At 54.7% G+C, this 115,343-nt stretch carries 92 protein-coding genes and 1 pseudogene (2 of these 93 running past the window's edge); 25 read left to right on the top strand and 68 right to left on the bottom strand.

Going from position 1 to position 115,343, the window contains the following annotated elements:
- A protein-coding gene (locus tag WKI47_RS08280; RefSeq protein ID WP_340226682.1) for a PLP-dependent aminotransferase family protein crosses the window boundary here: on the bottom strand, positions 1–697 show its 5' portion. Its footprint begins 662 nt before the window's first position; 697 of the gene's 1,359 nt are visible here — the first part of the coding sequence; it begins with the start codon at positions 695–697; the stop codon falls past the left edge of the window.
- A gap of 136 nt (positions 698–833) precedes the next feature.
- On the opposite strand from WKI47_RS08280, the gene WKI47_RS08275 reads away from it, so the two are divergent.
- Positions 834–1,796 carry a DMT family transporter gene (locus tag WKI47_RS08275; protein WP_340226681.1) on the top strand — a complete coding sequence of 321 codons (963 nt, stop codon included), beginning with the start codon at positions 834–836 and terminating at the stop codon, positions 1,794–1,796.
- A gap of 151 nt (positions 1,797–1,947) precedes the next feature.
- Here WKI47_RS08275 and WKI47_RS08270 read toward each other — a convergent pair whose 3' ends face one another.
- Complete coding sequence (locus WKI47_RS08270; protein WP_340226680.1) at positions 1,948–2,913, bottom strand: cation diffusion facilitator family transporter; 966 nt, start codon at positions 2,911–2,913, stop codon at positions 1,948–1,950.
- Positions 2,914–3,331: 418 nt separating this feature from the next.
- On the opposite strand from WKI47_RS08270, the gene WKI47_RS08265 reads away from it, so the two are divergent.
- Together WKI47_RS08265 and WKI47_RS08260 are read left to right on the top strand one after the other, a co-directional pair.
- Complete coding sequence (locus WKI47_RS08265; RefSeq protein ID WP_340226679.1) at positions 3,332–4,045, top strand: FadR/GntR family transcriptional regulator; 714 nt, start codon at positions 3,332–3,334, stop codon at positions 4,043–4,045.
- A 7-nt stretch (positions 4,046–4,052) separates the two neighbouring features.
- The gene (locus WKI47_RS08260; protein ID WP_340226678.1) at positions 4,053–5,264 is read left to right on the top strand and encodes an MFS transporter; all 1,212 of its coding nucleotides are present in this window, start codon (positions 4,053–4,055) and stop codon (positions 5,262–5,264) included.
- 323 nt (positions 5,265–5,587) lie between these two features.
- Here the strand turns inward: WKI47_RS08260 and WKI47_RS08255 are convergent, their stop codons facing one another.
- From WKI47_RS08255 to WKI47_RS08245, 3 genes are all read right to left on the bottom strand, one after another.
- Complete coding sequence (locus WKI47_RS08255; RefSeq protein ID WP_340226677.1) at positions 5,588–6,001, bottom strand: GNAT family N-acetyltransferase; 414 nt, start codon at positions 5,999–6,001, stop codon at positions 5,588–5,590.
- A 149-nt stretch (positions 6,002–6,150) separates the two neighbouring features.
- Positions 6,151–6,555: a type II toxin-antitoxin system VapC family toxin gene (locus WKI47_RS08250; RefSeq protein WP_340226676.1), complete on the bottom strand. Its 405-nt coding sequence runs from the start codon at positions 6,553–6,555 to the stop codon at positions 6,151–6,153.
- Entirely contained in the window at positions 6,548–7,021 is a 474-nt protein-coding gene (locus WKI47_RS08245) for a hypothetical protein (protein ID WP_340226675.1), read from the bottom strand. Before WKI47_RS08245 ends, WKI47_RS08250 begins: the two co-directional genes overlap by 8 nt.
- Before the next feature lie 452 nt (positions 7,022–7,473).
- On the opposite strand from WKI47_RS08245, the gene WKI47_RS08240 reads away from it, so the two are divergent.
- Positions 7,474–7,905: an Rrf2 family transcriptional regulator gene (locus WKI47_RS08240; protein WP_340226674.1), complete on the top strand. Its 432-nt coding sequence runs from the start codon at positions 7,474–7,476 to the stop codon at positions 7,903–7,905.
- A gap of 188 nt (positions 7,906–8,093) precedes the next feature.
- Here the strand turns inward: WKI47_RS08240 and WKI47_RS08235 are convergent, their stop codons facing one another.
- From WKI47_RS08235 to WKI47_RS08215, 5 genes and pseudogenes are all read right to left on the bottom strand, one after another.
- Positions 8,094–8,918: a protein kinase domain-containing protein gene (locus WKI47_RS08235; protein WP_340226715.1), complete on the bottom strand. Its 825-nt coding sequence runs from the start codon at positions 8,916–8,918 to the stop codon at positions 8,094–8,096.
- Positions 8,919–9,413: 495 nt separating this feature from the next.
- Positions 9,414–9,788 (bottom strand): annotated as a pseudogene (locus tag WKI47_RS08230) (GNAT family N-acetyltransferase); the annotation flags it as partial.
- Positions 9,789–9,879: 91 nt separating this feature from the next.
- Positions 9,880–11,646, bottom strand: coding sequence for an amidase family protein (locus WKI47_RS08225; protein ID WP_340226673.1), 1,767 nt, complete (start codon positions 11,644–11,646; stop codon positions 9,880–9,882).
- A 29-nt stretch (positions 11,647–11,675) separates the two neighbouring features.
- The gene (locus WKI47_RS08220; RefSeq protein WP_340226672.1) at positions 11,676–12,239 is read right to left on the bottom strand and encodes a tetratricopeptide repeat protein; all 564 of its coding nucleotides are present in this window, start codon (positions 12,237–12,239) and stop codon (positions 11,676–11,678) included.
- A 186-nt stretch (positions 12,240–12,425) separates the two neighbouring features.
- Positions 12,426–14,180, bottom strand: a complete 1,755-nt coding sequence (locus WKI47_RS08215; protein WP_340226714.1) for a glycoside hydrolase family 2 protein — start codon at positions 14,178–14,180, stop codon at positions 12,426–12,428.
- Positions 14,181–14,652: 472 nt separating this feature from the next.
- Here WKI47_RS08215 and WKI47_RS08210 point away from each other — a divergent pair, with 472 nt between their 5' ends.
- Entirely contained in the window at positions 14,653–15,642 is a 990-nt protein-coding gene (locus tag WKI47_RS08210) for an ArsR/SmtB family transcription factor (RefSeq protein WP_340226671.1), read from the top strand.
- Between the two features lie 231 nt (positions 15,643–15,873).
- Here the strand turns inward: WKI47_RS08210 and WKI47_RS08205 are convergent, their stop codons facing one another.
- From WKI47_RS08205 to WKI47_RS08165, 9 genes are all read right to left on the bottom strand, one after another.
- Entirely contained in the window at positions 15,874–18,306 is a 2,433-nt protein-coding gene (locus tag WKI47_RS08205) for an AraC family transcriptional regulator (RefSeq protein WP_340226670.1), read from the bottom strand.
- Positions 18,307–18,384: 78 nt separating this feature from the next.
- Complete coding sequence (locus WKI47_RS08200; protein WP_340226669.1) at positions 18,385–19,902, bottom strand: extracellular solute-binding protein; 1,518 nt, start codon at positions 19,900–19,902, stop codon at positions 18,385–18,387.
- A gap of 55 nt (positions 19,903–19,957) precedes the next feature.
- Positions 19,958–20,836: a carbohydrate ABC transporter permease gene (locus WKI47_RS08195; protein ID WP_340226668.1), complete on the bottom strand. Its 879-nt coding sequence runs from the start codon at positions 20,834–20,836 to the stop codon at positions 19,958–19,960.
- A 38-nt stretch (positions 20,837–20,874) separates the two neighbouring features.
- Complete coding sequence (locus WKI47_RS08190) at positions 20,875–21,855, bottom strand: sugar ABC transporter permease (protein ID WP_340226667.1); 981 nt, start codon at positions 21,853–21,855, stop codon at positions 20,875–20,877.
- A gap of 299 nt (positions 21,856–22,154) precedes the next feature.
- A complete protein-coding gene (locus WKI47_RS08185; protein WP_340226666.1) occupies positions 22,155–24,113 on the bottom strand; it encodes an AraC family transcriptional regulator in 1,959 nt (652 codons plus the stop codon).
- Positions 24,114–24,961: 848 nt separating this feature from the next.
- Positions 24,962–25,993 carry an ABC transporter substrate-binding protein gene (locus WKI47_RS08180; protein ID WP_425355444.1) on the bottom strand — a complete coding sequence of 344 codons (1,032 nt, stop codon included), beginning with the start codon at positions 25,991–25,993 and terminating at the stop codon, positions 24,962–24,964.
- Between the two features lie 261 nt (positions 25,994–26,254).
- Positions 26,255–27,298 carry a hypothetical protein gene (locus tag WKI47_RS08175; protein WP_340226664.1) on the bottom strand — a complete coding sequence of 348 codons (1,044 nt, stop codon included), beginning with the start codon at positions 27,296–27,298 and terminating at the stop codon, positions 26,255–26,257.
- A 118-nt stretch (positions 27,299–27,416) separates the two neighbouring features.
- Positions 27,417–28,934: a glycoside hydrolase family 20 protein gene (locus WKI47_RS08170; RefSeq protein WP_340226663.1), complete on the bottom strand. Its 1,518-nt coding sequence runs from the start codon at positions 28,932–28,934 to the stop codon at positions 27,417–27,419.
- Positions 28,935–29,149: 215 nt separating this feature from the next.
- Positions 29,150–30,886, bottom strand: coding sequence for an alpha-glucosidase (locus WKI47_RS08165; protein ID WP_340226662.1), 1,737 nt, complete (start codon positions 30,884–30,886; stop codon positions 29,150–29,152).
- 306 nt (positions 30,887–31,192) lie between these two features.
- Between WKI47_RS08165 and WKI47_RS08160 the strand changes: the two genes are divergently transcribed.
- Entirely contained in the window at positions 31,193–37,042 is a 5,850-nt protein-coding gene (locus tag WKI47_RS08160) for a cadherin-like beta sandwich domain-containing protein (RefSeq protein WP_340226661.1), read from the top strand.
- Positions 37,043–37,233: 191 nt separating this feature from the next.
- Here the strand turns inward: WKI47_RS08160 and WKI47_RS08155 are convergent, their stop codons facing one another.
- From WKI47_RS08155 to WKI47_RS08115, 9 genes are all read right to left on the bottom strand, one after another.
- Entirely contained in the window at positions 37,234–38,223 is a 990-nt protein-coding gene (locus WKI47_RS08155; protein WP_340226660.1) for an SMI1/KNR4 family protein, read from the bottom strand.
- A 142-nt stretch (positions 38,224–38,365) separates the two neighbouring features.
- Positions 38,366–40,105 (bottom strand): SulP family inorganic anion transporter, encoded by a 1,740-nt coding sequence (locus WKI47_RS08150; protein ID WP_340226659.1) that lies wholly within the window; start codon positions 40,103–40,105, stop codon positions 38,366–38,368.
- Between the two features lie 191 nt (positions 40,106–40,296).
- Entirely contained in the window at positions 40,297–41,271 is a 975-nt protein-coding gene (locus tag WKI47_RS08145) for an oxidoreductase (protein ID WP_340226658.1), read from the bottom strand.
- 212 nt (positions 41,272–41,483) lie between these two features.
- Complete coding sequence (locus WKI47_RS08140) at positions 41,484–41,690, bottom strand: hypothetical protein (RefSeq protein ID WP_340226657.1); 207 nt, start codon at positions 41,688–41,690, stop codon at positions 41,484–41,486.
- Between the two features lie 112 nt (positions 41,691–41,802).
- Positions 41,803–41,940: a hypothetical protein gene (locus WKI47_RS08135; RefSeq protein ID WP_340226656.1), complete on the bottom strand. Its 138-nt coding sequence runs from the start codon at positions 41,938–41,940 to the stop codon at positions 41,803–41,805.
- 17 nt (positions 41,941–41,957) lie between these two features.
- A complete protein-coding gene (locus WKI47_RS08130; protein ID WP_340226655.1) occupies positions 41,958–42,497 on the bottom strand; it encodes a hypothetical protein in 540 nt (179 codons plus the stop codon).
- Positions 42,498–42,603: 106 nt separating this feature from the next.
- Positions 42,604–42,885, bottom strand: a complete 282-nt coding sequence (locus WKI47_RS08125) for a hypothetical protein (protein ID WP_340226654.1) — start codon at positions 42,883–42,885, stop codon at positions 42,604–42,606.
- 292 nt (positions 42,886–43,177) lie between these two features.
- Positions 43,178–47,698: an acyl-CoA dehydratase activase-related protein gene (locus WKI47_RS08120; RefSeq protein WP_340226653.1), complete on the bottom strand. Its 4,521-nt coding sequence runs from the start codon at positions 47,696–47,698 to the stop codon at positions 43,178–43,180.
- Positions 47,699–47,732: 34 nt separating this feature from the next.
- Positions 47,733–48,470: a helix-turn-helix domain-containing protein gene (locus WKI47_RS08115; RefSeq protein WP_340226652.1), complete on the bottom strand. Its 738-nt coding sequence runs from the start codon at positions 48,468–48,470 to the stop codon at positions 47,733–47,735.
- A 512-nt stretch (positions 48,471–48,982) separates the two neighbouring features.
- On the opposite strand from WKI47_RS08115, the gene licT reads away from it, so the two are divergent.
- Entirely contained in the window at positions 48,983–49,813 is an 831-nt protein-coding gene (licT, locus tag WKI47_RS08110) for a BglG family transcription antiterminator LicT (protein ID WP_340226651.1), read from the top strand.
- 192 nt (positions 49,814–50,005) lie between these two features.
- Positions 50,006–51,943 (top strand): beta-glucoside-specific PTS transporter subunit IIABC, encoded by a 1,938-nt coding sequence (locus WKI47_RS08105; protein WP_340226650.1) that lies wholly within the window; start codon positions 50,006–50,008, stop codon positions 51,941–51,943.
- 391 nt (positions 51,944–52,334) lie between these two features.
- Here WKI47_RS08105 and WKI47_RS08100 read toward each other — a convergent pair whose 3' ends face one another.
- Positions 52,335–52,808, bottom strand: a complete 474-nt coding sequence (locus WKI47_RS08100) for a copper amine oxidase N-terminal domain-containing protein (RefSeq protein WP_340226649.1) — start codon at positions 52,806–52,808, stop codon at positions 52,335–52,337.
- A 176-nt stretch (positions 52,809–52,984) separates the two neighbouring features.
- Entirely contained in the window at positions 52,985–54,052 is a 1,068-nt protein-coding gene (locus WKI47_RS08095; protein WP_340226648.1) for a substrate-binding domain-containing protein, read from the bottom strand.
- Positions 54,053–54,183: 131 nt separating this feature from the next.
- Here WKI47_RS08095 and WKI47_RS08090 point away from each other — a divergent pair, with 131 nt between their 5' ends.
- Both WKI47_RS08090 and manA read left to right on the top strand, forming a co-directional pair.
- On the top strand, positions 54,184–55,086 hold the full coding sequence (locus WKI47_RS08090; RefSeq protein WP_340226647.1) for an ROK family protein: 903 nt from the start codon (positions 54,184–54,186) through the stop codon (positions 55,084–55,086).
- A 134-nt stretch (positions 55,087–55,220) separates the two neighbouring features.
- Positions 55,221–56,180, top strand: coding sequence for a mannose-6-phosphate isomerase, class I (gene manA, locus WKI47_RS08085; RefSeq protein WP_340226646.1), 960 nt, complete (start codon positions 55,221–55,223; stop codon positions 56,178–56,180).
- Positions 56,181–56,275: 95 nt separating this feature from the next.
- Here the strand turns inward: manA and WKI47_RS08080 are convergent, their stop codons facing one another.
- The gene (locus WKI47_RS08080; protein WP_340226645.1) at positions 56,276–56,911 is read right to left on the bottom strand and encodes a nitroreductase family protein; all 636 of its coding nucleotides are present in this window, start codon (positions 56,909–56,911) and stop codon (positions 56,276–56,278) included.
- A gap of 192 nt (positions 56,912–57,103) precedes the next feature.
- On the opposite strand from WKI47_RS08080, the gene WKI47_RS08075 reads away from it, so the two are divergent.
- Entirely contained in the window at positions 57,104–57,472 is a 369-nt protein-coding gene (locus WKI47_RS08075; protein WP_340226644.1) for a MerR family transcriptional regulator, read from the top strand.
- A 53-nt stretch (positions 57,473–57,525) separates the two neighbouring features.
- Here WKI47_RS08075 and WKI47_RS08070 read toward each other — a convergent pair whose 3' ends face one another.
- The 7 genes from WKI47_RS08070 to WKI47_RS08040 form a co-directional block, all read right to left on the bottom strand.
- Positions 57,526–58,176 (bottom strand): hypothetical protein, encoded by a 651-nt coding sequence (locus tag WKI47_RS08070; RefSeq protein WP_340226643.1) that lies wholly within the window; start codon positions 58,174–58,176, stop codon positions 57,526–57,528.
- A gap of 207 nt (positions 58,177–58,383) precedes the next feature.
- On the bottom strand, positions 58,384–59,499 hold the full coding sequence (locus WKI47_RS08065) for a HAMP domain-containing sensor histidine kinase (protein ID WP_340226642.1): 1,116 nt from the start codon (positions 59,497–59,499) through the stop codon (positions 58,384–58,386).
- A gap of 201 nt (positions 59,500–59,700) precedes the next feature.
- On the bottom strand, positions 59,701–60,402 hold the full coding sequence (locus tag WKI47_RS08060) for a response regulator transcription factor (RefSeq protein ID WP_340226641.1): 702 nt from the start codon (positions 60,400–60,402) through the stop codon (positions 59,701–59,703).
- Between the two features lie 236 nt (positions 60,403–60,638).
- Positions 60,639–61,391 (bottom strand): SDR family NAD(P)-dependent oxidoreductase, encoded by a 753-nt coding sequence (locus WKI47_RS08055; protein ID WP_340226640.1) that lies wholly within the window; start codon positions 61,389–61,391, stop codon positions 60,639–60,641.
- 27 nt (positions 61,392–61,418) lie between these two features.
- The gene (locus tag WKI47_RS08050; RefSeq protein WP_340226639.1) at positions 61,419–62,402 is read right to left on the bottom strand and encodes a hypothetical protein; all 984 of its coding nucleotides are present in this window, start codon (positions 62,400–62,402) and stop codon (positions 61,419–61,421) included.
- Between the two features lie 32 nt (positions 62,403–62,434).
- A complete protein-coding gene (locus tag WKI47_RS08045; RefSeq protein WP_340226638.1) occupies positions 62,435–63,085 on the bottom strand; it encodes a ThuA domain-containing protein in 651 nt (216 codons plus the stop codon).
- A gap of 161 nt (positions 63,086–63,246) precedes the next feature.
- Positions 63,247–64,086, bottom strand: coding sequence for an AraC family transcriptional regulator (locus tag WKI47_RS08040; protein ID WP_340226637.1), 840 nt, complete (start codon positions 64,084–64,086; stop codon positions 63,247–63,249).
- A 117-nt stretch (positions 64,087–64,203) separates the two neighbouring features.
- On the opposite strand from WKI47_RS08040, the gene WKI47_RS08035 reads away from it, so the two are divergent.
- On the top strand, positions 64,204–65,661 hold the full coding sequence (locus WKI47_RS08035) for an alpha-L-fucosidase (protein ID WP_340226636.1): 1,458 nt from the start codon (positions 64,204–64,206) through the stop codon (positions 65,659–65,661).
- A gap of 437 nt (positions 65,662–66,098) precedes the next feature.
- Here WKI47_RS08035 and WKI47_RS08030 read toward each other — a convergent pair whose 3' ends face one another.
- The 3 genes from WKI47_RS08030 to WKI47_RS08020 all read right to left on the bottom strand — a co-directional run bounded on the left by WKI47_RS08030 (position 66,099) and on the right by WKI47_RS08020 (position 70,067).
- The gene (locus tag WKI47_RS08030) at positions 66,099–67,103 is read right to left on the bottom strand and encodes an iron ABC transporter permease (RefSeq protein ID WP_340226635.1); all 1,005 of its coding nucleotides are present in this window, start codon (positions 67,101–67,103) and stop codon (positions 66,099–66,101) included.
- Positions 67,100–68,062 (bottom strand): iron ABC transporter permease, encoded by a 963-nt coding sequence (locus WKI47_RS08025; protein ID WP_340226634.1) that lies wholly within the window; start codon positions 68,060–68,062, stop codon positions 67,100–67,102. Before WKI47_RS08025 ends, WKI47_RS08030 begins: the two co-directional genes overlap by 4 nt.
- Positions 68,063–68,141: 79 nt before the next feature.
- Positions 68,142–70,067, bottom strand: coding sequence for an ABC transporter substrate-binding protein (locus tag WKI47_RS08020; protein ID WP_340226633.1), 1,926 nt, complete (start codon positions 70,065–70,067; stop codon positions 68,142–68,144).
- 421 nt (positions 70,068–70,488) lie between these two features.
- Between WKI47_RS08020 and WKI47_RS08015 the strand changes: the two genes are divergently transcribed.
- A complete protein-coding gene (locus WKI47_RS08015; RefSeq protein ID WP_340226632.1) occupies positions 70,489–70,677 on the top strand; it encodes a hypothetical protein in 189 nt (62 codons plus the stop codon).
- A gap of 69 nt (positions 70,678–70,746) precedes the next feature.
- Here the strand turns inward: WKI47_RS08015 and WKI47_RS08010 are convergent, their stop codons facing one another.
- The 6 genes from WKI47_RS08010 to WKI47_RS07985 form a co-directional block, all read right to left on the bottom strand.
- A complete protein-coding gene (locus tag WKI47_RS08010) occupies positions 70,747–72,168 on the bottom strand; it encodes an MATE family efflux transporter (protein WP_340226631.1) in 1,422 nt (473 codons plus the stop codon).
- A 152-nt stretch (positions 72,169–72,320) separates the two neighbouring features.
- Positions 72,321–73,502: a GGDEF domain-containing protein gene (locus tag WKI47_RS08005; RefSeq protein WP_340226630.1), complete on the bottom strand. Its 1,182-nt coding sequence runs from the start codon at positions 73,500–73,502 to the stop codon at positions 72,321–72,323.
- 21 nt (positions 73,503–73,523) lie between these two features.
- Entirely contained in the window at positions 73,524–74,045 is a 522-nt protein-coding gene (locus tag WKI47_RS08000; RefSeq protein ID WP_340226629.1) for a GNAT family N-acetyltransferase, read from the bottom strand.
- 316 nt (positions 74,046–74,361) lie between these two features.
- Positions 74,362–76,812 carry a glycogen/starch/alpha-glucan phosphorylase gene (locus WKI47_RS07995; protein WP_340226628.1) on the bottom strand — a complete coding sequence of 817 codons (2,451 nt, stop codon included), beginning with the start codon at positions 76,810–76,812 and terminating at the stop codon, positions 74,362–74,364.
- Between the two features lie 235 nt (positions 76,813–77,047).
- A complete protein-coding gene (gene glgD / locus WKI47_RS07990) occupies positions 77,048–78,151 on the bottom strand; it encodes a glucose-1-phosphate adenylyltransferase subunit GlgD (RefSeq protein WP_340226627.1) in 1,104 nt (367 codons plus the stop codon).
- Positions 78,152–78,663: 512 nt separating this feature from the next.
- Complete coding sequence (locus WKI47_RS07985; protein WP_340226626.1) at positions 78,664–79,806, bottom strand: glucose-1-phosphate adenylyltransferase; 1,143 nt, start codon at positions 79,804–79,806, stop codon at positions 78,664–78,666.
- Between the two features lie 472 nt (positions 79,807–80,278).
- On the opposite strand from WKI47_RS07985, the gene WKI47_RS07980 reads away from it, so the two are divergent.
- Positions 80,279–80,752: a DinB family protein gene (locus tag WKI47_RS07980; protein ID WP_340226625.1), complete on the top strand. Its 474-nt coding sequence runs from the start codon at positions 80,279–80,281 to the stop codon at positions 80,750–80,752.
- Between the two features lie 496 nt (positions 80,753–81,248).
- Here the strand turns inward: WKI47_RS07980 and WKI47_RS07975 are convergent, their stop codons facing one another.
- The 7 genes from WKI47_RS07975 to WKI47_RS07945 form a co-directional block, all read right to left on the bottom strand.
- Positions 81,249–82,046, bottom strand: a complete 798-nt coding sequence (locus WKI47_RS07975) for an energy-coupling factor transporter transmembrane component T (RefSeq protein ID WP_340226624.1) — start codon at positions 82,044–82,046, stop codon at positions 81,249–81,251.
- Positions 82,046–83,869, bottom strand: coding sequence for an ABC transporter ATP-binding protein (locus WKI47_RS07970; protein ID WP_340226623.1), 1,824 nt, complete (start codon positions 83,867–83,869; stop codon positions 82,046–82,048). The genes WKI47_RS07975 and WKI47_RS07970 overlap by 1 nt, the downstream gene beginning before the upstream one ends.
- Before the next feature lie 67 nt (positions 83,870–83,936).
- The gene (locus tag WKI47_RS07965; RefSeq protein ID WP_340226622.1) at positions 83,937–84,548 is read right to left on the bottom strand and encodes an ECF transporter S component; all 612 of its coding nucleotides are present in this window, start codon (positions 84,546–84,548) and stop codon (positions 83,937–83,939) included.
- A 378-nt stretch (positions 84,549–84,926) separates the two neighbouring features.
- Entirely contained in the window at positions 84,927–85,904 is a 978-nt protein-coding gene (locus tag WKI47_RS07960; protein WP_340226621.1) for an SDR family NAD(P)-dependent oxidoreductase, read from the bottom strand.
- 483 nt (positions 85,905–86,387) lie between these two features.
- Positions 86,388–87,173 (bottom strand): AraC family transcriptional regulator, encoded by a 786-nt coding sequence (locus WKI47_RS07955; protein WP_340226620.1) that lies wholly within the window; start codon positions 87,171–87,173, stop codon positions 86,388–86,390.
- Positions 87,174–87,246: 73 nt separating this feature from the next.
- The gene (locus WKI47_RS07950; RefSeq protein WP_340226619.1) at positions 87,247–87,936 is read right to left on the bottom strand and encodes a MarR family winged helix-turn-helix transcriptional regulator; all 690 of its coding nucleotides are present in this window, start codon (positions 87,934–87,936) and stop codon (positions 87,247–87,249) included.
- 68 nt (positions 87,937–88,004) lie between these two features.
- Complete coding sequence (locus WKI47_RS07945; protein ID WP_340226618.1) at positions 88,005–88,226, bottom strand: hypothetical protein; 222 nt, start codon at positions 88,224–88,226, stop codon at positions 88,005–88,007.
- 233 nt (positions 88,227–88,459) lie between these two features.
- Here WKI47_RS07945 and WKI47_RS07940 point away from each other — a divergent pair, with 233 nt between their 5' ends.
- Entirely contained in the window at positions 88,460–89,452 is a 993-nt protein-coding gene (locus WKI47_RS07940) for a BadF/BadG/BcrA/BcrD ATPase family protein (protein ID WP_340226617.1), read from the top strand.
- A 169-nt stretch (positions 89,453–89,621) separates the two neighbouring features.
- Here WKI47_RS07940 and WKI47_RS07935 read toward each other — a convergent pair whose 3' ends face one another.
- Positions 89,622–90,488, bottom strand: coding sequence for an MBL fold metallo-hydrolase (locus WKI47_RS07935; protein WP_340226616.1), 867 nt, complete (start codon positions 90,486–90,488; stop codon positions 89,622–89,624).
- A 212-nt stretch (positions 90,489–90,700) separates the two neighbouring features.
- Between WKI47_RS07935 and WKI47_RS07930 the strand changes: the two genes are divergently transcribed.
- The 3 genes from WKI47_RS07930 to WKI47_RS07920 all read left to right on the top strand — a co-directional run bounded on the left by WKI47_RS07930 (position 90,701) and on the right by WKI47_RS07920 (position 94,789).
- Positions 90,701–91,912 carry a PQQ-dependent sugar dehydrogenase gene (locus tag WKI47_RS07930; RefSeq protein ID WP_340226615.1) on the top strand — a complete coding sequence of 404 codons (1,212 nt, stop codon included), beginning with the start codon at positions 90,701–90,703 and terminating at the stop codon, positions 91,910–91,912.
- Between the two features lie 87 nt (positions 91,913–91,999).
- Entirely contained in the window at positions 92,000–93,232 is a 1,233-nt protein-coding gene (locus tag WKI47_RS07925; protein ID WP_340226614.1) for a PQQ-dependent sugar dehydrogenase, read from the top strand.
- 435 nt (positions 93,233–93,667) lie between these two features.
- Positions 93,668–94,789 carry an undecaprenyldiphospho-muramoylpentapeptide beta-N-acetylglucosaminyltransferase gene (locus WKI47_RS07920; RefSeq protein ID WP_340226613.1) on the top strand — a complete coding sequence of 374 codons (1,122 nt, stop codon included), beginning with the start codon at positions 93,668–93,670 and terminating at the stop codon, positions 94,787–94,789.
- Positions 94,790–95,142: 353 nt separating this feature from the next.
- On the opposite strand, the gene WKI47_RS07915 is transcribed toward WKI47_RS07920, so the two are convergent.
- The 4 genes from WKI47_RS07915 to WKI47_RS07900 are packed head-to-tail and all read right to left on the bottom strand — an operon-like array spanning position 95,143 to position 97,310.
- Positions 95,143–96,159 (bottom strand): ADP-ribosylglycohydrolase family protein, encoded by a 1,017-nt coding sequence (locus tag WKI47_RS07915; protein WP_340226612.1) that lies wholly within the window; start codon positions 96,157–96,159, stop codon positions 95,143–95,145.
- A 10-nt stretch (positions 96,160–96,169) separates the two neighbouring features.
- Positions 96,170–96,652, bottom strand: a complete 483-nt coding sequence (locus WKI47_RS07910) for a YfbM family protein (RefSeq protein WP_340226611.1) — start codon at positions 96,650–96,652, stop codon at positions 96,170–96,172.
- A 21-nt stretch (positions 96,653–96,673) separates the two neighbouring features.
- Positions 96,674–97,144 carry a YfbM family protein gene (locus WKI47_RS07905; protein WP_340226610.1) on the bottom strand — a complete coding sequence of 157 codons (471 nt, stop codon included), beginning with the start codon at positions 97,142–97,144 and terminating at the stop codon, positions 96,674–96,676.
- A gap of 43 nt (positions 97,145–97,187) precedes the next feature.
- Positions 97,188–97,310 (bottom strand): hypothetical protein, encoded by a 123-nt coding sequence (locus WKI47_RS07900; RefSeq protein ID WP_340226609.1) that lies wholly within the window; start codon positions 97,308–97,310, stop codon positions 97,188–97,190.
- Positions 97,311–97,535: 225 nt separating this feature from the next.
- On the opposite strand from WKI47_RS07900, the gene WKI47_RS07895 reads away from it, so the two are divergent.
- Complete coding sequence (locus WKI47_RS07895; RefSeq protein WP_340226608.1) at positions 97,536–98,846, top strand: aminotransferase class I/II-fold pyridoxal phosphate-dependent enzyme; 1,311 nt, start codon at positions 97,536–97,538, stop codon at positions 98,844–98,846.
- Positions 98,847–99,280: 434 nt separating this feature from the next.
- Here WKI47_RS07895 and WKI47_RS07890 read toward each other — a convergent pair whose 3' ends face one another.
- From WKI47_RS07890 to WKI47_RS07860, 7 genes are all read right to left on the bottom strand, one after another.
- Positions 99,281–100,687: an ABC transporter permease gene (locus WKI47_RS07890; protein ID WP_340226607.1), complete on the bottom strand. Its 1,407-nt coding sequence runs from the start codon at positions 100,685–100,687 to the stop codon at positions 99,281–99,283.
- A complete protein-coding gene (locus WKI47_RS07885; protein WP_340226606.1) occupies positions 100,684–101,445 on the bottom strand; it encodes an ABC transporter ATP-binding protein in 762 nt (253 codons plus the stop codon). The genes WKI47_RS07890 and WKI47_RS07885 overlap by 4 nt, the downstream gene beginning before the upstream one ends.
- Before the next feature lie 67 nt (positions 101,446–101,512).
- Entirely contained in the window at positions 101,513–102,964 is a 1,452-nt protein-coding gene (locus WKI47_RS07880) for a DEAD/DEAH box helicase (protein ID WP_340226605.1), read from the bottom strand.
- A gap of 275 nt (positions 102,965–103,239) precedes the next feature.
- Positions 103,240–103,659, bottom strand: coding sequence for a universal stress protein (locus WKI47_RS07875; RefSeq protein WP_340226604.1), 420 nt, complete (start codon positions 103,657–103,659; stop codon positions 103,240–103,242).
- 34 nt (positions 103,660–103,693) lie between these two features.
- Positions 103,694–104,929, bottom strand: a complete 1,236-nt coding sequence (locus tag WKI47_RS07870; RefSeq protein WP_340226603.1) for an MFS transporter — start codon at positions 104,927–104,929, stop codon at positions 103,694–103,696.
- Entirely contained in the window at positions 104,926–105,390 is a 465-nt protein-coding gene (locus WKI47_RS07865; RefSeq protein ID WP_340226602.1) for a MerR family transcriptional regulator, read from the bottom strand. Before WKI47_RS07865 ends, WKI47_RS07870 begins: the two co-directional genes overlap by 4 nt.
- A gap of 177 nt (positions 105,391–105,567) precedes the next feature.
- Positions 105,568–105,864, bottom strand: coding sequence for a hypothetical protein (locus tag WKI47_RS07860; protein WP_340226601.1), 297 nt, complete (start codon positions 105,862–105,864; stop codon positions 105,568–105,570).
- A gap of 171 nt (positions 105,865–106,035) precedes the next feature.
- On the opposite strand from WKI47_RS07860, the gene WKI47_RS07855 reads away from it, so the two are divergent.
- Complete coding sequence (locus WKI47_RS07855; RefSeq protein WP_340226600.1) at positions 106,036–106,575, top strand: HEAT repeat domain-containing protein; 540 nt, start codon at positions 106,036–106,038, stop codon at positions 106,573–106,575.
- 148 nt (positions 106,576–106,723) lie between these two features.
- Here the strand turns inward: WKI47_RS07855 and WKI47_RS07850 are convergent, their stop codons facing one another.
- Positions 106,724–107,500, bottom strand: a complete 777-nt coding sequence (locus WKI47_RS07850) for an SDR family oxidoreductase (protein ID WP_340226599.1) — start codon at positions 107,498–107,500, stop codon at positions 106,724–106,726.
- Positions 107,501–107,551: 51 nt separating this feature from the next.
- Entirely contained in the window at positions 107,552–108,010 is a 459-nt protein-coding gene (locus WKI47_RS07845) for a chemotaxis protein CheX (RefSeq protein ID WP_037291136.1), read from the bottom strand.
- A 537-nt stretch (positions 108,011–108,547) separates the two neighbouring features.
- On the opposite strand from WKI47_RS07845, the gene WKI47_RS07840 reads away from it, so the two are divergent.
- From WKI47_RS07840 to WKI47_RS07820, 5 genes are all read left to right on the top strand, one after another.
- Positions 108,548–109,450 (top strand): LysR family transcriptional regulator, encoded by a 903-nt coding sequence (locus WKI47_RS07840; protein ID WP_340226598.1) that lies wholly within the window; start codon positions 108,548–108,550, stop codon positions 109,448–109,450.
- 38 nt (positions 109,451–109,488) lie between these two features.
- Positions 109,489–110,298 (top strand): histidinol-phosphatase, encoded by an 810-nt coding sequence (locus WKI47_RS07835; RefSeq protein ID WP_340226597.1) that lies wholly within the window; start codon positions 109,489–109,491, stop codon positions 110,296–110,298.
- 222 nt (positions 110,299–110,520) lie between these two features.
- Entirely contained in the window at positions 110,521–112,314 is a 1,794-nt protein-coding gene (locus WKI47_RS07830) for a sensor histidine kinase (protein WP_340226596.1), read from the top strand.
- Complete coding sequence (locus tag WKI47_RS07825) at positions 112,289–113,731, top strand: response regulator transcription factor (protein ID WP_340226595.1); 1,443 nt, start codon at positions 112,289–112,291, stop codon at positions 113,729–113,731. The genes WKI47_RS07830 and WKI47_RS07825 overlap by 26 nt, the downstream gene beginning before the upstream one ends.
- 153 nt (positions 113,732–113,884) lie before the next feature.
- A protein-coding gene (locus WKI47_RS07820) for an extracellular solute-binding protein (RefSeq protein ID WP_340226594.1) crosses the window boundary here: on the top strand, positions 113,885–115,343 show its 5' portion. It continues 254 nt past the right edge of the window; the window shows 1,459 of its 1,713 coding nt (coding positions 1–1,459); it begins with the start codon at positions 113,885–113,887; its stop codon lies beyond the right edge, outside the window.

Below are 115,343 nucleotides of genomic sequence, written 5' to 3'. Positions count from 1 at the left end.
GCCGGGTATACGAGCAGCCGAGCGGATTGTGGAAACGGGGAATCGTGTAAAAAAATTTGATGCCTCCGCCCCGGAAAATCCGTTCCAGCTCGTCGAGATCGATACCGTCCGCGTCCCGCCTGATCCCGACAGCCGGAATACGATGCGCCTCCAGATAGTCCGTGAACAACGGATAGCTCGGCTGCTCGACCAACACCGTCTTCCGTCCATCCGGAAACGGCATACCCGCAAGCAAAGTCAGCGCCTGCTGCACGCCCGAAGTAATAAAGATTCGTTCCGGCTCCGCAAACACTTGATAATCCGCCAAATGGCGCTGCATTTCCTTGATTAGCGAAGGCAGTCCTTTTGGCGTCCCGTAAATGAACAGCTCGTTTCGGTACGTGTCGATCGCTTTGTTCAAGCATTGCTGAAAATCCAGATACGGGAAAATTTCCGGGTCCGGCGCGGAATGAACAAAATCGATAATCTCGCTCGGCTGTTCCTTCTTCTGCGCGCTGCCCAACACATAGTAGCCGCTTTTCGCCGACGCATAAATTAGATGGGAACGTTCCAACTCGGACAGCGCGCGGATCACGGTGCTTTTGCTGCACGTATAACGTTCGGACAAGGTTCGGATCGAAGGCATCTTGTCTCCTTCCTTGAGCGATCCGGAAATCATCCGTTCCAACTCGTTCAGCAGCCCCATATATTTGTACATCCGCGACTTCCTCCTTCCAATCTGTACCGGTACAGATCATGAATATGTATATTGTAACATGGCATTCCCGTCTTTAAAATAAAAATTACAGATGCGGCCGCGTCATATGATCTGAAAGCTCGGAGGTTAAAAAAACATGCCCAATCCCTCGGTTAAACGTGCCTATGCGGCCGCGATCGGCAGTGCTCTTATTATCGGCTTTTCTTTTTTGTTCGTAAAAATCGCTTTGCAAACGGAAGACCCGCTCGACATTTTGGCTTACCGGTTTTTGTTTGCTTTTATTGCGGCTACGTTGTTTGCTTTCCCCGGTCGAAACGGAATCCGAAAAATTCGGACAGGCGCCTTGAAGCTTATTCCGTTGACCGCGTTATATCCGATTGCCTTTTTCAGCTTCCAAACGTTCGGCCTGCTGTATGCCACTTCGGCCGAGGCCGGGATGATTCAGGGGGCGGTTCCGGTATTTACGCTGCTCCTGGCCGCTCTTGTGCTTCGCGAACATACGGGCAAAGCGCAAATGTCGTTCACTTTACTGTCGGTTGCCGGCGTTGCCTGCCTGTTTGCTGGACGCGAAGGCGCAGCGTTCACCGCAAGCATCGGAGGCATTCTGCTCATCGTATGCTCCGCATTTTCGCAAGCCGGATATAATGTGCTGACACGCCGTCTTAGCCAGAGCTACACGCCCAAAGAATTAACGTACTTCATGAACCTGCTCGGCTTTGTCGGCTTCGGGCTATTGGCACTCGTTCGTCATGCCGCCAGCGGGACATTGCCTGAACTGCTCGCTCCGCTGTCCTCGCCGTCGTTCTTGATTGCCATGCTGTATCTCGGGGTGCTGTCTTCGTTGGTGACTTCGTATTTGTCCAATTACGCCCTTTCCCGGATCGAGGCTTCGCGCATGAGCGTTTTCGGCAGTCTGTCGGCTGTTGTCGCCTCGGCTGCGGGAGCGTTGATTCTCGGCGAACAAGTCGGGCTGGCGGCTTTGCTAGGAGCGGTAGCTATTGTGGCCGGCGTAATCGGAGCTGCGATGGCGGGGCGTAAACCGAAAGCCTCCGATCGCGTTCCAAGCAGCGCAAGTCCGCATTCTTCAAATGAAAGCTAAGACTCGGTATCAAGAAAAGGCAAGGTTGCGTTTGGCTGATACAGAGTGCGAAGACGTAAAGTGAGTATTGCATGTATAGCGTGAAAAAAGCTGTCCGGCGATTCGCGGTGGGATCATCCCTTCCGCGAAGCCGTACAGCTTTTTGTGCTTTTTATTCTTGCAGCTTGTTCGTCCCCGTGCCCGAACCGCCGATGCTGAGCGAGACTTCGGCTTTATCCGCTTCGGGAGCGCCGGGATACCAGGGATTCAAGTGAATCATCACTTCGCTGACATTCGGATGGGTCGACAGAATCGCTTTTTTGATCTTGCGAATGACGTCGTGTCCCTGCTGAATCGTCATTTGCGCGTCGACGCCGACCCGCAGATCGATGATAATATACTGGCCGTGTTCGCGCGCCCGGATACGGTCGATCCGCTTGACCTCCTCCACGCCGCGAACGATGCTTTCAAGCGCCGCAAGCTCTTGGTTGCCGATCGCTTTTTCCATCAAAATATCGATCGATTCCCGAGCCATGTCCGCAGCCAGCTTCAGCACGAGCACCGCCACGACAATCCCCGCAACCGGGTCGGCGTACGCCAGGATCGGCATGTTCAACGATTGGCCGAGCAGCCCCAGCCCGATCCCGACCACTGCCGCGCCCGACGCGTATACGTCCGCCAAGTGATCCTGCGCCGTCGCAATCAGCCCTTTGCTGTTGGCCCGTCGGCCGATTCCGATCGTATACACGTACAGCAGGAGCTTCCAGATCAACGACACGACGGCGGCGATCAGCGCCACGATATGGGCTTCCGGCATCGGTTCGAACAACGCGACGACCGAATGATACCCGACATACAAAGCCGCCAACAGCAAAATGGTCGCCACGACGCTTGCCCCGATCACTTCGGCTTTGCCGTGCCCGTACGGATGGTCTTCGTCCGGCGGACGGCTCGATATGCGCATCGAACCGAGCGCCGCCGCCGACGCGATCACGTCTCCCGCGTTATGCACGCCGTCGGCGATCAATACCGGACTTTTGAACAGCAATCCGACGACGACTTTGATGATCGTAAGCAGTACATTACTGATCAGACTGATCCAGGCCGCGAAGATCGACTGATTTTTCGTCTGCTCCATAACTTATTCCCTCCATCCTTTTTCTTGCCTCAAGAAAACAAAAAAAGTCCGATCGGCTAACGTTGACCGAATTGAATCTGAGGGTTGCGTTCGCAGGAAACCCACGCGCCTCAAGTGGGTTTCCTACGAGCGCAACCTTACATCGTTATCGGTCAACGTGCTATGCCTATTCGAACTTTTGCAAAAAAACGCGATATTCGGTTTTTACGCCGTTTGATTTCCTCATGATTCCGCTCCGAACTTATCGAATTTGGGCAAACTCTTCCTGCTATCCATCGCCAAGATTGTTTATTATACGTCATCGGTCGGCATTTGGGAATCCTTTTCTTGGCTTTCTGCCTCTTTACAAGATACGTCAAAACTTATATACTGACTCAAGCGAAAGAACCAATCATCCTACCTTTGCAAAGGAGTCTTCATGTTCGAGAAATTGGAAAAACAAACGTTGTCCGGCCGCGTCTACGCGAAGCTTGAAGCGATGATCACGAACGGCGAATGGGAAATCGGCAGCCGCATTCCGCGCGAAGCCGATCTGATGGAAAAGCTCGGCGTCAGCCGCAATACGCTACGCGAAGCGATTCGCGGACTCGTTCAAGTCGGATTGTTGGAAACGCGGCAGGGCGACGGAACCTTTGTCACGGCCAGCAGCGAACTCAGCGCCATTCTCGCCAAACGCATGAGCCGCTCTTCCGTGATCGAAGCGCTTGAAGTCCAGCATGCTCTTGATCGGGAAGCCGCCGTACTCGCTTGTTTACGGCGTACGGACGAGCAGCTTCGGCAGATGGAGCAATATTCGAAACAGTGCTCCGAGACGATCGAGCGTAATGATCACGAGGCTTACCGCGAAGCGGATTGGATGCTGCACCGGACGATCGTTGTGGCTTCGCATAATCAGCTGTTGATTGATCTGTATGAGAATATGTTCGAAAAGTTGCAAATTTCGTTCTTGTTCAATCGATTTATTCCGGAAAGCCGTTCCGAAGTCGGTCACCCGGCGCTGATTGCGGCGATCCGGGATCGCGATGCCGAGGCTGCCGTACATGCCGTCGACCATTATATCGCGCTGTTCAAGTCTCCTCACGAACAGGCGGACAGTTCCGCATCACCGAATTTATCTGGAAACGGAGAATAATCTGACCATGAAAAAAAACGAATTCCTGCGCACGGAAGATGCGTCGAACCGCGTCTACTATCTGCTGCTGATCGGCATCCTGCTGGTCGCGGCCAATCTGCGCACGCATATCACTTCGCTCAGTCCGATCATCGACACGATCCGGGGAGCGCTGTCGCTATCGAGCACGACTGCGGGCTTTTTGACTACGCTGCCGCTGCTTGCCTTCGCTTTATTATCACCGTTCGTCGCCAAATGGGCACGGCAGTACGGAGCGGAGCGCATGATCTTCGTATCGCTCGTGCTGATCGTGATCGGCAGCCTGTTCCGTCCGTTCGGCGGCGCGGTATCGCTGATGGCCGGCACTTTCCTGATCGGCTTGGCTGTCGCCGTGTTCAACGTACTGCTGCCGAGTATTATCAAGCGGGAGTTCCCGCAAAAGGTCGGCGTCATGACCGGACTGTATTCGATCATGATGGGGATTTTCGCTTCGGCCGCCGCCGCGCTCAGCGTGCCGATCTCGAATACGGGCATAGGCTGGCGCGGTTCGCTGTTGGTCTGGACGATCTTGTCAGCGATCGGACTGATCGCTTGGCTTCCGCAGCTTGCTCGCAATACACGCGCTGCCAATGCAAATGCTCCAGACGTGCCGAAGCGCAGCATCTGGCGTTCGCCGCTGGCCTGGATGATTACGGTCAACATGGGCATGCAGTCGTCGATCTATTACATCATGGTCGCCTGGATGCCGAATATGATGCACGCTCAAAACCTTGATCCGGTAATCGCCGGATATATGCTGTCGCTGTTCCAGATGTTGATGATCCCGATCAACTTCATTGCGCCGATCGTGGCTTCCAAAATGAAAGATCAGCGCATACTCATTATTATGACTTCCGCTTGTTATGTCGTCGGCATTCTCGGCTTCTTGTTCGCGAGCGGTTCGTTGCCGATTATCATCATCGCGATCGTGTTCTTCAGTATCGCGGGCGGATTCTCGTTTAGCTTGATCATGATGTTTTTCTCGCTTCGCACCACGAATGCTTCGGAAGCGGCCGATATTTCGGGCATGGCGCAATCGGTCGGTTATTTGCTGGCCGGCTGCGGACCGTTGCTGTACGGGGCGCTGCACGATGCGACAGGCGGATGGAATGTGCCGTATTACGTGATGTTCGGGATTACGGCGGCTTATCTGTTGACGGGGCTGGTTGCGGGTAGAGGCGGAAAATTTGTGCATGAGTGACGGGAGGTCCTGTTCGCTTGGGGAAGCTGAGAAAGGCTGCGGGGGAAGTTCGTTCAAGTCGCTGTCTCACTCGGAAAATGGATGGGATTTGAATAAGGAATTTTCCGAGTTCAAAGGCGACTTTCACTGAACTTCCCCCTCCGCCTCGCGCTTCGCAGCGAAAAGGGCTACCCTTACTCATGGTTGTAAGGGTAGGATAGAGAAAGAACGGTGACAAAGGATGAAGGTGTTGGCTTCATCGGGTAAAAAAGGCTCGTTCGCGAATATCTTATCGCGAACGAGCCTTTTTTGGATTGTTACTATATTGTACTGACTGCTCCTTTTCACATGCCGGACTGGTTTTTATAGTTTCTCAGAATCATGCCGCCGGACGGACGCATTCCGATTTTTTCGTAAAAGCCTCCAAGCTCGGCGTCGCACATCAGGTCAACCATATAATGCCCTTCCAGCAGCTCCAGCATACGGCGAACCAATTCCTGACCGATTCCGTTGCCTTGATACATCGGAATGACTTCGAGCAGCGGAATGTACGCGCTCAGCACGCCGTCGGACAACGCGTTGATAAAGCCGATCACTTTGCCGCTCGATTCGTCCACGGCCAGCACGACGCGGGAGGAACCGTGCAGCAAACGCATAAAATTCGCGTAGCTCGGCGGGTCCGGCCAACCTTCGAAAAAGCCTTCGGCCAAGTCGGATTCATTGATGTTATCAAGCGTGGCGAGATAACGGATCTTCATGATGGATGCCTCCCGTTTTCATTTCGACTCTGGATTTTGCACCAGTATCCCAAATATAGCCCAAAGGTTTAAGTAAACCTTTGGGCCTATTCTTTTCGCAAATGTTAATCACATGATCTTAAAACTTGCTTATTTTCTATTCAACTATCTCATAGAACAAATTTCTTTAATTTACCTCCTAGTTCTTCAATCAATTCCATGTGCGCATCATTACTAACTAGAGTCCAATTATTATCCAAAGCAGTAGCCAAAATAATAGCATCTGGTAATTTTACACTCTTAACTCCCCACTTGATGCGGTTACTACGCAACCGTCCTGCCCGAATCATAAGAGTTGATGTCACCTCTTCAAACTCAGTTTCAGTTAGAAAATCTTCTATCACTTCTGTCTCTTCATAATGATGCAATCCAGCAGCTATCTCCCCAGCAGTCATTGCAGAATACCTGAACTCCCCTCCTGCTTCCTCAACTTTATCCAGCAGTGTGATCAAATCTTCGTTACCTGAGAAAATACTAATAACTGCATTTGTATCCAAAAGGAAAACTTCACTCACCCCAACTATCTCTCCCTTCACGTACCTCAGCGTTAAGCAACTTAGCCTTTTCTTCAGTAATGCAACCTACCGCTCTTCGTAAGGCGCTCGGCTTCTTTTTATAGATTTTAGGCTCCATACCATTCTCTTCGGTTAGTTCCAGGCCAGCGCGTTGAACGTGCAAATGTTGAAAATAGGGATTATCTGCAACTTCTGCAAGAAAAATTTCTTTGCTTTTCTTCTCATACATTGAGGATCGATCAGAGCCTTCACTTAGTCTAAATAATGGAATAACTTGTGGAGTTTCTCCATTTACAGTTTCTACAGACAAAATTAAACCATGCTTTTTAAGAGTATCAGTAAACTCTCGTCGTTTCTCAGTAGATAATACTACCGGTTTAGACGCTACTTTTCTTCTACGAATACCTACATTCCTAACTCTTCCTTCCATATCACCACTAATACGTCCTCTATTACTTTTTTGCATCTTCAATCCTCCTTAATCACTCACTTTGTTGACGCCGCTAATTCGAATTTACCCTCCGTGTTAAAACAATTCCTCCATGCTCACACCAATCAATCACATTAAAAAGTTTCTTCTTGCGTTTTGTTCTCATAAAAATAGAGAGGCGACACCGTAATGGTGGCTTCCTTGATGCGCCCGAAATTCGTCACATGCAGATCCCAACTATTGAACATGCACAGCCCACCTTTCCCTATATCCATAACCCGGCTTTTCTTTCCTGCTAAGCCCGCTTTCCGCATTCTCATCTGCTTCAATCATAACAACAAAGAATCCCCCGCACAAACGCGTTTCTCTCCTTTTCTCCCCCTTTAACATTGACGCCGCTCTCAAGGCTTGCGACAATGGAGGGAATCAAGAAACCGGCAGGGACGGAGCGTCCGGCGGGCGATCATTTCATATAAGGATGGTTAGCGATGAATTATTCCAAAGGCACAAATTATGCGCTGCACACGATGCTGGATCTGGCTGCGCGTAAACCGGGAGTCAAGATCGGCGTGCAGGAGCTGGCGGCTAGGCAGAACGTCTCTCCGACCTATCTTTCTAAAATCCTGACCAAGCTGGCGAAAGCCGGGCTGGTCGATTCTTACTCCGGCGCGCAAGGCGGATATTGCTTGCGCCGCAACAAAGACGATATTTCCTTCCTCGATATCATTCAAGCGATTGAAGGGAATACCCCTCTGTTCAAAGGCTGCGAATCCAATGGTCCCGGCTGTCTGGTCGAGGCGGTTATGCGCGAGTCCGAACGCAAAATGGACGATCACCTGCGGGCGACGACGATCGGTCACCTTGCAGACAAAATGGCTGCCCACCTCGCCGAGCATGGAGCGGTATCCAAGGAAGAGTAAGGCTGCTTTTTCCGACATCAGGTGCGACACCCGTTATCGGGACTGTCTTCAAATTTGTTTTTCCTATCAAAAAAATCCGACCCCGCTTTCATGCGGCGGGCCGGATCTTTTTTTGTACATGTTAGGATAGAGCGCAACCGCAACGATCCGGACAGGTTTCGATTCTCCCGATTCCTGCTTGAAAAACGCTATCGCGCCGCTCTCCACGCCTCCAGCAATTCCGCTACCGTCTCCCACCGCTCGGAGCGATCCGGCGAAACGGCACGCGCTGCGAGTTCAAACAATTCGTCCCCGGCTTCCCACCGCTCGCGGGAACGATCCGTTTCGCTGCCGAGCAGGCAGAATGCCATCGCACCCAATCCGTAGACGTTCGTCCGCGAGTCGATTGTTGCGCCCAGCTCGTATTCTTCCGGCGACATAAAGCGCGAAGATCCCCACATCCGACCCATTTCGTTCATATACGGTGTTGGACTGTAAAAGTCGATATCGCAGATTCTGATCTGTTTGCGTTCGAAATCATAGATCAGGCTGCCATCATAAAAGTCGATCGCCACATAACCGAAAGCTTCCACGTGAGCATGGAAATCCAGAATACGCTCTACCGCTTCGACCCTCTCTTCGATCGGAAGCCGGCGGAATCTCGAAATGGGGGAAGAAGGAGAATCGTCACGGCGCAGCAGCTCTCCTTCTGTCCATTCGAACAGCATCGCATAGCCGTCTTCCGTCTCAAAATGATCAAGTAGACGCACCAGCGTCGGATGCTCCAAAATTTCATACACATTGGCCGCTTCCTGCAAACGACGCACGGCGTCGACGGGATGTCCCTCGTAATCAGCAGTTGCCGCTCCGGCATACTTGATAAATACCTGCTGATCTTCGATCTTCAATCCAAAAGCGATATTGCCGGAATCCTGTCGATCCCATACCCGGAAAACAAGGCCGAACGGGGCCAACCAATTAAAGTCATGCGGACGCCGCAGCAAAAAGGGAACGCTATCTATGCGCTGCTCGATCAATCCCTCCAGCGGGTCTGGCTCTACAGCACGCTGCACACCCACCACTGTACCGGATACGGTCACCTCTTCTGTGGAAAACGCTGACTGCAAGCTTTCGCTGGGCGGGGGAAGGATTGGCGCGAAAGGCCCCGGCCCTCCTGCTTCTCCAACTGCCAACGTCACCTGAGGAACATCCGGCTCGAATACCGTCGGCGCGAACTGAGGTTCCGGCTCATCGACCTCGGCTATACTCTCTTGAACCGCAGCCACGGCATAGACAGGCAACGAAACCTCATCACTTTTCGTCAATGCAACCGTTTCCGCTTCGACTTGTTGCTCCTGCTGCATTTCATGATGGAAACCCGCTGCCGCCAGCTCTTCTTCTTTCATTTCCAACAAACGCTCCTGTATCCGCCATTCATCCCGAAGCAGCGCATACACGCATTCGTCTTTCCATTCTCCGTCTACGGTCGGTAAACTTTGACGGAAAAAACCTTCCATCCGCATGCCCATCTTCTCCAGCAGCGCACGCAAAGCCAGATTTTCCGGCGGGCAGGTCACCGTCAATCGATGCAAGCCGAGTTCGCCGAACGAATGACCCAATAGCGCCCGGAACGCTTCGCTGGCGTATCCATGTCTACGGTAATCCGAACGAATGCCTACACCCAGTTCTCCTGTCAGCGGCTGGGTGCCGGGTCGGCAAAATGCGTGCCCCATCACTTCGTCGTCGTCTTCCGAAACCAACGCGTACAAATACGGATCAGCCGCCATATCGCGCAGTCGCTGCTCCGTATAAGCGCCTTCCGGGAAGCTGTCCGCAATGCCGTCATCTTGCAAATAAGCCAACAGACGCATCCATTCGCTCTGCACAAACCTTCGGATCTGCATACGAGGCGTATAGAGCAAAGCTTCCGGTACCGATTCGTGCTCGACAGTTTCTTTCTCTCTCTCCATATTGTCCCCTCCTCTAAAGCTTCACTTACGAGGTTGCTTCCGACAAAGAAGTCTCTGGCGACTTCCGCTTCTTCGTAGCCCGTTCGAAGCGATACGCGATCTCGATCAGCAAAGGATCGGACATTGCGGTTCCGGATAACATCAGGCCGACGGGCCGGCCTGATTGCGTATAGCCGGCAGGCACGGATACCAACGGATACCCTGCGCGAGCGGCCAGATCGGCACCGGAAGAATCGGCAAAGGCCAGCGCATGAACTTCATACTGACTCAGCGCCAAGTCGATCCCTTCCTCGCCTGCACGGCGAACGCCGCGCTCTTTGCTTGCGAGGTACTCCTCATCCTCCAGGCTGCCGCCGTCCTGCTCGGCCTCTTCCAGCAAGTGCTGGCCGTAACGCAAGCATTCGCTTCCATGTTCCCGGTTAAAAGCAATCACTTCGCCCAGGTTCGCAGGTACGGCACCTTCAGGTTGCGCGGCGAGAAAAGCGTCTATTGCACTCTTGAACTCCCGGCGCATCACGGTTCCGTCCCATTCGTCGTTGTAAGTCGGCAGCTCCAAATCGCGTACGATTTCGATACCCGCGGCTTTTAAACCGATCAATGCCTGTTCGAATACGGCTGCCGTTTCTTCGTCGAGTTCGTCCGTAAACGGCTTGGCTACGCCGACTTTGAGCCGGGCAGGCAGCACGTCGCGGCCGGGCAAAAAAGAGATCGGACGCTGAGGCAACAGCGTGCAGGCGTCCGCTTCGTCGCCAAAAGCCATCGCTTCCAGAATCAGAGCGGCATCGAGCACCGTTCGGGCGATCGGGCCCAACGTGTCCTGGGTCAGTGTCAGCGGAACCACCCCGCTGCGACTGATCAGGCCCACCGTCGGCTTGATCCCCACAACCGATAGATAAGCAGACGGGTTGACGATCGAGCCGGACGTTTCCGAACCGATCGCGCCAAGACAAAAGTTGGCGGAGACGGCGACGGCACTCCCGCTGCTTGATCCGCCGACCGGATAATCACCGTACGGATTATGCGTTTGCCCGCCTCGCGAGCTGTACCCGGACGGCATGTCCCGCGACATATAGTTGGCCCATTCCGTCATATTGACTTTGCCCAGCAAGATCGCGCCCGCGTCTCTCAGCTTGGCTACCGCAAAAGCATCCTGCTTGGCGCGGCGGCCTTGAAGAGCCAACGAACCGGCTGCCGTCGCCATGCGGTCCGCGGTATCGATATTGTCTTTGAGCAGAATCGGCACGCCGTACAGCGGCAAAGAGCCCAGTTCGTCGAAGTTATCGTCCAGCTGCTTCGCAAGCGCTACGGCATCCGGGTTGATCTCCAGCACCGCATTCAGCTTTCCGTCCAGCTTTTGGATCCGCTCCATATAGGCTTCGGTCAATTGCACGCAGGTCCAGCGACCGCTTTGCAATTTTTCTTTGAATTGCTCGATCGTCAGCTCCAGCAAGTCTTCATCCGTGATTTCTTCCCGGTCGTGCGCCGCATTATGGCTGAGCGCGTTACGGTTGGCGTTTTCCGAGGCGGTAGGCACGTCTTCGTTCTCGCCTTTTTTCATCCGCAGCTTGAGTTCCAAAGGCTTTAATTGACGCTGCGGCAGCGGTTCTTTGGAACTTTTCCAACCGGAAGCCGCTTCCAAAATAGAGGCTAAATCCTGTCCTTTAGGATTCGCGATGTCGATTTGCGGTTTCACCACTTCATTTTCAACCGGGATGCCGCGGGGATCGGGACGCTTGTGGCCTTCGGCAGCTCCGGCTTCGCCGGAATAGGACGGTTTCGATTTTTCCTGCATGGATCAGCGACCTCCTTTGCACTCTTTTTTCAATCCCAGACCTCATCCAGACGATCCGCGTAAAAAGCAATCGCCCTCTGATAACTCTGTACCCCTATATGGCTCGAATGATCGGCAATTTCTTTCAATAATAACGCCATCGCTTCGGCATGCTTGCCCAGGTTGTGCAGCGCCATCGCCAGAAACACATGCAGCTCCCGATGCTGAGGGTATTCGACGACCGCCGCGCGCAGCACCTGTTCCGCTTGTTCATACTTGCCCAGCGTACGATACGTGCTTCCCAGTCCCAGCAGCGCTTCCGCGCGATCCGGCTCGCCAAGCCCCATTTCTAGGCTGCGGACGTAATACGGAACGGCTTGCCGCTCCAGCCCCAGATTGTCGTGCGTGGAAGCCAGTTCATATAACAGCTTGGCCGATTCGCCGAACTCTTCCAGCAGCTCCAGCATCCGCAGCCGCGCTTCTTCGCCTTGGCCTTCGCGGCGGAGCTGCACAGCGGCTTGCAACTGTTCGGTTTCTTGCTCGTTCAGCAATGGATCTTCCGTATTCAAAAAACGTTTCGACACAGCGGATCGTTTCGTTTCGGATTCCGACACCTGCAACTCCTCCGTTTTGTATTTTTGTCATTCACGGCTTCTCTAATCCTTTATCTCTTATTAAAGGTTAACACGGCAGACACCCGAATAGTTTGAAATCCATAGAAAAAGCTCCGTTCGTTAAGGAAACCTACTGAGACGAATCCCGTAGGTTGTTTACGAACAGAGCTTTTTTTGAATTTCGATCTATGCGCGTCCTTCATTGATCTTGCGAATGGTTTCCAGCGGAATCTTCGGCACCCGATCATAGGTTAACAGCCCGTTGATCTCTTGTTCGACATCGGTCAACTGCGTATAGCAGTACCCTTGCACCAACTCCGACTTGAGTAGCGGGTCGATCACGTTAAGCAAACGCTGCTCGAAATCCTCGTCGCTGGACGCGCCGGAGTAACCCCAGCCTTCCCAGTCGCTTTTTTTGTACGCGATGCCGCCGAATTCCGTAACGAGGATCGGCTCGCCACGGTACGAATAGCCGTAAGCGATGATCGGATGGCCGCCAGGGATCAGACTGAGTGCTTTTTGCGCGTCGTCGTAACGTTCTTCGAGCACTTCTCGCTGCCACTCATAGTCGTGAATGGTGATCAGATCGCTCGTCGTGTGCTCCCAGCCGTCGTTCGAGATTACGGGACGCGTCGGATCAAGCGACTTCGTCAGGTAAACGAGGGCTTCGGAATGATGCTGCTGAACCTTGTCCCGCGCCAGATCCGGCACGCCCCAGCTTTCGTTGAGCGGCACCCAGACGACGATCGACGGATGGTTGTAATCGCGGTCGATCGACTCAATCCACTCCCGATTGAAACGCTCCACGTATTCGTCCGAATAGGTATACGCATTGGCCGCTTCGCTCCACACCAGCAGTCCAAGCACATCGCACCAATACAGATAGCGCGGATCTTCGAGCTTCTGGTGCTTGCGCGCGCCGTTGAAGCCCATTTCCTTCGTCAACTCCACGTCGCGCCGGATGTCTTTATCGCTTGGAGGCGTCAGGTTGCCATCCGGGAAGTAACCTTGATCGAGCACCAGCTTCATTTTATACGGACCGTTGTTCAAACAAAGCTTGCCGCCGTCGATCGAGATTTTACGCATCCCGAAATAGCTGTTGACATGGTCCGTCTCTGCCTCGTTTTCGATCAGGGTAAACGAAATATCGTACAAGCTCGGATTCTCCGGCGACCACCAGGTCTCGCGTTCGTGGAAGTTGAAGTTAGGCAATCCGATCGTGTGGCGCACGGTACGGCTGGATATCGAATACGTCTGCTCCGTTACCGGCTGTCCTTTAAAAGAAATCGAAACGCGCAGGCGCAGGTCTGAACCTGGTGCAAAATTCGCGATATAAGGCACGATCTCCACGCAGCGCTTGTCCATATCCGGCGTGATTTTGACCTTTTCCAGATAAACTGGTGCTACCGCCTCCATCCATACCGTCTGCCAAATGCCCGTGGTGCGCGTGTAGAAAATGCTCGCCGAGTCCTTTTTCCAGAATTGCTTGCCGCGCGGAAGTTCCAGATTGCGGCTTTCGTCCAGCGCTTGCACGACCAGCGTATTCGGCGTTCCGTCTGTGCGCAGCGCGTGCGTAATGTCCGCTTTAAACGGCGTATGCCCACCTTCGTGCCGCACCACGAAAACCCCGTTCACCCAGACCTTCGCTTCGTAATCGACCGCCCCGAAGTGCAGCAGCACCTTTTTCCCCGCAAAGCTCTCCGGCACCTCAAACTCCCGCCGATACCAGACATTGTCATGAAAATCAGGATCTGCGATCCCGCTTAATTGACTTTGAAAAGCAAACGGAACCTGAATCTTTTGCTCAAAAGCTTTGTCTCCCTGCGACCATTCCTGCTTCGCCCCAACATGATCATCGTCGAACGCAAACTCCCATTCCCCATTCAAATTCACCCACGATTCCCGTACGAACTGCGGCCTCGGGTACTCCGCTCTGTACATTCCTTGTTCCTTGTTCACTTGCTCGCTCTGTCCCCTGCTATCCGTCCCCTGCGTCGTGCTCATTTTTATCGCTCCCTTTTTATTAACTTTTGAGTTATAAAAATAACGCTTACATCTTTCGAAAATAGTATGCCTGATACACTTATTCTAGTCAACTATAAGTTGATAAGTTAACTTTAAAGTTATATAATCTTTTCGTATCTTGTTATGATTTTAGATTTTAGGTTGTGGTCCTTTTGCCTTTCCCTTTGCCCAATCGAGCTTTTCGATTTTGAAAGAGACGATTGTTCGCGCAAGCCCAAGGCGTAGGGAGTTCTTGTGTAGGAATGGAATGTTCGCCTTTGAAAACGGAAAATAACCTTACAAGTATTCAATCGAAATTTTCCGTTTTCAACACGCGACCGAAACAAGAACTCCCCGCAGCCGCCCACGCTTATGCCAACAGGATCTTCCATATGAAAAGGAGAAAACGATGAATATTCCCGTCACCCTCAACAACATGCCTCTCCTCGAATGTTTCGCCTCCGAAACCCGCGTGCGTATGATCGAGCTGCTCGGTGAGCGTCCGATGAGCGTCGGCGAGTTGGCCGAAATGCTGGAGCTGTCGTCCGCAATCGTCACCAAGCACGTTCAGAAAATGGAAAGCGCAGGATTGCTTACGTCGGAAAGCGTCACCGGAACGCGTGGACGCCGCAAGCTGTGTAGTTTGGCGGTAGACAGTCTCATCTTGAATTTTCGTTCGCGTCCTTCGGAAGAGCAGCGAAGCGCCTACGCTGTCTCCATTCCGGTCGGCCAATACGTGGATCACGAAGTACAGCCAACCTGCGGCCTAGCTTCGGACAAGCGGCTGATCGGGATGATGGACGATCCCCGCTACTTCGCCGATCCGCAGCATGTCGGAGCCCGGCATCTCTGGTACGGGGCTGGCTATGTGGAATATCGGATTCCCAATTATCTCGTGGGTACGCAAAGCGTACGCGAAATCTCGGTCACGTTGGAACTTGGCTCGGAAGCCCCTGGCTACAACGCGAATTGGCCGTCGGATATCTCTTTCCATCTCGGCGGGGTACATGTCGGAACGTGGGTATGCCCGGGTAACTTCGGCGGTACGCGAGGATTATATACGCCGGAATGGTGGGACGAGCAAAGCAGCCAATACGGTCTGCTGAAGACGCTGTCCGTTCGCGAAGACGGCACGTTCATGGACGGGCTGAAGCTGTCGGACGTCACGGCGGCTGATCTTGGCATTTCGGCACCGGGCAGTACGGGGAAGAATAAGACGAATGACACCGGGAACGCCTCTGCCTCAAAGGGCCGCGATATTTCGCTGCGTATCGAAAGCCGATCCGATGCCGCCAATCCCGGCGGCGTCAGCCTGTTCGGCCGCGGCTTCGGCAACTACGATCGGGATATCGAAGTTTCGGTGAAATTTTCGGATAGCAGCCGGGAAATTCGGTCTTAGCAAAAAACTTCGGTAACTTTGGGATTAAGCTATGAATCACGAGCTGAATTCATAAAAAATATCCGTTTCCTAAAAGGCTCGCTCTAAGCGTCCTTCGCGGAAACGGATATTTTTTGAGCTGCATACGATCCTCCGATCGTTCAAATTGCTGTGTGATCGCGAAGCGGCCTCACGCGAGAGTAGGCAAGCCCCGAAAATCGAATGCCCGCCGCTGCCTCGCGTTCAAGCCGGCTATCCGCTTTTCTCCGTCCGATACTGTCCCGGCGTCATGCCTTCCTGCTTGCGGAACAAGCGGATAAAATACGACGGCCGGTAACCAACCGCTTCGGCGATCTCGTTGACTTTGAGATCGGTCGTGCGCAGTAGCTCGCGAGCGCGTTCCAGACGCAGATTCATGACGTAATCGACGAAGGTCTGATTGTATGTCTGCTTGAACGAACGACTGAGTGTATACGGGCTGACGCCGAAGCGTTCGGCGCAGCGTTCAAGCGAAAAATCCGCTGTATAGTCATGCTCCAGCTCGTCCCGCACCTTTTCCGCCAAACGGTCGGCTTCGATGCCCTGCCGCTTTTCAAGCTCCTGTCCGTAAGGCTCCAGCACTCGCGAACGCAGGAAATCCACGACGGCTTCCGGCCTACGCAGTTCAAGCAATCGTTCATAAAGACCGGCCGCTTCCAGACGAACGCCGTTTTCGAGCGCCACGTGCAGTAGACTGCCAAGCAATTGAAGCGTGCCTTCGTGCAGCTCGGACTCGGAAGACGTACGTTCCGATAATCTCACGACGAACTCGCGGACCAATCGTGCCGCTTCGTCGGTTCGGCCCAGCCGAATTTCTTGCAGAAGCTCTTTTTCCAAAGCGAACGGATAAGCGGTCCCGCCGACCGTACCAGGCAGCAACTCGTCCAGATGCAGCACGCGGCACGATTCGGTAGCCGGGATGCCGCGCAGCGCGCTTCGCAGCGCTTGCAGCAATTCCGGCACATCCATGATCCCAGCCGCTTCGCCGGTACACAAAACCGTTCGAAGCCGCAGCACAGCGCGCAATGTGTCGGCCATATCGTGCGAAGTTTTTTTCATAGCCGCTTTTTCTCCGATATCCGTCTCCGCGATCGGAACCAACACCGCTACGCTCCCGTCATGAAAATTCACAATCTCCGCCCGCTCGCAGCACCCGTCGATAAACTCGCGCGCCACGTTCGCCGCGGCGAACGTCATCAGCAACTCGTCTTCTTCGCGGAACTGCGATTCCGGCGGGGATAAGACGCCCACCCGCAGCAAAAATACAGCCAACCGTTCGCCTTGTTCGAGCCGCCAACCGAAACGCTCCAATCTGGATAGCAACCCGCCTTCGCGAAGCGAGCGATAATGGCCTTGCATCCATTGCAGCAAAAAGCCGGCCCGTAGTTCGGGATACGTCTGCTCCAATCGCCGCTCGGCTTCTCGTTTGGCATCGGCCAGCCCTTTCCAACTGTTTTCGATCGAGCGCAGCTCGTCATAAGGAAGGACGTCAGACGATACACGGTTCGAAAACAAGCCGTCCGCGTCAGCCATAGCCGATCTTCTTTTTCCGCTACTTGCGGTTTCGGGGCTGACATGCCCAGCGAAACCGTCCGCTTCGCCTAACGCTTCCGCCAACTGCCGGATCGGGCGGTGCAAGCGGCGCGAAGCAAACCAGGCCAGCACCAGCGCAAGCCCCATGCCGGCCAGACTGACGCTGAGCAGCGAACGCGACAGCAGCACGACCGGACGGGTCAACGCTTCGAGCGGCGAGACGGTCGCATACGTCCACACCGTTCCGGATCGTTCCAACGTGCTGTACGAAGCCGAATAGGTCTGGCCTTGCCATTTGAACAGATACGAGTCGCTTCCGCTTGCCCCGGCGTCGATCCGATCATCCAACTGTTGCCGAAGCGTCTGCTCGAATCTTTGATCTTCCGGCATCCCTTCCGATACGCGGATGATCGGCTGGCCGTTTTCGGCGTACAGATAGGAAGAACCTTTTTCGTCAAACGCGGCTTCGCGCACAAACGTTTCCAGCTTCATGCGGTTCAAACTGAGCAACAATGCACCGTAAGAGGGACCGTAGCCCGGCAGCTTGCGCACCAGCACGACCGAACCTGCATCGGATGCGGTCCAATGGAAATCTTCCGTCCAATACATATCCCTTTTATCTTCCACCAAGTTTTGAAACCGTTTACTTTCCTCGCCGAAAGGAATTCTCTGCACACCGCCCCATTCCGATAACAACAAGGGCTCGCTGCGGTTCAGTAACAAACGTGCTTCTTCCAAACGCGGATACGTGGCTTTCATCAGACCAAGAAAGCTGTATAGCTCGTTCGTACGGTCATATTCCAACGTCAGATTCGCCCGTTTCAAATCGGCGCCCAATCTCGGATCGAGCGACCACTGGCTGGCCGACAACTCAAGCTGCGTAAACAAATCATCCAGTCGGGCCGAGGAACGTTCCACAAGCGTCCGGTGGCTGTTCATCACCTGTCGCTCGACATGTGCCGTCCCGAGCGCGTAGGAGGAAAGAGCAATCACCGCCGTCGGAATGCTCGCCATGCACAACGCCAAAATCAGGCTGTAGCGATAAAAGCGCCCTCGCCCTTCCCGGCTTCGTCTGCCCGGCAGCTTTTTTGCCCATTCCCGGATGCTTGCCATCGCGTTCGCCCCTTTTCCGGTTTGCCTGTCTATCATCGCCTCCCATTTTAAGGGAAGTCGTCTCCCAACCGCAACCGTTTACGAAGCCGATTGGCGTTTGGCGTAAGCTTCGTTTAACTCTTCCGTGATTTTTTGCAGATCCGTATGGGTCTTCAGCTTCTCGACGAACTCGTCCCACGCCGACAACGGCAGTTTGCCGAGCACGATCTTGGTTTTGATGTCCTGAATGTCTTTTGCCAGCTCCGGTCCGGCCGATACGTTCGTTTCCGAGTACAGACCGATCGCTTTGTCCGGCAGACTGATTTTTTCCCGTTCGTCGACGATCTTTTTGTTGCGTTCGAACACGTCTTGCGGCATGCCGCTGCGGTAAGCCCGAAGATATTTGTCGTACTGGATAAAAATCTGGCCGAGCGCCTGCGAAGCGACGATGTCGGTTTTGGCTTGTTCGGTCACCGTTTTGATGCCGTTCTCTTCGGTGTAATGCACGCCTTCCAGCCCGTAGCTCGCCAGCGTTCCGCCTTCTTCCGACGCGCCGTAATCCATCAGTTCGAGCAGCTTTTTCATTTTGTTTTCCGGCACGCTTTTGGGAATCAGGAACATGCCGAAAAATCCGCCGTCTTTGTTCACGTAGCCGTTCAGCGACACCAGAGGCAAGAAATCCGCGTCCGGGTTGCTTTTGCGCTGGGCTTCCGTCGGTTCCCACGAAGCTTCGACGGTGTTTTGCGAAGCGCCCGCGCGGCCCGCGTTCAGTTGGTCTTTGGTCTGGCTTTCTTTGAGCACGGCCAGGTCTTCCGAGATCAGGCCGTCCGCGTACGCGTTGCTGAGCCACTCCAGCGCGTCGCGCATTTCCGGGAGCAGATTGACGTTGACCAGCTTGCCGTCCACGTCTTTCCAATCCCCGTTGCTTTGCGTAAAAGCGCTCACGATGCCCGAGTAGCTGCCCATATTGCTTTGCGTGACCAGACCGGTGAAGCCGATCGTATCATTCTGCCCGTTGCCGTCCGGATCGTCTTCGGTAAACGCGCGCAGCGTCTCGTACAGCTCGTCGGTACTTTGCGGCACGTCCATGTTCAGGTTATCCAGCCAGTCTTTGCGCAAAAAAAGAAACGATCCGCCGTCCACCGGACGCACGCGCGGGATGCCATAGTTTTGCCCGTCCGCCTGCTTCGTGTTGATCCACGAGGCTTCCGGGAACTTTTTCAAATTCGGGTAATCGTCGATATACGAGGTCAGATCCCAGAACGCGCCTTGCTGCACCATCGTGCGAAGCTGCGCCGAGAACGCGTCGTCGACCAGCATCAGATCCGGCATATCGCCCGAAGCGAGCGTCACGTTGACTTTGTCTCCGTAACTGTTGGGCGATACCCACGTGATATTCAGATCGGTGTTGGTGCGCTTTTCGAACTCTTGCACCACGACGTTGTCCGGTCCGGGCGGTTCGGGCGTAAAATACATCGACATGATGCTGACCGGCAGCGGACTTCCGTCTTCCGGCACGCCCGACGCGGAGTTGCCGCTGCCGCAAGCCGCGGTCAGCAGCGACAGCGTTGCAACGGCCGCCAAGAGCGCTCGGATGCCTGTTCTTTTTTTGCTCATGCTCAGATCTCCCCTTTGAGTGTGGAATAGTCGCCGACTGCGCTTGCGGTTCTTTTTATTCTTTGACGGAACCGACCATGGCGCCTTTGGCGAAATGTTTTTGCAAAAACGGATACACCATCAGAATCGGCACCGTCGCGATAACGACCGCCGCCATTTTGAGCGTTTCCGCGGGAATCTGCTGCTCGGCGGTCATCTCGGCGGCGGCGGTTCCTCCCGATGCGGTCGACGAGTCGATCAGCATGTTTTGCAGCAGCACCTGAAGCGGTTGTTTGTTGAAATCGTTGATATACAGCAGCGCCGTGAAAAAGGTATTCCAATACGCGACCGCGTAAAACAAACCGAACGCGGCTAGCGACGGCAGCGACAGCGGCAGGATGATGCGCCACCACACGCCGATATCGTTGCAGCCGTCGATCCGCGCGGCTTCTTCGAGACTCGGCGGGATGCTGTCGAAAAAGCCTTTCATCAGCAGCACGTACCACCCGCTCGTCAGCACCGGCAAAATCAGCGACCAGATGCTGTTGATCAGATGCAAGTCGCGAATCAGCAGGTACGGCGGGATAATGCCCGGATTGAACAGTGTCGTCAGCAAGATCAGCAGCAGGATAAACCGCCGTCCTTGCAGCCGCCTGCGCGACAGCGCGTAGGACAGGCACGACGTGACCAGCAGACTTAGCGCGGTGCCGACCGTAGCCAAAAACGCGCTGTTGCCGATCGCCCGGATAAACGCGTCGGTCGACAGCAGATATCGATAGGAATCGAGACTCCATTTTTGCGGAAAAAGCGTGGCTTTGTTGCGGATAAACTCCGACGGATCGGTAAACGAGACGACCAGCACGTAATACATCGGGAACAGCGTGACCAAGCCGATCACCGTCAGCAGCAGCATATTGACGACGTTAAACGTTCGGTCTCCTTTATGTTCGACCATTTTCGGTTTCCTCCTTTCGCTTCAAGTCCGGCGCGCCGTCAATAAACGCCGTCTTCGCCGAACTTTTTCGCGAGTTTGTTGGCTCCGATCACGAGAATCAGGCCCACGATCGACTTGAACACGCCGACCGCCGTGCTGAAGCTGAGCTGGCCCTGCTTGATGCCGAGCCGGTACACGTACGTGTCGAACACGTCGGCGACGTCGGATACCGCGCCGTTCATCATCAGGAACACCTGCTCGAAGCCGACGTCCATGATATGCCCGATCCGCAGGATCAGCAAAATGATCACGACCGAACGGATGCCGGGCAGCGTGATATGCCAGATCTGGCGAAACCGGCCCGCTCCGTCGATCTTGGCGGCTTCGTTGAGTTGAGGATCGATGCTCGCCATCGCGGCCAGGAACAGCACGGTGCCCCACCCGGCGTCTTTCCAGATCGACTGTACCGTCAGCAGCCCCCAGAAATAATTCGGATTGGTCAAAAAGTCGATCTTGCCCAATCCGGCGGCGGCCAGCAGTTGGTTGATGATGCCTTCGCCCGTCGACAGCAGCAGGAACGTGATGCCGACGATGATGACCCACGACAGAAAATGCGGCAGGTAGACGATCGACTGGATCGTTTTGCGGAATTTGGCGCCGCGCAGCTCGTTCATCATGACCGAGAGCAGGATCGGCAGCGGGAAAAAGAAAATCAGCGACAGCAGGTTGATCGCCATCGTATTGCGGAACAGAATCAGGAAATCGGGATTCGAAAAGAAGCGTATGTAATGCTCGAAACCTACCCACTGACTGGCCCACATGCCTTGATACGGCGAATAATTTTGGAACGAGATCAGGATTCCCCACATCGGCACGTACTTGAACAACAGGAAAAAGACCATGCCCGGCAGCGCCAGCAGGTACAGGTAGCGGTCGCGCTTGATGCCGTTCCATACGCTGCGCCCGCGCTTCGCGGCCGGGCTTTCTTTGTATGCGGTTTCAATATTTCTTTCGCCGGCTGCCTGGGTTCGGGATGCCATGTCTTTTCCACCTCCGTTTTCTGGTTTTCCGCTTTGAGCGTTAACGCTTCGCTGCTTGGGGAGCGGTTACCGACAGCATACGGAAGCGGCGGATTTCCGGCAATCGACGCTTTTTGCGCGGGGAAAAGCTCAGGCGGCGGATGGCTGAAGGAGTACGGATTCAAGCAGGATCGGATAAGGAAAAAGCCCGGAAATCCGCCGCCGAAAGCGCGAATTTCCGGGCATTGACTTTTTTTGCGGAGGCGGCCGAACGCCGTAAAGACAAGGAAAACGGGCTTTGCGGCGGGGGAAAAAGGAGGTCAGCGCAACACGCGCATGACGTCCCGAATTTTGCGGTCGTTCGCCAGCACGCCGTAATTCATCCAGGCGAAAAAGTCCGTCTCGTACACTCTGCCCGCTTGCACCGCAGGCAGATTCCGCCAGCACGGATGCCGGAGCAGCGTTCGCTCTTCGCCGGGGAACGCGTTCTCCGATTTGTCGAACACGACAAACAGATGGTCGGCGTTCAGCGCCGCCAACTCTTCCGGCCGCAGCGACAGGAAACGCTGGTCGTCCGGCAGCCGCCGCAGCGCTTCCGGCGGCCGCAAGCCGAGCGCGCCGTACAGCACCGGCCCGGTATAGCCGGCCCGCTCCGCGTAAGCCATGATATGCCGCGCGGTCACGCGCAGGCAGATCACGGTGCCGCGCGAAGCGGAGCCGCCGGGAACGGCGGCCAACGACGCGCGGGACTCGCGCGTCGTCTCGCTGTAGCGGCGCAGCGCTTCTTCGGCCGCGGCTTCGCGGCCGAACAGCGCGGCCGTGCCGCGCAGCTTGTCCGCCCAGGCTTCGCCCGGCTGCTCCAGCATCAGGCGGGGCGCGACGCCGGACAGGCGGTCGAGGCTCCAGCGTTCGAAGCCGTCGTCGAACAGCAGCAGTTCGGGGTTGAGGCGCGAGAGGTCTTCGCGCGTGCCGTCCGCGACGTCGAACGCGGGCACCCCGCCGAGCGGCAGGTACTCCTGCACGCCCCAGGCGCGGTGGCTGTACTGCGCGATCGGCACGATGCCGATCGCGAGAAGGGCGTCTTCGAGGTACGGCGCGAAGACGCGCACTTCCCGGCGCTGCAAGCGCCGGTAGCGGCCGGGCGACAAGCCGGCCGCTTGCTTGAAGCGGCGGCTGAAGTAATATTCGCTGCTGAAGCCGACGCGCTGGGCGATCTCGCCCAGCCGGTCTTCCGTCGCGAGCAGCAGCCGTTTGGCCTGCTTGATGCGGACTTCGTTGAGGTAATCGAGCGGCAATTTGCCCGTGATCTGTTTGAAAAGCTGGGTATACGCCCAGCGCCCGATGCCCGCCGAAGCCGCCAACGCTTCGACCGTCAGCGGCTCGCGGTATTCGTTTTCCATGCGCGCCACGGAGCGCTTGACCGCTTCGCGGCTATCCGGCGTCGGCGGAACGCCGCTTGTCCCGCTTCTGCCTTCGCCCCCGGACGAGGGGCGTTCGTCGTGCCGACGAACAGCGGCAAGCAGCAGCTCCTGGAACGCGATCTGCCGTTCCAAAGCGGCCGCCGCGCCCGAAAGATCGCGCTGTTCGTGCAGGCGCTGCGCCCGCTCCGCGCAAAACGAGAACGGCGCCATCTCCGCCGCGCCGACAAACGGCAGCGCCTGATCCGGCGGCAGCGCATCGCCGCGAACGTCCAGTGCGCGAAAGCCCAGCCGATACAGCTTCAGCGCCGCCTTTTCCGGCGCCCCTCCCGAATCGGCAAAGCGGCTGTCCGCGCCGCGCTTATCCGCGCGCGCCGTTGCAAGCGGCTTCGGCGCTGCGCCGCGAAGCGCCCCCAGCAATAATTGGCCGCGCCGGAGCGGCCACGAGCGCCCGGCCGCTTCGACCGTTCCGCTGCCGCCGACCACAACCCACAGCTCCATCGCGTCGGTCTGCGTCGATTCGATCTTCGTCGTTTCGACTTTCTTCGTTTCCATCTTGTCGTCGCTCGTTTCGAACTCGCCGTCCGCCATAACCGGACGCGAATCGCGCTCTCCCGTCAGGATGATCGGACGCGATTCCGTCGGCTCTTCCAAGCGGAACGAGAGCGGGTCGCGCTCTTCCGCTGTAACCAGCGGATGCGATTCCGCCGTCGTTTCGGAATGGACCGGGAGCGGATCGCGATCCTTTTCGATCCCGCCGACCGTCGTCGCAGCCGGAACGACCGCATCTTGCGGTTTGTCCGGACCGACTTCTTCATATCGAATTTCCGTGAATATATACGTACAAGGCACACGCTCCACCGGCCAGCCCACCTTTTATTGATAATCGTTCTCATTGATGTCTGGCGTTAGTATACCTTTTTCGCGTTCATACGGCAATCGGATAAAAAAGAACAATTAAAACTAAAGGTCCGGCATATCGACGACCGTTCTTACTCTTAAGTCCCTATTCGCAAAATAACTGCAAATATCCAGTTCGTTTGTTTTCGTTTCCGTTCGAGCCGAAAATAAATACGTATATCCAGTTAATCGAGCCAAAAAAAGTCGCGCCAACCAAAAAAGCCGAGCATTAACTGGATATCTGCATTTATATGTTCAATATTCCCTGATTCGCAAAAATTAAATGGATATTCGCATTTATCGGCTACAGATGAGATTACAAATTTGCCTGATTCGGACATGAGGCAGAAACCGTTCGTGCATATCGAAAACAATTCCTGATCAGATGCGCCCGTTCAGCATCCATTGCTGCATATTGGCAATAATTTCTTATCCACTAAGCCGATTCAACGTTCATTCCTGCGTATAAGCAACAATTTCGGCGATAAAAGCTTGAACGCGCGGTATAAAAGGCGAATTGTTGCTTTTTAGCAGGAATGCGGGTCAAACGCGTAAACTGGCAAGTAAATTCTTGCCGATAAGCAAGAATGATACAACCTAGCGATTCAGCGTCAGCGTCAGCGTCAGCGTCAGCGTCAGCGTCAGCGTCAGCGTCAGCGTCAGCGTCAGCGTCATAAAAATGTAACTCTCCCACGCGCAAACAAGCCGCCGGAAGTGCTCTGGCGGCTCGTTCTATTTGGATTTTTTCCAAAACCTATATCCCGAAGCTTCTAATTCTCAAGCATTCAATCTCTGACCGCTGCCTCCCTTTACGGAGCCAGATGCTTCATCACGTCTTCGAATTTCAACATATTGGCCTGGATGCCGCCAGACTGCCAGTAGGAGCGTTCGACCACGTAGACGTGATCGTTTTGCACGGCTTTCAGCGATTTCCAGACTGCGCGGTCCATGATTTGTTCCGCTTCTTTGTTCTCTTCCGAATCCCAATCGCCGCTGGCGGGGAAAATGAAGATATGGTCCGCGTCGAGGTCGGCCAATCCTTCTTCGGAAATGATCTGTTGGTAATCTTCCATCTCGCCCACGAGCGGATGCGGCGTCAAGCCGAGTTCGCTGTACAACGAGCCGGTGTAGCGGTTTTTGATGCCGAACAGCGCCAGCGTTTTGTCGCCGCCGTTCAGGCGCAGCACCGCGACCGTCTCGCCACCTACCGTTTCTTCCAGCTTCGCTTTGTCGTCGGCTACGATCTGCTCGTACTTGTCCAGCACTTCCTGGCCTTTTTCCGGGATACCCAGCGCGTCGGCGACGGCGAGCAGAATCTGCTTGGAATCCTGAAGAACGCTTTCCGGCAACCGATACGTCGGCGCGATCTTCGAGTATGTCTCGTATCCCGCTTGATCCACGCCACCGTCGACCATGATCAGATCCGGCTGCTGCGCCAGCAGCGCTTCCGGACTACCCGAGATATCGAACTGCGGCACATCGAGCTTCAGGTAATCCTGAATGCCCCAGCTCGGATGATACCACTGCACGACAGGCGTCACGCCGAGCGCGACCATGTAGTCTTCCAGGTAAATGCCGGCCGGACGCTTCGGATGCGCCGGAATGGTCACGTCGCCGAACTCGCCTTTGACGACGCGGGTTTCGGCCGACGTTTCGTTCGCGCTGTCCGCGGACGTCGCCGAAGTACCGCTTTCGCCGACGGCGGTTGCGGCCGAAGAATCTTCTCCGGCTGCCGCGTTTGGCGTATCGGCGTTCGAACCGCATCCCGCCAAAGCCGTGCCGAACGCCAGAATCAGGGCTAACGCCCCGGTTTTGATCGCTGCTTTTTGTCTCTGTGTCATTCTGTCCATCCCCCAATTGAGTTTCATTCTCACTGATCTGTTCCTCATTCTATCCGCGACTTTTCCGGGAAACAATGCACATCGGGGAGAATTTTTTTGCACAAATGGGGAGGCGCGCAAGCAGCGGGTACGTCGCCGGGCCGAATACGCCAAAAATCCCGACCGCGAACGAATGCCCGCGATCGGGATCACAGTCGGATATGGATACGCCTACGAAGATAGGAATACGGATCGTGCGCGAAAAAATCATGACCGAGTCCGTTATTCGTTTAACGCAAACCGATACAGCTTATTCTCCTCGAACAGCAAGATCTGTCCGCCGCGCGCGTCGCGCATCCCGTGTTCGATCCGTTCGCCGTCCGGCTTGACGAACTCGATCGTGCGTTCTGCGGTCAATGCGCCGGAATCGTTTTGCCGCATCAAGGTATACGTCCCGTAATTGCCGTAACCGTTATCCATCAAAAAGGATTCGCCGTCCTTCGCGATCAGCGACGAGCCGGACAATCCGGGATCGAGAAAAGACACGTTCGGAACGGCAGCCGGGCCGGACAAGCGGCAAAGCTTGAAATCCGTGTAATAGTAAAACCACACTTCTTCGTCCGATACCGCGTTCAACGCGTAACAGTCTGCGATATTCGCTTCGCTGTTCGTGAATACGCGAATGCCGTTGCGATCCCAGGCGATCAGCCCGCTTTCCCCGACCGGACGGACCCAGCCGCGATTGCCGAACACGCCTTCGTCGAAAAAGCTGGTCCAGATCAGGCCTTCCGCGGTCGTCTGCACCTGCTGGACACCGTCGCCGAGCAAAAACCTGCGCTGCGCGCGGCCCGCATGATCGAATACGGCGGCGTTCAGATCATACCGGTCGCGGTCGTAATAACGGCTGTTCGCCCCTACCACCAGCAGTTCGTCGCCCAACGGCTGCACGTAATGATAATGGAACGATTCGCCTTCGATCAGAATCTCGCGGATCGCGGATTGCGCTGTTGCCGGATCGGCCAAATCGTCGCGATCGCCGCTTGAAGGACGGTCGACTGACGGACGATCGACTCCGGGAAGGCCAGAATCGACATCGGCAAAACCAAGATCGACGATCAGCACTTTGTAAGCCGGGCAGGTTTTCAGCTTCGTAAGAGCTACCCCCGGTTCCGATTCCGGCCGCTCGTCGATCGACAGCAGGTACGCTTTGCCGTCGTGACCGAGCGCGGCCGAGATCGGCGTCCATCCCGATAAGTGCGCCGACAGATCCGCTTGCGGGGAAAGTTCGATCTTTTGCGGACCGTTGTTCTGATTGGCTTGCATCATAAGTTCCTCCATTCGCCTGCATCTTTTTGGATGCGCCGTTTTTCCTGTTCTTTATTGTGTACCCGAAAAAGGCTGACGAACAGAGCCGAAGTATGGCGAAGGTTTCCTGCGCTTCTTTTTAACTATGCAATCCCGCCGCGCGGCAAGCTTCGGCAAAGTCTTCGTACTTCGCGAACCGGCGCTCGCCTGTCCAGGCTTTTTCCGCCATCGCGCGCAGCGGTTCGCGAATGCCGGACGCTACCGCTTCGACCGTCTGCATCAGCGGCTTGTCCGACCAGACGGAGAACGAGCAGCCGAGCAGCCCTTCGGGGTACGGCAGGCTCCATTCCTGCGGCTCGCCTTCGGCGATACGCGGCAGCACGCCCGGCGACCAGCCTTCGTACACTTTCGCCCCTGTCGGATAAATATAGCCCGCGTGTTCGCCCAGCACGTAATAGAAATACGCGTCGTTGAAGTTGACCAGTTGATGCCCTTTGGCCAAAAACGTTTGCGCCAATGCCATTTTCCGGTCCCATTTGGTCCAATACGTGATTTGTATCGACGGTTTGAGCGCGACTTTTTGCTCCAAGCCTTCGCGGTACAGCCCGTCGTTCCAGACGCGCACGATAAAGTTTCCGGCTTCCAGGCGCTCCGCGACATCGTTCAGATAGGCGACGTACGCGTCCGCGCCCGTTCCGTTTTCGATTCCCAGCGTCTCGCGCGCATACTCGCCGAGCTGCGGGTAATCGTCGAACTTGCCGAAGTCGATAAACTCGTCGCCGCCGATATGGAAATACGGGCTGTCCGCGAACAGTTCGGCGTATTCGTCGATCAGATCGCGAACGAACGCTACCGCTTCGGGATTGGTAATATCGAGCGCGCCTTTGGCGGTTTCTCCGGCCGTGTTGCGAAGCAGCCATTCCGGACGGCCTCGCAGCGCCCAATCCAGATGTCCCGGCGAGTCGAGCGAAGGAATCAGCGTGATCCGGTGCTTGCGCGCTTCTTCGATGATTTCGAGGATTTGTTGCCGGGTCAGGTAACGCTCCGACATCACCTCGGGGTGGCGCTCGCTCTCGAACGTAAAGCCTTCATGTTCGGAAAAATGCAGTTGGAGCGTGTTCAGCTTCAGCTCCGCCATTTCGCGTATCCGTTCCAGAATCCATTCCTGCGGATAAAATTTGCGCCCGATATCCAGATGCAGCGCGCGTTCGCCCAAGATCGGTTCGTCTTCGATCGCTCCGTACGCCAGCTTGCCCCGCGCGGACAGCAGCAGTTGGCGAATCGTGCGCAGTCCGTGCAGCACTGCCCGGTCATCGGCGGCAATAAGGCGGACATATTCCCCGATCTCCAGCCGATAGGCTTCGGGATGAAGCGTTCCGGGCACTTCGCCCAGCTCGATCAGCAGATCGCCGCTTTGCGCTTCGCGCGGCAGGCCCAGCCTCGCCGGAACGGCGAACACGCCCAGCTCCGCGAACGTCGCTCTTTGCGTCTCGGTCGCTTCCAATGCGCTTTGCAGCCGTGCTTCGTCGGCTGCCGCGTTTTCCTGCCGGAAAACCAGTATGGAAGAGTCTACCTGCGGCTGCCAAAGATCTTCCGCCGTTTTCAAATATCGCCTGATTCCGGGCACGGTAACGCTTTCGTTCATCGGTATGTTCAAATGGATTCACCTCTCGGGCTGGGATGGGTGGCGCTTTTGCTTTTCGTTAGTATAGCGCCTGACGGGGGATTTTCCAAAAGCTTCTTTTAGGCCGTGTATGCAAACTCAGGCGACGTGCATCTTTTACTGCCTTTTCGCCCTCTACTGCGTCACTTTTCCTTGCCGAGAACGAAAATTCAGCAAAATCTGCTTCCGGCGGAGTTTGCGTACACGCCCTAACCAATACGGAACACGAAATAAGCATAAGCGTCCAAGTCGGTCGGGCCTTGAGCAAAAGAAGCGGCTTGGGAATCGTCGGAACCGATTACGCAGTCGGCGGACTCGAGCTGCTGGCGCAGATCGGCCGGAAGCTCGCAGGCGGTGGCGGTGCGGGAAAAATTGAGCACGACCAGCCAGCGTTCGTCGTCGTTTTCGCGCAAATAGGCATAGATATGTTCATGGTCGTCCAGCACCGGTTCGTAAGTGCCGAGCGTCAGCACGGGATGGTCGCGGCGCAAGCTGATCATGCGGCGGTACAGGTTCAGCACGGAGTGCGGATCGTTTTCCTGCTCGGCGGCGTTGATCTCGGAGTGGTTCGGGTTGATGCGTTGCCACGGCTTGCCTGTCGTGAATCCGGCGCCCGCTTCGTCGGTCCACTGCATCGGAGTCCGGCTGTGGTCGCGGTTTTTTTCGAGGACGCGTCTTAAAATGGTTTCGGGGTCTTCGCCTTTTTCATGTACCCTCTGCTCGTAATACGCCAGCGCCTGCTGCTCCTTGATATCGTCGATGCTGTTGAAAAAATGCGCGTTCGTCATGCCCAATTCTTCGCCTTGCAGCAGATTGGGCGTACCGCGCAGCGTCATCAGAAACACGGCCAGCATCTTGGCGGACGCTTCGCGGTGCTCGAGATCGTCGCCCAAATACGAAACCATGCGCACATGGTCATGGTTGCTGAGATACATGCCGATCCAGGCGTCTTCGTGCAGGTCTTTGAGCCATTTACGCATGATGTCTTTCATATGGCTGAGCTTCCAAGGCTTGGATTGCCACATATCGTTCGGCTCGTCGCAGATTTTGGACGCTTCGATCATCAGGATCAGGTCAAGTTCGCGCCGCTCCGGCAAGGTGTAGTTTTCCACGTCTTCGAGTTCGACTTGCGAAGCTTCGCCCAACGTGAATACCGGGTAACGCGAAAACGCTTTTTCCCGCATTTCCCGAAGGTATTCATGGATACGCGGACCGTTTTTGTAAAAGTGCTCGCCGCTTCCCTGAACGCGCTCCGTATCGTCGGTATCCGGGAAGTCCGTGTTTTTGGACAGCACGTTCGCCGTATCGACCCGGAAACCGTCCACCCCTTTTTCCAGCCAAAAGTCCAGCGCGCCGATGATCTCTTCCCGCACCTTAGGGTTTTCCCAGTTCAAATCCGGCTGATGCGACGCGTACGTGTGGAAGTAGTATTCGCCGCTGCTTTCGTCCAACGTCCACGCCGAATCGCCGAGAAAAGACGTCCAGTTGTTGGGAGGATTGCCTTTGCCGTCGCCGGAGCGCCAGATGTAGTAATCGCGGTAAGGGTTGTCGGGACCGCTAATCGCGGCTTGGAACCACGGATGGTCGCCGGAAGTATGGTTGGGCACGATCTCCATAATCAGGCGGATCTCCCGATCGTGCAGCGCTTGAAGCAGTTCGTCGAAATCGTCCAGCGTGCCGTATTGAGGGTGGATATTGCGGTAGTCGATCACGTCGTAGCCGTAGTCCCGGTTCGGGGAATCGAAGATAGGCGACAACCACACGGCGGTGACGCCGAGGTCGGCGATATAGTCGATCTTTTCCAAAATGCCGCGCAGATCGCCGACTCCGTCGCCGTTGCTGTCGTTGAAGCTGCGGACATAGATTTCGTAGACGATGTTTTCTTTCCAATGCATATCCGTCTGTAGCTGTTTGGGGGAATGGGCTGTATCTGATTGTTTGGACATGTGGGGCCTCCTTCATATATGAACAATAAGCGAATGATGTCTTTTTTATTACCCCAAAAAACGTAAGCTGCTATCGAATAGATATAGTATTGATATCGTCTTTGTTTTCAACGAAAAAAATTAACGAACAAACGAAAATAGAGGTATCAAATTCAATTCACAACGTTTAATATACTTGTAAATATATAGAATAGAAGTACATTTATTTATTCTTTTATTACGTCGTGCTTTTTTTGGATACAAAAGATTATAAGTTGCAAAGACGCAGTTGCAAGTACATGAAGTTTCGAGAGGAGTTTTAAAAATATGCTCAGAAAACGTCAACGTTCTTTCATGCAACGATTTATGTGCTTGTCGCTCGCTTTACTGCTTATTTTCACTTCGAGCGTCTGGCTGAGCGGAAACGCTTCCGCCGCAACGTCATGGTCTACCTTGACTTCGAATACTACAAATCCAATCTATAAAGTCGCTTACGGAAACGGAATGTGGGTAGGGGCTACCGACGGCGGTGGTAAAATCGTCACTTCTTCCAATGGTTCCAGCTGGACGGAACGTACGGTGGACGCAGGCTATACCGATTCTTTTTTGAACGTGACTTACGCGAGCGGAAAATGGGTCTTAACCGGTAATAGCGGAAGGGTCTATACTTCAAGCGATGCTTTAACCTGGACCAATTACAGTACAGGCAATACAGCTTTCAACATAAGCGGTGTCGCTTATGGCAATTCCACTTACGTACTTGCAGCCAATTCGGGCAATCTGTACTACTCGTCCGATGCGACAACATGGACGAATGTGAAACCGGACACAATCAATTTTTTGGGAGTTGCATACGGCAATGGCCTGTTCGTGGCAGTAGGCGATAACGGCGTCACGTACACTTCGCCGAATGGCGTTACATGGACCAGCAGAGGCCCTATTGCCAGCGGAAATTCATTATATTCCGTGCGTTATTTAAACGGAACGTTCTACGCGACGAGCGACGGATTGATCGCAACGTCCACGAACGGTACGACTTGGAGCACGCAAAGCATCAGCGCCTCTTCCGGAAGTCCTTTGTACGATATTAGTTACAGCGGAGGCAAATATGTAATCGTTGGAGGCGCCGTATCTTCAAGTGGCATTGTTCTTGTATCATCTAACGGAACATCATGGACGTTAGAAAGCCCTAATACGGATCAGGATTTGTACGGAATCGCCACGAACGATAATTTGTTTGTGGCAGGAGGAGGTTCGGGAGTACTGCGAAGCCAGTCGATCGCGCCGTCGACCGACGCGACGCTCAGCAATCTCGCGATCAATCAGGGTACGCTTAATCCGACCTTCGCTTCCGGCACAACCGCATATACGGCTAACGTGGCTTACGGCGTGACCAGCATCAATGTGACGCCGACCGTGAATCAGGCCAACGCAACCGTTACAGTCAACGGAACGACCACGACGAGTGGCAGCGCTCAAGCGGTATCGCTCAGCGTAGGCAGCAACTCCATTCCTGTCGTCGTTACGGCACAAGACGGAACGACCACGCAAACGTACACGATTAACGTCACTCGCGCGGCCCCTTCAACGGACGCGACGCTCAGCAATCTCGCGATCAACCAGGGCGTTCTTACGCCAACCTTTGCTTCAGGAACAACCAGTTATTCCGCAACCGTTGCTTATACGGTAAACAGTATCAACGTCACGCCGACCGTAAATCAGGCGAATGCTACCGTTAAAGTCAACGGTACAACGACAACTAGCGGTAGTGCACATGCCGTAGCGCTAAGTGTCGGCAGCAATTCCATTCCTGTCGTCGTAACGGCTCAAGACGGAAGCACGTCGCAAACGTATACCATTACTGTCACTCGTGCCGCAGCCAGCACGAATGCGAATCTAAGCGGTTTGTCACTGAGTTCGGGCACGCTAACTCCTACATTCGATGCGGGAACGACTAGCTATTCGGCAAGCGTCGCCAATACGACAACAAGCATTACCGTTACCCCCACCACATCCAGCACAAACGCTACCGTAACGGTCAACGGTACAACCGTGACCAGCGGTAGCGCATCAAGTTCGATCGGTCTGGCAGTCGGCAGCAATACCATATCGGTCGTTGTCACTGCGCAAGACGGATCGACAACGAAGACTTATACACTCACGGTTACCCGTGCGGCTGCGACAAGTACAGATGCTACTTTGAGCAACTTGGCAGTGAATCAGGGAACCTTGTCCCCGACTTTTGCTCCGGGAACGACAAGCTATTCCGTTAGTGTACCCAACAACGCAACGAGTATTAATGTCACGCCAACGGTAAATCAGGCCAATGCAACCGTAACCGTGAACGGAGCAACCACTACTAGCGGCAGCGCTCAAACGATCCCGCTGGCAGTCGGCTCCAATACGATTCAAGTCGTCGTGACCGCTCAGGACGGATCGACGACCAAAACGTACACGATCACTGTGACCCGCGCTGCGGCCGCGAGTACGGATGCTACGCTCGGCAGTCTGGCTGTGAACCAAGGGACGTTGTCTCCGTCGTTTGCCTCGGGAACAACCAGCTACTCGGTAAGCGTAGTGAACAGCGTGAGCAGTATTAATGTCACGCCAACGGTAAATCAGGCCAATGCAACCGTAACCGTGAACGGAACAACCACTACTAGCGGCAGCGCTCAAACGATACCTCTGGCAGTCGGCGCTAATACCATTCAAGTCGTCGTGACTGCTCAGGACGGATCGACGACCAAAACGTATACGATCACTGTGACCCGCGCTGCGGCCGCAAGTACGGATGCTACGCTCGGCAGTCTGGCTGTGAACCAAGGGACGTTGTCTCCGTCGTTTGCCTCGGGAACAACCAGCTACTCGGTAAGCGTAGCGAACAGCGTGAGCAGTATTAATGTCACGCCAACCGTAAACCAGGCCAATGCAACCGTAACCGTGAACGGAGCAACCACTACCAGCGGCAGCGCTCAAACGATACCTCTGGCAGTCGGCGCTAATACCATTCAAGTCGTCGTGACCGCTCAGGACGGATCGACGACCAAAACGTATACGATCACCGTGATCCGTGCTGCCAGTACCAATGCGACACTGAGCGCTTTAACTATTAGCGCAGGCACGTTGTCGCCAACTTTCTCGTCCAGTATAACTAACTACTCGTCCAACGTTTCCAATGCGACCACAAGCACCACCATTACGCCAACGTCGACCGAAAATACAGCAACGATCACAGTAAACGGAACGACGACAACAAGCGGAAGCAGTACGACAAGTATTCCGCTGGCAGTAGGCGCGAATACAATCCAAGTGACCGTAACGGCAGAGGATGGCAATACAACCAAAACGTACACGATTACGATTGTGAGACAAGGCAGTTCCAACAACGACCTGAACAATCTGACTATCAGCGCGGGTACACTGTCGCCTGTATTCGCTCCCGGCACGACGAGTTATACGACCAGCGTTCCAAATGCAACAACAAGTGTCACCGTTACGCCGACCTTGGCGGATAATACAGCCAATGTGACGGTAAACGGAAGTTACGTGAGCAGCGGCAGTGCATCTGGTACGATTGCTTTAAGTACAGGAAGCAATACAATCAGTATTGTCGTCACGGCTCAAAACAATATGACTCAAACGTATACAATTCAAGTGACGCGTTTGCAAAATCCGAACTTAAGCAATCTCACGATCAGCGCCGGCACGCTGACTCCGGCATTCGACGCCGATCAGCTCTCCTACACGGCGACTGTGGAGTATGCTTCTTCCAGCATTCAGGTGACGCCGACAACCGTCGGCACGCCGCAAACGTTAACCGTTGACGGAATAAGCGCAACTAGTGGAAGCCCGACAACCGTTTCATTATCGGTCGGCAGCAATTCCGTTCCGGTTGTCATCGCGATGTCGGACGGAGCGACACGTACGTACACGCTCGCAATAACGCGAAACGATATTTCAGATAGCGATGCCGTACAACAAACGTACGATGCACTGGAAATCGGTTACGCTCAAGGCGACAGCAGCAATTCGGTCACGCAAAACCTGGACCTGCCGCTTAACGGCGATCATGCGACGACGATCTCGTGGGTCAGCAGCAATCCGGACGTTATACAGAACGACGGTACGGTCACGCGTCCTTCTTATCCGAGTTCGGATGCGACCGTCACGCTTAACGCCTTGATTCAAAAAGGCTCGTCGCTGAAAATCAAAACATTCACCGTATTGGTCAAAGCGTTGGCGATCACCGACGAACAAGCGGTAATCGAAGATCGCGACGCGTTGCAGCTCGGGTTCGCTCCGGGCGACGATAAAACGTCCGTTACGCAAAACATCGCGCTGCCGATCACCGGTTCCAACGGAACGACGATCTCCTGGACGTCCGACGCTTCCGCGACGATCGACGAAAACGGAAAAGTGACCCGACCTTCTTACGTCGAAGGCGATCGGACGGTCAAATTGACCGCTACGATCGTTCGGGGCAGCGTATCGGAAATACGCGAGTTCGCGGTCGTCGTCAAAGCTTCGCCCGCTTCGCCGGTTGCCGATCTTCAAGCGCTGGCAATCAACGGCTTTACGCTGACTCCGGCTTTTGATCGCGGTACGCGCGAATACGCGCTGAACGTGCCGAACGCGACAAGCAGCGTAAGCGTGACCGCTTCGGTCTATACGGAAGGCTCGACGTTCACCGTACAGGGCGTCTCGGTCGCCAACGGCGAATCGTCCGCTCCGATCGAGCTTACGGTAGGCACGAACACGATCGCGGTCAAAGTGACCGCGCAGGACGGAATCACCCAGGACGTGTACACGATCCGGGTAGAGCGCGCAGCCGCCTCGAATCCGGGCGGCAATAACGGAGGAGCGACGGAACCGGTCACGACTTCGCCTGTAGTCACGACGCCGACGACGCCCACAACGCCTCCGGCCTCTTCATCGAGCGGCTTCGAGATCCGCGTCAACGGACGGTTGGTCGAGCAAATCGCGACCGGCGCTCTGACTCAGGTCAACGGCCAAGCGGTGTTCAACGCCGTAATCGATACCGGCAAGCTCACTTCGCTGTTGGCGGGAGAAGGCGCGAACCCGCTGGTCGTCGTTCCGGTCACGGCTACGGCCGATAAAGTCAGCACGCAGTTGAGCGGCGAAGCCGTTCAACTGTTGCAGGATCGGGGCGCGACGCTGCGCGTCGAAACGACGCTCGGCAGCTATACGTTGCCCGCTTCGGAACTGCGCCTTGCGCAGCTTGGCGGAGCGCCGGGCAGCAACGCGGCTTCCGATCAGCTCAAAGTGGACATCACGGTACAGCGCAGCGAAGCAAACGTCATCTCGGCTTTGAATACGCGCGCTTCGGTCAGCGGCTTCACCGTCGTGCAGCCTCCGGTCGATTTCGATATTACGGCCACCTACGGCGACCAGACCGCGGCTTTGAACAGCTTCTCGAATTACGTGGAACGCGAATTGCCGGTACCGAGCGGGTACGATCCGAACCGGATCACGACCGCCGTCGTGATCGAAGCGGACGGAAGCATCCGTCACGTGCCTACAGCGGTGACCCGCAGCAACGATACGTATTTCGCGGAAATCAACAGCCTGACCAACAGCGATTACGCGCTGATCTGGAGTCCGAAACAATTCACTGACGTCGCGGGCCTCTGGTCGCAAACCGCCGTCAACGATATGGGTTCGCGCCAGATCGTCAACGGCATCGACGATTCCCGGTTCAATCCGTCGGGCAGCGTGACGCGTGCCGAATTCGCCGCGATTCTTGTACGCGCGCTAGGCTTGCCGGATAACGGAACGGCATCGACGTTCCGCGACGTTCCTTCCGGCGAATGGTATGCCGGAGCGGTGTCCAAAGCCGCCGAATACGGCTTGATCGACGGATATGCGGACGGCACGTTCCGTCCGACGAATACCATCTCGCGCCAAGAAGCATTCGCGGTGCTGGCCCGGGCCGCACAGGTCGCCAAGCCGGTCTCGACGACGGACGGCACTTCGCTTGAGGCTTACAGCGACGCGGATAAGGTGGGCAAATGGGCCACGGAAAACCTTCGCTTCGTTTTGTCCTCCGGGCTGGTGCAAGGCAGCGGCGGCAAACTGAATCCGAACGCCACGCTGTCGCGTGCCGAAACAGCCGCGATCGTGCAGCGTCTGCTGAAAAAAGCGGAGTTGATCGATTAAACCGATCCCGACCGTTATCCCGAATGTCTTCCGTTTCGGCACGCATCGAAAAAAGGAGCATTCAACAAAAGGAAGCCCGAACGCCGAATGACGGCGCCGGGCTTCCTTTTCCTTTTTCAAGCATGGCTGTAAACCATTATCCATCCTATCGCTGTCCTGTCGGTTCGCGATGCCGATTCAACGCAAAAAAATCAATCGTGATACGTCCCCGCCTGCCGCAAAACCTCTCGTTTGTATCCATCGTCAAAAACAAAACCGTCACCTGCGACAGCTTCCGCGATGTTACCGCTTCCGATGCGTTCGTTCAGCCAATCCGCCACAAACCCCGGAGCATACCCGCCCGTTTTGAACGTGCCGGCTTCGCCGAACACCAAAATCTTTTCATAATCGGCCAAATAAACCTCTATGCTTACACTCCCTTTCGCATGGACGTACAGCAAAAACTCAAGATCGTACATCAGATGCGACAAAGGATCGGCATGCAGCGAAAAGAATCCTTTTTCCTCGATGACACGCTCCGCCAAGCGGCGCAGAACGGTCTCCGCTTCCGGCAGAAGCGTATCCGCGGCATCGCATAGATTCCGCAGCAGCGGAGTAAAAAGGGCATGACGCGCCGTTTCCAGATCCGCGAGTTTGTCCGCTTCCGACGTGTCATAGACGTGTTCATGCACAAGCCCGCGAATAAACGACTCGAAATTCTCGGCCAGCGGCGTACGCACCGGTTCTTCGCCTTCCCCTACTTCTACGTCGACATGGATCACGCTCGGTTCGCCTTGCGGACCGCACTCGCTGTAATCAAACATGATCGCATCATGCCCGGCAGACGGGCATTGGCCGAACACGATGCCGATATCCGGGTAGCCCCACTCGTCGATCATGCGGCGACTGCCCAAGTCGTCCGAATCGATCCCCCATTGTCCTCCGATGCCGCAAATGGAAGTGATCGACACATGATCGTCCGCCCACGAATTCGGTTCGTCCGTCGGGAAGCAGCTATTCACGGGACTTCCGCCGTTTCGCGTCCGGATCAACTCGATGTAGGAGCGAGGAAGCTTGTAGCCGAGCAGGCGCTCGGTGTCCGCGATCCGTTCGTCCGTGACTTTTTCGGAGCCGGTGTATCCGTCGTAATCGTCCCAAAATCCGTTCCAATCAAAATCTTCGAAACAAGTACGGTTCGCCACTATCCTTCCTCCATTCGACGATCAGACGCATAAAAAACAAGCGAAAATGAGCCTCCGATCGTATTTTCAGATTAGCTTCAGTATACGGCAAAAAAGACTTGCCGGGCAAAATCCGGCAAGCCTGCACACACATCGTGGAAATCTAAGACACATTCTCCGTATCGGCATGTTTGCGCAGTTCCGCGCATTCGCGGAATGCCGCCGCCTCGCATCCGGCACACCGCGACATTTCGATATGCCGTTCCAACGCCGCATCAATCGCTTCGCCGGTATGCGCAAAGCAATTTTCGTCGCCCAATTCGGCTAGCCAGCCTGTTTTCTCCAGCATACGCTTGGGCTGCGATTGAAGACCGGACACCATTAGCGTGCCGCCGAAAGACCGAACTTTTTTCAATAGTCTGTGCAATGTCGCTTCCCCGGAAGCGTCGATCAACGGCACGCCGCCCATACGCAACAATAATGTATGCGACAGATCGTGCGCGGCTGCGAATTCCGGCGTTTCAAACGGATCTCGTACCCCGAAAAACAAAGCGCCGCGTACATTGAAAATGCCAAGCTGCGGGCAGTCGCTTTCGGCTGTGACGCGTCCTGCGGATACTTTGCCGTGGCGACCGTCGTGATCCGGCAGCACTTTATCGAGCCGCTGTTCGCCTGCCATTCGTTTGACAAATAGCAGCACGGCCAGTGCCAAGCCAACCTCGACGGCGGTCGTCAGCGTCGTGAAGACCGTAAGCAGAAAAGTCACGACCAGCACGATCGAATCGCTGTTGCGGAGCTTGAGCAGCTTGGCAAACGGCTTGCGCTCGCTCATGTTCCAGGCCACGATCATCAGGATCGGAGCCATGGCGGCGAGCGGAATCGCGGAAGCGTAAGGCGCCAGCAGAACCAGCACAAGCAATACGACCAAACCGTGAATGATGCCCGACAAAGGGGAAACGGCTCCATTTTTAATATTGGTTGCCGTGCGCGCGATCGCTCCGGTTGCCGGAATCCCGCCGAACAGCGGAACCGTCATATTGGCGATGCCTTGCCCGATCAGTTCGCGGTTGCTGTTATGCCGGGAACCGCCCATTCCATCTGCCACCACGGCGGACAACAGGGATTCGATCCCGCCGAGCAACGCGATCACAATAGCCGGGCCGATCATCAGACGCATGTTTTCCCAGGATAACTCCGGGAGTTGGAACGAAGGCAGTGCCGCCGGAATGTTGCCGTAAGCCGAACCGATCGTCGCTACTTTTCCATTCATAAACAATACGGCAACCAGCGTCGAAAGCAGCAACCCTACAAGGGACGGCGGCACTTTTGGCAGGAAACGGGGGACGAGCAGCAACGAGGCCAAGCAAACTCCGGCTACGATCACCGCGTAAATATTCAACGTATCGATATGAACGGCCAGTTCTTTCATGTTGAGCAAAAAGCTCTCGTGCCGTTCCAAACCGCTCAAGCCCAAAAAGTTCCCGATCTGTCCCGCAAAGATGGTGACTGCAATCCCTGCTGTAAATCCAACCGTAACGGGCTTCGGAATAAATTTGATCAAGGTTCCTAGTTTAAATACGCCCATCAAAACCAGGAAAACCCCCGCCATGAATCCGGCAACCAACAGTTTGTCGTACCCGTACTGAAGCACGATCCCAAGCAAAATCGGAATAAAAGCTCCTGTCGGTCCGCCGATCTGGAACTTGGACCCGCCCAGCAGCGAAATCAGCACCCCTGCGATGATCGTGGTATAGATGCCGGTCTCCGGCTTGACACCCGACGCGATCGCAAACGCCATGCCAAGCGGAATCGCAATGATCCCGACGATACAGCCTGCGATCAGATCCCGTTTAAAGTCGCCTTTTCCGTACCCTTCGAACCTTCCCCAACCCTTTTTAAACAAGACGCAGCCCTTCTTTTCTTTTTTCTGAAAACTGATGCCTTTTACTGTAACATAGCAGGGCCGGATAAAATATGAGAAAGATCAATCAATTCCGTCTATTCCCGCACAAAATCGGCTATACAACCAAAAAAAGGCCGCTTCGCTTATCGAAACGGCCTTTTCGTGAATACTCATTTGCTTTTACGGTCGATTTACATGCGAATTCCCAACTGCGACCAGTCTTCCTCTTCGTCCCGTTGGACATGGAAATCGTACGTTACGCCCGTCAACTCTTCCGATGCGCGCCATAGCTTCGCCATCGTCTCTTCGTTCATCTTGTGATCGACGGACAGATCGAAACCGGGATAGCCTTTGCGCCCCCCTTTGCCGGTCGGTCCGATATACTCGCCGCCGTATAATCCCGCGTTGGTCGAAGCGTACAAGGTCGGCAATGCGCCCATCGCTGCGGATTGGCTCATGAGTCCCCACAGGAAAGCCGCCGCGCGTCCCGCCTGTTTGCCGGAGCCGCGCGAGATCAGGTTCGTATTGGAAACGCCGGGGTGGCAAGCGATGCTGAGCGTGCTCGCGCCAACCGCCGACAACCGCTTTTGCAGCTCTCGGGCAAACAACAGGTTGGCCAATTTGCTCTGACCGTAGAACTTCATCGCGCTGTAACCGAGTCGGCCGTCCAGGTTGTTGAAGTAGATATATCCGCTTTTCGCCGCGATGCTGCTCAGGGTCACGACCCGCGAATGAGCCGTTTTGAGCAGCAGAGGAAGCAGCCGTCCGGTTAGCGCAAAATGGCCCAGATGGTTGCTGCCGAACTGAAGCTCGAAGCCGTCTTTCGTTTTGCCGAACGGAGGAACCATCACGCCCGCGTTGTTCACCAGCACATGCAGCGCATCGTATTTGGCGATGATGCGTGCGGCGAATCCTTCGATGCTGGACAGATCGGCCAGATCGAGACGCATGACTTCGACGCTCGCCTGCGGGAATTTTTGGAGCAATCCGCTTGCCGCCTGATGCCCTTTTTCCATATTGCGCACGGCCAGAATGATCTCCGCGCCTTTCTGTGCGAATCCGTACGCCGTTTCCAGGCCGAGTCCACCGCTTCCTCCCGTAATGATGACGCGCTTTCCGTTCATGTTCGGCATATCTTCAATCGTCCATTGTCCGTTCGCTTGCATCTTGAGTTCCTCCTTCGGTTTGACCGATTTCGTCAGTATGTTCAGTGTGCCTTAATTAGGGCGTGTACGCAAACTCAGGCGACGTGCATCTTGAGCTGCCTTCGGAGTTTGCGTACACGCCCTAAAAACTTTTTTCAAATCAACGGCTTTTTGACCCGGCAAAAAGGCGCTTCCCCCTGTGGAAAGCACCGTCTGTTTTGGGTTCGGATGAATCAATATTCAATAAAAATTAACAGAATGCCCAGCGACAACGATACAAGCAACAGGAAAAACCCGAGTACGCGGAAAGCTTGGGATTGAAATCTCGTCGGTTCGGACAGTTCGCCGCCGGCAGAATCCCGCAGCGGATGAAGCAATCGGTCGGGACGTGCAATCACCAGTGGACACAGCAGTAAAAAAGCTCCAATCAGCCAAAACACTTGTGTCGCCTCCTCAGGTTCCGGATTCGGACGGCGCGTCCGCATTGCGTACCTATCATATACCCGGAAAAGAGGCGGCAGTAACGATAAAAATAGGCAGTAGCAGCTTGTTTCACGTTAATAGAAGATTACGGATTATTCTTCTCCACTCCATATGGTTGAGCTGCGTAAGCACCGATCGTTGGAGTTGGCTTTCCACGATCGCCAGGATCAGCAACAGAAATCCAAGTCCCCAAATCCAAGGGATCACAAGATTTGTTCCTTCTTTTAATAGAATCCTTCCAAATCGGCTTTTACGGCACGTCGAAACAGATCATCATCATGGGTTTCGATACTTTGTCCAGTACGCGCGTTGTTTACTCTTAAGCAGGTTGCGCATTCCGTGACGAGAATTTCGATATCGGAATCGCCTTTTTTCCATACCCAATAAATCAACTCTCCCTGACAAAAGTCGCAAGATTCCTCGTAATCCCGACTGAAAAAAAGCAAGTTATAACTAATCGCGAACAAACCGCCAAAAAAGCCTCCCGCGCCTTTTTTGTTGTAAAGCTGCTCTTTTGATAATTTCCAGGAAACTGCTGCATCCCGGTACATGCTTGTCGAGATCGCGATTTCTTCGTCACTGTCGATGTAAGGCATGATCCATTCCCATTGTCGCGGATTGATGTTTTTGGCGTATCTCCAAATCTCCGGCATTATCTCGCGCAGCGTCTGAACGACCATGATCGAATCAGGCACTTCGTCGGACGCAAAAATCGAACGATCCAGCTTTTCAATCAGCACATTGATGGACGTATAGATGCTCATCGCGGACACCTTCCTTTTCTTCCATAAACTTATCTATCTCTTACCCTGTCCGCATAACAAAAACCCGCATACCCAGCCGGTATACGGGATTCAAGCGATATCGCGACTATGAGGAACGATCCCGCTCCGCGCGCAGCATCATTTCGTTTTGCTCGCGAAGCAGCTGGTTTTGCTGTTGAAAATGGGCATCCAGCGTTTTGAAGCGGTCGGCCTGTCTATTCTCCAATTCATTCAAATCCCGGCGCAGCGCGTAAATTTCGTCCGTGATATTGGATTTATTGATGGCCGCTCTGATGATGAAATAATAAATCACATAAGGAATAACCATTGCCGCAATCGACAGGATCACGCCGAAAAAGCCTGCTCCATAAGAAAAAGACATATTCAAATTCTTTACCTCCTCCACTCGCTTCATTAATTCCCGATAAACGGGTGGCGAGTCTCTTCCTAATAACAACGTTCAGGAAGCGCAAAAAGTTGGCTTTTTTGAGGATTTGATCTTTTTTATACGGTATGAGTCAGGGCGTGTACGCAAACTCCGCCGGGAGCAGATTGAGCTGGATTTTCGTTCTCAGCAAGGAATTTTTCTGAAGGTGTGCCGGGGCACATCAAAGGAAAATGACGCCGAAGAGGGCGAAAAGACAGCTCAAGATGCACGTCGTTGAGTTTGCGTACACGGCCTAGTCGCTTCCTGCCGCTTCAACCGTTGGATGTGCAACTTCCGGGTTATGCCGCAGTTTGGCGGTAGCGGGGCGTTGCCGTACGTCGGCCGTCATTGCAGACAACGCGACTTTCTCGCCCGATGGATCTCCGGCATCCTGTACAGCAGAAGCGATAGCCGCGACTGCCTCCTTCGATACGGAAGTGCCGCCTGATCCGGTTGAATCGAAATGCTCTTCCTCGATTTCCTGCTGCTTCCGCAGCGTCCGCATCGCGGTCGACAGCATCAGCTTGATCCGGTTGAGCTGGTTGACTTCGGTCGCGCTCGGATCGTAATCTACCGCCGCCAGATTGGCTGACGGGTGCAGCCTTTTCACCGATTTGAATACGCCGCGTCCGGTAATATGGTTCGGCAGGCAGGCAAAAGGTTGCAGGCAAACGACGTTGTTCACGCCACTTTCCAGCAGCTCCAGCATCTCGGCTGCGAGCAACCAGCCTTCGCCGCATTGGCTGCCGAGCGATACGATACTGCTGGCCTTCTCCGCCAACTCGTCGATACGCAATGGCTCGGAGAAGCGCTCGCTTGCACTCAACGCGGCTCGCATCGGGCGACGGTACCATTCGATCACGCTGGTGAACGCCATCCCGGTAAACCGTTTGCCAAGCGGCGCGCCGAGATTCCGCAGATTAAATCCGCTATCGTTGAAGCAGTACAGGAAGAAGTCCATAAAGTCGGGCAGAACCGCTTCCGCGCCTTCCTGTTCCAACAATCCGACCAGATCGCCGTTGGCGCCCGGATGGAATTTCAGCAGGATCTCGCCGACTACGCCGACGCGCGGTTTGCGCAGATCCAGCAATGGCAATCGATCGAAATCTTGTACAATGGCATGCGTGTGGTTACGGAAGGTACGCAGCGAACCGCTTCGAATCGAAGCTTTGCAAGGCGATATCCAGGATTCGTATAAGCGATTGGCCGCCCCGATTTCCGTCTCGTACGGTCTCGTTCGATACAGAAGTCGCATGAGCAAGTCGCCGTATAGAATGGCGATCAGCGCTTTGTTCAGCAGACCGGGTGTAAGTTTAAAACCGGGTTGTTCGGCTGTCGGAGACGTGCCGAGCGCGATCACGGGCACGTTCGGGAATCCGGCGTCGCGCAGCGCTTTGCGTATAAAGCCGATATAATTGGTCGCCCGGCATCCGCCGCCAGTCTGCGTGATTAACACAGAGGTCCGCTCCGGGTCGTAACGTCCCGACTTCAAAGCCGCTACCAGCTGCCCGGTTACGATAATCGACGGGAAGCAAGCATCGTTGTTGACGTGACGCAGTCCCGTACCGATCTCTTCTCCTCCCGCTTCGCGCAGCACTTCCAGCTTGTATCCCGAAGCATTGAACGCCTCTTCCAAGAAATCAAAGTGCATCGGCGACATTTGGGGCGCGAGAATGGTATGCTTTTGCCGCATCGAAGCTGTAAACGCCGGAGGTTGCGAAGCAGATTCACTCATGCGGCTGCGTATAGCAGGTGCTGGAGATCGCTCTCCCTTTGCACTTTCCAGCGCTTCCCACGGAACAGGCGTCCGACCATTGCGTTCGCGCTGCTCCAATACCGCAGCTTTCAACGAACGCAATCGGATACGCGCCGCGCCCAGATTCGAGCCTTCGTCGATTTTGAGCTGCGTGTAAAGTCTTCCTTCGTTTTGCAGCAGTTCGCTGACCTGATCGCCCGTCACCGAATCCAATCCGCAGCCGAACGAATTGAGCTGCACCAGCTCCAAGCAATCGTATTTGGCTACGGCGTCGGCTGCCTTGTACAACCGCGAATGGTACATCCATTGATCGACGAACGTCAACGGTCGGTCCGGCTCGCCCAGATGGGCGACCGAATCCTCGGTCAGCACCGCCATGCCGAGGCTGGCAATCAGATCCGGGATACCGTGATGGATCTCCGGGTCAAGATGGTAAGGCCGTCCGGCCAGCACGACGCCTACTCCGCCTTCGGCTTCAAGGCGGGCGATCGTTTGCTCTCCTTTTGCCCGAATATCCGCCTGTACGCGTCGTTCCTCTAACCGGGCTTCGGCTACGGCTTCTTTGATCTCGGGAAGCGAAAGGCCAAAGTCTTTCAATTCTTCATACAGCCGTTGGGCCAACTTCTTCGTATCGTCAAACGGAAGATACGGAGCCATATAGCGAACGCCGGACAACGAATCGACATTGCTGCCAAGCACCTGCGGATAGCCGGACACCACCGGACAGTTGAAGCAATCGTCCGCTCCTTTGGTCTCGCTGCGTTCGCGCGGAAGCGACGGATAGAAAATAAAGTTCACGCCGCGCCGAACCAGGCTTTCCACATGGCCATGTGCCAGCTTCGCCGGATAGCAAGCCGTGTCGGACGGGATGCTGTCCAGACCGCGTTCGTATATTTTTTTGGAAGAACGCGGAGACAGCTCTACCCGGAATTGAAGCCGCGTGAAAAAGGTGAACCAAAACGGATAGTTCTCGTACAGATTCAACACGCGCGGAATGCCGACACGGCCTCGCGGCGCCTGTTCCATCGGCAGCGGCTTGTAGCCAAACAATCGCTCCAGCTTATAATCGAACAGATTCGGTATGCCTTCCGGGTTCTTTTCTCCACCCGCGCCGCGTTCGCAGCGATTTCCCGTGATGTACTCGCGTCCGTCGCCGAACCGATTAACAGTCAGCATGCAGTTGTTTCCGCATAATCCGCAACGCCGCATGGAAGACTCCGATTGGAAAGCGTCCAGTGCCTCCATACCGGCGATTCCGCTGCGCATCAGCTCCGATCCGCGTTCGCGCGCGATCAAAGCCGCGCCGAATGCGCCCATCAGCCCCGCGATATCCGGCCGTACAACGTCCCGCCCAACCTCGCGTTCAAAAGCACGCAGTACCGCGTCATTATGAAACGTTCCGCCTTGCACCACGATATGCTCGCCCAAATCCTGCGGACCCCGAACTTTGATCACCTTGTATAAAGCGTTTTTGACAACGGAACCGGACAACCCCGCCGAGATTTCGCCCAGCGTCGCGCCTTCTTTTTGCGCTTGCTTCACCCGCGAGTTCATGAACACCGTGCAGCGCGAACCGAGATCAAGCGGCCTTTTGGCCAATAATGCGGCGTCGGCAAAATCGCGCACGTTCATTTTGAGCGATTCCGCAAAGGTCTCGATAAACGAACCGCACCCTGACGAACAAGCTTCATTCAGCAAAATGCTATCGATCGCCCCGTCTTTGACACGCAGGCATTTCATGTCCTGCCCGCCGATATCCAGAATAAAGTCCGCTCCCGGCAAAAAATGATCCGCAGCCTTATAGTGCGCAACCGTCTCGATCTCGCCAAAGTCCGCACCCAGCGCCGACTTGATCAAGCCTTCGCCGTACCCGGTCGCTCCCGTTGCCGCAATAACGGCTCCTGTCGGCATTTTCCCGTACAACGTCCGTAAAGCTTCGATCACCGATTGCAGCGGACGACCGCCATTCGCTCCGTAATGCTCGTGCAGCAGCCGTCCTTTTTCATCAATTAAAGCCAGCTTCGTTGTCGTCGATCCGGCATCGATACCCAAATAGCAGCGCCCGCGCGCTTCCGACAACGCTGCACGTTTGATCCGATTGTTCGCATGACGGGCGCGGAAAGCCTCCAATTGCTCCATATCCGCAAAAAGCGGCTCTAACCGTTCGCCATTTTCTTCGGCAGCCGTTGCAAGAGCAGGCAAGCGCTGCGCCAATGTATCAAGCGCGATTGCGGCTTCTCGCTTCGCCGCGACCGCCGCTCCTTTTGCCACGAATAATTCCGGACGTTCCGGCAGCACGATTTTATCCGGCGTCACGCCGAGCGTTTTGACAAAGCGGGTTCGCAGCTCGTCCAGATAATGCAGCGGTCCGCCGAGAAAAGCGATATGTCCGGTAATCTTTTTGCCGCAAGCCAGTCCGCCGATCGTCTGGTTGACAACCGCCTGCAACACGGACGCCGCGATATCTTCAAGCGCCGCGCCTTCGTTCAGCAGCGGCTGCACATCCGTTTTCGCAAACACGCCGCAGCGGGAGGCAATTTCGTACATCGTGCGGCTGCCTTTGGCAAGTTCGTTCAGTCCGGCGGCATCCGTCTGCATCAACGCCGCGATCTGGTCGATAAACGCTCCCGTGCCGCCCGCGCAGGAACCGTTCATGCGTTGATCGACCGTATTTTCGAAAAAGGTGATTTTGGAATCTTCGCCGCCCAGTTCAATCGCCACGTCCGTATGCGGGATAAACCGTTCTACCGCTTCCGCACCGGCTGCGACTTCCTGAATAAAAGGCAGCTGCAACCATTTCGAGATCGCAATCCCGCCCGATCCGGTGACGCTGATTCGGCATTCCGCCGAGATTGATCCGCTCCCGCCGTATAACGAGCAAGCCTCCTCCAACACCCGGCGTACCGTTCCGCGAATATCCGAATAATGACGTTCATATCGGCCATGCAGCAGTTCGAATTGTTCATCGAGCACCGCCAGCTTGACCGTTGTGGAACCGACATCCAGTCCGATCAACATGTCGCGTTCATCCTTTCCCCTCTGTCTATTGATGTTACGGCGTATCTGTAAGGTCGCTTTTTCTAGGAATCAGGCCGTTGAACAAAATATCCAGCATCAGATCGACTTCCCGTTCATCGTTCCAATCCCCCTCGGGTGCCAGCAAAGAACGAATCGTGGCATAAGCGCTCAACACCGGAACGATCACGCGCATGACAGTCGGAATCGGCAGATCGCGAATCTCTCCGGTCTCGACGCCAGCTTCGATCGACGCCGAGATGATCGGAGCCAATTGATCCATCCATAGTCCTGTGACCGCGTCCCGATACTCATCGCGAATCAGCAGTTCTTGCAGCGTTAGCTTGAGCATATCCGGGTTCTCCCTGGCAAAATGGACGCGTTCCAAAGCTACGGCGTGCATACGCTCCTTCAATGTGCCCGGCATTTGCGGTGTGGACATGACTTCTTCATGAGCAGCCGCTATCCGGTTATCTGAACTTGCACCTTCGTGACTTTCTTCACAAGAAATCTTAACAAGAGGGTCCAAAATATCGAGCAGCGTCGGGTGGATCGCCTCGGCGAAAAGCTGCTCTTTATTTTTGAAATGCTGAAAAAGAGTCTTCTCCGATACCCCTGCCGTTCTGGCAATCTCCAGTGTCTTCGCGCCTTGAAATCCATACCTGGCAAATACCTCTTTCGCCGCATCCAAAATCCTGCGATCGGTTCCTGTCGGTCTTCTGGCCTCCTGCTGCTCCAAGGGCGCGTTCAATCGTTCTTTTAGCGGATAGATCATCGTCGTCGATCCCCTTTCGCTGTTTGTTCGCTCGTAAACAACGCTTTACTCGTGTTTATTTTAGCGCGCTTGGGAGGATTGAGTAAGTAAGTGGTTACTTTACTTTTTGACAATTCAGTGTCTTTTGGAAAAAAAAGGACTTTCCGACCTCAAGTCTATCCGCAGGTCCAGGCCAATCGTCGGCGCGAGACCGATCTGGGTTTCCGGAAAAGAAAATCCGCTTGGCGGAGAAAGGCTACGTTAGAGTAAAACACGCTAATCCCTTCATGCAAAATCGATTGGAATCCGACCGCTTTTGTTCGATTCCCTGACCTATCAACTTTTTTTGAAAGCGTACGCTTTTCCCCTTGCCAACTGTTGAAAACGGTGTTATTGTGGTTGTGGGATTGTTACTGAAAAGGCAAAACCCAAAACATGTGCCTAACGTGTTTTGGGTTTTGCCTTTTTATATACATTGTGCACAATGGTATAATCCCGTACGAAGCAGCTTCGATAAACAAGAGGTGAACGCAATGCAAATTCTGAGGGTGCTCAACAACAATGTCATCACGTCGCTGGACGAGAACGAGACGGAAATCGTCGTGATGGGCCGAGGACTCGCCTTTCAAAAAAAGCCGGGAGATGAAGTCGAGACGGATAAGATCGAAAAAATCTTCCGTCCGGAAAGCAACGATTCGTCCCGGAAGCTCAAGGAACTCTTGGAACAGATTCCGATGGAATACGTTCAGCTAACCGAGGATATCCGCAAGCTGGCAGCCCTTATGCTGGATAAGGAATTCGGGGACACGATCTATCTCTCCCTGACGGACCACATTCACTTTGCGGTAGAGCGCCATCAGCGCGGACTCGATATCAAGAACGGATTACTCCTTGAAGTCAAAAGCCTGTACAAGGCCGAATATCAGGTCGGACGCTCCGCGCTCAATCTGATCAAAGACCGTCTGGGCGTCGAACTGCCGGACGACGAAGCCGGATTTATCGCGCTTCATCTGGTCAACGCGCAGCTCGGCGAAGAAATGCCTGTCCTGATGGACATCACCAAGATCATCCAGGACATTCTCGACCTCGTACGCAAATATTTCGGGCTGAAGTACAACGAAGATTCGATCAGCTATTACCGCTTCGTGACACACTTGAAGTTCTTCGCGCAGCGGCTTATCAGCGGCGATCATTCCGGCAATAACTACGACAGTCTGTACGAGATCGTCAAGGAAAATTGTCCGGAAGCCTATCCTTGTACGGAGTTAATCGAGGCGTACATCGCCGAGCATTACGATTACCGGCTGAACAAGGAAGAAATGTTATATCTCACGATCCATATCGACCGTATCGCTAAATCTTAAACCAACCGGGATTGTTACTGCAAAGGCAAAACCCGGGCCGTTACCGATTGTCAGCCGGCTGTTTGCCGTACCTGCGTCGGGACGCCCGGGTTTTTCTGTTTGTCCGGGGTAACGCTGACAGCGTTTACCCCACCCAGAAGCTTGACAAGGTATTAGCACCATTATTTTGTAACCAAGAAAGGAAGGCTGAACATGAGCAAGCACGAACAAACAGCCAAATCCGTCCTCGAAAAGATCGGCGGAGAATCCAACGTTAAAACGATGACCCACTGCATGACGCGTCTTCGTTTCGAACTGCGCGACAACAACAAAGCAGACCGCGCCGCACTGGAAAATACGCCAGGCGTCATGGGTACGAATATCGCAGGCACGCAGTTCCAGGTCATCATCGGTAACGATGTACCGAAAGTATACGAACAAATCAATAAAATCGGAGCTTTCGGCGGCGGAGCCGCTCAAGACGACGATACGCCTAAAAAGAAAAGCAATCCGTTCTCGGCCTTGCTGGATATCATCTCCGGGATCTTTACGCCGCTGCTGCCCGCTCTTGCCGGCGCAGGGATGATCAAAGCGCTGCTATCCGTATCCGACGCGTTCGGATGGATGGCAGCCGACGGCAGTACGTATCAAATCCTGAAAGTTATCGGTGACGGTACATTCTTCTTCCTGCCGATCCTGATCGCGTTCAGCGCGGCGAAAAAATTCGGCAGCAGCATGTTCTTGGCCGCCGCCATAGCCGGAGCTGTTCTTCACCCGGAATTGACCGCATTGTTCGGCAGCGGCGGAGATCTGAACTTCCTCGGATTGCCCGTTACCGTCGTGACGTATTCATCGTCCGTTATTCCGATTCTGCTCGCAATCTGGGCTTCTTCTTATGTCGAGAAATTTTTGGACAAAGTCATTCCAAGCGCTCTCAAACTACTGTTCGTTCCGATGATCACCCTGCTCGTTATCGTACCGGCAACCTTGATCGCTTTCGGCCCTGTCGGCAGCATCGTCGGCCAAGGTCTGGCGGGCGGCATCACGTGGTTGCTCGATAACACAGGCATCTTCGGCGGCTTGCTGCTCGGTGGCACGATGTCGCTCATCATCATGACCGGCATGCACTGGGCACTCGTTCCGATCGCAATCTTGTCGCTGGCCGAACAAAACTTCGACTACATCTTGCCTATCATGTTCGCAGCCAACCTGGGTCAAGCAGGCGCTACATTCGGCGTGTTCCTGCGTTCGCGCAACCCGCAATTCAAAGCTTTGTCGTTGTCGACCAGCTTCTCGGCCATGATGGGGATTACCGAACCCGCGATGTACGGCGTTAACATGCGTTTGAAAAAACCTTTCGTTTCCGGCCTGATCGGCGGCGCGGTAGGTGGCGCCATCTATGGACTGTTCCACGTTAAGATTTATGTAATGGCGGGTGGCGCAGGCCTTCCGGGTATCCCGGCCATGATCGGTCCAACCTTCGTGTACGGCATGATCGGTATGGCTGTCGCTTTCGCTGTCGGTGCTGCCGTAACTTTCGTAATGGGCTTCAAAGATATTCCTTTACCGGCTTCGGAAACGTCCGCAGCAACCGACGCTGTCGCTCCGGCGGCTTCCGAAAAAGCTGCTCCCGTAGTAGCCGTAACGCCTGCAATCGTCGAAATCCGCAACACTGAATTGTCCAGCCCGCTGACAGGCACAGTGAAAGCTCTGGCTGACGTGGACGACGCTACATTCGCTGGCGAATACATGGGCAAAGGCATCGCCGTTGTCCCAAGCGCAGGCGTCGTTACAGCTCCGGCAGACGGCGTTGTGAACTCCCTTGCGGTCACCAAACACGCGGTAGGCATGCAAACGGTAGACGGCACGGAACTTCTGATCCATATCGGTCTGAACACCGTCCGCCTCAAAGGCCAACACTTCAATGTCCTCGTCGAAGAAGGCCAAGCCGTAACCGCAGGCCAACCTCTGATTACCTTCAACATGAACGCCATTCGCGCAGCAGGGTACGACCTGACGACGCCAATGATCGTAACGAACACGAAGGAATTCGAAGGCTTCACGGCTCTGCATAGCGGCGCGATCGAAGCGGGTCAACCTCTGCTCAAGCTCGACGTGGCAACACCGAAGCTTGAAGCGCTGGGCGACTGATCCATTCCTGTAAGCTAATCGGGTTTCACTTCCACTCCTGTTTCTTCTTCCGACTTGTTGGGGAAGGAACAGGAGTTTTCATTTTTGCAGCGCTGTTTCCTATATCGGCGGAGTTTTGGCTTTTCGAGAAATGCCGGTCGGGCGGGAAGAATCCGATTGAGCATTCGCTCGGGTCGGTACACTGATTCCTTTCGGGTTGCTCGCACTGCCGTTATATCATGTCGCTTGGGCGAGCTGTTCCCGAATCACGTCTCGGTCATCGAAAAGGAGTGCCAAAAGGAACGAAAAAACATAAAAAGACCGCTCTCCATGCCAGTAAAGGCAAGGAAAAGCGGTCTTCTTCGGTTCGCGTTCACAACTTTCGTTTACGCTACCCAATCTCTTCGCGTACTTACTTGATCGAGTCGCCGACCCACAGCGTTTCGGTGGCTTTATCCCACTTGATGGATTCGCCTACGCCGCGTACGATGATGCCGACCGGAACGCGCAGCACGCCGCGTTTGAACGTCGGCGAACCTTGCAGCTTCACTTCTTTGCCGTTCACCCACGCGATGTTGCTGTCGGCCATAACTTTGACTACGTTATCGCCGCGCGTGTACGTGTACGTTTTGGTCTTTTGATCCCAGGAGATCATCAGACCGTCGATGTCGAGCTGCTTGATCACATCAGCCGTCGCGTACAACGTGCTCTTGATAAAGAACGGGTACGCGCTTGGCGTCACCAGGCCGTCGTTGCCGTAGATCGTGGCCGCAGGCTCGGATGCCGGAGTCGTCGTCGCTGCAGGCATTGTGGCCGGTGCGGCTTGAGCCGCGGATGCGCCCAGAACGGCAGAACCGAGCAGCGAAGCAATCAGGATTTTTTTCATGGGAAAAGTCCTCCTCTATAAATACGGTTATAAGATGTGTATCAAAAACACCCTACCCCTATATATAAACCTTTTTTCGCATCATTTAGTTGCAGTTCTGACACTCGGCGGGAAAAGTTTTGTAAGCAAGCTGCCCAACATCCGGGTATAACGAGGAATTTTCGTATCGCAACTGCTTATCCGCCTTGATTTCCCGGCCCTTCAGCTTCATTCGACACGGCAATCAGCTGTCCCGGCGTCGTCCATCTTACTGCGTGCCTCTTTTCCCCGTAGCCGTCCAGCAACAGCCGCACCGCAGCGGCGCACATACTTTTTTTATCTACCCGCATCGTCGCGAATACGCCCGAATCCGGCACGCAAGCCTGCTCCAATCCGTCAAAACCGGCTACTTTTACCTGCTCCGGCACCGATACGCCTATCGCGCGCAGTCTTCGGATCAGCAGCAGCGCAATCCGGTCGTTCCCACAGAAAAAAGCGGTCGGCAGCGCCTCCGTCGCAACGAGCCTCGCCAAAAATGCTCCGATCTGCTGCTCGTTTTTCACCTCGTCAAAATCATCGGCTTCCAGCAACGTCGTTCGCTCATCAATCAGCAAGCCCGCTTCCCGCATCGCCCGCCAATAGCCGAACCACCGCTCTTCGTGACTCGTCGTCAGATTGGCAGGCCCGATAAATCCGATCTGCCGATGCCCGTGTTCAATCAATAACCGTACCACCGACTCGGCCCCTTCCGTATTGGCGGACACGGCGGCGGCGCAGTTCATATCCCGATAATACGAGTCGAGCATGACCAGCGGCATCCCCGTTTTCCATACCATACGCGCATACGGTTTCGCCATAATCCCGAACAAAATCACGCCGATATGCTCCAGCTCTCCGTATAAGCTCGGCAGTTCCAGACGCTCCTCCATTTGGCGATCAATTCGAACAATCACAGCATTGCAGCCATGTGCGCGAACCGTCTTTTCCAAAATCCACAACATATCATGGAAAAAACGAAAATGCTCGCTGTCCTCATGGCTCACCACCCGTTCCGGCACCAGCAGCAAAATGTTCCGGCTGGATTCTTCCGCTTTGACCGCAGCAGCCGGGGAAACGTAGCCCAGTTCCTGCGCTGTCTGCCGGACGATCAGCCGAATCTGCTCGCTTACGCCACTTTTTCCCGACAAAGCTAGCGAGACCGCATTTTTCGATATTCCGATCTGATCCGCGATATCCTGCATGGATACTTTTTTCGGTCTGGCCATCCTTTTGCCTCCTTGAATGAAAACGCTATTCTCCCGAACTGAATTATGCTATGCTGGTTCCATGTTACTTTACAGAATTTAATTTAGTCAAGTTTTGTCAAGTTAAAGTGTATCATTAAGGAGGAATTACCATGATTGCGATCGGAATCGATATTGGCGGCACCAAGATTGCAGTCGGGCTCGTCAACGAAACTGGCAGCGTGCTCGCTCAACAGTCATTGAAAACAGACCCTGACAAAACACCTTCGCAGCTTATCGCCGAAACGGCGCAAGTGGTCAATAGCCTGCTGGAACAGCAAAATATTGCACCGGCAGACGTAAAAGGAATCGGTGTCGGTGCGCCAGGCCCGTTGGATGCCAAAAACGGACGACTGGACAGCCCGCCCAACCTGCCTTCCTGGCACGGCTTCGGCGTCGTCGAGGAGCTTCGCAAGCACTTCGGCGCATGGCCGATCCATTTTCAAAACGATGCCACAGCCGCGACTTTGGCCGAAAAGTGGCTCGGTGCGGCGAAAGACGCGGACAACTTTATTTTTATCACCGTCAGCACAGGAATCGGCGCCGGCATCTATATGCACGGGCGGCTGATCACGGGCGCATCGGGTAACGCGGGCGACGTCGGCTATATCATGGTCGAACCGGGCGCGGCGGGAACGGAAGGCTACTGGGAGCAGATCGCTTCGGGAACGGCGATCGCACGCCAAGCCTCCGAGCTGCTGGGCCGTCCAGTCGGCACGAAAGAAGCGTTCGATCTGGCCGCAGGCGGCGATGCGCAAATGCGCGAGCTGATCGACGTGACGTACAAACGTCTGGGCATGGGCTGCGTTTCGCTGATCAATACGCTTGATCCCGAGCTGATCGTGATCGGCGGCGGCGTATCGCAGATCGGAGAACCCTTGTTCGACGCGATTCGCAGCTACGTCTCGCAGCATGCGCTCAGCCCGGCAGGCCGCCGCACGGCGGTCGTTCCGGCGGCGCTGAGCCAAAATGCCGGACTGATCGGCGCGGCATCGCTGGTGCATCAGGCGTACTGAGCGTACAATCACCGTGTATAAAGTAAAGTAAAAAGTATGCAGCCGTTACCGCAGCGTCTGAACACCGACAGGCCGGGTAATAACGAAAGCGATAGCGAATCAGAGACATTCATTAAAAAGGAGCGCGAAAAATCATGCCAGAAACCGTACGCCAACCGCTTTTCCTCACTCCCGTTTTCCAGGAACGCATCTGGGGCGGCACCAAGCTGAACACCGTGTTCGGCTACGAGATTCCCAACGACAAAACCGGCGAATGCTGGGCGGTGTCGGGACATCCCAACGGTCAAAGCCTCGTACATAACGGCCCTTATGCAGGCACCAAGCTGGGCGATCTGTGGACCGACCATCCCGAGCTGTTCGGCGATTCGGAGTCCGACGTCTTCCCGCTGCTGACCAAAATCCTCGACGCTTCCGACGATCTGTCGGTGCAGGTACACCCGGACGACGCTTACGCGCGCGAATTCGAGAACGGCGAGCTGGGCAAAACGGAATGCTGGTACATCGTCGACGCCGAGCCTGGGTCTTCGATCATCTACGGCCATAACGCGCAGTCGCACGAGGAACTGCGTTCGATGATCGAAGCGGGGCAATGGGATGAGCTGCTAACGAAAATCGAAGTGAAGCCGGGCGATTTCTTCTACGTGCCGAGCGGAACGATCCATGCTCTGGGCGCGGGCATCGTCGTGCTGGAAACGCAGCAAAGCTCCGACACCACCTACCGCGTCTACGATTACGATCGCAAAGACGCCAACGGCCAAGGCCGCGAGCTGCATCTGGAAAAAGCGATCGAAGTGACCACGGTGCCGCAATCCTACACGGGCGGCGCGTACGAGACGGATCATGTCGACGGCGCGACGATTACCAAATTCGTTTCGAACTCCTTTTTCACCGTGGAAAAATGGGAAATCGACGGCACGGCGCAGTTCGAAGGCCGCGAGCGTTACGTCATCGTGAGCATTCTGGACGGCGAAGGCACGCTGAAAGGCGGAGACGGCGAATATGCGCTGAAAAAAGGCGATCATTTCATTCTTCCGGCCGGATTCGGGGATTATGCGATCGAAGGGAAATTGACGACGATTTCTTCGTGGGAGTAAAATTTGCGTGAGATAAATAAAACCGCTTCCCGGTATAGGATACCGAGGAGCGGTTTTGCGCATAAGACAAACTAAAGTGTGTACTTCGCCGCGACTTAATGCCAGAACGTAATCTGCTCCGGCGTCAATCGCACCGACTCGTACCCTGCTTCATCGGCTTTGCCCAGCGCCAAAATCATGACCGGGCTATACTGCTCGGGATCAAGATCGAAAGCTTCGACCACACGCTCTTCTTCGAAGCCGCCCATCGGACTGGTGTCGTAACCGTAGGATTTGGCAATCAGCATGAACTGCATCGCGAACAAGGCGCTGTCGATTTTGACGATTTCGTTCAACTTGGATGCGGGAAGCTGCGGGTAATGGGCGTTAATCAGCTCCAATTGGCGGTCGCGCACGTCGGCCGGCATTTTGCCTTCGTCCACCGCTTTGTTGAAAATATAATCCGACTGCTTGTAGTGCTGCGTATCGGCCAAAATCAGGATCATAGCCGAAGACGTATCGTTTTGCAGCGTATTAAACATCACGAGCGGACGCAGCTTGGCTTTGCCTTCTTCGCTATCGACGACAACGACTCGCCACGGTTGCAGATTGCCCGAGGAAGGAGCGGAAGACGCCTCTTTGATCATACGCGTCAATTCTTCTCTTGAAATTTTATGGTCCGTGCGATATTTTCGGATTGAGTGACGGCTTGTCATCAGGTCGCGCAGTTGGTTTTGTTCAGTGGTTTGCATGGTTCAGACTCCTTTGAAATGAATTTGTGGTAAGGTGTGTAAAGAGGTCAACGACCTTACAATCAGGAGTCTAAACTATGAACCATGGTTTATAGCAAGCGCGATAATTTGACTGTATCGCCTTGCCGATTGCGGCGGCGAACGTCAATCCGCTATCGAGCGCAGTCCAACCATTTGAAACGGAGGGATTTCATGAAGATCAGCGAAGTGTCCAAAGCGGCCGAACTGCCCGTATCCACGATTCGTTATTACGAAAAAATGGGGATCATCCCCGATGAATATATGCTGCGCGATCCGAACAATTACCGGGTGTATGACGACAATATCGTGAACTATCTGGAAGTCGTCAAAACCAGCGTGGACCTCGGATTTTCGATCGGGGAGATTCGGGGGATGATCGACGGGGTCGGCTGTTCGTTAGAGGAACAAACTCGTTTGCTGCAAGAAAAGATCGACGAGATCGAGACGGCGCAGCAAAAACTCGACAAAGCCAAAACCTATCTGTCCGATCTGATCTCTTCGGGAACGGTATGCGAAGAAGGGTTCGGCAAATCGTCTTGAAAACAGATTCGGCGCAGGCACGCGATAAGCGGGCTTGCGCCTTTTACGTACGGCTATGATTTTCGGCCCGGAAACGAACGGCTATCGGCATCGCGTTCATACGGCCGGATCGGCTTGGCGTCCGGTGTCCGAGGTCCGTTTGTCGCCTGCGCTTCTTCACTGCCGGATCGTTCGTCTTCCGTATGAAACCCCGTTCTCCCGTACTCCCAAGGCATCTGCGTCAAATACGACCAAGCGCCGCCGTATCCGGCAGACATCGCCGCCCTGCGTTCCATTTCGCGCATTCGCCGATCCGCCCGCTTCAACTGTTCCGCCAGATCGGCCAGCTCCCCGCCCGCGTTTACCCATGCCGGACGCATCGGTACGCCGTCGCCCAATTCCCGCGCCGCGCGAGACAGCTCGCGCAGATCATGGTCCAATTTCCCCGCGCGAAGCCAGAACAACCAAGCGCCTACGCCGAGAAAAGCAAGCAGCAGAATCGGCCTCATGCCGATATGGTTGACGCTCCACCGCAGTATCCGCGCCGCGAAATGTGCCGAATGCGGCATCGCGTGAATGACCCGGTTCGCGATCTGTCCAACCGCCATCGTCGTCAATCCCGCCAACAGCAAACAACTTGCGGCAATCGCCGCGTACCGCATACGGACCGTCGCTTCTCCGCTTTTGTAGATCTCGATCACTTGCCTGATCCGTTCGATTCCCATTCCGCTCGCCGTCCTTTCTTTTTTATCCGAGTCCGTGCATGCCTTGCCGTTGATCTGTTGCTGTTTCAGCTTACCGACCGCATCTTAACGAATAGTGCCATGATTTCTTAAGATTTTCTGATGTTCCGTCTCCGCGCGAAAAACGCTTCAAGCGGAATCTTTCTTCCGCTGAAGCGCCGGGGTCGGGACATACATATCAGGTACCGCTTATTCTTTTTCCGTTTCGGCCAGCGGCAGCTTCAATACGAAATCCGTCCGCTCCGTGCTGCTGAACACCTCGATCGTCCCGCCGTGCAGTTCCACAATCGTTCGGGTAATCGCCAAGCCCAAGCCACTGCCGCCCGTATGCTGCGAACGCGAAGCGTCTACCCGGTAAAAGCGATCAAAGATATGCGGCAAATCCCGCTCCGGGATCGGTTCGCCAAAGTTGCTCACCGTCACCCGGGCCTGATTTTTTTCGCGCGATACATCGAGCTCCACAAGGTTGCCGCCGTTTCCGTAACGAGCCGCATTGCTGAGCAGATTTTCGAACACCCGCACCAGCTCGATCGGCGAAGCGTTGACGCGAAGCTCCTCCGTCGTCCCCGCCACCTTATAGCCCATCCCCGCAGCTTCCAGCATCGGCGCGGACTCTTCCGCAGCCTGGCGCACCAGGCGGCCCAGATTCAACGGTATGAATTCAACCGGTTGCCCTCCGCTTAGACGGGTATATTCGAACAGATCGTCGATCAGCTTTTTGAGCGTCAGCGCTTTTTCATAGGCAATATTTACGTAGTAACGCATCTCCGTCTCATCCTGATACCGATCCTTTTCCACGTATTCCAAAAAGCCCAGAATCGACGTCAACGGTGTCCGTAAGTCATGGGAGACGCCGGTGATCAGTTCGTTTTTGGCTTTGGCTGCCGCGCGCTCTTCCGCAATCGACTGCTCCAGCCGCTCCGCCATCGTGTTTAATCCTGTAGCAACCTGACCGAATTCATCCGACGAAGTGACCGCCAACCGATGCGACAGATCCCCTTCGGCCATGCGTTCGATGCCCTGCGCGATCTCCTGTAGCCCGCTTATGATTCGTCTGGAAAAAAAGAAAAATAGCAGCACGAACGCCGCCACCCCGACCACTGCCATGATTGGGCCGGAACCTACGCTCTCGATCACCCAATTCAACAAACGTTTATCCGGCGAGTTCACCGAGGAGGCGTCCAGCCGTACGATTAAATTAACCGCTTGGTAGCCGATGAGCAGCAACGCAGCCGTTCCCACAGCGCTGAGCAGAAAGGCATACATGAACCTCCATCTGACGCTATGTAAGATTTTTGAAGGCATACCCGTTCGTCCTTTCCGTATCGCGCCACTTGCTTCGTTATAGGGCGTATTTGAAAACTCAACGACGTGCATCTTTTACCGCCTTTTCGCCCGCACCGGCGTCACGGTTTCTTGACGTGCCCCGGCACGACTGCGAAACCCTTCCTTGTTGCAAACGAAAATTCGGCAAAATCTTCTTCCTTCGGAGTTTTCAAACACGCCCTAATTTGTCGGAATAAACTTGTACCCAACGCCCCATACCGTCTGGATATATTGCGGCTGTTTGGGATCGTGTTCGATTTTTTCCCGAATTTTGCGCACATGCACCATTACCGTATTGGCCGATTCCATAAAAGGCTCGTTCCACACTTTCGCATAGATCTGCTCGGTGCTGAACACCTGTCCCGGACTGCGCGCCAGCAGTTCCAGAATCGCGAATTCGCGCGGGGTCAGATGAGTTTCCGTGCCGTCTACCGTTACGCGGTGGCTCGCCGTATCGATCGTCAGCTCGTCCGCTACGATCTCGTGCTCGCTGCCCGCTTTTTTCGCGCCCAAACGGTTATAGCGGCGCAGTTGGGACTTGGCACGCGCGAGTACCTCCAGCGGATTGAAAGGCTTGGCCACATAATCGTCCGCGCCGATGCTGAGTCCGGTGATTTTGTCCATGTCCTGACCTTTCGCAGACAGCATAATTACGGGCATGTTGTAGCGCTCGCGGATTTTGATGCAGGTCTGTATGCCGTCCAGGACCGGCATCATCACGTCGAGCACGACCAGATCCACATTTTCGCGCTCCAACGTCTCCAATGCCTGTTCGCCGTCGGATGCCGTTAACAGCCGATAGCCTTCGTTGCCGAAATAAATGCTGAGCAACTGCAAAATCTCTTTCTCGTCGTCGACCAGCAGCACCGTTTCCGTCGCCATTGTCTTTCGCCTCTCTTTCTCTATTCTTCATCTTATCAGATTATGGGAGGGAGGCGGGCGGGAAGCGGCGCTGCGGGAGAAATTCGTTCAAGACGCTGTCTCACGAAGAAAGCTTTCAGCTTTCCTCGTTCAAAGGCGTCTTTCACTGAATTTCTCCCTCCGCTACGGTTTCCGACGCTTAGGGTTTTAGGAGTATTTATAACCTTTTAGAAATTTTTAGAAGCTTTTAGAAGCTTTTAAAAAGGCCATTCTTTGCCCTGGTAATCGCGCATGACCAGATGGTCTTCGTCGATGGCGTGGGGTTTTTCGTTCCAGGGCAGCGTGCTGCCGAGGAAGTAGTTTAATGCGGGTTGCGCCGATTGTGACGGTTCCAGGTCGGCTTGTTCGTTGAGGCTGCCGGACATGTAGGTGCGCAGCCAGCCGGGGTGGTACAGGCGGAAGGTGTAGCCTTCCGGGCGCAAGCGGTCGAATAAGTGCTGGACGCCGCGGTTCAGCGCGGCTTTGGACATGCAGTAGCCGAACCAGGCGGTGCGTTCGGCTTTGGCGATGCTGCCGGCTTCGGAGGAGACGTAGCATAATCGTTTGAGTTCTCCCTGTTCAAGCAGCGGCAAGAAGGCTTCGCTGACTTGGATCGGGCCGAGCGCATTGACTTCATAGAGTCGGATCATTTCTTCGTAGTTCTGGGCAGTATGGATAGAATCGTCGCTTCGGTCGGTGATGACGCCCGCGTTGTTGATAAGCAGATCGATGCTGCGGGTACGCTCTTCCACCGCTGCTGCTGCGGACAAGACGGACGTATCGGAAGACACGTCGAGCGGCAGATTGACCAGCAGGTCCGGGTAGCGCGATTGCAGTTCGGCGAGCTGATGCCAGTCCGGAAGATAGCTGCCCGCGAATACATGCCAGCCGCGTTGCAGCAATCCTTCGGCCAGCGCGAAGCCGAGTCCGCGGTCGGCACCGGTCACAACGGCATATCGGGTTGCATTCATGGAATGTGCCTCCTTATGGATGAATGATTAGAACGGCCATTCTTCGCCCCGGCTCCCGGTCAGTACCAACCGCTCTTCTTCAGCATGCGGATTGGTGAAAAAACCTGCGGCAAAGCGGGCTGATTCTGCCACTTTACCCGGTATAGATCCCATGATCTCGTCGGAAGACGGGGTTCGTGACAGGCCGGGATCGTACAGACGGAATGTATAGCCGCTTCTCCGAAGATCGTTAAACAACAGCTTTGCCTGCATATGCAAGGCGGTACGTGCCATTGTGACTCCGATCGGAGCCGAAATTCCACCTGCCGAGATGCTCGCTTCATGCGACGAGATCAAACAGATGCGTTTCAAGCTATTCGTGGCTTCCATCAAAGGAAGCAGCTTTTCGATCACCCGCAGCGGTGTTAGCGCATACGTCTGGTAATCGTGCAGACGGTCTTCGACGGTGTAAGGCGTCGGGAAATCCTTTTCCTTTTCGCCGAATACGGTTGCATCGGTCGAGATTGCCGGGCTGCTTTCTTTTTCCGATGACCCGTCCGTGTTCAAGATAAGCAAATCGATATGCGTCGCAAGCTCGGCAGTCGCATGCACAGCCTTTTCCAATTGTCCGGGTTGGTCGGGATCTAACGGCAGGGCTCGCAGTTTCCCGTGCTGCGGCAACGGATCATCGGCAGAACGCGACTGATCTTGATCAGCCGACGTATCATGTTCCGAATGTGCGGAATGCGCTTCGCTTTTTTTCACAACTGACCGTTCGTTCGTTTCGGGTCCGAAAGCCATTGAGCCTTCAAAGTCTTCGAATCCCGACGATCCGCTTCCTGTGGGCACATCGGGATTTTCTCCGATTTTTTCGCTTTGTACCGGACCTCCGATACGCTCCGCTTCATTATGCTGATTTTCTTTTTCACCGGGATCGCCGCCAAGCACCGTCCAACCTCGCGACACCAACTCACGCCCCAGCGCTGCACCGAACGGCTCACGCAAATTCAGAATCCATGCAATTCTATCCACGGCACGTTCCTCCTTCGCTCGATTGATATCATTCACGCGTTGCTTTCTGTCGCACCTTTCTGCGCGCACCAGTACAGCGCATTGCGCAGCAGTTTTTGATACGTCGGATGCGTCCATACTTCCGCTTCATGCCCCGGAGTCAGCACGCAGACGCGCCCCCGGCCATACGTACGTGTCCAGCCTCCCGGTTGCGCGCCGTGTTCCGATACCGTGGTCATAATCAGGTCCGCGATCGGATCTTCCCACTCCATAAAATAATGCTCGTCATGTACCGAAAAGTCCTCAATGCCTTCGGCGATCGGATGCTGCTTGTCCGGATGAATCGTGACCGTGCACGCTTCCGGATGATGGACGAACGCACCGCCGATCAGACTGCGAAATACGCCTGCTTCCTTATACCCAGCCGTTCCGGCATGCACCGCAAGCAACGAACCTCCACGCTCGACATAGTGCTCGAACGCCTGTTGAACCTTTTCGTTCATCCAGAATTCTTTTTCCTTATCGGATTGGCTGTTCGATCGACATACCATGACGATCGGATAGTCGTTCAACTGCTCGGCGTCGAACTCTTCCAGCCGCTCCGTGACCGTGAATTGAAACCCGTTCTCCTCCAGCTTGCCCAGCCCTTGCCGCACCGTAGCCGCCGGATGCCAGCGATCTCCGCAGATTGCCCATACTTTCATTGCTTCGTCCCCCTTTTCCGTAATCGTTCAACCTTCACTTCAACCATTAAACGTAAACAAGCTCCTTGTCTACGCAGATCGTTAAAGTTTCGCAACAAAAAAAGCCACCTGCGTTATAGAGACAGCTTTCAAGATTCCGATTCGGGGACTGCGAACACGCGCTACGGATGACGAATCCGCCTTCTGTAGTCGGTCGGCGTGACGCCTGCATGCTTCTTGAACTGTTTGGAAAAATAAAACATATCATTGAATCCCAGCTGCTCTGAAATTTCCGTTACCGAAAGCGCGGTGAGCGTAAGCGATTGCTTCGCTTTTTCGATTTTTTTATGCGTGATGTACTGAATCGGAGGCATGCCCGCATACTGTTTGAACAGGCGGATAAATGAATTGGGATGCATATAGACGATTCCAGCCAGCTCTTCAACCGTCATATTTTGCGTGATATGCTCGTCGATGTAATCCAGCACTTCGGAGAGCTTGTTTACCGCAGAACTGGTTTTAAAAGACAACTGTTCCGCGTCGATTTCCAAGTCCATCAGATAATAAGCGACAAGCTCCATCAGTTTGCTTTTGGCGAGCAGCTTGGCGTAGACTGCGTCGGAACCGGAATATTTCACGAGTTCTTGGAACACATTCGTTAGAAGCTCGGGCTGCCTCGGCGCGCATTGCGGATTCAAATCCAGCAGCTTAAACAAGTTAATACCACCTACCTGAGCTGTGAAATGACACCAATACTTATGAAAAGGCCGCTCGCTGATAAACGAATACGATTGCTCGACCCCTTCCGGCATCAAAAAAAGCTCTCCGGGCCGCGGATAATAATCCTTTTCCCCGATTTGCAGCCAACCTTCGCCTTCGCAGATCAAATAAAACTTGCTGTAATCAGGGGTATAATTCAAATCTCTCCAATCGGGCGCGCACAAATTATGGTTGGCCGTAATCAGCTCGACTTCCAGATTGGCGAGAACATTCGAAAGCAACATACGATTGTCCATGTTCATTCCACTGCCTCTCCTGCTATTTTTGTACAGGTTAGAGTTACTAATCTACATTCTAACGCATCTCCTGCTTCCGTATACTAAAATCAATTCGAGAATGGAAAGGACATGTGAGCAAAAATGGACAAAGCCTCTTACCTGAAACAAATCCGGCATACGATCGAGCAAGGCAGTTTCAAAGACGATTGGGAATCCCTAAGTCGCTTTGAAGTTCCGCAGTGGTACAAACAGGCTAAATTCGGTATTTTCATTCATTGGGGATTGTATTCCGTTCCGGCGTTCGACAGTGAATGGTATTCCCGCAATATGTATATTCAAGATTCCAAAGCCTACAATCACCATGTCGAAACGTACGGAAAACATACGGACTTCGGCTATAAGGACTTCATTCCGATGTTCACAGCCGACAAATTCAATGCTTCCGAGTGGGCAAATCTGTTCAAACAGGCCGGTGCACGGTACGTCATGCCGGTCGCGGAACACCATGACGGATTTCAAATGTACAAAAGCGAGGTGTCGACGTATAACGCTTTTGATAGAGGCCCCAAACGCGATCTGCTTGGCGAGATGAAGCAGGCGTTCGAGGAGCAAGAGCTGGTGGTGTGTGCTTCTTCGCACCGGGCGGAGCATTGGTTCTTCATGTCGCACGGCAAAGCGTTCGAATCGGATATCCGCGAGCCTTTGCAGCTTGGAGACTTTTACTGGCCTGCCGCTCCCGAACCGGATCATCACGATCTGTTCAGCCCTGCTCCGACGGAAGAATTTCTGGAGGACTGGCTGATCCGCACCTGCGAGATCGTGGACGCATACCAACCGAAGGTGCTATATTTCGACTGGTGGATTCAGCACTCCGCCTTCAAACCTTATCTCAAAACCTTTGCAGCCTATTACTACAACAAAGGCGAAGAATGGGGCACTCCGGTCGCGATCAATTACAAGCACGACGCCTATATGTTCGGCTCGGCCGTTCCCGACGTAGAGCGCGGACAATTCGCCGAACTCAAGCCATACTTCTGGCAGACCGATACGGCCGTCGCCAAAAACTCCTGGTGCTACACGGAAGGCAACGACTACAAAACATCTGTCGAAATCATTCGCGACCTGGTCGATATCGTGAGTAAAAACGGCAATTTGCTGCTGAATATCGGCCCCAAAGCAGACGGCAGCATCCCGGAAGAAGACCGGCAAATTTTGCTGGACATCGGCGACTGGCTACGGACTAACGGCGAAGCAATCTACGACGCAACCTACTGGCGAATCTCCGGCGAAGGCCCTACACAGATCGTCGAAGGACAATTCACCGACAGCGAAAAGAAACCCTATACACCGGAAGATATTCGCTTTACCTTAAAAGGTTCGACACTGTACGCGACGGTTCTGGTCTATCCCGAAGACGGCTACGTCGCGATCAAGTCGCTGAAGTCCGACTCTCATCATTTTTCCGGACTGATTCGCGATATTAGCGTTCTTGGTTTCGATGAAAATATCGCTTGGGAACGTACGTCCGAAGCGCTGATTCTGCAAACATCTTCGATCGCAAGCACCGTTCCGGTCGTGTTTAAAATCGAACTGGACTGAGTAGGGGGAGGCCTGTTCGCTTGAAAGCGGGCGCTGCGGGAAAAATTACCAGCCTATGCTTCCGAAGTGCATTTCTTCGAAATGCTTTGCAAGACGCTGTCTCACTCGGAAAACTAGATTGAAATTCAAGTAGGTTGTTTTCCGAGTTCAAAGGCGTCTTTCACTGAATTTTCCCCTCCGCTTGGGCTTTTCGCTGGAATAGACCTTTTTCAAAAATAAAAAAGCCGTCCTTCTAAGGAGGACGGCAATGTGTCAAGAAAATCTAACGTAGCTGGAAGCGAGAAGACGGAGAGAGAAATTCAGCTCAAAACGCCTTTGAACTTGGAAAACCTCCATTCAAATTCCATTCCAGTTTTCCAAGTGAGACAGCGTTTTGAGCGAATTTCTCTCGCAGTCTTCTCGCTTCCCGCGCCTACGTAACTTTCTCGACAGGGTTCTTATTTGATAGAACGCGGGCGATATTCTCGCCAGATTAAGTATAAGAAATAAGGCGCTCCGACTGCGGCTGTGACCAAGCCTGCGGGGAACTCGACCGGCGGGGAGATGATCCGGCCCAGAATGTCTGCGGTCAACACCAGCGCTCCGCCGAGCAGCGCGGCTACCGGAACGAGCACGCGATGATCGCGGCCGGCCAGGCGGCGGGCCATATGAGGGGCAACCAGACCGACGAAGCCGATCGTGCCCGCGGCGGCTACGGAGCCGCTTGCCAGCAGGATCGCCAGCGTCAGAATCGCCAATCGCATCGGTTCGAGCGGCAGACCGAGGCCGCGTGAGGCTTCGTCGCCGAGCGCTATGACGTTTAAGGTTCGGCCCAGCATCCACATGAGCGGCAGACCGATCAGCAGCACGGGAGCGGCCTGAAGCACCTGTTCCCAGCTTCGTCCCCAGAGGGAACCGTTTAGCCATAGCAATACGGTATTGGCATTGGAAGCGGAACGTGTGACGAGCAGTTGGACCAGCGTGCTTCCGCAAGCACTGACCGCTACGCCGACGAGCGCAAGGCGTACGGGATCAATGCCGCCTTGGTAAGACAGCATATAGACGAGCGCTCCGCCGGTCAGCCCTCCGGCCATGGCGGCGATTGACGTCAACCAGACGGATTGCCATTCCGGCGGAACCAGCAGTACCGTGGATACCGCACCGAAAGCCGCTCCCGCCGACACGCCGAGCGTATCCGGCGCGGCCAACGGATTGCGCAGCATCGCCTGCGAAGCCAAACCGGATACCGATAGGCCGGCTCCTACAAGTACAGCTAACCCAATACGCGGCAGCCGATAATTCAACACGATATAGCTGCGATCGGGATCGCCGCTGCCTGCGAAAGCCCGGAAAATATCCGTCCACGTCAGATCGACCGCGCCGACCCGGATGCCGAGCAGACCGAGTCCGAGCACGATCAACGGCAGGACTGTCAGTAACACCACGCTTGCTTTTTTCGTCATGCCGCTCGCCTCCTGCTTTTCCGACGGGCCAGCCAGACGAAGTAAGGCGCTCCGATCAATGCCGTCACCAGACCGACGGGCGTCTCTGCCGGAAAGTCGATAAAACGCGAACCAACATCGGCGGCGGTCAGCAGTACCGAGCCGACGAGCGCCGAGAACGGAAGCAGCAGACGATGATCCGTGCCGATCAAGTAACGCGCCATATGCGGCACGATCAGTCCGACGAAGCCGATCGGTCCCGCAACGGCAACCGACACACCAGCCAACAGCACGACCAGGAAAATACCGACGGATCGAACAAGCCAGATCCGCTGACCGAGTCCTTTTGCCGTCTCTTCTCCCAGGCCGATGAGCGATAACGACCGACCGAGAAACAATGCCGCAAACAAGCCCGGTAGGCTTACAAGCAGCAATAATGCGGCTTCTTCGCTTTTGATTCCCGCCGCCGACCCTGCCAACCAGAACAAAAGCTTCGACGCCGATTCTTCGTTAAACACAAGCAGCCCCTGCGTGAACGAAGACAATAACGCCTGAATCACGATTCCGATCAGCGCCAGACGTACATCCGCTCTTCCTCCGCGTATCGCCGCGCCCATCAGCAGAATCAACCCAACCGTCAGCAGTCCTCCGACAAATCCGGCTCCGGCCAGCGCCAGTCCGCCAAGACCCGGCAAAACAATCGTACACAGCACGATCATAAACGACGCACCCGCGTTAATGCCGAATACGCTTGGCGAAGCCAGCGGATTACGGGTCAGCGCCTGCATGATGCAACCCGCTACCCCCAGATTCGCTCCGATCACCAACACGGCCAACATCCGAGGCATCCGCAGCATATGCAGAAGCACATGCTCCCGAACTTGCTCCGAGTAGTCCAGCGCATAACGGAGGATCGTAGACAACGACATGAAGGCAGGCCCTACGGCAAGCGATGCCAGCAGCAACACAATCAACAGCATGCCGGCTCCGAAAAAAGCGAACAGAATACGAGCTGTTGCCGGAGTTTGCCGATCCTTTACCTCAGACGCCGAAATCCGCTTAGAAATAACCGGCCGCTTCATCCATAATCCCGTTCAGTGCCGGAATGCTGCGTTGCCGGGACCAGGTGGCGAGTTCGACTTCGCGTGCCTGTCCGTTTTGCACGGCCTGAAGCTGGTTCCATAACAGATTTTCTTTTTGCGCTTCCAATACCGAGTCGGTGTCTTCATTGATCAGGATCAGGATATGCTGCGGATCAATCGCGAGCAGCTGCTCGATCGTCAACTGCTGACTCGACGTCTCCGCGTCTTCCAGCGCATAGTTCAATCCGGCATTTTTCAGGAATGAGCCGTGGAACGACGAAGTGGTGCGCACTTCAAAATCATGCCCGTCTTCTTCGCTCGGCGCAATGATCAATACGGACTGGTCCGGCTCGATCGACTCTTTCAACTGCTCCAGATTGCTCGCGTGCTCGGCAAGCAGCGCTTCGGCCTGTTCTTCTTTGTCCAGCGCTTGGCCGATTGCCCGCGTCGAAGCGACGATCTGTTCGTAGTTGGCTTTGTCATTGGGAAAAGCGATCGTAGGCGCGATCGCCGACAGTTCCTCGTAGACGTTCGTATGCCGATTCGTATCCGCAATAATCAGATCCGGCTTCAACGTGCGAATCACTTCCAGATTGGGTTCCGAACGGGTTCCGACCGATTCATACCCTTCGATATATGCCAGTGTGTCCTGCGGAAAGCGCTCCGGCTTATTGTCATCGGCCACACCTACAGGTTTGACTTCAAGCGCAGCAACCGTCTGGGTGAATCCTTGCTCCAACACAACGACCCGACTTGGCGTACCGACCACTTCGGTCGAACCCAGATCATGCGTGATGACGCGGCCTCCCTCTGTCGTCGCAACGGTCTGACTTGCGGATTGCTCCGTGCTGGCAGAAGTTCCGTTTCCTGCCGTCGGCGTCGAGCAAGCTCCCAGCAATAAGCTAAAACTAAGCAACAGCATCCACATCGCGGAACGCCGGGAATAATTGTACGTCATCGTAACCCCTCCACTGTCTTTTTCTTTTTGAGAATAATTATCAATATAGAGGGAGTCGGCTTGCTTCACAATGGAGGAATCGGACATCCGAGATGGCAGATTCGGACCTGCATGGCGCTGACGGTAAACGGTAGGCGACATCCCGGTATGCTTTTTGAACATTCGGCTGAAATTGTAGACATCTTCGTACCCGACCCTTGCGGCAATCTCCTGCACCGTCCACCGATCCTGTCCGAGCAGCTCTCCTGCCTTTTCCATACGCACGCCAAGCAAATAGCCGGACGGACTGCTGTCGATTCCGCTTTTACGAAACAAACGGTTCAGGTGACGCGGACTGCATCCAAGCGTAGACGCTAACGAATCCACGGTGAGCGGACGCTCATAATGCTCGTTGATATAGCGAATAGCCCGATCCACAGGATCATCGTTAAAAGCCTGGCGATCCGCACCGTGCAGTTGCCGCAATACCTCATAGACGAATCGCATAAACAACGTTCGTACCCCGTAGCGTCGCAGCTCGTTGCCCGACTCCCAACCGGCGTGCATCTCGCGCGCGTATTCGGATAGTTGGATCGCAGAGGACGGACGCACTTCATACGCAATGCCGAACCGATCCGCCAGCGCCGTCAGATGCTTCGTCGCGGCCCGCCCTCCTACTGGCTCCGGGCGGTATAATAGCAAATAATACTCCACATGCCGACCATCGCCCAATGGGTGAACCGTTAGCTTCATCCCTTTTCCGGCGTGCAGCACATGAAAAGGTTCTACGGTATAATCCATGTTATCGAGTTGCATTCGCGCCGAACCTTCAGCCATATAAATAAAGCCATGCGTCGGAAGTTGATACGTTTCGGCTTTCCTACCCGGTTTGGCTTGAACCAAGCGTACGTCTTTGACAACGATCGGCATTTCATTCCATAGCGCTGTATATTCCTTGATCTGCAAACGTTCCACTCCTTCTTTCTCTCTTGCCTTCGTACCGTCCCGAATAGATTATCTTCTATTTTAGTGATAATAGTTCTCATCCACAATCGTTTTTTGGTTGATCGTCTTCGATCCCTGTAAAAGAGGAGGATTTCTATTCCAAAACAACCGATCTACATCGTTACGACTAGCTTGTCTCAGGTAATGGAAGAGAAACGATTTCCGCTTGAAGCACCTGAGCTACCGAGCGGCGACCCCGGCACGGAAAAAGAAGCGGCCGAGTTTCGCAGACTATTGGCTTCGGATCGGATGGAATGCCGTTACCTATACGCCCAGCCTGAGTACGGAAAGCTGCGAATGCGGGAGCTACCTTATCCGGGCCTACCGAAAGACGAACGAGGCCTTTTGCGAAAAGTTTCTGGAGATCCAAGCGGCGAAGGTCGTGCATCTACGCCCTGTAAGTATCGAATATGCGATTGAAAGCTACGTGGAATTTACTTCCGATATGTTCGGAACCCCACAATTTTCCGATGAACGGATTCAGGATATCGCCAAAAAGTCAGGCAAAAGCGAAGCGGAAATCCGCGAGCTTTTGACCCGGGCGATTCGCAAACAAACTCAAGATAAATAAACGTCAAAAAAGCCCGCCTGACCGCCGAAGATCATCGGACGGACAAGCGGGCTTCGCTGAGAATTCCATTTATACCGAAGGGGCAGGCGGAGGCGTTAGGCCTTCGCTCGGTTCAGGCTCGTTATGCTGGACAAGCGAATGCTTTTTCCATACTCGGCTTTTCCAGCGCAGATACATCACGCCGACGCGAATCCATTCGTCCACGGCAATCGCCAACCAGATCCCCGGCAGTCCCATGTTCAATTGGAATACGAACAGGTAGCCGAGCGGCAAGCTGATGCCTACCATCGTCACAAGACCGACGTACACAGGGAATTTGGCGTCGCCTGCCGCACGCAGCGATCCGATTACGATCATGTTGAACGTGCGCGCCGTCTCCAGCACGATGCTGAGTACGAGTACCTGCGTAGCCATGCGGATGACTTCCGCGTCGTCGGTGAAGATGCCTACGAGCGGGTGGCGCAGCACGATGACCACAAGATCGACGATCACGGTGATGACAATCGCACGCTTCACACTGCTCCACACTTGGTGATACGCATCTTCTTTGCGGTTCGCACCGACCAATCGACCGACGATAATCCCTGTGCCGATCGCGACCGCAACCGCAAACAGATAGATGAACATCGAGATGTTCGTCGCGTATTGGCGGGCAGCCAGCGCCTGAGCGCCGAGGAACGTCGCGTAGAAAAAGAAAATCATCTGGCACGACTGATACGTGATCTGCTCCAGCGCGGACGGAACGCCGATACGCAAAATTTTCATGATATATTCGCGGGTTAAATTCAGATAAAATTTGAATTGAATCCGCACTTCCATGACCTGATACAGCATCCAGAACAGTACGACTGCCGCGACCGCGCGACTGATTACCGTCGAAATAGCCGCACCCTCGACGCCCAGCGCCGGGAAGCCCAGATGGCCGAAGATCATGACGTACCCGCCCGCCACGCTCAACACGTTCATGCCGAGCGCGACGAACATCGTCAGCTTCGTTTGGCCGTACGTGCGAATCGTCGCCGACAGCATGTTGATCAGAGCTTGCAGGAAAATCGCTCCGCCGACGATGTGCATATACGACTTGGCATAGACGAGAATATCGCCGTGCAGATTGAGCGCCACCATCAGATGATGGCCGAAGATGAGGAAGATCGCACTCATCGTCACGCCCAGCATCAGATTCAGCGTCAGCGACAAACCGGAAATTTTGGCGGCTTCGTAATGGTTGCGAGCTCCCAAATATTGCGCGATAACGATAGCGGCACCGTTACCGACGACCTCAAGTATGAGGATGGCGATCGAGATGACCTGGTTAGCCGCGCCTACCGCCGCCACCGCATCATCCGACACGCCGCTGAGCATCATCGTATCCGTGATCCCCATTAACATAAATAAAAAGACTTCCAGGAATATCGGCCAGGTTAAACGGAACAGATTGAACTCGCGCTCCAGCGGAAGCTTGGCGGCTGCGGTCCCGTTCTTCGTTTTCATCTCTTCACCCTCCTTCGATACGTTTGTTTATTTCAAAACAAAACGTATCTTAGCACGGCAAAGTTGAAAAATCAGCCCTTTTTGCGAAATTTCCTGAAAATTATATGACGTGCTCTCAAAGTTTCCTTTTTTGCATATTCAGCTTGGACTATTCATATCCGAACATAATCGGCTTCCTGACGGATCGGTGCTTCGAAATGCGGTTCGGCGCGCTCGATCCGGTTGCGGCCCGCCCGCTTGGCTTCATACAGGGCGAGATCGCAGCATTTGTAAATACGGTCCAGATCGGAACGATGCTCGGGCACGAATGTCAGCGCGCCGACGCTCAGCGTGTACAATCCTTCGACGGCTACGCGAATCCGTTCGGCCAATAAAGTCGATTCCGCGCGCGACGATCCCGGCAGCAGCAGCGCGAATTCGTCGCCTCCGTAACGTCCGAACAGATCGCACGCGCCTATCTGCTTGGACACGACGGCACTCATCTCCCGCAGCACCCGATCGCCTTGGTCATGTCCGTAGGTGTCGTTGATGCTTTTGAACCCGTCGATATCGAACAGCAAAAAAGACACCGGCAAACGGCGCTTCGCGTACAGATCGAGTATCGCTTCCGCTTTGTAAATGAACGTACGGCGATTCCAGATCTGGGTCAGGTCGTCGATGCTGGCCAAACGAAATAACTCGTCGTCCGATTTTTGCTTGGCAAGCAGCACGAAACCGGTGTTGGCGAGCATCATGGTCATGTAGGCCGAAATGGAGAACAGATTTTGACTCACGTTCGCAGCCAGCAACGAAACCGGCCCTTCGGCAAATAAAGCGACCAAAGCGCGAATCAGCAAAACGACGGCCAAAAACGTATATAAGCCGCCCATTAATTTGCGCAATGCCGTAGCTTTTCGCTGAATCAAAAACCGAAGCGCCGGAGGAGCAATCAAAAAAGCGGAGAAAATCGAAGCGACCGCGATTCGAAGCCCTTCATCGTTATGGAACAACAGCACGGCGTTAAAAAGCAAAATCGCGGTCAACGTGACGGCAACGCCGATCTTGCGGGAACGAAGCGTCAACGCCCCCTGCAACCGAAGCAGCGCCGCCGACTCGAAAGCGGTTCCCAGAAACAACAGCGTATTGGTGAACGAAATCACCGTCAGATCGCTGACCGTTCCTTTTAACAGCATCAACGACCAAGCGCCGGCCTGAAGCAGCTTCGCGGTGAAAAAGATAGAGATCGAGGCGTCTCTACTTTCGCTTCGACGATAGGCGGTCAAAAGCACGATAGTCAATACATGCCCGCAGATTAAAGAAACGTAAACGGTTTGCGGGTCCAGTTGAAAGCTCATGGTGGGTTCTCACTCTTCCCTTCAAATCGTTAACCGGGCAATATCGCGCCAATACAAAGCAATTTCCGTAAAATCTTCTTCGCCGATCCGAATTTCTTTACGCTCGGCTTCTTCGCCACCGAGGCGTTTATAAAAATGCACGGCCGGATTTTGTTCCAATACCCAGACCATCAAGGAACGGTATTCGCGCGCTTTCAGCTCGTCCAACATGCTTTGGAACATTTGGCGGCCGATGCCTTTGCGCTGTTCGCTTTGCAGCAGGTACACCGCATACAGTTCCGCTTCGTGAATACGTCCCGTTTCGCGGTCCACGCCATAATCGAGAAATCCGCAAATTTGTCCTCTTTCGTTTTCGGTCACCATGACGCCTTCGCCCGGCTCCGGTTCCGTCAGCCTTTTTTCCCAACGCGTCCATTGTTTCTCCACGGATAGTCCATCCAGATAAGCGTCCGCAACGATACCCTTGTACGTCGTTTTCCAACTGTCGACATGAACCTGCGCGATGCCTGCGGCATCTTCAGGTCTGGCGAATCTGATCTTCATTGGGGTCGCTCCTCTGCAAAAAGTTTCAAACAACGGGGACGTTCCCATACCGCATTTTGCGGTTGGGATTATTCCCTATAGAATTCGGCGGCGTTTCTTGAATTCCTGCCGGAAAAAGCAAGTTATTTCCAAAGAGAGCAAGGAGGAGGGAAGCCAAAGGCGATCAGTAAAAAAAGCCGCTCCTGTGAAGGAGCGGCTTAGATAGATCGAGAAAGTCCAACGTGACCGGAACGAATTTCTTTTGGAGTTTTCTCGCTTCCCACGCAAACACGTAACTTTCTCGTCCGAATCGAGGTCGCGGGAGAACGTACCGTTTTTAAATTCCGCTGCGGCTGCCGATATTGGCCGGCTTGATGCCCCAAATTTCCGTCGCGTATTCGTTGATCGTGCGGTCTCCGGCGAATCGGCCGGATTTGGCAATGTTCAGAATCGACTTTTCCGTCCACAGCTTCGTGTTGCGATAATCGAGACCGATCTGCGCTTGAGCGTCGGCGTAGCTTGCAAAATCTCTCAATACGAAGTATTCGTCGTTATGGCTGAGCAACGAATGATACACGGAATCGAAGCTTTGGCCGTTTTGGCAAAACGGTCCCGGATGGATCAACTGATCCAGTACCTTTTTCACGCGGTCGTCACTATTATAGATCGCAGATGCCGAGTAGCCGCCTTCGCGGTAATACTTTTCGACTTCTTCGATACGCAGGCCGAACAAGTACATGCCTTCGTCGCCCAACGATTCGTACATCTCCACGTTCGCGCCGTCGAGCGTGCCGACCGTCAACGCGCCGTTCATCATCAGCTTCATGTTGCCTGTGCCGGATGCTTCCTTGCCTGCTGTCGAGATCTGCTCGCTGACGTCGGCTGCCGGAATGATTTTCTCCGCCAGCGATACCGAGTAGTTTTCCAGGAAAAAGACGTTCAGCAGGTTTTTCGTTTGCGGGTCGTTATTGACGGTGGCGGCGATATTGTTGATCAGCTTGATGATCTGCTTCGCCATGTAGTAACCCGGAGCCGCTTTCGCGCCGAAAATGAAAGTTCGGGGCGTGATCTCAAGTGACGGTTGTTCTTTGATGCGATTGTACAGATCCATAATATGCAGCGCGTTCAGCAGTTGGCGCTTGTAGGCGTGAAGACGCTTGACCTGCACGTCGAAGATCGAGTGGGTATCTACGGTTACGCCGTGCTTTTTGTAAATATACGACGCCAGGCGTTCTTTGTTTTTGTGCTTCACTGCGCGAATCCGCTCCTGGAACACGGCGTCTCCGGCGTGGCCCAACAGATCGTTTAAGCGATCCGGCTGCGTTTTCCAATCGGAGCCGATCGCGCCTTCGATCAACCCGGCCAGATCCGGATTGGCGTGCATCAGCCAGCGGCGATGCGTGATGCCGTTCGTCTTATTGTTGAAACGTTCCGGGTACAGCTCGTAAAATTCTTTCATTTCGCGATTTTTGAGAATGTCCGTATGCAGCGCGGCTACGCCGTTGACGCTGTGGCTGCCGTGGATCGCCAGATGCGCCATCTTGATCTGCCCGTCCGCGATAATCGCCATACGGGACACTTTGGCCTGATCCGCTCCTTGTTCTTCGAGCAGATCGGCGCAAAAACGTCGGTTGACCTCTTCGATAATCATGTAAAGTCGCGGCAGCAGATCCCGAACCATTTGTTCCGGCCACGTTTCCAGCGCTTCGCTCAGAATCGTATGGTTGGTGTAGGACACGACGCGGGATACGATATCCCAGGCATCCTGCCATCCGAAGCTTTTTTCATCCAACAAAATGCGCATCAATTCCGGAATGACCAGCGTCGGATGCGTATCGTTGATATGGATCGCCACTTTTTCCGGCAAACGGTCGTACGGCAAGCCGAGTTTATCGAATGTACGCAGCACGCTTTGCAGGCCGGCCGAACACAGGAAGTATTCCTGTTTCAAGCGCAGCAGCTTGCCTTCGTACTGGGAATCGTCCGGGTACAGGAATTCCGATACCGTTTCGACCGAGCGCTTATAGTCGAGGAAATTGTAGTAGTTGCCGTTCGGACCGCCGAAACCGCGTGCCGGATCGGCTGCCGATTCGGCACTCCACAGACGCAGCGTGTTGACGGCCGTTTTATCGTAACCCACCACCGGAACGTCGTAAGGAACCGCCCAGACTTCTTCGCCGTTTTTCGTTTCGTACGTGTAGTTGCCGTCTTCCGTTTCGACGATCTCGACATTGCCCCAAAAGCGCACCTTCACTTTTTTGTCGTCGCGGCGCACTTCCCAGACATTTCCTTTTTGCAGCCAGTAGTCCGGCAATTCCACTTGATGGCCGTCGATGATCTTTTGTTCGAACAAGCCGTATTTATACCGGATGCCGTTGCCGTGTCCCGCATAGCCCAAAGAAGCCAGCGAGTCCAGGAAACAGGCGGCCAACCGACCCAAACCGCCGTTGCCGAGACCGGCGTCCGCTTCGTATTCCTCGATATCTTCCAGATCCCAGCCCAGCTCGCCGAGCCCTTCCCGCACCAAATCCAGAATGTTGAGGTTTAACAGATTGTTACCGAGCAGGCGCCCGATCAGAAACTCCATCGAGAAATAGTAAACTTGACGCTCTCCTTGCTCCATATAGGAACGGTTGGTCGCCGCCCATTCCCGGCCGATCTGCTCGCGTACCATGCTGCCGAGCGCGGCGTACACATCGTCTTCCGTAACTTCATGCATCTGACGGCCGCTGGTGCCGATCAGGCGCTGTTTGAATTCTTGTTTAAAATTCTCTTTATTGGTGAACATGGGTAAGCCCCTTTCCCGTTTCGTCGAAAAGAAAATTCGGCGGCGGACGAATAAAGTTATGTTTCAGATTATAACAGGAACCAAAAAAGCCTTCCACACCCGGGCTCCCTATCGGAACCCGGCATAGAAGGCCTGTGGGTTGGAATATATATCGGCACGGTTGCACCGTTTTTAAACCTTTTGTCTGACGAAGCCTGTCGAACTTTTGCAAAAAATCGTGTCTTTCGACCGGGTTTTATAGCATGCTTCGTTTGGCGATGACGAACGGTCTGCGCGAATCGCCGACGAGCGTGCGATTGGCGCTTAACTGCACGTCCTTGTCGAGAATCACGTTTTCGACGATGGCGCCCGCTTCGATTACGCATTTTTGCATAATGATCGAGTTGATGACTTTGGCGCCTTTTTCGACTTTGACGCCGCGGAACAACACGCTTCCTTCGACTTCGCCCGCGATCTGACAACCGTTGGCCACCAGGGAATTGCGCACGTCCGCGCCTTCGAGGTACTTGGTCGGCGCTTCGTACTTGATCTTGGTCTGGATCGGCATGTCCGGCGAGAACAATTGCTTGTACTTTTCCGGGTCAAGCAATTCGAGACTGTTTTTATAGTAGCTTTCGATCGAGTTGATTACCGCGTGATAGCCGGTGTATTCGTAACCCGCGATTTTCAGGCCGCTCGGATTGCGCAGGATGGCATCGCGGAAAAAGTAGCTGTCGCCGTGCGCGATACAATAATCCATCTGCTGCATAAACAGATTCTTTTCCATAATGAACAGATCGATATACAGATTGTGATGGCCTTTTTCGTTGTGAATGCTGGTTACGTTGCCGTCTTCGTTCACGTCCACCCGGAAGCAGGCATCATGCTCAGGTTCGAGCGCATCTACGTGTTTGTAGACGACCGTAACATCGGCGCCCGAAGCTTTGTGTTTGGCCGCCAAATCCTGAAAATCGACTTTGGATAAATGCTGGCTGCCCGAGTGCACTACGTATTCGCCGGCGCTGCGGGCGAAAAAGTCGCGGTTGTTGTGCATATGCTGGAGATCGCCGGCCGAGATATCGGTCGGGTCGTGCCAGTCCGGCGGCAGGATGAACAATCCGCCGCGTTTGCGGTCGAGATCCCACGGACGGCCTTCGCCCAGATGGTCGAGCAGAGACCGGTATTTGCGTCGTACGAACAACGCGATATCGGGAACGCCCGCGCTCATCATGTTGGAAAGCGCGAAGTCGATCAGCCGATAGCGTCCCGCGAAAGGAACGGCCGCGCCTGCACGAAAGTATGTCAGCTCGTTTAATTGGTCCAGTTCGTGGTCCAAGTTGATTACACCCATGAGTTTCATGGTTCCACCGTCCCTTGTTTGCTATGATGGGCGGCTGAGTAGCTGGTGTTCTTCGAAAGAGACGCTGCGGTAGAAATTCGTTCAAGACGCTGTTTCGCGCAAAAAGCCGATGGCTTTCCGCGCTCAAAGGCGTTTTTCACTGAATTTCTCCCTCCGCTGCTTCGACGCGAACGCGATCTTCTCAGCCTGTTTTATTTATGTTTTGAATCGTTAGGTTTCAAATCAATAAGGCGAATCACCGTCTTGCGGTGATTTAGTTACACCTCTGACGCGTACCTCGTCAATAAGGCGAATCACCGTCTTACGGTGATTTAGTTACACCTTTGACGCGTACCTCGTCAATATGGCGAATCACCGTCTTACGGTGATTTAGTTACGCCTCTGACGCGTACCTCGTCAATATGGCGAATCACCGTCTTGCGGTGATTTAGTTACGCCTCTGACGCGTACCTCGTCAATATGGCGAATCACCGTCTTACGGTGATTTAGTTACACCTCTGACGCGTACCTCGTCAATAAGGCGAATCACCGTTTATCAATAAGATTTCGTTATCGTCTTCGCGGTCTGCGCCGATGACGGTGTTGTCGGGGATGACTTTGCCCTGGTCGACGATGGCGCGGTGAATGCGGACGTTTTTGCCGATTTTGACTTCGGGCATGATGACCGATTCGGAGATGACGCTGCCTTCGCCGACTTCGACGCCGTAGAACAGGACGGAACGGTCGACTTCGCCGTGTACGGAGCAGCCTTCGTTGACCATGCAGTTTTTGAGCTTGGCTTCGGGAGAAATGTATTGCGCCGGTTCGTTCGGGTTACGGGTATAGATCCGCCATTCCGGGTCGTTCAGGTTCAGTTCCGGATCGTCTTTGAGCAGGTCCATGTTCGCTTCCCACAGGCTCGGGATCGTGCCCACGTCGCGCCAGTAGCCTTCGAACGGATACGCGAACAGGGACAGGCCGTCGTTCAGCATCTTCGGTACGACGTCTTTGCCGAAGTCGTGCGAGGATTCGGAGTCCGGCTTGTCGATGTCTTCGACGAGATATTTGCGCAGGACATCCCATTTGAAAATGTAAACGCCCATGGAAGCCAACGTGCTTTTTGGCTGTTTCGGCTTTTCGTCGAATTCGTAAATCCGGTAATCCTCGTGCGTGTTCAGGATGCCGAAGCTCGACGCTTCTTCCAACGTGACGTTGATGACCGAAATGGTGCAGTCCGCCCCTTTTTCCTTATGGTAATCAAGCAGCTTGGTATAGTCCATTTTATAAACGTGATCGCCCGACAGCACCAACAGATGCTCGGGATCGTATTGGTCGATAAATTTGAGATTTCGCGAAATGGCGTCCGCCGTGCCGCGGTACCAACTGCTTCCGTCTTCCCGTTCGTGCGGAGGCAAAACGAATACGCCGCCGTTTTTGCGGTCCATGTCCCAATCGCTTCCGACGCCTATGTAAGAATGCAGCACGAGCGGCTCGTACTGGGTCAGCACGCCTACTGTGTCAATGCCGGAATTCGTGCAGTTGCTGAGCGGAAAATCGATAATCCGATAAGTTCCTCCAAAGTAGACGGCAGGCTTGGCCAAAGATTTCGTCAGCCCTTTCAATCTTTTCCCCTGTCCGCCGGCCAACAGCATGGCGATCATTTCTTTTTTCTTCATTCAGACGAACCTCCTCGGCAAAATATAACGGTATGCGCGTGGCGGAAAACTTCTCCGCAGATGTGTGGGTGTCCCGAATCGGGACGTTTGCGACTTGCCAGGACGAAAAATAAATGTTCAAACAAGACAGACAGGAAAAAACCACATAAACATCTTTAACCCCGACAGAGGCTTTGGAATCGTCGGTTGCCGGGAATTATGAAGAAAAAAACGATTACAGCAACAAAGTAAGCATGCAACTGATCAAAAAAAGAAAAACAGCGCCATTAAGGCAAGCTTCCGCCTTGATGATACCATATATTTGAAAAAACGAAAGTTATAAATCAAAGAGTTCTGTAAATTTTCGGCGCGTTTTCAACCGAAAACGCATTCTGTTTTTGCGGCTTTTTAATCGAATCGTTTCGAATGAAAAATTGAGTTACAATCAAATCAGCTTGCGAATCAAGCATCCGACAAAAAGGAGAGTTTTGAGATGAATCTTTATTGCAACGGGATTTTGAAACAATTGAATTTGGCGGCCGAAACCGTGATTTCTTTTATCCGCATACTGGAGCCTGCCGATCTGGAGGTCAGACCGACTCCCGGCAAACATTCCGTCGGCGAACTGCTTGTGCATCTGTCCGTATTGTGCGTAGCCGATTGGAAAATCAGCTCCGGCGCTTCGCTGGAAGACATGGAAACTTTTTATGCCGAAAACGAACCGCCGTGCGCGCTGCCCGCGATCGAGCAAGCGCTGCGGCTGAACGTCGCGAGACTGGAACAAGAGACGTCTTCGCTGACCGACGAGCAGCTATCCGCCGTGACGACTTCGTATTGGGGAGCGTCGTATTCGCGGTACGAATGGCTGGTCGAGACGCTGGCGCATTTTTACCATCACCGCGGCCAGCTTCACGCCATGCTTGTCCACTCGCTCGGCAAAGATCCAAGTATTCCTTTGTTTGCGTAGCAGATTCGAATACGGAAAAGGAGCGCGACGGGAAAAAGGACGAGCCCCTTTCAGGGGGTTCATCCTCAAGCTGTCGAAAAAGGTACGGAAGATCGGGAAGCGAGAAGACTCCGAGAAACATAGACAGCGCTGGCTTCCGACGTACACGTGTTCAAAAAGCTGCCTATAACGCGTTGAAATAAGTGCTCGAATACACTTATTTCATCAGGTTTGTTTCCGAACTTTCAAATAAGTACATATATACATTTAATCTAAGAAAAAACGCGTAAACGAGTAAAATACGGAGATATTAAGTGCATATCTGCATCTATTTGTTCCAAACGGAAGAATTGCAATAAAATAAGTGTATATCCGCACTTATTTTCAATTTTCTTCGTAGCGACTTGCCCCAATCCGAGCTTTTCGGGCTTGGTTTTCCCCCGTTTTCTGCTCCATCATCGCGCATATCCAACTCAACAGGAAGACCTTTTCACGACAACCTGACTAGAACCCCCTTTCAGGGGTCCATCCTCATATCGCCAAGCCCGAATACCGGCAGCCCGTGCGCCAGCAGCAACGCGGCGGTCGCGGCTCCGGCCAGAAGCAGGAGCGCAGCCGCGTCGTTCCAAGTGACGGGCGACGCGTAAAAATAAGTCCGTGCTTTGCCCGTATCGAAGCGCTTGACCTCCATAGCAGTCGCGGTCCGTTGGGCGCGGCGAATGCTCTGGGCGAGCAAAGGCAGCGCGTACAGCTCCGGCACGCGCAGCAGCGAAAAAGAACCGCGTCCCATGCCGCGCACCGCCAAAGCGTCGCGCCGAATCCGCAGTTCTTCCAGCGCCATCGGCATCAGGCGGATCGACGCCATAAAGCTGTAGGCGTACTTGGGACTGAGCTTGATCCGCTGCATCAACGCGTAGAACAACCCTGTCGACGAGGTCGTCAACACGAACAGCAGCCCCTGGCTGCCGAACGCGATCGAACGGAACCCGACGTGCAAGCCGCGGTAAAAGCTTTCTTTGGAAATCGAGATCGGCCCGAACGACCACCAGATTTCGCTGCCTTTGCCGAACAGGATCATGGTCAGCGAAGCGGACGCAAACGCCACGGCGAAGCCGGACGCGAGCAGCGCCGTTTTCCATAGCGGATAGCCCGACGCGCAAAAAAGCAGCAGCAAAAACACGCAAGCCAGGTAAAAAGAAGCGTCGATCCGATGCGTAAGCACGGTGAGGACGAACAGCGCGATAAACAGCGGCAGCTTCAAAGCGGGATTCGCCCGATGCAGCCAGGTTATGCGGGAAGGTTGAAAAAACGGCATTATCCCCGTCCTCCTTCCGATAACCGAAGTTCGTCGTCGCGCGAACGCGCCGTTTGCCACACGGACGACAGTTTGCCCTGTTCGACCGTCCAGATCTGGGTCGCCAACCGTTCGGCGATCTCCATCTCGTGCGTGATCATCAGGACGGCATGGCCTGAGGCGCGAAGCCGCTCGCACAGATCGAGAATCGCGAACGCGTTACGCGCGTCCTGCCCGAACGTCGGCTCGTCCAGCAGCAGAAGCGGCTTGTCCGATACGATGGCCGAAGCGACGCTGAGGCGGCGCTTTTGGCCGAGCGACAGCAGGTACGGATGGCGCTCGGCGTAATCGCCGAGTCCGAAGCGCTCCAGGCACGCTTCGGACTGCCGAAGCAACTCGGCTTCGGCGACGGCGTCGAGACGCGCGCGGCGGCGCGGCGCGAGCCATCCGGCGAATCCGCCGCCGCGCGGGGCGCGAAGCGCCGCTTCGGCTTCGCTGCGCAGCGTGAATAGCACTTCGTCCAGCACCCGGTTCGTCACGAATTGGAACTCGGGATTTTGGAACACGAAGGCGGCGTGCTTCGCCGCCGCCTCGCGCAGTTGCTTGCGGCCGGAAGGGCGACCGCCGGCGCATTCGCACGAGCCTTCGTGCGGCAGCAGGCCCATCAGCCCCAGCAGCAGCGAGCTTTTGCCGGCGCCGTTGGGGCCGGTCAGCGCGATCAGGTCGCCGGGGTACGCGGCGGCCGATGCGGCCGCGCAGACGGTTTTCCCGCCGCGCAGCACGCGGAAATCGTCAAGGCGCAGCAGCGGTTCGGCGCGGTCGGGCGAAGCCGATACGGCGGCGGCCTCGCCGGAAGCCGAAGCGGACGGCGCATACGCATAGGACGGCGCGGAGACCGCCGAAGCGACCGGTTGTATGGCTTCGGCGCTTACGGCTGACTTGCCGGAGCCGGAGCCGCTCCATGTTTCAAGCGCAGTCGGCTCGTTCGGCGTATCGGCCTGGCCGGACAGCGTCCGAGCGATTCGGCTCGGTGGCGCTTCCGCCGTGCTCCGCTGTTCGCTGCCGTACGCGTCGTTCCAGGCTTGGGGATACCAGATCCCGTACCGCAGCATTTCCGCGCGATAACGTTCGAAGATCCGCTCCGGCGCGTCGTCCGCCAGTATGCTGCCGTCGGCGGCGAACAGCACGACCCGGTCCGCCCAATGCAGCACTTCTTCGACCCGGTGCTCGACGATAATGACGGTGCGCCGATCGGAGACGGCACGCACGGCTTCCCAAATGACGCGCCGCCCTTCCGGGTCGAGCAGCGCGGACGGCTCGTCCAACAGCAGCGTATCCGGCTCCAGCAGCAGCGCGGACGCCAGCGCCAAGCGCTGCTTCATGCCCTGGGACAGCGAACCGATCGGCACGTGCGCGTCCGGCAGGTTCAGGCCGACCTCCCGCAAAGCCTGTTCGATACGCCGCGGCATCTCCGCTCGCGGCACGGCGAGATTTTCCAGCACGAAAGCCAGTTCTTCGTCGACATAAGGCATGCAGAATTGGGTATCGGGGTCCTGGAACACGATGCCGGTCGAATATGGCACGATCAGCTTGTCGGCTTTGAGCGGCACTTCGTTCACTCGCGGAATGATGCCGCCCAGCACCTGAAGCAACGTCGATTTGCCGCAGCCGCTCGGGCCGAGCAGCAGCACTTTTTCGCCCTGACGGATTTGCAAGGACAAATCGCGGAACAACAGCTCCGGCGAACCGGGGAATTTCAAACGCAGGTTCCGGACTTCAGCCGCGATCGGCGGCGCAGTCAACGTGCGAGAAGCATGTAACGGCGATTCTATTCGGCTTTCCAAAACGATGACCTCCTTTGCCTGATCCCGATTTCCCGCATGCACGATTCACGTTTTCGCATACGCACGTTCAACCGTCCAACGCGTCGTATTCTTTGCGGTCGACCGGGCGCAGCGATTGGGTTACGCCCGCTTTTTCCAGCAGCTTCGCCAACCCGTACATCAGCAGACCCGCGATCACGAAAGCGCTGACGGCGCGCAGCGAGTATTTGAGCAGGATCAGCCAGGTCGCGTATTCCGCCACGTAGCCATAGTAAATATCCGCCAGCAACGATCCCGCCGCAGCGGCGACGCCTGCGAGCCCGGCCACCACGGCGCTCGTGTTGCGGTAACGGAACGCCGCGAACACCAGCTCGGCCGCAAGACCTTGCACCACGCTGTACAGCAACAGTTGAACGCCGTAGGCGCTGCCGAACGCGATCTCCAGATGCGCGGCCGCAATCTCCGCGATCAGGGCGACGCCCGGCTTGCGAATCAACAGAAACGCCAGTGTCGAAGCCGCGAACCACATGCCGTATACCAGCTCGTCCGACTGCACGAACAGCAGTCCGGCGATGCTCGATATCGAAGCCCATACGTGATAAACGACGCCCAGCACCAGCGAGACCACCACCGTTACCAACACGTCGGTCAGCGTTAATCCTTTGCGGCGCGAAGCCGCGGTTGAACCTTTTGCACTCATCTTTGTCGTTCTCCCCGCTTTTTGAAATACAGTCTTCGCGATCCGATCAGTTGGGGCTGGCGGACCGGCGAAGACCGCTTGTTTTCCTGCGCTAACGAACGATGGTTCGACCGATGTACTCGGCAGCCGCGAACGACAAAAAACGGCTTTCTGGCATAAAAAATGCGCAGAAAGCCGTTAGTTTCACGGACGGATACGAATTCTCTACGCTGGCATGACCCAGATCAGATTAACGGTCAGAAGCGGATTGTTCGGCTTCAGTCTCAGCCCGGCTACCCCGGACCCCCGTATCGTTATGCAGTTGCTTTTTACCCTACACCGTTTTGTTCGGAGACGCAACCCTGAATTTTCGGCGCTTACGGCGTGTCTTAAAACTCTCTAATTCTTCATGCCGCGCCGCAAAATTCGCAGCATGATCGCCTGTACGAGCCGAAACGGCAATCTTTTTTTCAACGCCACCAGCAAAGCCGCCCCGCGCGGAAGCACGTAACGGAAACGTCCATGCCCTTTTTTTCCGAGTGCCAAGTCTGCCGCCAATCTTGCCACGACCCTCGGATCGCCGCCACCTTCCGCGCTGGCGCGCGACATGTCCAGCATCCGGTTCAACGTCGCTTCGTTCGGCGAGCCGTCGGTCCGATGGATGCCGGCAAAGCCTTTTTCCCAAATATCCGTTTTGTACGAAGCCGGTTCCAGCACATACGTGCGAATCCCGTAAGGCGCCGTTTCCAAAGCCAACGATTCGCTGAATCCTTCTATCGCGAACTTCGACGACACGTAAGGGCCGTACCCCGGCAAGCCGATCGCCCCGCTGACACTGCTCATCTGAATGATGCACCCGCTGCGCGCCTCGCGCATATGCGGAACGACCGCCCCGGTCATCGCGATCAGGCCGAACACGTTGACCGCGAACTGCTCGCGCCAGCCCTCCATCGGCACTTCCCCGACGAAGCCGCCCATCGCCATGCCTGCGTTATTGACCAAAATATCGATGCGGCCGAACCTGTCCATCACGGCTTTTACCGCTTCCTGCACCCGATTGTCGTCGCATACGTCGAGCGTAACCGGACGAATCAGGCTCGACACCGGACCGTTCCCGAGCGCTTCCAACTCTCCCGCGAAACGAAGCTCCGCCGTATGGTGACTCCCGCCTTTTTCCCGATCCGCTTCCGCGGCCGCCGCGATCAATTTTCCCGCCGCTTCCGGCCGTCTCATGCCTGCTACCACAAGCACGCCGGCTTTCGCCAGTTCCATGCCGATATGTAATCCGAACCCGCTCGATGTGCCCGTCACGATTGCGACTTTCGGCACCCGGTCGCTTGGCTCCAGGCTCCGCGACTTTGCTTCTGTTCCCGCCATTCCGGTTCCTCCGTTCCCCTACTGCCCACGCTCCCATTGTAGCAGGTACGTCGCGACTTTTCGAAAAGGCTTTGATCCGTCAAACAGCAAACAGCCTTTCGGCGAATTTTTCGCTAAAAGGCTGTTTTTATGTACACTCCCGGCGCACTCTTTGTCCAAACAAGGGAGGCGCGCTGCGCATACGTTGCTCGTTACACATCTATGGTCGAATCATTATAGGCATCCGTAAGGGTTCTTAGAACCACAACTCGCTTTGTTCGGCAGCTTTTACGCGGCGCAGACGATTGCGGAAGATGGCACTGCCCCCGGTGCGTCCTGCTCCGCTGCGAATCCGTCTTTTATTAAACATTTCGGCTCCTCCTTCCTCATCCCGGCGCTCTGGCGTCTCGGGAATGAAAGCTAACGAGTGTTTACCCGACTGCGTCAATTCTCAAACAGGCGGGCAGGCGAAATGAAAAATTTAAAATGAATCGGCGCGTGGACTCAGCGGATTTCCGAAGGACTTTTACCCGTGTATTGCTTGAACTGCCGGCTGAAGAAAAAGATATCGCGATACCCCAGCGCTTCGGCGACCTCAGTCACGTTCATGCCCGCATGGCCCAATAGATGCTGCGCGCGTTCGATTCGCATGCTGATAATATACGACTGCACCGAAGCGCCGACCAACTCTTTGAATTTGGCGGAAAAGTATCTCGGCGACAATCCCGCGCGCGCCGCAAGATCCTCCACCCGGTGAGCCAGACTCGGATGCTGACGCACATAATTGGCCGCCTCCTGTACCACCTCGTACAGATGATTGCTTCCCCGGCGTTCCGTCGGTTCTTCCCGATCGCCGCGCAGCAATTGGATCATCATTTGCTTCAGCAGAAGCTTGGCTTCCTCTTCCGCACCGTACGTCTCGCTCAAGAACAGACGCACATAACGGGATAGCAAATATTCGAAGTCGACCGTCTCTCCCAACACACGATAAGCATGCGGAATCTCCGACGTCTCGCCTTCGATATTAAAATGGATATACGTCAACACAAGCGGCTTTTGCGGATTATGCGTCGCGCTTGTATGGTCACCCGGACGGAACAGAAAACAGCTTCCTTTGCCAATCTCATGCGGCTGATCGTTCAGCAGCAACTGGCCTTCTCCGCTCCATACGTAGAAAAGGTCATAATTCTGGAGCGGCTGCTCACGTCTTTGCCATTTCCAGCCCGGTTCGCAAGCAATTTTCGCAACATAGGGTGTTAAAATAAAAGAGGACGGCGGCACGTTCAACAACGGCACCCGCTCCTTTCCGCATATAAAATGGTAGAGCATGTATCCACCACGGGCGTACATGTCGAATGTAGAATCACTCAGTTTCCCGGTCTGCGGACGGCTCTTCTTCCAAGCTCCGCTTCGCATCCTGCTCGGCGCTCTCCTCATAGGTCCAGAGTGAGACCTGGCCCGCAGGCCCCGTGCTTTCTTTTGGCTCGGAAAAAGATTCTTCTAACTTCGCGCTTGCCTGCGGCGATTCTGCACGGTTATGCTTGTTTTCAAAGTCCGGTTCTTGAGCTTCGGCAGCAATCAAGCGATTATAATAGTCGTGAATATAAGGGCGGCGACCGCCTTTTTGCACGAAGCGCCAATCCTTTTCCACGTTAAGCCTGACGCGGTACAGCATATCCAGAAGCTGGGCCGTCTCGTCCGGAGACAGTCCGCGAAGCGAAGACTCATCCGAATATTCGCCTTCGTCTTGAATAAATAAATAAGCGGACTTTCCTGTCTCTGTCGGATAGACCCGCTTGTCCTTGCGCAGATTTGGAGCTTCCCGCAACACGATCAGTCCTTCGTCCTCCAGCTTTTGCAGCGCGCGCGAAGCGGCGGCTCGCTTGACTTTCAAGCGGTCCGGCACCGTTCCGGCAGGCTCGCCGGGATTCTCGCATATGAACGTCAAATACAAATGCAACCCGCGCGACAGCTTAAGATGCTTGAATTCGATGCTGCTGATCGCTTCCGAACAGCGCGCAATCGCCTCGACTTCGCGAAGCACTTCCTTCACGACGCAGACCTCCTTCATCAGCGAAATAGGACTCTATCCATATCCTCCAAACATCCATTCCCATTATATCAGAAAGAAGGTCGTATCATGCAATTTCGGCTGCCGCAGATTTGAGCGTAGCGAGAGCTGGCCTCATACCGAAATTTCTGCGTAGCTTTGTTCAAGCCGTGGCGGCGAATCGTTTCCTGGGCGAGACGATTCGCCGCCACGGCTCCTTCCGGCTTCATCGGCTTTTCCGATTCAAGTCCATCGTGTTCGGCGGCATGCACTGCCCATGTGTCCAGATTCATTTTAGTCTCCTTTCTGCTTGCCGTCTTTTGTAAATGTGTGCAAAAGATCAACATTGGAACGCGTGTGAACGGTCGGCGCAGACCGCTCTGACGCAATCTTCCCGAAAGCCAAAAATCCCGGAAGTTTTTTCGCTGAAGTTGATTTGGGGACGGGCAAGTTTGATGAATACGGAGCGAGCGGTTACAATTCGAATCATTAGAGCTTGTGTTCATCCATTTTGAGGAGGCTTTTCATGCTGGAGAAAATCAATGCCGATTCCGTGGTTGCGGGTGTCGATATGGGCGGAACGAATGTACGGATCATCATCGCCGATCTTGCCGGGCGGGTACGGGCTTTTATAAAAAAAGAAACGGACGAGCTTCCTCGCAAACGGACGGATATGACTCCGCTTGCCGAGCTGATGCACGAAGCGATCCGTGAAGTGGGGTGCGAGCCGGACGATATCGCTTTTCTGGCGGTTGGAATCGCAGGTCTCGATGACGAAACGGACAAGCCGTGGGCGGAGCGCGTTGCCGAAGGCTTTGGGCTTTCCTGTCCGAGCCGGGTAGTGAACGACGCCGTTATTGCGCATCGCGGCGCACTGGCCGGAGGTCCCGGAATCCTGGTCGCTTCCGGCACGGGTTCGATCCTGCTGGCGCATACCGAACATGGAAAATGGCTGCGGAATTATGATTTCGGCCACTACGCCGCCAGCGCCGCGCGTTTTCTGGCTTATCAGGCCGTGTACGACGTGCTGGCCGGACGGGAAAGTCCTGGCGACGGCGTGCTCGTACGCGATATGCTGCGATTTTTCCGTACGCCGAATTTACGTGACTTGACCGAGGCCGCCAGTCGAAGCTTCAGCCTGGATCGCGAACGGCGGGACCGGCTGTTTGGCATGTTCGCGCCTATTGTCACCCGGGAAGCCGAAGCCGGATCGCCGATTGCGGTGCGCGTCTGCGATGATGCCGTGCGGCAAATCGGCGTCGGAGCCGATCTGCTCGCTTCCTTTTTCGCGGGACCGGATATTCCGATCTCACAGACCGGTAGCGTAGCCAGCAGCGATTATTTCCTGAACGCTTTGCAAGAGTTGGCATGCGCCCAGCCCGGTCGGCGTTTTGTCTGGACAGAGCCGCGCTTGACGCCCGCCGCAGGCGCAGTCTTGATTGCTTATGAATCGCTGGGATTGTCCTTCGGAGACAGCATGGCCGAAGCTTTGGAAAGCAGTCCGGACGCCCGTCTTTGATTGCCATAAGAACCTGTTCATCTCCAAAGCGGACTCATGCACAAGATACTTACATGAAACGATTCGCTCTTTTGAGGAGTCTATCAAGCCTATATACAGCAAAAAGGCCATGCCCGGCGTCGCTATAGCGCGAGCCGACATGGCCTTTTCCCACCTCATAATTTCGATTCTATTTGTCTAACCCGTTCATGAAATACTGGATCGCTTCCGCCAAATCTTCCGGCAAAGCCTCGCCCTCGGCCAATCCCAGCTCCGCGCGCAGATCGTGCTCGACCGCTTCCGGGTTCCGTCCATGCCGCAGCACCTGACGGGCCAATAGCTCATACCGGCGCACATCGCCGTAAAACTCTTCGCGCGACATCGGACGTCCGTGCGATTCGACCAGCACATTCGCTCCGTACGCGAACACGGTGTCGAGCAGCGCAAGGAACTTGCCCGTCGTATATTTCATGGGACCGCCGTAGACGGACTGCGCAAGCGCGTCGCCGAGGAACAGCGTCCCTTCTTCTTTCACGTAGACGACGCACGAATCTTCCGCATGATCGCCGCCGACGTAACGGATTTCGCAGGTCAGCCCGCCCAGATGCACGTCGATAAAACGCTCGAACACGATATTCGGTTCTTCGACGCGTATCCGGGTCAAATCTCCTTCGTATTCGGCCAACATATCGTTTTGGGTACGCCCGCTGATTGTGCCTTCGGCAACCAAACGTTCTACCGTGTCGGCGTTCCATTTCAATTCCGCGAACCCGCGCAAAATTTCGGCCGTCTTTTTCTGGGCGATGGTCGGCAGACTCCATTCGGCCAGGCCGAAAGAGTGATCCCAGTGATGATGCGTCAGCACCATCACGTCGGGCGGGCGTACGCCTTCTTTTTCCAAATATTCACGAAAAGCAGCCGCATGTGCCGCAGAATTGCCTCCGTCGATCAGCAGCGTCCGACTGTGTCCCACCACCGCGGCCAACATCGGACGATCCGTATCGTGTTCGGCATGCATCACATAAATATGTTCACTAATCCGTTCGAATTCAGACATTATGCTCAACCTCCAACCTACGATTTAAAGAAAAAACTCCAGCGCCTTGTTTTGAAAAGCACCCTGCTTTATTTTACCATTGACCAGCGGAACAACCAATCACCCTCGCCAAAAATTGCCGAACGAATACGCCGAGCCAAAGGATTGTCGGTTGGTACTGCCTTTGTCGGGTAAAAACACCTATATCCGAATGCGCGAAGGAGGAAAAGTCTGTGCCTATAAAATGGAATAGAAAAAACTTAGCCGCACCGCTGCTCGTCTTGTCACTGGCCGCCTGCTCCGGTCAAACCGGCGCTCCCGTCGGTGCTGTGCCGGATGCCCAGTCTCCCGTGCAAACCCCCAATGCCGGAAACGATTCGGTTGAAGATCCATTAAGCAACGATACCTCCGCAGAACCGGAAAAGAAGGAAACTTCGGCATCTGCCGACATTTCCAGTATCACGGATGGATTATCGGGAGAAGTGGACACGGTGACCGACAATCTGGATACGCCGTGGGAGATTCAATTCGATGGCGATACGATTTATATGACGCTGCGGGGCGGCTCGATCGCGAAGGTGGAAAATGGCGAACAAACCGAGCAGCCGATCGCGTTAAGCCCGGAAGTGTTGGAGGAAGGCGAAGGCGGGCTGTTGGGCTTTGCGCTGGCACCGGACTTTGCTCAGTCGCGCATTGCGTATGTCTATCATACTTACGGAGAAGGCAGCGGTATTCACAATCGGGTCATTCAGATCGAAGAAGCCGCAGACGGCGCAAGCTGGAACGAGACGGCCGTGCTGCTGGACGATATTCCGGGTGCGCGTGTGCATGACGGCGGACGGATTGCTTTTGGACCTGACGGCATGCTCTACGTGACGACCGGCGATGCACAGGATGAAAGCTCCTCGCAGGACACCGGAAGCGTAGCAGGTAAAATTTTGCGCATGACACCCGACGGGAAAGTTCCGCAGGACAATCCGATCGAAGGCTCTCTCGTCTACTCATACGGACATCGCAACTCGCAAGGCATCGACTGGCTGGAGGACGGCACGATGTATGCTTCCGAGCACGGGCCAAGCGGCAATCCCGGCGGACATGACGAAATGAACAAGATCGAACCCGGCAACAACTACGGCTGGCCGGACGTGATAGGCGACGAGAGCGGCGAAGGGTTCACTCCTCCCCTGTATCACACCGGAGAAACGGCGATCGCGCCTTCCGGAATCGCAGCGACGCCGGACGGCAAGCTATTGGTCGCGAACCTGAGAGGAGAAAGTCTCACCGTGTTCGATCCGCAAAACGGCGAGATGGCCGAATTGCTCGGCGGCGTCGGGCGTATTCGCGATGTGGCTGTGCAGGACGGACAAATCTATATCCTTACGAACAATACGGACGGACGCGGTTCGCCTGGCGCAGACGATGATAAATTGCTTATTTTACGATAACCTATAAAAAAACCTCCTTTCTGCTTCGAAAACGATTAAGTCCATGCCCACAGGGTAAAAATGGAAAAAGAAGGAGGGGAGATTGACATGCCTATGCTGAATACGAAAGGAAAAGCATTGACCGTCGCCGTGCTGTTAGCCGTACCGATCTCGATTTATGCAGCGGATCAGCGCGAACATGAGCAAACCGTCGTCCAGCAGACCGAGTCTTCCTGGGAAGGACCGAAACTGCTGGCAGCGGCACCGAGTACATCGGGCGGATCGACGGCAAGCGCATCTGCTGCCGGAGTGGTGCCCGTACGGATTGCCGCAGCTTCGCTGACCGATTCGTTGCAAGGCGGATACGATGTCGCAGCAACCCAACTCAAGGTTCCGTGGTCGATGCAGTTTAACGGAGATACGGTCTACATCACGCAGCGCGGAGGCGGCATCGTCGAAGTGAAGAACGGCAAGCAGACGGTTCAGGAGCTTCGTACCAAAAAAGCGCTGCGCGTCGTCGGCGAAGCCGGACTGACCGGGTTTGTGCTCGACGCCGACTTTGCGAAAAATAAGTACGCGTATGTCTACCATGCTTACGAGGAAAAAGGAAAAGCGTTGAACCGGATCGTCAAAGTCAAGTTGGTCAACGGCGTCTGGCGCGAGCAAAAAGAGCTGCTGGCCGGCATTCCGGGCGGGCGGATTCACGAAGGCGGACGTCTCGCGATCGGTCCCGACGGCATGCTGTACAGCACCGCCGGAGACGCCAATCAACGCGAGCTGTCGCAAAATCTGTCCAGCTACGGCGGCAAGGTGCTGCGCATCACCACAAGCGGCGCAGTTCCGAAAGACAATCCGTTCAAAAATTCCTATGTATACGCCTACGGCCTGCGCAATTCCCAAGGATTGGCGTGGACTTCCAGCGGTACGCTGTATGCGTCCGACCACGGTCCGAGCGGCGCTCCGATTCCGGGCGGCGGCACGGACCGAACGGGACTGGACGAGATCAACGTGATCAAGCCGGGCGGCAACTACGGTTGGCCGACCATTCAGGGAACCCAGACGGCGCCGGGACTGATTCCGCCTTATTACGTTGTCGGCCCGCAAGCGATCGCGCCTTCGGGGATCGCCGCAACGCCGGACAATAAGGTTTTGGTCGCCACGCTGGCCGGGCAAAGCCTGAAACAATTCGACCCGATCGCCAAAACGATGACCGACGTATTGACGGGCGAAGGACGTATCCGGGACGTGGCGGTGCATGACGGCAAAATCTACGTGCTAACCAACAACACGTCGGGCGGCTCGGCCGGAGCGGACGACGATCGGCTGCTGATTTTGAAGTAACGCGCGAACATTTTTAAAACGGCAAAAGAAGTCGATCGACTGTAGCAAAAAATGTTGCGTATGTCCCCTATTTTTCGCTATACGCGCATGATTCGGATAAAATGTTGCAGACATCCATCTATTTCGCTCTTTTTCCGATGATTCGTAGGAAATGAGCGCAAAATGGTGGACGTTCGCAACATTTTTTCGTTCAAAAGGCTTGGAGTGTCAAAAATGATGGAGATCTGCAACCTATTATAAGGGGCGAAGCTCTGACGTTGCGAAGATTTGGTTTTGGGCTTTGGGCAGCGTTCTTCCCGAATTTCGCGCTTTTCGTTTTCCGTGCGGCCTCTTGGTTTTTCCGTCTTCCGGTCGTACAATAGAGCTTGCGTGCTATGGCAGCTTTTTGCCAGGTTCGTCGAATTCACCGTTTCAGTCAAAGGAGATTTTCAAATCATGATTTCTCATTCGCAACCCTATACATCCACGTCCGCCCAGACCGCCGAAGCTTCCAAACGAATCGTGTTGACCGGAGGCGGTTCGGCCGGACACGTCGCGGTCAACTTGGCGCTTATTCCGGAACTTCGCGAACAAGGCTGGGCGATTGATTATATCGGTTCGGAGACAGGCATCGAAAAAGAACTGGTCGAAGGATTACCCGGCGTCTCCTACCACGCCATTGCCACGGGTAAGCTGCGGCGTTATTTTTCGTTGCAAAATTTCTCCGATCCTTTCCGTATTTTGAAAGGAGTCGGGCAATCCGGCCGATTGATCCGTCGACTGAAGCCCTCCGTGGTCTTTTCCAAAGGCGGTTTCGTATCGGTTCCTGTCGTGCTCGGCGCATGGATGAACCGCGTCCCTGCACTGATTCACGAATCGGACTACTCTCCCGGCTTGGCCAACAAGCTCGCGCTTCCTTTTGCAGCCGCGCTGTGCACCACGTTCCCGGAAACGGCTTCCGCAGTCAAAACAGGCAAAGCCGTGCAAATCGGTTCTGTCGTTCGTCCCGAATTAAAAGAAGGCGAAGCCTCCCGGGGTCTGGAACTGCTTGGGTTCGACGGCGAAAAGCCTATCCTGCTAGCTGCCGGCGGGAGTCTGGGCTCACGTGCGCTGAATGCGAATTTGCGCCGGAATCTGGATACGCTGCTGGAGCGCTTTGATATCGTGCATCTTTGCGGGAAAAAGGGACTCGACGATTCGCTGAAAGACCGGCACGGGTATCGGCAGTTTGAATATGTGAACGAAGGCATGGCTGATATTTTGGCGGCAGCCGATATCGTGTTCAGCCGAGCCGGATCGAACGCGATCTTCGAATATCTGGCGCTCGGCAAGCCGATGCTGCTGTGTCCGCTTGGACGGAAGCAAAGCCGCGGCGATCAGATTTTGAACGCCGATTCGTTTGTCCGTGCGGGTTATGCGGAGACGATCGATGAAGAGCATTGGGATGACGAGCGGTTCGTGAGCAAGCTTGAGGAATTATACAGCAAGCGGAATCGGTATATTGCGCGGATGCGTACGGCGGAGGAAGGGGAGCCGTTGAAGCTGTTGTTGAGGGAGATCGCGAAGGTGGCGGGGTGACGATGCGAGCGTTTGGGCGACGCTGCGGGAGAAATTCGATCCAAATGCTGTCTCACGAAAAAAGCTTTCAGCTTTCCTCGTTCAAAGGCGTTTTGATCTGAATTTCTCCCTCCGCTGGTGCGCATGTTCGCGATTGGGGTGGAGTAAGGAAAGAGATTTAAAAAAGGCTGTTTCCAACGATAGGGTTGGAAACAGCTTTTTTGGGTTTGTTTTAGTTTGGTGGGTAGGCGGCTGTTCATTTTTGCGGATAAGCAACAATGATTGGCGGTTAGGCTCGGATCTCTTTTCGTCTTTGCGTTGTTCTTTTCGTTCTTGTTTGCTACTTTGTTCTTTTCGCTTTACTTTTGCTTTTTCTAAGCTTGCTTCAGCAATGCCGCCTCGAATTTGGACGTTAGTTCGCGCAGTTCGTCCAGCTTGGCGATTTGGGATAGCCATTCGGAGGGGATGGAAGGTTCGCCGTACAGGATGCCCGCCAGGCCGCCGGCTACGGCTGCGGTGGTGTCGGTGTCTTCGCCCAGATTGACGGCTTTTAGGGCGGCTTCGCGATAGTTGTCTGTCGTGAGCAGACACCATAGAGCGGCTTCTAGCGTATCGACGACGTAGCCGCTTGAGCGGATTTCGTCTCTTTTTAAATCAGCCAACCCACCGTTCATGATCCGTTCGAAAGTATGCAGCTCGGCGTGTTCAGCGTAGCGTTCGTTGATCGATGTCACGGTTTCCCGATAAGCATTTTCCGCAGATCCTCCTTCCAATAGCTTTAATACCATTTCCACGTAGATCTGACAGGCCAATAGAGAGCGAGGGTGTCTGTGGGTGATGGATGAGACTTCATTGACGAGACGTTCGCGTTCCGCGGCTTCCATGTTGCGCGTGTAAAAAGCCATCGGCAGGATACGCATCAGCGAGCCGTTGCCGTTGGATTGTTCGTGGGTAAGTCCTGCAAATTTAGCCCAAACGGCTTCGGTCCGATAACGTTCCAGCGCTTCGCGGGTGGCGTTGCCGATATCGAATAGCTCATTGTACGGGGTCATATACCCATGCGTCAGCCACCGGACAAAACGGCCTGCCAGATCTTCGGTATCACACTCGCCCTGCAAAGCCAGACTTTCTACCGTACACCAGGTCATCGTGCTGTCATCCGACCATGTGCCCGGGGGCTGATTGTACGTGCCATAGCCCAACATGTCCGTAACCGGGTTTCGATCCAGAGCGCTTCTGGACCGAAACTCAACCGGAACGCCCAAAGCATCAGCTACAGTCAGGCCGAGCAGCGCACCGCTTAGACGATCCATCGCAATCTTTTCATGACCCGATTGATGTTTTTGTTCGTTGTTAAATTTATTGCTTGAGTTACCGTTTGAATCGTGCATCTTGTCCTCCTTACATCACGTAGATTAGCATTCCTTCACCTTTGTCTGCCGCTTCGGCATAATAGGTTTTCAATGGCCCATAGTATCCCAACAAATAATCCAGTTCGCCGCCGTCGTTCCAGTCCGGAGCAGGATAGACACCCGCCTCATTCATCTCATCCGGGGAAAAGCCTTCGGCCAGCTCTTGGTCTCCGATTTCTTTTAACGCCTGAGCGACAGCTTGGACCTGCTCGGGTTGGAGGTAGCGCACGACCACCTCTTCGTCTTCACTGTCGTTGATCGGTTGACCTCCCATTAGAACGTCGAACAAGGGTCCTTCGCCTTCCCACGCATCGCCACACAGCAGGTAATGGATGCCATGCCAGGCTTTGTCGAGGTCCAGCGCTTCTCCGGCTTCATCACTGTGCAGAAAGTCCTCTACGCTCGCCGTGCCTTCGAGTAGCGCGTTAAGCAGCTCTACCGGTATCCTTTTCAAATATCCGATCATGCCCATGCGGTACGGCCTCCTTGTGATCTAAAATGAATACAGCAGCATCCCTTCGCCATTCTCGGCCGCGGCTTGATAATAAGCCCTCAATGCCCGGTAACGCTCCAGCAAATGATCCAGTTCGCCGGGAGCGCTCCAATCCGCCGACGGATACACGCCCTCCTCGTTCATTCGCCGGGGGTTGAACCCTGCCGTCAGCTCCTCTTCCGACTTGGCCTTTAGCGCCTGCGCGACTTCGCGGGTCTGTTGCGCACTCAGCGATCGCACCAGTTCTTCTGCATGCTCCAATGGACGCCCGCCCATTAACGCATTGAACAAAGGACCTGTTCCCGTCAATGCGCCATCACAGATCAAATCATGCAATCCATACCAGGAGCGGCCAAGGTCGAGTGCTTCCTTGCCTCCTTCGAACAAATACCCGTCCGGATCTCCGTTTCCCTCGATCATCTCCAGTAACTTGTTTTCGGATACGGCTTTTAGTTGCATCGTTACGCCCATCGTCCTTTCCCCCTTCTTCGCGCAGCTTATGTAGGTTTGAACTTCAACCTTTATTGTACATGGTTTTGTACACGCCAAGCGATTGGCTTGAATCGTGTCCACCTATCGTAGACTCCTGCCAAAAGAACTTATCCAACCACGAATAGTCGATCTGCTTCCTGTTCAAGCCCCATTCTCCTATCCCGCTACTTTCCGCACAAATAGTTGACATGGAATCAAAATCATTCGGAAATGTCAACCGTTCACAGGAGAAGGACAACATGAAACGATTTCGGCAAAAAATGTGTCGACACGAACGAAAACCCTTAAAAAATCCGGGCATTTTCCGTGACGTGCCCATGTGAGGATGCTATAATTGACGCAATTCTGTTTGGAAGGATGAAGACGCGCAATGAACCCTATGGCTGAACAATGGAACGAGAAGATCAAAGCGGGAAACGCGCATGTCCACGACATGTTGTCGGGACTCGGCCGGGAGATCTACTTCCCGAAGGAAGGCATTTTGAGCCAGTCCGCCGAGGCGACGGCACACGCCAAAAAGTATAACGCCACGATCGGCATCGCGACCGAGAACGGCGGACCGATGCATTTGAACGTGATTCAGGATAAACTGTCGGCTTACAATCCAAAAGATCTGTACGGCTATGCGCCTCCTGCGGGCAAGCCGGAGCTGCGATCGGCATGGCGCGAGAAAATGATTCGCGAAAACCCTTCGCTTGAAGGCAAATCGTTCGGCAATCCGATCGCGACCAACGCGTTGACGCATGGTCTGAGTATCGTAGCCGATTTGTTTGCCGATGCGGGTGACGCGGTCGTTTATCCGGACAAAAACTGGGAGAACTACGAGCTGACCTTCGGCATCCGTCGCGGTGCGAAGATCGTCAACTACGAGCTGTTCACCACGGATATGAAATTCAACGCCGATGCTTTCCGCAAGGCATTGCTGGAGCAAAAAGAAGCGGGCAAAGCGATCGTGCCGCTCAACTTCCCGAACAACCCGACCGGTTACACGCCAAGCGTCGAGGAAGGCGATCAGATTATCAAGGTTCTGCTGGAAGCGGCAGACGCCGGCATCAATCTCGTCGTCGTGAGCGACGATGCTTACTTCGGCCTGTTCTTCGAGGATTCGCTGCACGAGTCGCTGTTCGGCAAACTTGCCGGCCTGCATCCGCGTATTTTGCCGGTCAAGATCGACGGCGCGACGAAGGAAGAGTTTGTCTGGGGCTTCCGCGTAGGCTTTATCACTTTTGCTTCGGATAACGCCGACGTGCTGGCCGGCCTGGAGCAGAAAACGATGGGCATCATCCGCGCGACGATCTCCAGCGGCCCTCACCCTTCGCAGACCTTCGTGCTGGAAGCGTTGAAAGCCACAGAATTCGAAGCACAGAAGCATGAGAAATTCCTGATTATGAAAGGCCGCGCCAACAAGGTCAAAGACCTGCTCGACAGTGGCAAGTATCCGGGCGTCTGGACCTACTATCCGTTCAACTCCGGTTACTTCATGTGCCTAAAGCTGAACGAAGGCATCCCAGCCGAGACATTGCGTCAGCATCTGCTGCGCGAATACGGCGTCGGCACCATCGCGCTGGGCGAGACCGATCTGCGCATTGCATTCTCCTGTATTGCGGAAGAGAATCTGGAAGATCTGTTCGATCTTGTGCATCAAGGGGCGAAGGAAGTACAGTCGGCCAAAAGCGAGTAGTCGATTGTGCAAGACGAAAGCCATAAAGCGATCTATGAAGCCATCTATGGAATGTTAAAAAACGCCGTTGGAGCAAAAGCTCTTTCGGCGTTTTTGTGTATGCACGATTTTTAGTTTATGCGCGAAAAGAAAATGTGGACGAAAAGTCAGTATTTTTCTGTGAAATATCGTGAAGAACAAAAAAAGTTGACATTTCGTCCACATTTACGCTCAATTTCCGATCAAATGACCGATCTAGGCGAAAAATTCGAACGAAACGTCAACAAAGTTGGGATTCGGATCTGTTTTTCTGGAAAAAGTGTGCAAAAAGTCAACATTCGAACTTGCATCGTCCGCGACAATGTTCAACAATGCAAGCCCGTCCCCTGTACTCACTCAAGGCGTTCGAAGCGTCGCCGGAACGATCATGAGAAGCGCATCGCGGGAAGCGCGATTCAATCGTCCTCCCCTTCCAGCTTGCGCCACTTCCGCCCGGCGGAATTGTGCAGCAGGAAGCCCAGCACCCACGCCGCAACCAGCGCTCCGACGGCAAGCAGCGGATCGGATGGCAGCGTGAGCAGGAACGGCAGCCACATGAACGCCGACGCGATCAGCAGCACGCGAATCATGAGATGCAGACCGGCGCGGACCCGCGAATCTTCCGGAATCGGATACAGACCGAGCCAAAGCGAATCGACATGCGTGCGCCGAAGCCCGTTAAGCTGCATCCCGATCATGAAGGTGAACAGCAGCAGCAAAGCCACGCCCAGCCAGGATTCACGCGCGAGCAGCAGAAGAACGAATCCGACAACCGCCAGACGCGCCGCCATCCCCAGCATATCGCCGCGAATAAACGAACGGGTCAGTAGGAAGCGGTACGCCTCCTCCGGCTTCCACGGGATCGAGCGCCCTACGCCGGACAGCAAACGTCGACGGTACACGCGAGGGTCCTGCGTCGGCACGTCAACGAACCAGCCGAGCATCCGCATCGCGCGACCGGCTTGTGCTTTTTCGACCGCGATCAGACGCTCCCACGGTACGCGATGCTTGGGCGGGAAGTGCAGTACCAGCGCGTACAGCGCCGCCATGACGACGATCGCGATAACGGACCAAAATAACGGCAGCCAGAACCAAGCGAACACGCTCGCCGCCGCCAGCACCCAACGCAGCAAGCGATAGACATCGGCTTGGCGGGACGACACCATCCGATGCTCCTGCCAAGCGCCATAGGCGAACAGCAGCTTGAGGCCTAGCAGCAACAGCAAGCTTGCCCATAGATTCGCATGGTCGTCCGGCAGCACGCGAATATAGATCGGCCAGGCGACGAGCAGCACGACCCAAATCAACAGCAGCTTGCCGATGACGCCTGCGCGCCAAGCCGGAGCAAAATACGCCTTCATCTGCGTTTCGAGCGGCAGCAGGAACACCGTATCCGCCGATTGCAGATAGGTGCGGAAGCTGCTCCAGGCCGCCAGCGGGAAGATCAGAATCGACAGAATCCATTGAATCGGCAACCCTGGCGGCATATTTTGCAGGATCGACGTGTACCATGCCGAGAATAAAATCAGCAGCAACAACACCGATACGGCAAGTCCGCTTTGGATAATGTACGGCAGGTAAGGCAGGATTCGACCGAGGAAGATCGAACGCCGTTTGCCGCGCATCGCCATCATGCCTTCGGCCGTCATCGGCGCGATCGTTCCGGGTGCCCAGGGCAGGCCGGAAGCAGTCGGGCGTCCGTTTTCACTGTTAGCCGTGCGGCCTGCGGATTGCTTGGAAGCAGAAGCGGACGTGCCGTTTCCCTGCAACGGCTTCGGATCTTTTCCTGTTCCCGAACCTCCGTCATGCTGCGGCCCGGTCATTGAATGCCTCCCGCACCCTCGGCCCGAACCAACCGGTCGAACATATCTTCCAGGGAAGCGCCGGGCATATTTGCCGCTGTTCGAATGTCCTCCAACGTTCCTTGTACGATAATGCGGCCTTTATGCAAAATCACGAAGCGATTGCAGTAGTTTTCGATGGTCGACAAAATATGCGAGCTGAGCAGTATCGAAGCCCCTTCGCGGTTAACCTCGACCATATATTCCAGCAGATCGCGGATACCGAGCGGATCGAGGCCGAGAAACGGCTCGTCGATCACGTACAGCGGCGGACGCGCGATAAACGCGCACATAATCATGACCTTCTGCTTCATCCCTTTGGACAGATGCGAAGACAAACTATGTTCCTTATCCTTCATGTAAAAGAGCTTCAGCAGCCGTTCCGCCCGTTCTTCGAACACGGCATGATCGACGCCGTAAGCGCGAGCCGTGAATTCCAAATGTTCGCGCACCGTCAATTCTTCGTACAACACCGGAGACTCGGGCACGAAAGCGAGCGAAGCCCGATAGCTTCCCGGATCGTCCTTAAGCAGCGATCCCCCGATCCGAACCTCGCCTTCACGCGGAGACATCAGGCCGAGGATATGCTTCATTGTAGTACTTTTGCCTGCGCCGTTCAGACCGATCAAGCCGACCATCTCGCCCGGAGCGACTTCAAAATCGACATCGTGCAGAACCGGCTTGTTCACGCTATAACCGCCGGTCAGCCTCCCTACCTTCAGGATGGCTTGTTCACTCATATTCCTTCACCTCTTCTGCGTCTGATGCTCGAAATCATTAATACTTAAACTTTATTCAAACGAATTTTTACGAAGGGTCCTGCGTAGAGCGTTTGTCTTTCAGCCATTTCGGTGCGCCTTTGTCTTTGTTCGGTTGCTTTTTGCCGCCTTTTGGTCCGCGACCGGCGGGAGCCGAAGGCTTGCCTGCATTTGCGCGGTTAGGAGCAGCCGTGCGTTGCGGGGCTTCGCTGCGAACCGAGTCTGAGGTACCGAAGCTCGATGTATGGCTGCGAGCGGCCGAAGAAGACGCTTTTGTTTCGTTCCGTTTATTCGACGAAGAGTCGGCAGGCTTTTTCGGAGTCCGGCGGGACGCGCCCGCGCGGCGCTCGTCCGCTTCTTCCGGCGACAGCACCGCGCCTTCGTACAGCGCGCGCTCTACAATCGGCGTATCCAGCTCACGCGAGAATTTGCGCATGATGAATGCTTGGCGGTCGGTCACGATGGACACGGACAAGCCTTTGCGCCCCATGCGGCCCGTGCGGCCCGCACGGTGAACGTAGTGCTCCGAATCCGCTGCCGGATCGAGATGCACGACCAGTTCCAGTCCCGGAATGTCCAAGCCGCGCGCAGCCACGTCAGTCGCGACAAGCAGCCGGAATTTGCCCGAGCGGAACTGCGACAACACCGTTGCGCGGGTCACTTTGTCCGAATCGCCGTACAAAGTACGCGCTTCAAGACCCAAGTGGTTCAGCTTCGCTTCCACTTCGGCGATCGTTTCCGTCTGGTTGACGAATACGATCACGCGCTGCGGATTGTAATGCCGCACCACCCGGCGCAGCGTATCGATCCGGTCGCGCTCTTGGCAAACGAAATACAGATGCTGCGTCGATTTCGCCAGCTTTTGTTCCGGTTCGATGCCGACATCGACCGGATCTCGCATTTCGCGCTCCGCCAACCCGCGCACGTCACGCCCGAGCGTCGCGGACAGGAAGATCAATTGGCGATCGCGCAGTGCGCCTTTGAGCAGTCCGCGCACATCGTCGGCTCCGCCCATTTGGAAAATCTGATCCGCTTCGTCGAGGACGATCGTGCGCACTTCATGCAGCTTCAGCTTGCGCGTGGACAACAGCTCGCGCAGGCGTCCCGGCGTGCCGACGACCAGATGCGGGCGTTGGCGCAGCTTTTCGACCTGCCGCGCCGCCGAAGCGCCGCCGATCAGGCCGATCGTGCCGATACCGAGCGGAGCGCCGTACTTCTCGCCTTCGCGTACGATCTGCATCGCCAGTTCCTGCGTCGGCGCGATGACCAGCACTTGGCTTTCTTTTTTCTCCGCGTCGATCTTTTGCAGCAGCGGCAGCAGATAGCTGAGGGTCTTCCCTGTTCCGGTCTGCGATTGGGCCAGAACGTCGCGTCCTTCCATGATAGGCGGAATCGCTTCCGCCTGGATCGGACTCGGCTTGTCGATTCCGTATTCCTGCAATGCAGCCGTCAGCGCTTCGCCGATCCCGAGCTGCGTGAATTGTTCGATTTCTTTTGTCATTTCGTTGTTCCACCTTTAGATGTAATCGCTTGTCGACAAGCGCTTTTTTGCGGGATTTGCTGATTTTCTTGCCAAAAAGGATTGAAGATCAAGTATTCCTCACTCCTATTATAGGGGCTCCCAAATATAAATAGAAATACTTATAGAACGATCCATACGAATACGGATACGCACACTGCTCTAAGCATACCAGACTGCAACGAAAAAAAGCATCCTTTCGCCCATGAAGGGAAAAGATGCTTGATGTTTTCACTCTTTTTTGCTCGCCGCACCACTTACCGAATCGTCATCACCGGACACGGCGCGTGCTGAATGACCTTGTGGCTCACGCTGCCGAGCAGCAGCTCAGCCGCCAGGCTATGCCCGCGCGTACCGACGACAATCAGATCGCCGCTTGCGCTTCCAGCGAACTCGCAAATTTCGCGCGCCGGATCGCCTTTTCGCACCGCTGTCTCGTACGTTAGCCCCGAAGCCGCAAGCGTCTCCTCGGCCGATTTCAACAACGCCAGTCCTTCCGCCTCGATCCGTTCGTCCGGGTCGACGCCGAACGGCGGCTCGTTCATCGGCACCGCTTGATCGATATGCAGCGCAGTGAGCTTCGGCGATTCAGCCAAAGACCGTCCCAGCTTGATCGCCTCCTCCAAAGCACGCGCCGAGCCTGTCGAACCGTCTACCGCGACTACGATATGTTTCATTTTTCCCGCTTCCTCTCTTTTAAAAGGTTGGACCTTAATGACTGATTGCCGCATCGATATGCGACAGATGGCGACGTCTTGCCAGCAATGCGATTACGCCGATCACGACCATGGCCGCACCGAAGTAAAACGGCATTTCCGCGCTGAACCATTCCGCCAGCTTACCGGCCAGAAACGGAGATACCGCGCCGCCCATGAACCGAACGAAGCTGTATGCCGCAGACGCGGTGGAGCGTTCGACCGGAGCCGATTCCATAACCGCCGTCGTGATAAGCGTGTTGTTGATACCCAGGAACGCACCGGCCACGATCACGCAGACGATAACGGTAATTGGACTTCCCATCACCGTACCGATTGCCATCGCCAACAGGTCGATCGCGAATAGCGTCAGCATCACCGCCATCGAACGAACGGTACCGAAACGGCTTTGGATACGCGGCGCCACGAACACGGAAGTGATCGCGAGCAGCAGACCCCAACCGAAGAACACATAACCGAGTCCATGCTCGTCAAGCCCCATCACGTAAGGCGAGTAAGCCATCAGGGTGAAAAAGCCGAAGTTGTACAGAAAAGCGACAATGCCGAGCGTCATCAATGAAGGAAACGCCAGCGCTTTGAACGGATCGGACAGCTTGCTGCTCGTTTTCGGTTTCGGAATCTTCGGCAGCAGCACAGTGACAGCCACAAACGCAAGAGCCATCAACACGCTGACGCCGAAGAAAGGTCCTCTCCACGAAATCGAGCCAAGCTCGCCGCCGAGCAACGGACCGACCGCAATCCCCAAGCCCAGTGCCGCTTCATATAAAATAATCGCTTTCGCCGTACCCGACGTCGAAAGTCCGACAATGGCGGATAGCGCCGTCGCGATGAACAATGCGTTGCCGAGTCCCCAACCGCCGCGGAAACCGACGATTTGCGCAATGGTATCCGACGAACCGGCCAATGCCGCAAACACGACGGTCAACAAAATGCCGCTCAATAAGGTCTTTTTAACCCCGATCCGGCTGGAAACGAATCCCGTGATTAGCATCGCGACGCCGGTGACGAAGTTATAGCTGGTAAATAGCAAAGATACCTGACTCGGCGACGCGTCCAGTTGCGTGGCGATCGCGGGCAGAATCGGATCGACCAGCCCGATGCCCATAAACGAAATAATGCAGGCGAACATAACGGCCCAGACCGCTTTCGGCTGCGATAAAAAACCGCCTTCCTTCAGGGATTTCCCCTCGGGAGGCAGTGTGTTGGCGTGTATCGGCGTTTCGCTTTTCATGAGTTTTTTCCCTCCGTGATTTTGGCTTCAGATTGCTGTTCTTGCTTTTCTATTCTGGCGATTCCGGCCGTTACCCGATCCCGGAACTGTTCCAGCTCCTGCTTCATCGCCAAAATTTTGCTGACTTTCTCTTCCAAAGCGCGAAGCTGGGCTTCCAGCGTCCCGTCCATTTCGCGCAGCTTCTCCAATTGGCGTTCAGGCTCGCGGATTTGCGGATACAGTTCCCGCTGTCCGGTCAAAGCCTGCGCATAGCCCATGTATTCCTGAATCTCTTGCAGCGAAAAACCCAATACGTCGCGTGCCGAGATGACGCGCTGCAAATGCTCGATATGTGCTTGCGTATACTGACGGGTTCCGCCTTCGCTGCGTTCCGGTGCGGGCATCAGTCCGATTTCTTCGTAATAACGAATCGTGCGCTTGGTAAGTCCCGTCTCGCGGGCGACTTCGTCGATTTTGAACACGATATGGCGCCCTCCTTTTTGTTATGACAACTTTTATATATGTATATTACATCATAATGACGTTAACGTCAACGTTAGATTTTATTTTAAAATAGTTTCTTTTCCAAAAATAAAGGCCGCATCCGCGCAAAATGCGCAAATACAGCCATAAAGGAACCATCGAAAAATCAACGGTCTTTATTCGGAAGTCTGTTCGCCCGGCATTGACTTGAAGCGGGCAATAAACAGCGTCGGATCGGTATTGACCGTATACGGAAATACGCCGATACTTGTATGCAAATACAGCATGCCGATTCCTCCGCCTATTCGACGGTAAGAAATATCGAACACATGCCCCAACCGAAATTCCCGGCGATGCGTGGTGATGCGGTCATGGTAAAGATCGATCCGGCGCTCCGATACGCTGCACCGTTGCTGCCCTTCGCTGATATCGCGCTGCACTCGGTAATACTCTTGCGAAGCGATCCAGGCCATTGTATTGTCCCCCTTTGCTTCAGCGCTTGTTCTTCGTTTACTTTTAACACAAAAAACACGGACGCAAACGTCCTTTTCGGACGGCGGAAGAAATTTTTGCTGCGCTTCAGCGTGGCGACGTTTCGTTAAAGCGCATACGCGCTAAGGCCGCATACAGAAAGGAGAACGGGCATGGTCAGAAATACGAGAGAAGAGATCGAAGCGGCGCTCAAGGATTTGTGCGACGGTCTTAGCCCGTTTCAAAAAATGGATTCATTCGAAGATTTTGTTAAGATGCACACGGATGTATACGACACCTTCGGAGACGGTTCATTCGATATTTTATTGGATATTTTATTGTTCCCTCCCCGATTGGGACGTATCGACGCCGAAGACTTCAAATACGTACTGGCAGATGCTCTGGCCGCGATCGGAAAAAGAAATACGCGTTATGCGTTGGATAAAATCCGTACCCTGATCGATATCAAAAGAATACGCCCGGTCCTGATCAACGCAATCGGCGGCCTGGGAAGCAAAGACGGTTTGCCCATATTGGAGCCTTTGTTGCAATTGGATGGACTGTCGGAAAACGATCTGATGGAATTGGCTTGCGCGTTCGGCGATATCGGAGGAAAGAAAGCAATTGAATCGTTGGAAACAATGAAACGGAACTTTGGCGATCATTCCCCCGATCTTTTGAAGGCTATCGAAAATGAATTGGAAAGACGCTGATATTTGGTTTTGCAACGCAAAAATCGCCGCGAAAACCGTCTCCGCCATGCGGAGCCGAATGTTCGTGGCGATATTGTTTTTCCGAGTCTTCTCCATTCTCCGCCCCTCCGCGGAAAACGGCTTGTTTCCTACACGGTTACTTCTACCGTTACTTCAAATTCAAAAATCGACCCGCCAGCTTATCCGCTGTCCGCGGCATCAGTCCGTACAATCGGACACCCAGACCGAAATAACGCGGAAGATCCAGCTCGGCTTTGCGCGTTTCCATCATGCGCACGACTTCGCGGGCAACCTTTTCCGGCGGCAAAATAAAGCGATCGACGCTTTTGACATACGTGCCATCCGGATCGGCTGTCTCGAAAAACGGGGTATCGATCGGTCCAGGATTGACCGTCGACACAGCGATTCCGCTCCCGCGCAGCTCCTGACGCAGCGAATTCATAAAGCCCAATACCGCGTGCTTGGATGCCGCGTAACCAGCCGATTTTGCCGTAGCGAATTTCCCTGCCATCGAAGCGACAGTCAGAATCTGCCCGCTGCCGGCAAGACGCATATGCGGCAGGGCTGCCTTCGTACAACGGACAACGCCGAAATAATTGACATTCATGATGCCTTCATAGTCCCGTATGTCCATATCCTCGACGCTCTCGAACAATCCGTAGCCCGCGTTATTGACCAAAATATCGATTCGGCCATACTCCGCGACGATGCTTTGCGCGACCGTCTGCACGGATGGTTCGCTGCCGACGTCAAGAACCCGAATACCGTGCTTCCCGGGCACGGCGTTCGCGGCTTCCCGCAAGTTGGTTTCCGAACGTGCCGTCAATATCGGAATGCCTCCGCGCTCGGACACCAGACGCGCGATAAGCGCTCCGATCCCGCTCGAAGCGCCTGTGATCCATACAATTTTATTCGTTAACGTCAAAGCGAACGCTCCTTTAGAGCTTCAAAACTTGCGCAAGCTCGCCTGTCCAGTTTACGAGATCAGGACTTGAATATCCAGTTCGCCGATCCCGTCCATCAGCAGCGGAATCGTCAATGCCTTATCCGGCATCGTTCCCGTGAATTCCTGTCCGTGTACGACGTTCGGAGGCGTGATATCCACGGTTACGCCTTGATTCGACAGCAAAATCCCCGCATTGCCGCTAATCATGTTGCCCAATTCCGAAATGGCGCTTCGGCCCATCTCGTCCAGCTCCGTGATCGTGAAGCCGCCCATCATGGCGGACACGATCCGCATCGCGACCTGCTCGTGCAGACCGAAAATGATATTGCCCGTCAATTGTCCGGTCATACCGATTTGGATCCAGATATGGTCGTCGATCGGTTTTACGCTTTTGACCGCAAGCGTTCCCGTCGACGGGGAAATCTGAATGACCTGCTGAAGCACCAGCTTGGCCGATTCCAAAAACGGGTTGATTACCTCCGCTTTCATAACTCATTCGCTCCCTACTACTTAGGTTTTTGGAATCACGTGTATCGGATAATTGGGACTTCCAACTCATTAACCTTTAGTCCCATTCTAGGTTATCCCAATTATACGCGAGACAGAAAAATAAAGCATCTCATTTTAAATGATTATTTCAAGACGACTATCCGACGAAACAGGTAACATATCGACTTTTTTCGACAATGGAGCGACACATAAAAGGGCTTCGAAAACGCACAGCACCGTTTCCCCCTACTTGGTCAGCCCGCGTCGAATTCTGTAAAAATCCGGCTTCTTCTTTTATCGCCAGCAAAGGGCCTTTTTTTTACAGCTAAAGACCCATTTTGGCAAAATTCATGACTTAAGCAGGAGGTTTTTTCTTTTTTCGCTGCTCTTGTGTCTTTTTGATCCTTTGGCGGTTGTGCAGGGCGTACAAAAATCCTGCTTTTTTTCTTCATTAATAATATTGGCTTTCACATTGCTTTTCTTTTCATTTTGCACCTATAATTTAAGGAATCAATACGCGGTGGGAGGAGAAGTTTCATGAATATGAGTCAGTTGGAGACGCTCGTCACAATCTCGAAAACGATGAGCTTCCGCAAAGCCGGGGAACTGCTCAACCTTACACAACCCGCCGTTTCCGCGCAGATCAAAAGCCTTGAAGACGAATTTAAAGCCGTTCTGGTCGATCGCAGTCAGCCCGTCACGCTAACCGATCGCGGATTGGTCTTTCTTGAGCATGCCGAACGCATTCTCGCCGTCGTCGAGGAACTGAAGCAAAAGATTACCGATCTCGAAGAAACGCCGCAGGGACATATCATGCTGGGCACGACGACCTCAATCGCTATTCAGATTTTGCCGCGCGTGCTGTCTTATTTCCAAAACCAGTTCCCGTTGATCCAGACCAGTATCCAGTCGATGCCTTCTTCGCAAATCTACAGTCTGGTGGAAAACGGATCGGTCGATATCGGCATCGGCTACCTGATCGAGCGCAATCCCGATCTGGAGACTTCCGTCCTGTACTACGACACGTTCGAACTTGTCGTCTCTCCCCAGAACGAATTGGCGCATAAAGATAAAATTCGTCTGGAAGATCTCAAAGAAGTTCCCATGATCATGCTGTCCCCGGATACGGTTGGACGGCGCTTCGTCGAGCAGGTGTTCAAAGAGCACGGCATCACGCCGCAGATCGCCATGGAACTGTCCAGCAGCGAAGAAGTGAAGCGCATGGTCGAACTCAATCTCGGTGCTGCCGTAATCTCCAAGCTGTCCACTTCAAGAGAGGTACGCCAAGGCTCCCTGATCAGACTGCCTGTCAAAGAGTTCGAGACCAGTCATCCGGTCGGCGTCATCTACCGTTCGGGCAAATATATCAACTCGGCCATGCGTCAATTCCTCGCCGATCTCAAAGGCATGCCGGAAACGCAATTTATCGGCTCCGAGTAATCCAGGGATTGGTTTTCATGAAAAAGGAGGGTCCGTCCATGAAGTTCGATCTTCATACCCATCATTATCGCTGCGGACATGCGGACGGCGATATTCGCGACTATATCGAAGCCGCCATCAAGGAAGGTCTGTCCGTCATCGGGATATCCGACCATATGCCGCATCTGTTCAGTCCGCTCGACCATCCCGCTCCGTCGATCACCATGTCGCGTCTGGAGCTGGGGTCTTACGTCGACGAAGTGCTGCTATTGAAAAAAGAGTACGCAGGCAAAATCGACGTGCTGCTCGGCATCGAATCCGATTATTTTATCGACCATGAACGTCCTTACCGTGAAGCGATCGAGCGTTATCCGTTCGATTACGTGATCGGTTCCGTGCATATCAGCAGCGGCAAAAGCATCTTCGACCGCAACCGTTGGGCAGGCATTCCCGCCGGGCAGATGATCGAAGCGAAAAAAGAATATTACCGTCTGATCGAAGCGTCCGCACGCAGCGGGATGTTCCAGATCCTCGGCCATATCGACGCGATGAAAGGCTACTATCCGGCGTTCGCCGATATTCCGGCAGACGACGCGATCGACTCGGCGCTGCGCACGATCGGCGAGTTGGGGCTTGCGATCGAAGTGAACACGTCCGGCGGCACCAAGCTGTGCGGCGGCTGGTATCCGTCCGACGCCATCCTGGAACGCGCGCTGCATTACGGCGTCTCGATCTCGTTTGGCTCCGATGCGCACAAGCCTTCCCGAGTCGGCGAAGATTTCGATGCCGTGGCGAACAAGCTTCGCGATATCGGATTCAAGGAATGGATCTATGTCAAAGAACGCAAGCCGGTATCGGTGCCGCTATAAAAGATTTCGACCGGGCATCGCGCGGCAAGCCTGAAGCCAAACCGTCGAGCCGTCCAGTGCCTTGTTTTTACTCCACGCATATCTTACGGACCCGTTGTCGCCTATGCGCGATAACGCGGTCTTTTTTCGTTTTTGCCTGCTTGCCCAAATTGCGCGGTACTGCCTCATCGGTTACAATTTGAGTGATTCCAAGGCCAGACCAGCGACGAGGAAGGTGAAGGTATGAAAAACTGGCTCCGCCGCATCCGTTTATGGCGGCCGGAACGCCTAACGTTGAAGAAGCGCATTCTGCTCATTTTCGCATCGGGCATCATCATTCCTTTTGCCATCACGACCTTCGTGTCCAACCGCACCATCTCCGTAATTTTGAGCGACAATCTGAATTCCGGCGTGCAAAGCAATCTGCACCAGATGCAGCTCTCGCTCGAAAATACGATCAGCAACCTGAATCATGTCTCGCAACAGCTCGCCTATCCGGGCAGCGTCGGCAAATTGCTGGAACAGTATTTATCGGCCGAGCGTGCGTATGACCGGGCTTCGCTGATCGAAGAGATTCAAAGCGAGCTTAACCTGATCACGTTCACCAACCCGTCCACCGGCTTCGTCGCCTACTACTTTGCCGACGAAGACCGGATGCGTTTTGCCAATGCCGGGCCGCGGGACAACTTCGATCCGGACAAACTGCCGCTGCTCGCCGCTTATTACGGGATTTCGTACTATGGGCCGCATATCAGCAATGACCGTTTTAACAATCAATATGTATTATCCGCGTTACGGGAGGTCAGTTTGCCGGGGCGCGGCCAAGTGTACGTGTATATTGAATCCGGTTTCAAACTGACGCAAAATATTCTCGACAGCGACAACATCGTCAAGACCTCCTCCCATTTGATTCTCGATAACGACCAACGGATCGCCTACACCGAGCTGGCTGACGTTTTCGCCGAGAATAGCTTTTTCCGCCCAACCCGCACTTCTACAGGGGAAAGCGGTCAAGCAATGCCGAGTTCGGGACTGGAAGGCAATTATTATTGGTTTAAAGGAACCAGCAATCAGGGTTGGAGCATCGTTTCTCTAATTCCGAAAGACGATTACGAGGCGGAAAAAAGACGTTGGCTTCAGATCATGACGATGCTGCTGCTGTTGTTTCTCGCGGTGGGCGTCTTGACGGCGGGATTGCTGTGGAAAATGGTCTACAAGCCGCTGAACCAGTTTAACCGCGATATGAATAATGTGGCGCGCAGCCGGTTTGATACGCCTTCGCCGCCGACGCGCATTCCCGAATTCCAGGATTTGCAGCAGCAATTCCACCATATGAAGCATCAGATCGCCACGCTGATCCATGAGGTGGAACAAAAAGAAAAACGGCGCGCCGACCTGGAAGTCGAAAAGCTGCTGTATCAGATCAATCCGCACTTCCTGATGAATACGCTGGATACGGCGCACTGGCTAGCGGTCATTCACGGGCAAAAAGAAATCGACAAACTGCTCGTTTCGCTGAACCGGCTGCTTTACTACAATCTGGGCAAGCTCGGCCAAGTGTCGACGATTCGGGAAGAAGTCGATTCGCTGCGCCAGTATTTGATTCTTCAGCAGATCCGCTACGACTTCGATTTCGACGTGCGTATCCGCGTGGAAGACAAGGTGCTGGACGCTCCGGTGCCCCGTTTCATTTTACAGCCGCTTGTGGAAAACGCGTTGTACCACGGCCTGGATGACGAAGGGCATATCGGAGTCGATGTCCGGCGCGAAAACGGTTTTATCGAACTGGCGATTACGGACAACGGCGGCGGAATCTCTGAATCCGAAATCCAGCGCCTGCTGCATGAACAGACGTCCGCTCACGAAAAGGTCGGGATGGGCATCGGGATGAATTACGTGAAACGCATGATCGGATCGCATTACGAAGGCCGAGCCAAACTGGAATTGGAAAGTACGCCGGGTCAAGGAACAACGGTACGGCTGTTATTACCTTACAAGGAGGGGTCGACAGATGCTGAACGTGCTGATCGTGGATGACGACAAGCTGGTACGGCGCGGGTTGATTTCGGCGATGCCGTGGGCCGAGTTCGGACTTCAAGTGGTGGGCGAAGCCCGGAACGGGGAAAAAGCGCTGGAATTTCTGGAAACGCAGGAAGTGGATATACTGCTCACCGATCTCGCTATGCCCGTCATGTCGGGACTTGAATTGATGCGCGAAGCACGGGTTCGCTATCCGCGGATGTTCATCGTCGTGCTTACGCTGCATCAGGACTTTTCGTATATTCAGGAAGCGCTTCGCCTGGGCGCGATCGATTATATTGCCAAAGTCCAACTGGAGGAAGAACGCTTCGAAGAAGTGCTGGAACGTATTTGTTCGCGGATCGCAAGCGAGCGGCTCAAGGAAAGCTCTGCCGCCGTTCGTCCCTCCTCCATACACAAAGGCTATGCGTGGATCGCTCCTTCCGACGCAGAGGTACAAGCCGCGTTGGAACGTCTATCCCCTGCTCTGCGCGCGCCCGATTTTACCGCCGACTCGGGATTGCCCGTATGGTTCGCGGAAGATTCCGCAGAAGCCAAGCAGTTGGAGGCTCTATTAAGCGGCTTGCCGGGTCATCCGGTACACTGTGGCCTGCTGCGCTTGCATGGACTTGAAGGAAAAAACGTAGCCGAAGTCGGGGCACGGCTGGCGGACTATATGGCGGGTGAATGGTTCTATGTGCGTCAACCGGACCTGCATGTCTATGATCTTGATCTTGCCGACCGCACGCAGCAAAAAGAAGCCGACGCAAGATCGGGAAGCACCGAAGAAGAAATGGCGCAACGTACGTTGGCGGAAGTGCGCAGGCGCGGCTTCAAGCCGGACTGGGTGCATGAAATCGACGAGTTCAAAGCCTTTTTGAGCGACCTGGCGGAACTCCGATTGTCTTCCCAGCGATTGCACGGCGAGGTGCTCGGCTGGGCCTATGCCTGGAATGCGATCCATGAAGCGGCAACGGGTAAACGGTTAGCGATGCCTCAAGCGGCGGATTCCTGGTTTGAAACCGTACGGGAGCTGCAACGCTTGCGGGATCAGCTTCGACTCGCTCTCGGCGTACAGCCGTACTCCAGCGAAGTGCAAGCCAGCGTTACCAAAGCCGCGGCGCTCGTTCGGGAACGTCTTTCCGAGCCTCTGCAAGCCGGACGGATCGCGCACGAGGTCAATATGAGCCGCAGCTATTTCAGCCAGTGCTTCCGCGATATCATGGGCGTTACGTTTAACGAGTACGTCCGGCAGCAGCGAATAAATCGGGCGTGCTCGCTATTGGTCGAGACGCGCAAAACGGTGCAATGGGTCGCCGAGCGCACGGGGTATGCCGACGAAAAATATTTCAGCCGCATTTTTCGCGAGCAAACCGGTCTGCTTCCGAGCGAATATCGGCAGCAGCATATGTTCGAGGAGACAAATGTCCGCTGATCAGGGGGTGATTTGTCCGAAATGATTACTTTGGACGAAAACTCCGCACATTCATCTTACTGTTTTACAGACCGCTTTCTATCCTTGAAAGCGGTTTCTTCATGTTAAATTAGTGCTGACTCATCTATCTGCTACAGAAAAGAGGGGAATGTCATGAAAAGAAAGGTCAAAGCAGCATGTGTAGTCGCACTGTCAGCGGTACTTGCGCTTGGAGCCTGTAGCTCCGGTTCGGAAACCGCTACGGAGCCTGCAACCGAGGAAGAACAAACGCAAAGCACCGAGCCCGCCGATCCGTATGGAAGCTATGCGGAGCCGATGACGATCAGTATCGGAATGCAGGTCGACCCAACGGACAAAGATCTGCCCGCAGGCGATACCCCGCTCGACAATCAGTATACCCGGCAGATCGAGGAAGCGCTGAATATCAAAGTGGAACATGCGTTTACCGCTTCGGCAGCCAATATGCGGCAAAAGATCAGCCTGGCGATTGCCAGTAACGATCTTCCCGACGCGATGGTGGTGAATGCCGTGGAATTGCGCCAAATGGTCGCAGCCGGACAATTGGCCGATCTCACGCAGGTGTATGAACGTTACGCTTCGCCCGAAATCAAAGACATTATTGAAAAAACGGACGGCGCCGCGCTGAAGTCGGTGACGTTTGACGGCAAAATGTATGCGATCCCCGGCGTGCAGGCCGATGCCGACGGGATCCATATCATGTGGATTCGTCAGGATTGGCTGGACAAGCTGGGCCTTGAGCCGCCAAAAAGCATGGAAGAGCTGGCAACGGTCGCGCGCGCTTTTGTCGAACAAGACCCGGACGGCAACGGAAGCGCCGATACGATCGGCATCTCCGGCCCGCAAAGCGGCGACGGCAAAATGTACGCCAACTTCCTGGAGTCCAAAAACAATCTGTACGGCTTCGATGCCATCTTCTCGGCCTACGGCGCTTTCCCCGGCTATTGGCTCGATGACGGCAGCGGCAAGCCTGTATACGGCTCTACGCTGCCGGAAACGAAAGAAGCCTTATCCGGCCTGCGCGACCTGTACGCGCAAGGCTTGATCGATCCGGAAATGGCGGTGCGCGAAGCGTCCGACGAACCGATCATCAACGGCAAATCCGGTATCTTTTTCGCGCCGTGGTGGATGGGTTACGGTCCGCTGACCAACGCCGTCAAAAACGATCCCGAAGCCAACTGGCAAGCGTACGCGCTGCCGCTGGATGCCGGCGGCGACTTCCGCCCGCACGCCGCCACCCCTTCCACGGAGTTCGTGGTCGTACGCAAAGACTACGCCAACCCGGAAGTGCCGATGAAAATGCTGAACAATCTGTTCAAAAACGAGATGGAAAACACGTTCGACCCGAGCAAAGGCGGCCCCGGCTTCTACCCGCTGCGCGTCGTGTTCGCGCCGTCGGACGAAATCGAGTTCACCAACAAAGCGATCAAAGAAGTGCTGGCCGGAACGAAAACGAAAGAAGACTACGTGAACGACCGTCCGTACAAGCTGCTGCCTTCCGATCTGGAGAACATCACCAAGATCAAGCAGGAGCCGTACGACGACTGGAATATCGGCACCTGGACGCCGGACGCCGATTGGGGAGCCTGGACGC

Origin of the sequence: Saccharibacillus sacchari, assembly GCF_037722395.1 — a bacterium.
In the GTDB taxonomy this organism is placed as follows: Bacteria; Bacillota; Bacilli; order Paenibacillales; family Paenibacillaceae; genus Saccharibacillus; species Saccharibacillus sacchari_A.
The sequence above is the reverse complement of the archived record's forward strand: the minus strand, read 5'-3'. Positions and strand labels throughout refer to the sequence as shown.

Excerpts from the sequence above, each read along its gene's own strand:
- WKI47_RS08275 (WP_340226681.1), top strand. The coding sequence starts at position 834 with ATGCCCAATCCCTCGGTTAAACGTGCCTATGCGGCCGCGATCGGCAGT.
- WKI47_RS08270 (WP_340226680.1), bottom strand. The coding sequence starts at position 2,913 with ATGGAGCAGACGAAAAATCAGTCGATCTTCGCGGCCTGGATCAGTCTG.
- WKI47_RS08265 (WP_340226679.1), top strand. The coding sequence starts at position 3,332 with ATGTTCGAGAAATTGGAAAAACAAACGTTGTCCGGCCGCGTCTACGCG.
- WKI47_RS08260 (WP_340226678.1), top strand. The coding sequence starts at position 4,053 with ATGAAAAAAAACGAATTCCTGCGCACGGAAGATGCGTCGAACCGCGTC.
- WKI47_RS08255 (WP_340226677.1), bottom strand. The coding sequence starts at position 6,001 with ATGAAGATCCGTTATCTCGCCACGCTTGATAACATCAATGAATCCGAC.
- WKI47_RS08245 (WP_340226675.1), bottom strand. The coding sequence starts at position 7,021 with ATGCAAAAAAGTAATAGAGGACGTATTAGTGGTGATATGGAAGGAAGA.
- WKI47_RS08240 (WP_340226674.1), top strand. The coding sequence starts at position 7,474 with ATGAATTATTCCAAAGGCACAAATTATGCGCTGCACACGATGCTGGAT.
- WKI47_RS08225 (WP_340226673.1), bottom strand. The coding sequence starts at position 11,646 with ATGCAGGAAAAATCGAAACCGTCCTATTCCGGCGAAGCCGGAGCTGCC.
- WKI47_RS08215 (WP_340226714.1), bottom strand. The coding sequence starts at position 14,180 with ATGTACAGAGCGGAGTACCCGAGGCCGCAGTTCGTACGGGAATCGTGG.
- WKI47_RS08210 (WP_340226671.1), top strand. The coding sequence starts at position 14,653 with ATGAATATTCCCGTCACCCTCAACAACATGCCTCTCCTCGAATGTTTC.
- WKI47_RS08205 (WP_340226670.1), bottom strand. The coding sequence starts at position 18,306 with ATGGCAAGCATCCGGGAATGGGCAAAAAAGCTGCCGGGCAGACGAAGC.
- WKI47_RS08200 (WP_340226669.1), bottom strand. The coding sequence starts at position 19,902 with ATGAGCAAAAAAAGAACAGGCATCCGAGCGCTCTTGGCGGCCGTTGCA.
- WKI47_RS08195 (WP_340226668.1), bottom strand. The coding sequence starts at position 20,836 with ATGGTCGAACATAAAGGAGACCGAACGTTTAACGTCGTCAATATGCTG.
- WKI47_RS08190 (WP_340226667.1), bottom strand. The coding sequence starts at position 21,855 with ATGGCATCCCGAACCCAGGCAGCCGGCGAAAGAAATATTGAAACCGCA.
- WKI47_RS08180 (WP_425355444.1), bottom strand. The coding sequence starts at position 25,993 with ATGACACAGAGACAAAAAGCAGCGATCAAAACCGGGGCGTTAGCCCTG.
- WKI47_RS08175 (WP_340226664.1), bottom strand. The coding sequence starts at position 27,298 with ATGATGCAAGCCAATCAGAACAACGGTCCGCAAAAGATCGAACTTTCC.
- WKI47_RS08165 (WP_340226662.1), bottom strand. The coding sequence starts at position 30,886 with ATGTCCAAACAATCAGATACAGCCCATTCCCCCAAACAGCTACAGACG.
- WKI47_RS08160 (WP_340226661.1), top strand. The coding sequence starts at position 31,193 with ATGCTCAGAAAACGTCAACGTTCTTTCATGCAACGATTTATGTGCTTG.
- WKI47_RS08145 (WP_340226658.1), bottom strand. The coding sequence starts at position 41,271 with ATGCAAGCGAACGGACAATGGACGATTGAAGATATGCCGAACATGAAC.
- WKI47_RS08130 (WP_340226655.1), bottom strand. The coding sequence starts at position 42,497 with ATGAGCATCTATACGTCCATCAATGTGCTGATTGAAAAGCTGGATCGT.
- WKI47_RS08120 (WP_340226653.1), bottom strand. The coding sequence starts at position 47,698 with ATGTTGATCGGACTGGATGTCGGTTCCACAACGGTCAAGCTGGCGGTG.
- WKI47_RS08115 (WP_340226652.1), bottom strand. The coding sequence starts at position 48,470 with ATGATCTATCCGCTAAAAGAACGATTGAACGCGCCCTTGGAGCAGCAG.
- licT (WP_340226651.1), top strand. The coding sequence starts at position 48,983 with ATGCAAATTCTGAGGGTGCTCAACAACAATGTCATCACGTCGCTGGAC.
- WKI47_RS08105 (WP_340226650.1), top strand. The coding sequence starts at position 50,006 with ATGAGCAAGCACGAACAAACAGCCAAATCCGTCCTCGAAAAGATCGGC.
- WKI47_RS08100 (WP_340226649.1), bottom strand. The coding sequence starts at position 52,808 with ATGAAAAAAATCCTGATTGCTTCGCTGCTCGGTTCTGCCGTTCTGGGC.
- WKI47_RS08095 (WP_340226648.1), bottom strand. The coding sequence starts at position 54,052 with ATGGCCAGACCGAAAAAAGTATCCATGCAGGATATCGCGGATCAGATC.
- WKI47_RS08090 (WP_340226647.1), top strand. The coding sequence starts at position 54,184 with ATGATTGCGATCGGAATCGATATTGGCGGCACCAAGATTGCAGTCGGG.
- manA (WP_340226646.1), top strand. The coding sequence starts at position 55,221 with ATGCCAGAAACCGTACGCCAACCGCTTTTCCTCACTCCCGTTTTCCAG.
- WKI47_RS08080 (WP_340226645.1), bottom strand. The coding sequence starts at position 56,911 with ATGCAAACCACTGAACAAAACCAACTGCGCGACCTGATGACAAGCCGT.
- WKI47_RS08075 (WP_340226644.1), top strand. The coding sequence starts at position 57,104 with ATGAAGATCAGCGAAGTGTCCAAAGCGGCCGAACTGCCCGTATCCACG.
- WKI47_RS08070 (WP_340226643.1), bottom strand. The coding sequence starts at position 58,176 with ATGGGAATCGAACGGATCAGGCAAGTGATCGAGATCTACAAAAGCGGA.
- WKI47_RS08065 (WP_340226642.1), bottom strand. The coding sequence starts at position 59,499 with ATGCCTTCAAAAATCTTACATAGCGTCAGATGGAGGTTCATGTATGCC.
- WKI47_RS08060 (WP_340226641.1), bottom strand. The coding sequence starts at position 60,402 with ATGGCGACGGAAACGGTGCTGCTGGTCGACGACGAGAAAGAGATTTTG.
- WKI47_RS08055 (WP_340226640.1), bottom strand. The coding sequence starts at position 61,391 with ATGAATGCAACCCGATATGCCGTTGTGACCGGTGCCGACCGCGGACTC.
- WKI47_RS08045 (WP_340226638.1), bottom strand. The coding sequence starts at position 63,085 with ATGAAAGTATGGGCAATCTGCGGAGATCGCTGGCATCCGGCGGCTACG.
- WKI47_RS08040 (WP_340226637.1), bottom strand. The coding sequence starts at position 64,086 with ATGAACATGGACAATCGTATGTTGCTTTCGAATGTTCTCGCCAATCTG.
- WKI47_RS08035 (WP_340226636.1), top strand. The coding sequence starts at position 64,204 with ATGGACAAAGCCTCTTACCTGAAACAAATCCGGCATACGATCGAGCAA.
- WKI47_RS08030 (WP_340226635.1), bottom strand. The coding sequence starts at position 67,103 with ATGACGAAAAAAGCAAGCGTGGTGTTACTGACAGTCCTGCCGTTGATC.
- WKI47_RS08025 (WP_340226634.1), bottom strand. The coding sequence starts at position 68,062 with ATGCTGTTGATTGTGTTGCTGCTGGCATCGCTTGCCGTAGGGCCTGCC.
- WKI47_RS08010 (WP_340226631.1), bottom strand. The coding sequence starts at position 72,168 with ATGAAAACGAAGAACGGGACCGCAGCCGCCAAGCTTCCGCTGGAGCGC.
- WKI47_RS08005 (WP_340226630.1), bottom strand. The coding sequence starts at position 73,502 with ATGAGCTTTCAACTGGACCCGCAAACCGTTTACGTTTCTTTAATCTGC.
- WKI47_RS08000 (WP_340226629.1), bottom strand. The coding sequence starts at position 74,045 with ATGAAGATCAGATTCGCCAGACCTGAAGATGCCGCAGGCATCGCGCAG.
- WKI47_RS07995 (WP_340226628.1), bottom strand. The coding sequence starts at position 76,812 with ATGTTCACCAATAAAGAGAATTTTAAACAAGAATTCAAACAGCGCCTG.
- glgD (WP_340226627.1), bottom strand. The coding sequence starts at position 78,151 with ATGAAACTCATGGGTGTAATCAACTTGGACCACGAACTGGACCAATTA.
- WKI47_RS07985 (WP_340226626.1), bottom strand. The coding sequence starts at position 79,806 with ATGAAGAAAAAAGAAATGATCGCCATGCTGTTGGCCGGCGGACAGGGG.
- WKI47_RS07980 (WP_340226625.1), top strand. The coding sequence starts at position 80,279 with ATGAATCTTTATTGCAACGGGATTTTGAAACAATTGAATTTGGCGGCC.
- WKI47_RS07975 (WP_340226624.1), bottom strand. The coding sequence starts at position 82,046 with ATGCCGTTTTTTCAACCTTCCCGCATAACCTGGCTGCATCGGGCGAAT.
- WKI47_RS07965 (WP_340226622.1), bottom strand. The coding sequence starts at position 84,548 with ATGAGTGCAAAAGGTTCAACCGCGGCTTCGCGCCGCAAAGGATTAACG.
- WKI47_RS07960 (WP_340226621.1), bottom strand. The coding sequence starts at position 85,904 with ATGGCGGGAACAGAAGCAAAGTCGCGGAGCCTGGAGCCAAGCGACCGG.
- WKI47_RS07945 (WP_340226618.1), bottom strand. The coding sequence starts at position 88,226 with ATGAATCTGGACACATGGGCAGTGCATGCCGCCGAACACGATGGACTT.
- WKI47_RS07940 (WP_340226617.1), top strand. The coding sequence starts at position 88,460 with ATGCTGGAGAAAATCAATGCCGATTCCGTGGTTGCGGGTGTCGATATG.
- WKI47_RS07935 (WP_340226616.1), bottom strand. The coding sequence starts at position 90,488 with ATGTCTGAATTCGAACGGATTAGTGAACATATTTATGTGATGCATGCC.
- WKI47_RS07925 (WP_340226614.1), top strand. The coding sequence starts at position 92,000 with ATGCCTATGCTGAATACGAAAGGAAAAGCATTGACCGTCGCCGTGCTG.
- WKI47_RS07920 (WP_340226613.1), top strand. The coding sequence starts at position 93,668 with ATGATTTCTCATTCGCAACCCTATACATCCACGTCCGCCCAGACCGCC.
- WKI47_RS07915 (WP_340226612.1), bottom strand. The coding sequence starts at position 96,159 with ATGCACGATTCAAACGGTAACTCAAGCAATAAATTTAACAACGAACAA.
- WKI47_RS07910 (WP_340226611.1), bottom strand. The coding sequence starts at position 96,652 with ATGGGCATGATCGGATATTTGAAAAGGATACCGGTAGAGCTGCTTAAC.
- WKI47_RS07905 (WP_340226610.1), bottom strand. The coding sequence starts at position 97,144 with ATGGGCGTAACGATGCAACTAAAAGCCGTATCCGAAAACAAGTTACTG.
- WKI47_RS07895 (WP_340226608.1), top strand. The coding sequence starts at position 97,536 with ATGAACCCTATGGCTGAACAATGGAACGAGAAGATCAAAGCGGGAAAC.
- WKI47_RS07890 (WP_340226607.1), bottom strand. The coding sequence starts at position 100,687 with ATGACCGGGCCGCAGCATGACGGAGGTTCGGGAACAGGAAAAGATCCG.
- WKI47_RS07885 (WP_340226606.1), bottom strand. The coding sequence starts at position 101,445 with ATGAGTGAACAAGCCATCCTGAAGGTAGGGAGGCTGACCGGCGGTTAT.
- WKI47_RS07880 (WP_340226605.1), bottom strand. The coding sequence starts at position 102,964 with ATGACAAAAGAAATCGAACAATTCACGCAGCTCGGGATCGGCGAAGCG.
- WKI47_RS07875 (WP_340226604.1), bottom strand. The coding sequence starts at position 103,659 with ATGAAACATATCGTAGTCGCGGTAGACGGTTCGACAGGCTCGGCGCGT.
- WKI47_RS07870 (WP_340226603.1), bottom strand. The coding sequence starts at position 104,929 with ATGAAAAGCGAAACGCCGATACACGCCAACACACTGCCTCCCGAGGGG.
- WKI47_RS07860 (WP_340226601.1), bottom strand. The coding sequence starts at position 105,864 with ATGGCCTGGATCGCTTCGCAAGAGTATTACCGAGTGCAGCGCGATATC.
- WKI47_RS07855 (WP_340226600.1), top strand. The coding sequence starts at position 106,036 with ATGGTCAGAAATACGAGAGAAGAGATCGAAGCGGCGCTCAAGGATTTG.
- WKI47_RS07845 (WP_037291136.1), bottom strand. The coding sequence starts at position 108,010 with ATGAAAGCGGAGGTAATCAACCCGTTTTTGGAATCGGCCAAGCTGGTG.
- WKI47_RS07840 (WP_340226598.1), top strand. The coding sequence starts at position 108,548 with ATGAATATGAGTCAGTTGGAGACGCTCGTCACAATCTCGAAAACGATG.
- WKI47_RS07835 (WP_340226597.1), top strand. The coding sequence starts at position 109,489 with ATGAAGTTCGATCTTCATACCCATCATTATCGCTGCGGACATGCGGAC.
- WKI47_RS07830 (WP_340226596.1), top strand. The coding sequence starts at position 110,521 with ATGAAAAACTGGCTCCGCCGCATCCGTTTATGGCGGCCGGAACGCCTA.
- WKI47_RS07825 (WP_340226595.1), top strand. The coding sequence starts at position 112,289 with ATGCTGAACGTGCTGATCGTGGATGACGACAAGCTGGTACGGCGCGGG.